Origin of the sequence: Corallococcus macrosporus, from assembly GCF_017302985.1 — a bacterium.
In the GTDB taxonomy this organism is placed as follows: Bacteria; Myxococcota; Myxococcia; order Myxococcales; family Myxococcaceae; genus Corallococcus; species Corallococcus macrosporus_A.
Window position 1 is genome coordinate 806,384 of record NZ_JAFIMU010000004.1, and the last position, 113,782, is coordinate 920,165.

Genomic DNA, 113,782 nt, shown 5'->3' on the forward strand with positions numbered 1-113,782 from the left:
CAGCAGGAACCCGAACAGCAGCGTCGGGTACATGGAAATGCCACCCGACATGAAGAACTCGAACATGCGCTCATCTCCCGCGAGCCTTGCTCGCCATGAAGTGCTTCCGCGGGAATGAAGGAACCGGTCGGCGAAAAAGGTTCGCGGGGGTCATCCCGTTCCGCCGCCCAGCGCCCGGGCTGCCTCGATGAACAGACGCAAGGGCTCCGAACGCTGTGCGCGGCTCGGGTAGTAGAGGAAGAACCCGGGCACGGTGGGCGCGCAGTCCTCCAGCACCCGCACGAGGCGTCCGGAGTCCAGTTCCTCCTGGATGGAGGGCTCCAGGGCATACGCCAGCCCCAGCCCCGCGGCGGCGAACGCCACGCCGGCCATCTCGTCGTTGGTGGCGATGCTGCCCTGCACCGGGATGCGCCAGGTCTTGCTGCCGCGCTCGAACTCCCACGCATAGGGCGTCCCGGTGGTCTGTGAGCGCAGGACGATGCAATGGTGCTGGAGCAGGTCCTCGGGGCGCTCCGGGTGGCCGTGCTTCTCGAGGTAGGCCGGCGCCCCCACCACCACGAAGCGGAAGGCATCCGTCAGCCGCACCTGCACCATGTCGCGCTCAAGGGTCTCGCTCAGGCGCACGCCCGCGTCGTAGCCCTCCGCGACGATGTCGATGAGGCGTTGCTCGACGACGATGTCCACCTCCACGCGGGGATGGCGCGCCTGGAAGGAGGGCAGCACCGGCGCGATGATCAGCGGCACCGCCGCTCGCGGCACGGACAGCTTCAACCGTCCGATGGCCTCCCCGGGCTGGGCCGAGGCCCCCTGAAGCGCGGCAGCGGCCTGGGCAAGGCCTGGGCCGGCCTCCTCCACCAGCCGCCGCCCCGCGTCCGTCAGGGACACGCTTCGCGAGGTGCGTTGGAGCAGGACCACGCCCAGCTGCTCCTCCAGCTGCCGGACGGACTGGCTCACGGCCGCCGTGGAGACGCCCAGCTCGCGCGCCGCGCCAGAGAAGCTCTGGAGCCGCGCGACGGCCAGGAACACATGCAGCTGTTGGAAGAGAGCGGTCTTCATCGCGGTGGGCCACTTTCCGCGCATCGCCGGGCCGCCATCAACCCCTGCTTAACGGCCCGTTCGCTCCTCGCCATCTAGCCGCCAGGGGGCGCGCCGCGTACTCCTCTCATCAGGCCCTGCTGCTCCAGAGAGCGCGATGCGCGGGGCCCTGGCCCCAAGCGGACGCCGAGGCCTTCAAGCGCGTCCCCCAACCTGAGAGAGCTTCATGTCCATCCCACTCGCCGGAGCGCCCACGGCGCCGGCCTTGCGCGCCACGTCCTGGGGCGCCGTCTTCGCGCTCACCCTGTGCGTCTCGACGCTCGTCGCGTCCGAGTTCATGCCGGTGAGCCTCCTGACGCCCATCGCGTCGGACCTCCACCTGAGCGAAGGCCGCGCCGGTCAGGCGATTGCCGTGTCCGGCCTCTTCGCCGTGCTGACGAGCCTCTTCATCGCGTCCGCAGCCCGCTCCGTCGACCGCCGGAAGCTGCTCCTCGGGCTCACCGGCCTGATGCTGGCTTCGGGCCTGGTGACCGCCCTGGCGCCGAGCTTCACCGTGCTCATGGTGGGCCGTGCGCTCATCGGCGTCGTCATCGGCGGCTTCTGGTCGCTGTCGGCGGCTACGGTCATGCGGCTGGTCCCTGAGTCCAGCGTGCCGCGTGCGCTCGGCCTGCTGAACGGCGGCAACGCGCTGGCCACCACCATCGCGGCACCGCTCGGCAGCTTCCTGGGCCAGTACATCGGATGGCGGGGCGCTTTCTTCGCGGTCGTCCCGCTCGCGGCCATCACCCTCGTGTGGCAGTTCCTCACCCTGCCTTCGATGCCGACGGAGCGCGCCGCGCCGCCTCCGAGCACGTTCGCCCTCCTCCGGCGTCCCCAGGCGCGCTGGGGCATCCTGGCGGTCACGCTCTTCTTCATGGGCCAGTTCGCCCTCTTCACGTACCTGCGTCCCTTCCTGGAGACGGTCACGCGGGTCGGGGTGTCGGCCCTCTCGTTGATCCTGCTGGGCATGGGCGTCGCGGGGCTCGTGGGCACGTATCTCATTGGCTTCCTGGTGGCCCGGCGGCTGTCCGCGGTGCTCATCGCCGCGCCAGTGGCAATGGCCGTCATCGCGGTCGCGCTCGTCGTCCTCGGCCAGTCCGTCGCGGCGACGGCCGTCCTACTCGTGGGGTGGGGGCTCATCGGTACGGCGGCGCCGGTCGCGTGGTGGACGTGGCTCAGCCGCACGCTGCCGCGCGACGCGGAGGCTGGCGGTGGCCTGATGGTCGCGGCCATCCAGCTCGCCATCACGGCCGGCGCTTCGCTCGGAGGGATGCTGTTCGACCGCGGCGGCTACCAGAGCACCTTCGTGCTGAGCGCCGCGCTGCTCGGAGGAGGGGCCCTCCTGGCCCTCCGCGCGTCAAGGGATGTCTGTGTTGGCGGGGCCGAAGCCCCCATGGCGCCGCTGAAGACAGCCACCTGAAAAACCATCAACCCATGAGGCTGAAGACCATGAAACAGCGTTTGCTTGGAGCATTGCTGCTCGGTTCACTCGCCGCACCGGGAGCCTGGGCCGCGTCCCCGGCCTCCGTGGCGCGTCCCACGCCAGGCCTTGCGTCTGGAGACACATCCAACGGCGCGGACAACTTCTACACGAGCGACAAGGTCACGGTTCAGAAGGTCGTCTTCAAGAACCAGTTCAAGATGAAGGTCGCCGGGAACCTGTTCGTTCCCAAGGGCCTGAAGCGCGGCGCGAAGACTCCGGCCATCGTCGTCGGGCACCCCATGGGCGCGATCAAGGAGCAGAGCGCGAACCTGTACGCCACGAAGCTGGCGGAGCAGGGCTTCGTCACCCTGTCCCTGGACCTGTCCTTCTGGGGCGACAGTGAAGGCCAGCCCCGCAACGTGGTCGCGCCGGACGTCTACGCGGAGGACTTCAGCGCCGCGGTGGATTTCCTGCGCACCCAGCCGGTGGTCGACAGGGAGCGGATTGGCGTCCTCGGGATCTGCGGTAGCGGGAGCTTCGTCATCAGCGCGGCGAAGATCGATCCGCGCATCAAGGCTGTCGCGACCGTCAGCATGTATGACATGGGCGCCGCCAGCCGGAACGGGCTCAAGCACTCGGTGACCCTCGAGCAGCGGAAGAAGTTCCTCGAGGAGGCCGCGTTGCAGCGCGACGTGGAGTTCGCGGGGGGCGAGACGAAATACACGAGCGGCACGCCCGAAGCGCTGACGGACTCGTCCACGGTGATTGACCGTGAGTTCTACGACTTCTACCGCACCGCGCGCGGACACCGTCCGAACACCACGACGCATCCGACGCTCAGCAGCAACACGCGGTTCATGAACTTCTACCCGTTCACGGACATCGAGACGATCTCTCCCCGGCCGATGCTCTTCATCGCGGGAGAGAACGCCCACTCCCGGGAGTTCAGCGACGAGGCCTACCGGCTCGCCGGTGAGCCCAAGGAACTGGTCATCGTGCCGGGCGCGGGTCACGTGGACCTCTACGACCGTGTCGGCCTCATCCCCTTCGACAAGCTGACCACGTTCTTCCAGACGAACCTGAAGTGACCCCGGCGTCGCCAGGGAACGCAAACAAGACAAGGAGCATCCCATGCGTGGAATCGTGATGGCAGCGCCCGGCGACGTTCGCGTCGAGGAGCGCGAGGACCCGAAGATCATCAAGCCGACCGATGCGATCATCCGGCTCACGGCGACCTGCATCTGCGGGTCGGACCTATGGCCCTACCGGGGCGTCGAGCCTGTCAACCACACGCCGATGGGCCATGAGTACGTCGGCGTCGTCGAGGAGATCGGCGACGAGGTGAAGACCCTCAAGGTCGGCGACTTCGTCGTCGGGTCGTTCGTCATCTCGGACAACACCTGCGAGATCTGCCAGGCCGGGTATCAATCCCGCTGCGTGCACGCTGAGTTCGTCTCGCAGACGATTGGCACCCAGGCCGAGAGGGCCCGCATCCCCTTCGCCGACGGGACCCTCGTGGCCACGCCCGGGCATCCCGCTCCGGACCTGATCCCGTCGCTGCTCGCCGCATCCGACGTGCTCGGCACGGGCTGGTTCGCCGCGGTCGCCGCCGAGGCAGGCCCCGGCAAGACGGTCGCGGTCGTCGGTGACGGCGCGGTCGGGCTGATGGGCGTCCTGGCTGCCAGACAGCTCGGCGCCGAGCGGATCATCGCCATGTCCCGTCACGCCGACAGGCAGGCACTGGCCCGCGAGTACGGCGCAACGGACATCGTCGAAGCGCGCGGCGACGAGGGCGTGGCGAGGATCAAGCAACTGACGAACGGGCTCGGCGCGCACAGCGTGATCGAGGCGGTCGGCACCCACGAATCGATGATGCAGGCCATCCGCGCCACCCGGCCCGGCGGGCACGTCGGCTTCGTCGGCGTCGCCCACGAGGGAGTCTCCCTCCCCGCGGACGAGCTGTTCTTCTCCGAAGTGCACCTGCACGGAGGCCCGGCCCCGGTGCGCCGGTTCCTGCCCCACCTCATCCAGCTCATCTGGGACCGGAAGATCAACCCGGGCAAGGTCTTCGACCTCACCCTGCCACTGGCCGAGGCGAGCGAGGGCTACAAGGCGATGCACGAGCGCCGCGCCATCAAGGTGCTGCTCTCGCTCTAGTCCTCGAGCGCGGCCTCTTCAACCCGTCCAGGAAGCCGCTTCAGCCAGGGTCCATCGCCGCGCAGGGTGTCGGTCTCCCCGCCGCGGAGCACCCTAGACGCGGAAGCCGGCCACCACGCCCTGGATGCCCTGGAAGGCGACCTCCAGCCGCTGGATGGCGGACTCGACGTCCTCGTTGGCCTGCACGCTGTCCTTCATCATCTTGGAGAAGTCCGTCACCACCGCCGTCATCTGCACGATGCCCGCGTTCTGCTGGGTGAAGGAGCGGACGATGTCCTGGGCGGCGCTGCTGCTGTCGCGCACGGCCTCCGTCAGCGCCTCCAGGTTCTGCCCGGAGGCGAGCGCCTCGCGGATGCCCTCCGCCATCTTGTGATGGCTGCTCTCCACGGACTCGGTGACGGCGCTCACCGACGTGCTCATCTCCGCCAGCAGACCGCTGATGCTCTGCGCGCCGCGCAGGGACTGCTGCGACAGCGAGCGCATCTCCCGGGCCACCACCGCGAAGCTGCGCCCATGCTCGCCCGAGCGGGCCGCTTCGATGGCCGCGTTGATGGCCAGCACGTTGGATTGATCCGACAGGTCCTTCACCGTCTTCAGGATGGCGGACGCCTTGCGCGACCCCTCCGTCAGCCGGCCAATGGCAGGCATCAGCTCGCCCACCTGGGCGCGCAGTTGCTCCAGCGCCGCGCCGCTCTGCCGCAGGCGCTCCTGGCCCGTCTGGCTGGTCTGCTCCGCGCGCTTCGCGACCTCCAGCACCGTGTTGGCCTGCCGCGAGGCCTCCAGCGACCGGTCCTGGATGTCCCGCATGGCCACGCTCGCCTCCTCGATGCTGGAGGACTGGCGCGCGAGCTGCTGGGACTGCTCACGGCTGATGTACGTCAGCCCCTCGACGCTGCCCGCCAGCTCCTTCAGCGTCTCCTGGAGGGTGACGGGGATGGTGCGCAGGCGCTGCACCAGGAGGTTGATGCTCTGGGCCAGGAGGCCAATCTCATCCTGGGATTGGATGCTGATGACCTGGGTGAGGTCTCCCTCGGTGGCGATGCGCGAGGCGACCTGCGTGAGGCGCAGCAGGGGCTGGGCCACCTGCGACACCAGCCACACCGACAGCGACGCGAGCACGCCCAGCAGGATGAGCCCCAGGATGACCAGGCGCCGCTGCGAGCCGGCGTGCTCCTCCAGCGTGAGGGCGAAGGAGGCCCCCATCTCGCGCTGATCCTCCTCGGTGGCGCGCGTCAGCGCGTCCCGCACCTTGTTGTAGCGCGCCGTCAGCTCCGGGAGCCGGGTGGCCGCTTGGGCGTCCTTGTTGATCATCCGCTCGCTCGTCTCGCGGGCGAGGACCATGTAGTCGCGCAGCTGCGCCTCCAGCGTGTCCAGGCGCACCGGGTTGATGGCGGAGTTGGCGCGCCCCTCGGCGACGCGCTGGAGGAAGCGCTTCGCGATGGCGTCCGCCTCGGCGAGCTGCTCCAGGTCCTCCGCCGCCACCGCGTCCTGGAGGCCGCGCTGCAGTTGTTGCAGGAGCACGTCCAGATCCCGGCTGAGGAGCACCGCGGGCACGTAGCCCTTCTCGATGCGCTCCAGGTGCGTCCGCGTGCTGCGCCCGAGCAGCTCGGACAGACCGATGATGGCCACCAGGAAGATGGCCGCGAGGACGGGGAGCAGCAGGACCTTGTGCTTGAATCGCATGGCGCCGGGCTCGCTCGCTCAGTTCCGGATGGTGATGACCTTCAGCCCGGGGGTGGGGGTGCCGGCGGCCACGTAGCCCACGGCGCCAGGGTTGGCGCGCACGAAGGCGAGCACGTCGTCATCCGTGGCCAGCTCCGGGGGAGGCACGTCGCGGCCGGAGAAGATGCGCTGCTGCCAGTAGGCGCGGACCGCGGGCAGCGAGCGCTTCAGCACCTCGTCGCAGAAGGCGGTGCGCACCGGCGAGCTGTCGTTCAGGTCCACCGGCATCGCGGTGACACCCGAATCCCACTGGGTGGTCTTCTTGAAGAAGAGCTGCGCCAGCCGGGCGCGCTCCACTTCCGTCACCGGGTTGGAGGGATGGACCACGACCTTGTAGGCCACCGTCCCCGAGCCCTGCGCCGGCCCGGCGAAGAGGACGAGGAACCCACACAACAGGAACAGGGAAAGCGTTCTCATGGCGTCTCCAGAGGAGTGCGGGGCCTAGAAGCTGAACTGCGAGCCCAGGGAGACGAGCCGCGTGTGGGGCTCGGGGTTGAGGAGGTCCGCGACGTCGCCGGTGGGATCCGGCATGGCGAAGCGGTTGCCGATGACGTTGTGGAACGACACCTTGAAGACGAGGTGGGGGTTGAACCAGTAGTTCACCCCGACGGCGGCCTCGCGGTGGCGCAGGTACGTGAGCAGGGACTCCGGCACGGCGGTGGGCGCCCAGCTGCGCGAGCCCTCCACGCGTCCGGCCACCTGCCAGTGCGGCGTGAGGAAGTACGCCACCTCCAGGTAGCCCGTGCGCGCCTTGGCCTCCTCGGAGAAGAGGTCGAAGAACTCGGCCCGCACCCACAGCGCCTCGCCCAGGTACTCGGCGCCCACGCCCAACACGCCCATCACGGTGTGCTCGCCGGGTGTCGTCTCCATCGGGGTCCGGGACACGAAGCCGGACGTGGTGAAGCGCAGTCCTTCCAGCGGCGTCCAGAGCGCCAGGCGCCCGCCCGCCATCTGCGACTCGACGACGCACAGGTCGCTCAAGGCGTCGTCACAGTCCTGGCCGAGCGGCTCCTTCAGGTCGAGGAACCCGCCGTAGGCGTCGTACTCCAGCATCCACTCGCCGGGCAGGTTGATGCGGCCGGTGAGCCCCAGCCCGTCGTAGTTCTCCACGCCAATCGCGGTGGGCCCGTACGTCCCCTGCGGCAGGGCGTTGAAGGGGCGCAGCGTGCCCACGTCGTAGACCTCCGAGTAGAGCGCCAGGGGCAGCTGGTTGCGGCCCACGCGCAGGCGGAGCTTGTCGGAGAAGGCCCACTCCGCGAAGGCGTAGTCCACCTCCAGCTCCAGCTCCTCGCCGGGCGCCTTCTCGAAGGAGAACTGCGTGTTGAGGGTGAGGTGCTCCGTGGGCAGGGCCCGGACCAGCAGCGTGCTGCCCACGTCATGCAGGCCCAGCTCGTCGTTGCCGCCCAGGTAGACGTTCTCCCAGGTCCGGCCGGTGCTCAGGTGCCCGTACCCGTGGATGAACAACTTCCCATCCGCCAGCGGGATGCCGAACGCGGGGCTCGCCAGCAGCAGGACGCCCAGACACAGGGAAAGCCATCGGACGTGAAACATGGGGGTGCCTTTCAACGGCGCCCGGAGGGAACGCCGCCGCCAACTCGACGGGGGTGCCTGTCCAAGTGGATTGTAGCTGTATAAGAAAACTGAAACACCTTGTCCAGGGAGGAGAATGTTTCATTCGCGCTTGCCCGCGTGTCAGGACCGGAATCGCTGCTTGTGCTTGAGGGCGGAAGCAGATGTCTGTCTATTCCGTTTATCGATTTGGGCTCGGATCCCCGGGTTCACCGGGATCAGGCGCGCGACGCCCCGGTTTTCTTGATCCGGATCAATGCAGGGGAGGGGGCGTGCCTGCACGCTGGGGTCCACCACGTCGCTGAACGTTCTGGAGCCCTCGCGATGAACATCTCCCGCCTTCACTCCCGCGCGCTGGGAGCGCTCTACCTCCTGCCGTTCCTCGCCTACGGCATCGGCACGGCGCTCGTGAGCTCCGTCCTGAAGGCGCCGGAGAGCCTGTTCCTGGTGGCCGGACAAAGGACGCTGTTCGTCGGGGGCGCGCTGCTGCTCGTGTTGGACGCGCTCTTCGTCGTCGGGATCGGCGTGCTGTTCTTCCCCATCCTCCGCGAGCGGAGCCCGGGCATCGCCCTCACGTATGTCTGCACACGGGTGATGGAGGCGCTGATGCTCGTCGTCGGCGTCGTGTTCCTGCTGTGCATCCTTCCGCTTCCAGGGCAGCTGACGCCTGAGCCGGGGACGCTGGCGAACCTTGTAGCGAGGGGGAACTTCTGGGCGTACCAGCTCGCGATGACGCTCCTGGGCGTCGGCAGCGTGCCGTTCTGCCTGTCGCTGTACCGCGCCCGGCTGTTTCCCGCGTGGCTCCCGCTGTTGGGCGCGGTGGGCTACGGGCTGCTGGCGCTGGGGTGCGTGCTCGAAATCTTCGGGCTGCCGTGGGGCATCTTCTTCTCGGGCCCCGGGGGCGTGTTCGAGCTGGTGTTCGGCGTCTGGCTCATCGCGAAGGGGTTCCGGAAGGTCACGCCTTCCGCCGCGGCGTAGCCGGCTTGCCGCGCGTGGCGATGCGCTTGCGGATCCGGCTCAGCGACTCGGGCTTCACGCCGATGTAGCTGGCCAGGTGGTACTGCGGAAGGCGCTGGAGGAGGTCCGGCCGCGTCCTGGAGAGCTTGAGGTAGCGCTGCTCCGGTGTGTCCGTGAGATAGGAATTGAATCGCTCCTGCTGCTCCGCCAGGACCTTCTGCATCACCATGCGGGAAATGCTCTCGAAGCGGGGGAAGCGCCGGTACAGGTCCCCCTCGCGTTGCTCGGTGCCCACCACCACCGTGGTGTCTTCCGCGCAGACGAGGAAGTGATCCGCCGGGGTCTGGCTCATCATGCTGTGGATGGAGAGGACCCATTCGTCCTCGGTGAAGAACCCGTTGCTGCGCTCCTCGCCGCCGACGACGGAGTACTGGCGGACGCAGCCCTGGAGGACGAAGTAGGCCTCGGTGGAGACCTGACCCGCCATGAGCAGGTGCGCGCCCTTCGGAAAGGTCTTCACCACCATGCTGTCCAGGATGGCCTGGGCCTCCTCGTCCGACAGAGGCGCGATGCGGCGGAAGTAGTCGACGAGCTTGGTTTTCATGAGCGCACTGCGTCCGGGTTCATCCCGTTCGGAGTCTCCCACGGTTCTCCTTGCTAGCGGCCGTCCATCGGTCCACGCTCGCGGGATGGAAAATCCTGCTGCTGAGTGGAAGCTGCCGTGGGACGGAGGATGCCGCTGCGGGAAGGTCCGCCTGCGAGTCACCCTGCCGCCGATCGTCACCATGGCGTGTCATTGCACCGGCTGTCAGCGCATGAGCTCCAGCGCGTTCAGCCTGACCATGGCGGTGCCCACGCCCGGCTTCCACATCCTCTCCGGAGCGCCGGTGGTGGGCGGGCTGCATGGGGCGTCGAAGCACATGTTCTGCGATTACTGCATGACGTGGATGTTCACGCGGCCCGAGGGAGTGGATGAATTCGTGAACCTGCGGCCGACCATGCTCGACAATCCGGGCTGGGTCGTGCCGTTCATCGAGACCTTCACGAACGAGAAGCTGCCCTGGGCGACGACGCCCGCGACGCACTCCTACGCGACCCTGCCGGATCCGTCCCTGTACGAAGGGCTCATGCGCGAGTTCGCGGATAAGAGCCCGCGGCCCCGGTAGACCGTCATCGCTCGCATTGGCGCTGGGCCTCGTTCCAGGCATCGGTCCAGGAGAGCGAATAGGCAACGGTCTTGGGGGGAGGGTTGCACGCCAATTCCTCGCGCATGCAGCGCAGCATGGCCAGGGCATCCGTGCGCTTCTGTTGGACGCGGCCATGGGGAAGCCAAGCGCGGAGTCCCTCCAACTCGTGGGCAGGGACTCCCGCCTGGACCGCCAGGGTCAGCAGGGCCGGGTAGCCGCGCTCCGGGTAGTGGAGCCCCTTGGCCATCCGCTCCAGCACCGCTCGCGTCTGCGGGCTCAGCACTTCTTCCCGCTCCGCGTGGGCCAGGGTGGCCCGGATGTTGACCATGGCCTCGGACAACGGAAGGAAGCCTGACTCCTCGGGGCCGTGCATCACCGCCACCTCGTCGTCGTCCTCCAGCTCGCCCTGGAGGAACGCCTCGAAGATGGCCCCCACCCCTCGCATGCCGAAGGGGGCGAGTTCCGCAGCGCGCAGGGCCCCCATGCTGGCGCTGCCGTAGACGTGGATGCCCTCTGACATGGCCCAGAGGAGCTCCTTGTGCCACACGGCGGGGACTCGCTCGAAGTAGCCGTCGATGAGGCCCAGAGCCTGGGGGTGCTCGCGCGCGGCCCGGTACACGTCCCCCTGGGCCGCGGGAGGGAGGAACACGGCGTCGAGTTCCCGCTGTCCTTCCTCGGCGCGGAGGGTGGGGCCGGCGAAGATGTAGATCATGAGAGGCGCGCCTCCATGAGCCGGCGGGCGCGGCGCCCCGGAACGTACCCGGGCGCGTCGTGGAGGGACTCCAGGCCGGGAATCACCACCCGCGCCACCGGAATCTGGAACGCGGGCTTGGTGAGGTCCACGAGCACCACCTGGTCGAGCCCCACTGAGCCCAGGCGTTCCAGCTCCCAGGCCACGTCCTCATCGAAGCTGGCCCCCTCGAAGGTCGGGACGTCCTGGAAGCGCCGCTCGGCCTCCGGCTCACGCATCAGCGCCTGGACGCGCTGCGCGAGCACCGGATCCTGCAAGACATTGTAGGACCGGGCCACCGAGAGATCATCGCGTGACCCGGAGATGAGCGTGGCCCGGACCTGGGCCGCCTCGGTGAGCGCTCGGAGGAGGGCCACCTGGCGGGTGGGATGGCAGCCCATTCCCGACGTCGGGTAGAGCGGGCGGAAGGGCTCCGGCTCTCGCTCGGCGCACATGCAGAGGAAGGCGGGCAGGCCCACATCCGAGGTTGTCTCCCAGACAGCCACGTCCACTCCGGCCCGGTCGAACTTCTCCAGCACTGCGTTACAGTCCGGATCCTCCACCGTCCCCAGGTCGAGCCGGGTCCGCCGCCTTGCCTCCGGAGTTTGCAGGTGCCAGAGGGTGGTGGCGTCACGCTCCACCACCTCGCAGATGCCGTGACTAAGGGCCTCCAGGAGGTGGTTGCCCGAGGACAGCCCGTTGGAGCTCATGAAGAAGGCGCCGCTACCCGAGGGAAGCGGCAGGGTGTAGTCGGTGTGGACCAGCTCGAAGGGCAGCCACACCGGCGTGTTTCCCCGCAGCTCGTGCCCCTGGATCCACAGGAGCCGCTGGGAGGGCTGGAAGTCGTTGACCGACAGCCGGGGGAGCCCGCCGACGTCCACTAGCGGGTGGGAGAAGCGCAGCTCCTGGTAGCTCGCGAGAAGGAGGGGGAGGGTGATGTGCTCGGCATGGTACGTCTCCACGGCCTCCATCAGCCCGGAGGCCTTGGCTGCGTCCAGGTCCAGGCCCTTACCCTGGGAGACCGCGAGGGACCGCGAGTTGGGCCGGCAGACCGTGACCACCGGAATGCCCAGCCGGTCCAGCCCCGTGATGTTGGCGATGCGGGTGATGCCCATGACCGCCATCAGGGGGCGCACCCGCCGCAGCGTCTCCTCGGGAGGAATCAGCCGGTGCGTTCCCGCCCGGTGGTGCTTGGGGGCCTGGGGCCCGGGAGGGAAGACACGCATCAGACCCTCTCAGGTGGGCTCGCGGTCTGGCCTTGGCCTTCCCCGACCTGGGGCGCGGCCTTGGGGTTGGAGCTCAGCTCCGCGGCCTTCTTGCTCCCGAGTTTGAGGGAGGCCAGGTTCAGCAGGAAGCATGAGCAGCCAACGGTTGGCAGGAAGGGAATGTCCGCGAGGACCGCGCCCAGCCCCACCATGAGCTTGGGGGCACTGGCCAAATCATCGGGAAGCGTCCGGTACCGGTAGTCGTCGTACTTCAGCCAGTAGAAATCCCCCTTCTCGCTGAAGATGATCAGGTCCTTATCGCCAATCAGGGTCTTCTGCCCAGTCCCGGGGAGCAGGGGCTCCTGCTCGACGTATTCGAGCAAGGCCTTGTCTTTCTTGACGCGCTTGTTGATCTGCCTTCGCTTTCCCGCCTTTTCCCGGTCGTTGACGAGGGAAGCCAGATTCAACACGATGCACGCGATTCCCTTTGTCAGACAATGGAATTCATCCATTTCGAAGGACTGGAGGTCCGCTGCCACGGCACCCAGCCCTACGACGAACTCCGGTGCGGCCCAGAGCGACGGCGGGAGCGGGGTGGCTGCATAGGCTTGCTGGGGGGCCACGTAATACTTTCCGTCCTCGCCGAAGATGATCAAGTCATTCTGCAGGAGTTGCATTGGCGCCGATTGCGCCCGCGCGTCGCTGACTGGCGGGGAGGGGGCCTCGGCGGGAGGGCCATCCGGAGGGGCGGCTGTGTATCCGCCGGTCCTGCTACGTGAGCGCTGGCGTCTGGACGCTCCCCCGTGGCTTCGGGCGCTCTGGAAGCCGAACTTGATATCTTTTATAAAACCCATTGCTTGACTCCTCCTGACTCCTCACCCGCCGCCGAACGTGGGTCACGCATTGCTCTCGGGACGGACGTTGGGACGGCTCAGAAGCGGGGAGAACTGGTAGTGGCGTGAGACGTTGCGGAAGATGTGCTGATCCTGTGTGCCAAGGTTGTTGAGCTCGAAGTAGTCCTGGTTGTCTGAAAGCTGCATCATCAGGTACTCCAGGTCCTCGGTCTCTCTGAAATCCCAGATGTTCAAGATTTCGAATTCGTTGCTGGTTTCGCTTATTTTCTGTCCCGCGACGATCAGCCTGAGGCCATTCTGAAGAAAGACCGGCAGCAGACGTCTCTTCAGCTCTGAGAACCTATCGACCTTCTTCTCTGAGTCCACCGTGATGGTTGTGTAGAGGAGATAGGGTTCCAGCATCGCTTCATGGGACATGCGGGAGTTGATGTAGCTCATCTGGGTGAAGTAGTGAGTTTCCAGGTCTGTCTTGTTGTCTGGAACGAGTCCCAGGATCTGCTTCTGGAAGGGCAGTGGCTGTCGATGGTCTCCGTTGCCAAACATTGTCGTGAGGGTCTCCGAGCAGGCCCCCCGTCTGTCGATGTAGTAGATCTCGATCAGCCGCTCGGGGTTGCCAGTCAGCGCGGCGCCCTTGATCTGGCGGATCCAATCAATGGAAGGCTGTTCGAGGTACCGCTTCCGTACCTGGGTCGCCAGCAGGTAGCGCAGCATCTGCCCTTTCTTGGGTTTGCCGGTGAATTGCACGTAGTCGACAAGGTCTACATTGCTGTCGTTGATTTCCATTGCTTCCTTCTCCCGAATCCAAGGGCTGATGGATGGAGCGTCATCCCCGCGCTTCCTCTTGCGCCAGGGGCTGTCCGGCCAGCACCCGTTCCACGAAGTCCGCGACCGGGCGGGGGCGTACCGGAATGGCGTCCATCGCCGGGCGCGGGTCGAGTTCGCAGCCGAGCGCGAGGTTGAGCATCAGCGCGGCGAAGGAGCGCTGGAGGGGGTCCGTGGTGGCTTCGTACTGCTCGCGGAGCGCGGACTCGGGGACGTACTCACGCTCCCAGGCCCGGCCGCTCCGCTCCTCGAACAGGCGCACCACCTGGAGCTGACCTACCGCCTCCTCGGCTCCGAGCTCGAGCACGGCGCCCCAGGCACGAGGGGTGTCCAGCGCTCCGGCGGCGAACCGGGCCACGTCCTCGAGGGTGATCCAGTTCACCCGTCCCTCTCCCGTTCCCAGGACGCGGGCCCGGGCCTTCACGGCGTCGAAGCCCATGGCCGCGCTCAGCCAGACGTCGCTGAAGAAGGTGGGACGCAGGAGGGTGGTGCGGGGGAATCCGCCGCGCAGCACCTCCTGCTCCACCGCGCGCTTGGCGTCCTGGAGCGGGAAGTTCCCCTGGAGCGGCGGGAAGGAGACGAACACGAAGTGCTCCACCCCCGCGCGCCGTGCCGCCTCCACGAGGGCAAGCTGGCCTTCCAGGTCGACGGACTGGATGGAATCTCCCGGCTGCCTCGACAGCATGCACGACGCTGTCGTGATGACTGCTTGCGCGCCCGCGCAGAGCGCGTCGAGCGACGCGGGCTGCTTCAGGTCTCCCGGGTGCGTCTCCACGCCCAGGCGCTTCAGCCGCTCGACACGGCGGGAGTCCGAGGTTGGCCGGACGAGGGCCCGGACCCGAGCGCCGCCAGCCCGCAGTTGCTGACAGACCGTTCCCCCCAACATCCCCGTGCCGCCGGCCACGGCGGTGATTCCTCTCATGGTTCCTCTCCTCACAGATACCGCCAGCTCCGCGCGGACGCGGTGGCGCGCTCCAGGGACTCCCGCGTCGCCTTCCGCTGGCCTTCAGTCCAAACATGGATCGCCTTCTCCAATTGGGAAGACAGCGCTTCCGGGAGCCGCTGTTGGGTCGGGTCCAGCAGGGCACGCGCATGCTCCACTGCCTCCGTGAGGAATTGGCGCTGGAGCGCGATCGCCAGGAGCACCCACAATCCCTGCCATTGAAAGGGATAGGGGTAGATGGCGGAGAGCTTGCGCCAGCACTCCAGGGCCGCCCGGGCCTCCTGTTCGGCGTCGTCCAGCCGTTGCTCCCGCCAGGCCACCCACGCCTGGCTGGCCCGGGCCGCTCCCACGTAGTCCGTCATCCGGGCCATGGCCGCCACGTCCAGGCTTCGTGCGCTGGACTCCCGGGTGCGGTCGACGAGCCCTCGCCGGCGGTACACCAGGGTCAGGTAGGTGAGCAGGCGCGACTGGAGCGTCAGGTCTCCTGTCTCTTCCGCCAGCCGCAGCCCGGCGAGGCCCTGTTCCTCCGCCAGGTCCAGCGCTCCGGACAGGACCAGGGTGAACGCATGACAGAAGAGGGCCAGCGCCTGGGTGGAGAGGTCCTCCGCGGTCCTGGCGGCCTCCACCGCCAGGCGGCCGTACTCCACCATCTGGGGGGAGATGGCGTAGCGCTCCTGCCGGAAGCACGTGTTCGCGAACACGACGAAGAAGCGGGCGCGCTGCGCGCCCGTTCCGTAGGTCTCCAGCACCGGGCGCACCCGCTCCACGAGCGCGCCCATCGCCTCCCGGTCATCCTGCCAGTACAGGGTCCAGTGCAGGTCCTCCTGGAGTTGCAACCACTCCTGCCACCAGGTCCGCGCCGCTGGCGCTGTCGTGTCCTCCGCCTTGGGCGGGGTGCCCAGGGCCGCCTCGGCATCCGCGTACGCGCGCAGCGCCTCTTCGTGCCGGTGGTGTGTCTCCCAGGTCTTGCCCACCCTGCGAAGGATGCTGGCCCGGTGCACCTGCCCCTCCACCGGAAGGCAGGCCAGCGCCTCGCCATAGGCCGTGCGCGCTTCTTCCTGCCGCCCGGTCAGCGCAAGCACGTCCGCGAGGCTTTCGTGGATGGGTAGAAAGGACGGCCTCCCGCCCGGGGGCGCGTCCTTCGCCCGGGCGCGGTGCGCGCGCGCTTCAGCCAGCGCGGCACGATACGAGGTGATGGCTTCGCCATTGGCATGGGTGGCCCGGGCGCGGTCCGCGGCCCGGCGGAAGTAGTCGCTGGCCCGGTCGGGGACCCCCGCCCTGGACCAGTGGTTGGCCAGGCTGGAGAAGAGCAGGTCGAAGTCGCGCGCATGCTGGTGCCGCTGCTCGATGACCTCGGCGGCGCGGCGGTGGAGCTGGCGCGCGCGCTCCGGAGGAATGCGGGCGTAGGAAATCTCGCGCAGCTTGTCGTGGAGGAAGCGCAGCCGCCCTCCCGCGCCCCTTTCGAGGATCTGCCGCACTCGCAGCGTCTGCAGCGCCTCCAGGGCCAGCGCCTGCTTCAGCGGCGCCGCGGACAGCAACACCTCCACGTCACACTCACGGCCGAGCACGGCCGCGAACTCCATGAGCGCCTGCGCCGGGGGTGGGAGGTCCCGCAGGCGCCGCTGGATGATCTCCGCGATGAAGAGGGGCAGGCCCATGCCGTCGAGCGAGGCGCGGGGCTGGCCCTGCTCTTCCAGGCGCCACTGGCCCCATTCGTCGCGGTGGAGCAGCCCCTCCGTGATGGCGGCCCTCAGGTACTCCGCGATGAAGAAGGGATTGCCCTCGGCCTGGTGCACCAGCCCGTCGAAGTCCTTCGGCAGCGTGTGCAGCGCGAGCATTCCACCGACCATGGACCGGATGCCCTGCTCGTCGAGCAGCTCCAGCTCCAGGTGGAGGGCTCCGGACATGGACACCACTTCGTCCAGCACTCCGCCGCGCTCCTCCATGCGGTAGGTCCCCAGCAGGAGCACACCCCGTTCGACCAGCTCCTCGTGCCGCAGCTGCTGGAGGAAGCCCAGGGACATCTCGTCCGCCCACTGGAGGTCATCGATGATGATCAGCAGCGGGTCCTCCTCTGCGAAGGCGAAGAGGACCTCCCTCAGGGCCGCGAAGATGCGGGCGCGCGCGGCCGCGGCGTTCGCGGGGGGCGGAGGCACGGGCAGCTCCCGCTGGCCGGGCAGGTCCTCCAGGGCGGGCTCATAGGCGACCAGGACCTTCCCCTGGGACCCGAGCAACCGTGCCGTCTCCTCCGGGCCTCCCTGACGGCAGTGGTCCGCGACCGCGGCGAGCAGGGGGCGGAAGGGATGAAGGGGAGGGGCCTTCATGTCCGTGTCGGCCTGCGGACCGGAGAGGCCGAGCGGGATGCACTCGCATGTCACCACGGGGAGCTCCCGGGCGCGGGCTTCGCGGGCCAGCTCCAGCGCCAGCCGGGTCTTGCCGACTCCGCTGCCGCCGCCAATGAAGATTCCTCCTCCATTGCGAGCAAGCCGCTCGCGGAGGCGGCGCATGGTGTCCTCCCTCCCCGTGAAGAGCGGGCGGTAGAGGTAGGGCCGGCTCTCAGGCAGTCCCGCTGGCTCAGGGGCCTCGACCCCCAGCTCCGACAGCGCCCGGGCCACGTCGTCGGCGTAGCCGAGCCGGTCCTCGGGCTGCTTCGCGAGGAGCGTGAGGATGAGCCACTCCAGCTGTACCGGAAGCCGCTCCTCGGTGAGCTGTGAAGGCGGGGTCGGGGGCTCGCGCAGGTGCCGCTTGCGGATGACACGGCTTGAGCTTCCGAAGAAGGGAACGAAGCCGGTCACGCATTCATACAGGATGCACCCCAGGGAGTAGAGGTCGGCGCGGGCGTCCACGAGGTCGGCACGAATCTGCTCGGGCGCCATGTACAGGAGCGTGCCCAACCCGGCGTTGCCAGCCTGGAGGCTCTCCCGCCCGAAGGGCCCGCCAAACAGCGCCGCCACCCCGAAGTCCCCGAGGACCACGCTCCCATCGGGCTGGATGAAGATGTTGCCGGGCTTGAGGTCGCAGTGAACGAGACCGCAGCCGTGCAGGTAGGCCAGGGGCGCGCACAGCTGTCGCACGACCTTCAGCAACGGGCGGGAGGGCAGGGACGTGGCGTGCGAGTCCTCCACGGACCGCCCGGCGGTGACCCTCGGAGCGCGGGAGGACTGGCCGAAGGACAGGCTGTGGTGCTCTTCGAGGACCTGCCTGAACGTGCGGCCCTCCAGCAATCCCATCGCATACCAGGGGAGCCCGCCGGACATGCCGTGGTCGAGGATCCGCACGATGCCCGGGTGATGGATCCGGATGAGCGCCTGGATCTCCCTCCGGAGGCTGGCCAGGGTCTCGGTGCCCGTGACGCGGACCGTCTTCAAGGCCGCGCGCTGACCTGTCACGCGATGCTGGCCCAGGTAGACGATGCCCATGCCCCCATGGCCGAGGATTCCCTGGACCTGATAGGGCCCCATCCACCGGGGCATTCCAGGGCGTGCCTCCTCCAGCACCCAGGACTCGTGCTCGCTCATGACTCCTCCCCTGTCGTGTGCAAGCGCTCGCGCACGCGCGGCGCCTCTCACGGATCAGGGTGGTGATGGCGGGACGGCCTTGCCTCGCTCTGCCTCTTTCAATCGGACGCCAGCGATCCCGCCTCCCGCAGATAGCAGTACTCCCGCAGCGCGGCCCGTCTGAGCGCATCCACGTGGGCGAAGCCGGCCTCGTTGCTGAAACGCTCGAGGTCGGTAGGGATGGACCGGCCGAGCCGCTCGGTGAAGTACCACTCCCAGAGCGCGTTGTCGGTGAGCCCGGCCTCGTCCAGCCCGGGCCGCTCCAGGCCGGCCCGGGCCAGGACCCGCTCCTTGTCCTCCAGGCGCTCCATCAGCGCCCCGTAGAGCCCGCGGGCGCGCAGATGATCCGGCAGGCAGCGGAGCACCTCGGGCTCGAGCAGCGCCTCGATCCTGCGCACCCGGGCCTCGTCCTCGAAGAAGCGCACGGGGGCCTCCAGCCGTTGCTCCGCCACCCAGTGTTCGAACTGCCTCAGGGTGAGCAGGTCCTTCTCGCGGCGGAATGCCTCGCAGGTCCGTCGCAGCCCCTCCGCATCCACCGTATCCGCCTGCCTTCGCGCCTCCTCCAGGGCCAGGGCTCGCGCCAGGGCGCCGGCACGGACCCGGGGCAGGAGGCCGGACACCCGCAGCTCCTCGAGCAGCGCCTCGCTCGCGAGGGTTTCGCGCGCCGGGGCTCCGGTGGGAAGCCGGCCCGCGCTCTGGCATGCGTCCGCCCAGGCGTCGGTATGCGCGAAGGCGTACGTCACCTGCTTGGGGCCGGGGCGGGCCGTCTGGTGGTCCCGCAGCGCGTGCAGCAGGGCCAGCGCATCGGCGCGCTTCTGGTCGACCCGTCCTCGCGGAAGCCATTCGCGCAGCCCTCGTAGCTCGTCCGGGGGCACCCCCTCACGGGGGGCCTGCGCGAAGAGTGCCGGCCAGCTCCGCTCCGGGTAGTGGAGCGCCTTGGCGAGCCGCACCAGCGTCGTGTGGGCTGGCGCGCTGATGACGCCCGCGCGCTCGGCGCCCTTCAGGGTGGCGCGGATGTTGACCAGGGCCTCCGACAGCGAGCGGAAGCCGTCCTCCGCGGATGCGTGAGCGATGGCCACCTCGTCGTCGTCCTCCAGCTCGCCACCCTGGAAGGCCTCGAAGATGGCGCCCACGCCCTGCATCCCGAAGGGCGCCAGCTCCGCCGCGCGCAGCGCGCCCATGCTCGAGGCGCCGAAGACGTGGATGCCCTCGGACATGGCCCAGAGGAGCTCCTTGTGCCAGACAGCGGGCACGTCATCAAAGTAGCCATCGATGAGTCCAATGGCCTCCGGGCGATCGAGCGCCGTCCGGTAGAGGTCCCCCTGGGCCGCGGGGGGAAGGAACACGGCGTCCAACTCGCGCGCCGCCTCCTGGGCGCCGAGCGTGGGCCCGGTGAAGACGTAGATCATGAAGCGTGCTCCCCCAGCACCTTCCGGGCGCGGGTGCCCGGGGTGTAGCCCGGCGTGCCGTGTTCGGGCTCCAGGCCGGGAACGACCACCCGCGCCACGGGGATGCGGAACTCGGGCCGGGTGAGGTCCACCACGGCGGCCTGCCGCAGCCCCGCCGCCGCCAGGCGCTCCAGCTCCCACGCCACGTCCTCGTCGAACGAGCGGCCCACGAAGGTGGAGACCTCCTGGAAGCACCGCGTGGGCGACTCGCCACGCATCCGCTCCACCTCCCGGCGCCAGCATTCTGGATCCTGGTAGGCCCGGTAGCAGCGGGCCACCCCCATGTCGTCGCGGGCGCCGGAGATGAGCGTGGCGCGCACCTGAAGCGCCTCGGTGAGTGCACGCAGCAGGGCGATCTCCCGGCTGGGATGACAGCCCGAGCCCGAGGTCGGCGCGCGCGGACGCAAGGGATCCAGCGAGCGCTCGGCGAGGGTGCAGAGGAAGGCGGGCAGCCCCACGTCGCTGGTCGTCTCCCAGACGGCCACCTCCAGATCGGCGCGCCCGACCTGCTCCAGCACCTGGAGGCAGGAGGCGTCCTCGACCGTGTCCAGCCGCAGCCGCGTGCGGCGCCGGGCGTGGTCACCCTGGAGGTGCCACAGGGTATTGGCGTCTCGCTCCACGACCTCGCACAGGCCGTGGCTGATGGCCTCCAGCAGGTGGTTGCCGGAGGCCAGCCCGTTGGAGCCCATGAGGAACGCGCCGCTGCCCTCGGGCAGCGGCAGGGTGAAGTCGGTGTGGACCAGCTCGTAGGGCAGCCACAGCGGCTCGCCGGTGGCGAGGTCGCGCCCTTCGACCCACAGCAGGCGCCGCGCCGGGTGGAAGTCGCTCACGGACAGTCGCGGCAGCGCGGCCACGTCCACCACGGGCTGGTGGGCCCGCAGCTCGTCGTAGCTGGCGCGCCGCAACGGCAGACAGATGTGCTCGGCATGGTAGGACTCCACCGCCTCCATCACTCCGGAGACCTTGGCGGCGGTGAGGTCCAATCCCTTGCCCTGGGAGATCGCCAGCGAGCGTGCATTGGGCCGGCAGACCGAAACCACGGGAACACCGAGGCGGTCCAGGCCCGTGATGTTGGCGACGCGGGTGATGCCCATCGCCGGCAGGAAGGGGCGCACGCGCCGGAGCGTCTCCTCGGGAGAGACCATCCGGTGCGTGCCCAGGCAGTGCCTCTTGGGGGCCTGCGCCGCGAGGGAGCGGTTCATTTCTTCGTGCTGCTCTTCCGGAGGCTGGCGAGATTCATGAGGAGGCACGCGCAGCCCACGCCCGGAAGGCTGTTGGCGGGCACATCCGCCAACACCACGCCCTGACCCACCAGGACGCTCATCTGGGGGGTCACGTCTTGAGGAAGCTCGGTGGATTCGTAGTCTTCCTTCTTGACCCAGAAGAACTTCTTTCCGGTCGGGCCGAGGATCACCAGGTCATCCGGGCCGACGATCTCGATATCAACGGCCTTCGGCTGGCGCTGCGCCCGTGCCTTCGCGACCCGGGCCGCCGGGCGCTGCCGAGGGCTTGTCTTCTTCTTCGGGGCCTCCGGTGGATTTCGACGAGTTGCCATGACGATCCCTCGCTTTGTCTGGGTGTTTGTTTCAGAGACAGATCCCGCTGCTCTTGAACGGACTTCGCTCCAGCCGGACAACACGGCCTGACATGGAGGTCAGCCGGCTCCGGGCCCGGACGGGTTGGTTGTGTACCCGGAGGCATTGACCCTCCCCGGTCCGGGGATCGGTATGCGGCCCCCGAAGGCTTGGATTCCATGCATCAGGTCCTGATGTTGGACCGTGTTGCTGTTGAGCTCGGCGTAGGGAATGACGTCCTTCAGCTTGTGCATCATCTGGTCGAGCGCGTTCGCGTCTTTGAGCCGCCACAGGTGCATGACGCGGTGGGGAGGATGGAGGCCATGGCCGGCGGCCAGCAGCGTCCAGCCGTTGTCCTGGAATGCGGGCAGTATCTCCGTCATGATTTCACTGAAACGGCTCAGATTGCCGTCCTTCACATCCAATTGGACGTGGAGGAGATGGCTGTTGGCGGTGAGCTCGGCGTCTGGCCTCCCGCTCGGCGCATAGCTCATCGCACGCAGCAACTCGACGTCACGCTGCTCGCAGTGGCTCATGAGCTGCGTGTATTGCTGGTTGTCCATCATGCCCGCCGCATCCATCACGCACTTGGTGTCGCTGCCAGCGTAGAGCTCGAGGATCCTGATGGGGAGGCCTGTCAGGGAATAGCAGGTGGCAAACCGTGACCAGCCGAGCTTGCTTGCGTCACTGCTCAGTCTGATGAGGTCCTGCGTGATGAACTCCGCGGCCTTGCTTGGCTTCACGGTGCTCGTGACGTGAAGGTAGACTCGCGGCTGGGCAGGCTCCTGCGGAGTCGTTTCGTCCTCTGGATTTCCCATCGTCAACCTTCCGTGGCGCGTGCGTCTGGCCAGGGCTCGGTTCGCCGCCCCGTTCGACACGGAAATTAAGCATTGGAATCCCTGGACCCGCTGTCCCGCGGGAGCATCCGGATGCACAAGATGGAGCAGTCGGCATGTCCGGCCTCACTCCGCGCGTGCTGCCCGCCGGCGGGCCTCCTCGAGTGTCCGGGTCACCACTTCCACGAACCGGGTCAGGTCCCCAGATTTGAGGAGGAAGGTCAGGACACCTGGGGCATGGGGATTCTGCGAAGCGCTGTGCATGATGATGGGGAGCCCCTGGAATTCCTTCACCTGCGCGAGCGCGGTGCACAGCTCAACGCCAGTCATGCGAGGCATCATGCAGTCCGTCACGACCAGGTCTGGCCGCTCACGCAGGGCCAGCGCCAATGCCTGCTCTCCATCCTGTGCGAGCAGGGTGCGGTGTCCCAGCAGCCCAAGGACCTCGGAAAGGATCTCGAGGATCTCGGTGTCGTCATCGACGAGAAGAATGGTGCTCATGGTGATCGTCCCCCCCTTGGAAGCCGACGCTCTGACATGAGCGCCGCTCCTCCTTCCTCAAGACCCGGGAATCCCGCGGTGTGATGGGCGGGACAGGTTCCCGCGACGCACCCGGAGGATCAGCCGTGCAAGCAGACAACCAGACGAGATGGGACGACGAGATTCACGACCTCTGCCGGCGAAAGCAGATGAACCAGGCCGTGGAATTGGCGGTGCGCGGCTACGGGCCAGAGGTTCGCCGGCTGATGTTCGCCATCCTCCAGGATGATGCGCGCGTCCAGGATGCCTTCGGCCTCTTTTGCGAGGGCCTGGTCAAAGGACTGCCGCGCTTCCGGTGGGAGAGCTCCCTCTGGACCTGGATCCAACGCATGGCACGCAACGCCTGCTACAAGCAGGTGAATGCAGCCGCCGTGCGGTATCCGCACCTGCGCCTGTCCGAGGCGCCCGAGCAGCCCGCGGGCCGACGCTCCTTGACGGATCCATGGCAGCGCACGCTCGTGAAGGAGCGCTTCCGGGCCTTGCGGCGCAAGCTGGAGCCACAGCAGCAAAGGCTTCTGGAGCTTCGCCTGGACCAGCGGCTTCCCTGGACGGAGGTGGTCCGGTTGATGGCGACCGCCGAGGAGCCGCTGACGCAAGAAGCGCAAGCCCGCCGGGCGGCGGCACTGCGCCAGCAGTTCCAACGCGCGAAGTCCCACCTGCGCTCCCTGGCCGTGCAGGAAGGGCTGCTCGCTTATCAAGACACGATGTAGCAGGGCGCCACCGCGCTCGCGTGCCCCATGTGAGTGAATCGGGGCACGTCGAGCCCACAGGGCAGTTCCCTCCAGTCTTGGAGACATTTGGGAGACGGGGGGACCCTCCTGCAACGTCGCAGCGCCTCGGCTTGACATCCCGCCGGGAGATCAAGTTCCCTAGACTGAACGCGGTCTGCTCGCGCGCAGTCCCATCACCAGCCCATGCCTGGTGAAGGTCTGGGACGAAGGGGATTCGATTCCTCGGGCTCTGTGCAGCAGGTCGCATCGCTTCCTCTGCGGAACGCGAGCGCATGGGGCTTCGCACCGCGTCGAGGCAGGCGATGACCGTCCGTCGGAATGAAAAGAAGAGGGCTCGTGCGCTCCAGAAGCAGAGCGGCGAGCCGTATACGGCCGTTCTCGAACGCCTCCGGCGCTCTCACGCAATTGTTTCGCGAGTGAGGACCCAAATGGCTGAGATCGACTTGAGCAAGCCCATCGTCTACCGCGTCGAGGGGATGAACCACACGGCAACGCGGCGCAACGAAGTCTACCTCGTGGACGGAGACGAGAAGCTGCTGATGGACCTGCAGCTGCCGCCCAACCTCCCATCCGGAGCCCGGGTACCGGCCATCTTCTTCGTCCACGGCGGCCCCATCCCGCGAGAGGGCGTGCCACCCAAGGAGTGGGGCATCTTCCAGTCCTACTCGGCGCTCGCGGCAGCGTCCGGGTTCGTGGGGGTGGCTTTCAATCATCGCCTGCACACGCCGGAGGACTACCCCCGCTCCCAGAGCGACATCGCCGCGGCGGTGGAGTACGTCCGGATCCACGCGGACAGGCTGAACGTGGACCCGTCCCGGATCGCGCTCTGGTATTTCTCAGGCGCAGGACCGCAGCTCTCGTGGGTCCTCCGCGAACGCCCGACCTCCGTGCGCTGCGCGCTCGCGTTCTATGCGCTCCTCGACGTCCGGGCCCTCGTGCCTCCGGGGGCGCCGCCCGTCCTCCTGGAGCAGGCTGCCGCCTACTCGCCCGCCGCGCTCGTAGGGACACGGGCCAAGGGGCTGCCCCTCTTCGTCGCCCGGGCCGGCCAGGATTCGCCGATGGTGAACCAGTCGATTGACGCCTTCATGCGCGAAGCAGCCGCTGCCGACGTTCAGATTGACTTCGCCGACCACCCGGAAGGCCGTCACACCTTCGACGTCCTGGACGACGTCGAGCGCTCCCGCGAAATCATTGCTCAAGCGATGGCCTTCGTAAGGGCGCATCTCCTGTAGCGACAGCAGGGTCTTTCTTCGTATCCGTCCGGAGACGCGAAGGGGCCTGAAAACACCGAGGCCGGAAACCGCTGGGTCTCAGCGGCTTCCGGCCTCGGTCCTTCAGTGTCCCCGACGGGATTCGAACCCGTGTTACCGGCTTGAAAGGCCAGCGTCCTGGGCCTCTAGACGACGGGGACGTCGTCACTGCTTGAGTCGCGGGGGGCTCGAACCCCCGACCCTCGGCTTAAAAGGCCGGTGCTCTACCAGCTGAGCTAGCGACTCGCTATTCTTTTTTGCACGGCTCGGAGCCGCCAGCGGTTCCGCGAGGCGCTTCCTACCAGCAGCGCCCGGGGAGTTCCACTGGCGATCGCAGGCGCCGCTTCCTGACACGCTCCGTCCTGGCCCCGGTGAACATCCCGCCCCCGGCGCCCTCCGCCCGTCAGCGTCCGGCGCTATACACAGGGCATGTCCCAGGAAGTTCCCGAACCGCCCGACGCCGAGGACGAAGAGGCAGGGGAGCAGGCCCCGTTCCGCCGCTACCTCACCCGGGTGGGCGCCGAGCGCATGCACCGCGAGCTCCTCCAGCTCCTCAACGAGGCGCGCCCCAAGGTCACCGCCGAGGTGTCCGCCGCCGCCGCCCAGGGCGACCGTTCAGAAAACGCCGAATACATCTACGGCAAGAAGCGCCTGAGGGAGATCGACCGGCGCATCCGCTTCCTCCAGAAGCGCCTGGATACCGCCACCATCGTCAACCCGGCGGAACAGGAGGACCGCTCGAAAGTCTACTTCGGCGCCACCGTCACCCTGGAGGACGAGGCCGGAAGCCGCAGCACGTACCAGATTGTCGGTTCGGACGAGATCGACGCCTCCGGAGGCCGCATCAGCGTCGAGTCACCCATGGGCCGCGCGCTGCTGCGCAAGGCCCCGGGCGACACCGTGGAGGTGCGGCGCCCCCGGGGTGAGATTGAGCTCACCCTGGTGGACATCCGCTACGACTAGGACACCCCCATGCCCCGGACGCCAGAGCTCAGCCCCCACGCTCGCCGCACCTATTCGCGCCTGAGCAGCCTGGACCTCTCCGCGTCCGGGGGCGAGTCCCTGTCCCTGGACGACCTGGGTTTGGAGTCCGGCGGCGACCGCGTGAGCCTGGCGTTCGGCACCTACAGCCGCGAGGGCCTGGAGCGCGCCCTCCAGGCCTATGGCTTCGCGAAGCGCCTGGAGGAGCGGGTGGGCCCCTTCGAGCTGCGCCTGTCCTGCCAGGACCCGTTCCAGCCGCGCCTCACCGTCCTGAGCCGCCGCTACCACTCGCCCGTCGTGGACCTGTCCCTGCGGCAGGTCCCGGGCTCGGAGGTGGGCTTCACCCGCGCGGTGGCGGAGGCCCCGCTGCTCTACGTGGACAGCCTCCTGCTGCAGCACCCCGGCCGCCCCTTCGACTGGAGCCGGCCGCCGCTGCCCGGACAGCTCCACCCCGGCCTGTCGCTGTCGCGCGACATCCTGGAGCTCCTGCACCTCATGGCCCGCCGCATCGGCGCGGAAGGGGTGGCGCTGGTGCCCGCGACGTTCTCCGCCGCGTGCTTCTACGAGTCACGCTTCAGCTTCGTGGACGGCGCCGCGCAGGGCCGGTTCAGCGCGCTTCGCCGCGCGGGCCGCGGCTGGCCCCGGTGGCTGCTGGCGTGGGCGGTGGAGCTGGGCTGCATGCGGGACGCGCAGGGACAGCCGGCCCTCTTCACGCCCTCGCCGATGATCAGCCCCCTGTCGCGGCGGGTGGCCCGGCGGCTGGACACCGGCGGCTGGCACCGGGCCTTTCGCTTCCACTCGAAGCAGGTGCTGTCGCTGGACGAAGAGGCGCTGCAGGCGCGCTTCCCCTGGGCCCGCATGCCCCCCGGCCCCCCGCCCGAAAGGGTGGTGGAGCTGCTCGGGTATGATCCGCTGGCGCCCGCGTCGCCGTACCAGGACGCCTGGGAGCCGGCGGGCGCTGCGCCGCGCACCGCCGCGACGTCCTGAGCGGCCGCTGTAGCGCCCTGTTCCGTCGGAAAGGGGCCGTGCTGTTTCGGACGGACCTTCGCGCTTTCAGACGGGAATGCGGCTGGTGGCCTCTCGTTCGGTGCCTATATTGAGAGCCGTTGGTCCTCCACCGTCGCTCGCCGTCAGCAATCGCACCCGAACCAGGTCAGGTCGCGAAGCCCACGATGCGAAAGAACTTCATCCTCGACACGAACGTCCTCCTCCATGACCCCCGCAGCATCTACGGGTTCAAGGACAACAACGTCATCATCCCCATCTACGTCATCGAGGAGATTGATCAGTTCAAGCGCGATCTCTCCGAGCTGGGGCGCAACGCGCGACTGGTGGCGCGCTACCTGGACTCCTTCCGCGCCGAAGGCTCCATGAAGGAGGGCGTCCCGCTGCCGCACGGCGGGATGCTCCGCGTGGCCTTCACCGACCGTTCGCTGCCGTCCTCCATGGCGGACAGCAACCTGGTGGACAACCGCATCCTCGCGGTGGCCCTGGACCTGATGGAGACGGAGCCGGACACCCAGGCCGTCTTCATCACCAAGGACACCAACCTGCGCATCCGCGCCGACGCCCTGGGCCTGTCCGCCCAGGACTTCGACACCGAGCGCGTCGAGATCACCGACCTCTACACGGGCTTCACGGAGCTGCTCGTCCCCACGGACATGGTGGATCAGCTCTACAAGCCCGGCGGCGAGGTGGAGGTGCCGGCGCAGGACCGGCTCTTCCCCAACCAACTGGTGCTGCTCAAGGACGAGCTCAACCCGTCCCACACCGCCATGGCCCGCTTCAACGGCGCCAAGGCACGGCTCGTGCCGCTCGCGCGCCAGAGCAAGGAAGGCACCTGGGGCATCCGCCCGCGCAACATGGAGCAGGCCTTCTGCCTGGACCTCCTGCTCAACGACGAGATCAAGCTCGTGACCATCGTGGGCAAGGCCGGCACGGGCAAGACGCTGCTCGCCATCGCCGCGGGCCTGCAGAAGGTGACGGAGGAGGGGCTGTACCACAAGCTGCTGGTCAGCCGTCCCATCTTCCCCCTGGGCCGGGACATCGGCTACCTGCCGGGCAGCGTCGAGGAGAAGCTCAACCCCTGGATGCAGCCCATCTTCGACAACGTCGAGTTCCTCATGAACCTGAGCCGCGCGGACAAGAAGGCCGGGCGCGGCCACCATGAGCTCATCGACCTGGGGCTGATGGAGATCGAGCCGCTCACGTACATCCGCGGGCGCAGCATCCCCAACCAGTTCATCATCGTCGACGAGGCGCAGAACCTCACCCCGCACGAGGTGAAGACCATCCTCACCCGCGTGGGCGACAACACGAAGATCATCCTCACCGGCGACCCGTTCCAGATCGACAACCCGTACGTGGACTCGACGAACAACGGCCTGGTGCACGTGGTCAACCGCTTCAAGAACGAGAAGATCGCCGGCCACATCACCATGGCCAAGGGCGAGCGCAGCATGCTGGCCGAGTTGGCGGCCAACCTGCTGTAGAGCGCCCGGGCCCCGTGCCTGCTAGAGACGAGTCATGACCCAGGACGGCACCGACAAGCCCGACACCCCCGGCGAGGAGAAGAAGCCCCTCGTCGAGTACCCCTCCGTCTACGAGTACAAGGTGATGGGCAAGGCGACGGTCGAGGAGACGGCCGAGTTCGAGGAACACGTGCGCTCGCTCTTCCGGCGGAAGATGGGGATGGAGGTATCCCCGGACTCCATCCACGTGCAGCACAGCCGCAAGGGGAAGTTCGTGTCCCTGAGCGTGTCCGTGCTGCTGCTCTCCGAAGAGCAGCGCCGGGGCATCTACGAGGCGCTGCACCAGGATCCGCGCATCGTCTACTACCTGTGAGGCAGGCGGTGCGCGGGCGGATGCCCCAGGGGGGCCTGGGCCCCTCCGGCGGCTGGAAGTCCGGCCAGGGTGCGTATATGAGGGTGGAATGAGTCCCGCCGAGCACTTCCCGCTGTACCACCCGCCGGGGGCGCAGCGCGCGTTCGGATCCGACGACGCCGTGCGCCGCTTCGCCAAGGTGGCCCAGCTCGAGCAGGGCTCGCGCGTGCTGGTGCTCGGCTGTGGGCCGGAGGGCGGCGCCGCCGTGCTGCTCGCCCAGGAGCTGAAGTGCTCCGTGGTGGCCGTGGACACGGAGGAGACCCTGGTGTCCCCCGTGCGGGAGCGCGTGCGTTCCCAGGGCTTGTCGGATCGCATCGAGGTGCGCCGCGTGGCGCCGGACGCGCTGGGCATGCTGGACGGCCCGTTCCACGGCATCCTCGTGCCGGGGCGCGTGCAGTACCCGCTGGACGTGTCGCTGCGCGTGTTCCGCCCGCTGCTGGGCAAGCGCGGCCGCGTGGGCTTCACCTTCCCGGCGCGCGTGGGCCGCTTCACGCCCAAGCCCGTGCTGGACTGGTGGGAGAAGCGCCTGGGCGCGCCGCTGCTGCTGCCGCGCGAACTGCTCCAGGCGCTGGAGACCTCCGGCTTCGAGCCGGAGTCCGTGGAGTCGCTGCACGACACGGAGCTGGACGCGCTCTACAAGGACATGGAAGCGCACCTGCCGGAAGCGGCCTCGCCGGAGAGCGCCGCCTTCCGCGAGGAGCTGGCCCTGCACCGCGAGCACAACCAGCGGCCGGGCGTCAGCTACGCGTTCGCCGTGGGGCGGCGCAAGGAGCCGGGTGAGAAGCCCCCGGCGTCGCGCGATCGCGGCTGACAGCGGCAGGGGCTTGAAGCGTGGGGGAGGGGCCCGGAGGTTCTTCGGGCCCTTCAACCGCCGGGACTACTGCACGCCGTTGAAGTCGAGCAGCTCGATGGACTCGGGCGCCACGGACAGCGTGACCTGCTCGCGGTAGCCGGCCGCGTCGCCGCCGACCTGGAAGGGCATGGGGCGCGCGAAGCGGATGGTGACCTCGCGGGCGTGGAAGTCGTGCAGGCCCTCGGGCGCCCAGCGGCCGTTCCACAGGCGGGGCAGGTTCGCCAGCACCTGCGTGGGCGACACCTGGCCCAGGCGCAGCTGCAGGAAGCCCCGGCGGTCATTCGCGTGGGGGAACATGCGGAAGCCGTAGCCGTAGAAGGGCATGGTGCCCGCGGCGGCCATCATCAGCTTGCCCCGGAAGAGCACGGCGCCCGGCGCCAGCGGCCCGCCCACGGCCTGGCCTTCGGCGCCCAGGCGGTAGGCCTCCGACGGCCCGTTGACGACTTCGCACTCCACCAGCACGGAGCTGGTGAGGTAGTGCGGCACCGTCTTGAAGGCCACCGCGGAGAAGTAGCCGCCACCGCCGGACATGACCCGCTTGAACATGCCCTTGCCCAGCGACTCCTTCACGGAGATGTAGTCGTTGAGCACCTTGCCATCCACGCCCAGGCCCGCGAAGGGCGCGCGCTGGCCGTCCACCTGCACCAGGTCCATGGTGCGAACGCCGGGCACTTCCGCCGCGCGGGCGCGCACCACGTCGTTGAGGATGCCGTCGCCGCGCGTGCTGGACGCGTTGACGAACGCCGCGATGCCGTTGCCCGTGCCCAGCTTGAGGATGCCGAAGCGCGGCGCGCTCTGGCCGGCGAACTTCCCGCGCGGGCCCACCTGCTGCAGCACCTCGTTCACGAAGCCCATGAAGGTGCCGTCGCCGCCGCCCGTGAAGACCGTGGGGTAGCCCCGCTCCAGCACCGTCTGCGCGATGCGGCGCGCGTCCAGCGGCGAGCGCGACAGGAACAGGTCCTCTTCCGGCACCACGTGCGACAGCAGCTTGACGACCCGGGCATCCACCTTGCGGGCGTTCGCGTTCAGCAGCACCGCGACCTTCGGTTCGGCGGACGGCTGCGCCGCCGGCGAGCGGCGGAAGTCCGTGGAACGGAGGGGCTGAACCAGCATGGACGACTCCAGGGGGGCGGGGAGCGGTATGACAGCGCTGACGCGGTTTGGACTGTGCACTTTTCTCGCCAACCCCTGACGCGCGGCGTTAGCCGGGCCGCCTGATGTGATTTCGAGGGGTTGAACGGTCCGCTGGTGTCCAATATGCCCGCCCGGTTGCTACCGCGGGGTGACGGCGGTGTAGAGCGCGTTACGCACCCGTGGCGTCCGGATGGCGTTCAGGTGACGCAGCGCCTCCTGGAGGCCTGGGGGCCCTGCGCACTGCGCTACGCAGCAGCCGTCATCACCTTTGCGCTGGGTGCCCGGGCCTACGGGGAAACCCGTCCTCGCGTTTGACACGCCGGGGGGGGTGGTTACGTTGGGCATACATCGGGATTTCGCAGGAAAAACGCAGTCATTTCCAGAGGATGGGAACCGTGGGCAAGATTATCGGAATCGACCTGGGCACCACGAACAGCGTGGTGGCGATCATGGAGGGTCGCGAGCCCAAGGTCATCGTCAACGAAGAGGGAGCCCCCACCACGCCTTCAGTGGTCGCGTTCACGAAGGACGGGGAGCGCCTGGTCGGTCAGGTGGCGAAGCGCCAGGCCATCACCAACCCGGAGCAGACCGTCTACTCGGTGAAGCGCTTCATGGGCCGCCGTTTCGAGGAGACGACCGAGGAAGCGAAGCTCGTCCCCTACAAGGTGGCCCGGGGCCCCAACGGCGACGCGCGCGTGGACATCGCGGGCAAGCAGTACAGCGCGCCGGAGATCAGCGCGCAGGTGCTGCTGAAGCTCAAGCGCGCCGCGGAGAACTACCTGGGTGAGAAGGTGACGGAGGCGGTCATCACCGTCCCCGCGTACTTCAACGACGCCCAGCGCCAGGCCACGAAGGACGCCGGTGAGATCGCCGGCCTCACGGTGCGCCGCATCGTGAACGAGCCCACCGCCGCCGCGCTCGCGTACGGCATGGACAAGAAGAAGGACGAGAAGATCGCCGTCTACGACTTCGGCGGCGGCACCTTCGACGTGTCCATCCTGGAGGTGGGCGAGAGCGTCGTGGACGTGCTCGCGACCAACGGCGACACGCACCTGGGCGGTGACAACATCGACCTGGAGATCATGAACTGGCTGATCAGCGAGTTCAAGAAGGACACCGGGCTCGACGTCAGCAAGGACAAGATGGTCATCCAGCGCCTGAAGGAGGCGGCGGAGAAGGCCAAGATCGAGCTGTCCAGCGCGATGCAGACGGACATCAACCTGCCGTTCCTCACGGCGGACGCGTCCGGTCCGAAGCACCTGAACGTGAAGCTCACGCGCGCCAAGTTCGAGCAGATGATTGGGCCGCTGGTGGAGCGTTCGCTGGAGCCGTGCCGCAAGTGCCTCAAGGACGCGGGCCTGGAGCCCAAGGACCTCAACGAGGTCGTGCTCGTGGGCGGTACCACGCGCATCCCCATGGTGCAGGAGGCGGTGAAGCGGCTGTTCGGCAAGGAGCCGAACCGCACGGTGAACCCGGACGAGGTCGTGGCGGTGGGCGCCGCGGTGCAGGCGGGCGTGCTCTCCGGCGAGGTGAAGGACATCCTCCTGCTGGACGTGACGCCGCTGTCGCTGGGCGTGGAGACGCTGGGCGGCGTGATGACGAAGCTCATCGAGCGCAACACGACCATCCCCACGCGCAAGTCGGAGACCTTCTCCACGGCGGCGGACGGCCAGACGCAGGTGGAGATCCACGTGCTGCAGGGTGAGCGCGAGATGGCGGGCGACAACCGCAGCCTCGGCCGCTTCCACCTGACGGGCATGCCTCCGGCGCCGCGCGGCGTGCCGCAGATCGAGGTGACGTTCGACATCGACGCGAACGGCATCCTCAACGTCAGCGCGAAGGACAAGGCGACCGGCAAGGAGCAGAAGGTCACCATCAGCCACTCGTCCGGTCTGTCGAAGGACGAAGTGACCAAGATGGTCGACGACGCTCGCAGCAACGAGTCCGCCGACAAGGCGCGCCGCGAGCTGGTCGAGGTGAAGAACCAGGCGGAGAGCCAGGCCTACGCCGCGGAGAAGATGGTCAAGGAGAACAAGGACAAGCTCACCCCCGACGTGGCGAAGGCCATCGAGGACGGTGTCGCGGAGCTCAACAAGGTCCGCGAGGGGCAGGACAAGGACGCCATCAAGGCGGCCCTCGAGAAGCTCCAGCAGGCCAGCTACAAGGCGGCGGAGGAGATGTACCGCGCCACCGGCGGCGCGCCGGGCGCCACGCCTCCTCCGGGCGCCGAGCCCTCCGCGGCTCCGGGCTCCAGCGCCCAGCCGTCCGCGAAGGACGACGTGGTGGACGCCGAGTTCCGCCAGTCGTAAGGCCGTGAGCCGCCCGCCGCCTGGCGGGGGCTGAAGTCCGAGGGCCGGTGCTCCGACGAGGGGCGCCGGCCTTCGTCTTTTCGGACGGGTGTGCCGGACGCGGGATGAGGGCCGGGAGCAACCCCGCGATTTCACGCAGGCCCTGGCTGGCGAAGGCACTGCAAGGGGCGGACGGGGTCCTCGCTGTCCTCCACGAAGGTGTCCGCTCCATGTCCCGCATCGACTCGCTGCTGTCCGCCGTCCTCCCGGACGTCACCGCTCCTGAAGCCACGTCCGCTTCCTCGGCCCCGCGCTCGAAGGAGCCTTCACGGACGACGGCCGCTCCGGCCAACTCCGTGGAGGTGTTTCGGGGTTCAGCCTCGCCGGCCACGGGTCCCGCGCGGACAGCGCCGGCAGCGCCCCGGACGCGGGAGGGCAATGGCTTCGACTTCGGCGTGGGCGGCGCGTTCCCGCCGAGGCCCACGGGCTCCGTGCAGGAGCAGGTGAAGCAGGGGGCGCGGCTCATGGAGCAGACCCAGGCCGCGGCCTTCAGCGTGACGTTCGAGCCGGGGCCCGCGATGGATGCCTATGCGCGCAAGCAGCTGGGGCACCTGGATCCGAGCCCTCCCATCGCGGGCGCGCCCACGGCGCTCACGGACTACACGAGCACCCTCCCCGGCGTGTCCGCGAAGGCGGCCTTCGAGGCCTTCGTCAGCAACCCGGAGCTGCTCTTCGGCGCGGCGGGCATCTCGCTGCGGCCGGCGGCGAGCGTGCTGACGGACGGCGCCCGGCTGTTCCTGGAGGAGAAAGGGCCGCCGCCGGTGTGGGCGCCCATCGTGGTGAAGCTCAACGAGACGGAGCGCGTCGTCCACATCACCACCCTGGATGGACACCCGCTGCGGGGCACCAACCAGTTCGTCTTCGACGACGACGGCAGCGGAGGCACGCGCATCCGACAGTACTCTGCCTTCCAGGGCAGCTCTCCGGCGACGTCGGTGGGCCTCGCGCTGATGGATCCTATTGAACGGCAGCACGACATCTGGCGCAGCGTGCACGGACAACTGCATGAGATGCTCAAGCCGCGTTGACATACTGGGCCCTGGGGGAGGTGACGCATGACGACGCTCCAGACGACACCGCCGGGACACGACGTGGTCCTCTACGACAGCCACTGCCGCGTGTGCAGCGGCGCCGCGCGGGAGATGCGCAAGCTGGTGGGCGGGCAGGGCACGCAGCTGCTCTCGTTCCGCGACGAGGGCGTGCTGGACGCCTTCCCGGGCGTGAGCTTCGAGCGCTGTGAGAAGGCCATGCAGCTCATCCAGGCGGATGGCCGGGTCCTGGAGGGCGCGGAGGCCATCGTCCGCGCGCTGGGCAGGCGGCCCCTGGGGCGGCTGCTCTACGTGTACTACGTGCCGGGCTTCAAGCAGCTGGCGGACGCGGTGTATGGGGTGGTGGCCCGCTACCGCTTCCGCATCGCGGGTCGCGACTGCCCCGACGGGGCCTGCGCGGTGCACTTCAAATAGGGGGAGGGGCGCGGGTAGCATGCGGCCTTCCCCGCAGCCCCTGGCCCCTTCGTGACTTCGCCTCCTCCGAACCTGCAGGCCGCCCAGTCCTTTCGCCGCTTCTTCGGGGAGCTGCGGGAGACGTACCTGGAGCGCGAAACGCTGTTCACGCAGATTGAGCTGGCGCTGCTCTGCCGCGAGCACGTGCTGGTGGTGGGGCCGCCCGGGACGGCGAAGAGCGCGGTCGCCAGCGCCGTCCTGGGACGCATCACCGACGAGGTGTCCGGGCTGCCGTCGCTGTTCTCCAAGCAGATCGCGGAGACGACGCTGCAGACGGACCTCATCGGTCCGGTGGACTTCAAGGTGCTCACGGAGACGGGCCGCACCGAGTACCTCACCGACGAGGGCATGCTGGGGGCGGTGCACGCGTTCCTGGACGAGGTCTTCGACGGCCGGGACATGCTGCTGCGCTCCATCCTCAACGTGATGTACGAGCGCGAGCTGAAGCATGGCCGCAAGGTGACGGCGGGCCGCACCGAGTGCGTGGTGATGACGAGCAACCGGTACCTCACGGAGGTGCTGGCGCGCTCGCCGGAGCTGCTGCTGGCGTTCGCGGACCGGTTGAGCTTCATCAGCTTCGTGCCCAAGGCCTTCGCCCGGCGGGAGAGCCGGGCCGCCATGCTGCACCGCTTCGTGCACGGGACGCGGCCGGACCTGCGCGCCACGCTGACGCTCCAGCAGTTGGACCTGCTCCAGGACGCGGTGGCCCAGGTGAAGGTGCCCGGCCACGTGCTGGAGGGCGTGGAGATGCTGACGGACGCGCTGGAGCGCGCGCTCGTGGCGCAGGTGTCGAAGCTGCCGGACTACGTGCCCACGAAGTACTTCTCCCAGCGCTCGGTGGTGAAGGCGCTCTGGACGCTGAAGGCCGCGGTGGTGCGCGATCAGATCTACCGCCGTCCGGACCGGCCGCTCGAGGCGACGGTGGAGGACCTGGACGCGCTGCGCTGGTTCTTCCTCCTGGGCGGCCCGCCCGCGGCGGAGGCGGACGCGCTGCTCAAGGCGGCGGTGGACCCGCGTGAGCGGGCGCAGCTGGAGATCGTCCGGCTGGAGCAGCGCACCTTCGACGAGGTCCTGGGCAAGGTGCGCCAGGAGCTGGGCGGCGGCGTGGAGCGCGAGGCGACGACGCTCGCGGCCGCGGATGACGTGAATGCCGCGGAGGGCCTGAGCCGCAACTGGCAGGCGGGCGTGGTGTCCAGCACCGCGCGCGGGGTGCTGGGGAAGCTGGTGCCCGGTCCTCGCCACGGACAGAACCGGGCCCCGCTGCTGGTGGCGGCGCGCGCGCTGGTGGCGGCCCTGGAGCAGCGGCTGTCGCGGGGCATGACGGCGGGGCAGGGCGAGGGGCGCGGCGGGGTGTCGCTGCTCATCGCCATCCGCGACGTCCTGGAGCTGTGCCGGGCGGTGCCGGAGCTGAAGCCGGGCTACCCCGCGCTGTGCGAGGCGTCCGCGCGGTTCCTGGAGCAGGCGCTGGAGATGAGCGCGTCCGCGGCGGAGGGGCTCGCGTTCGAGGACAGCGTCAAGATGGAGTGGCTGGTCGGGCTCGCGGAGAACCTGGAGGAGGAGCTGGGCGTGATGGGCTCGCTGGCGGCGATGCTCAGCGAAGCGGTGCCCTCCCTCCACGAACGGCTGCGCGACGCGGACCGGGACACGCGCCGCCGGGTGGTGGCCGCGCTCCGGCGCAGGGTTTCGGCGGCGTTCCCCGCGCAGACGCCCCGGGGCCGCAAGGATCCGCTGGACGCGCTGTCCGCGGACTCGCGGCGCCTCACCCAGTTGGAGAACGCCCTGACGGCGCTGGACCCCTCGCAGGCCGGGTTGAAGCAGGAGCTGCTCCGGCCGCTGAGCGTGGCGTACGCGCGCGAGGTGCTGGGCGCCACGCCGTTCGAGCGCATCGAGCAGTACGGCCGCGCGGTGCAGGCGGTGGCGGAGAACCTGCGGCGCGAGGGCGTGACGGCGGAGCCGGTGCTCGCCGAGTGCCGCGACCTGATGGAGAACCGCCTCCGGGAGCACGCTCGCGTGCTGTCGCGCGAGGTGGCGAGTCCTCCTCCAGCCCCGAACGCCGTGCTCAACGGCGACGCGTACACCTACTACCGGGGCGAGCTGTCCGCGCAGGCTCCCGACGGCGAGCTGTCCGCGCTGGTGGGCCTGGACGGACAGTTGATGGCGGCGCGTCCCCCGTCGGCCGCGGCGTTCCTCTCCGACACGGTGCGCGCGGCGGTGGCCGAGGCGGAGCTGTCCTTCCTCCAGTCGCGCATCAAGTACCTGCGCAGCTGGCTGACGCAGTTGCTGACCGCGCTGCCCGCGCCGGAAGCGCTCAACGGCCGTGCGGACGCGGAGCGTACCTTCGAACGGCTGGTGCGCAGCCGCTTCCCCCAGCTCGCGCTCAAGGAGGGCGAGCTGGTGCGGCTCAAGGCCACCCTGGGCATGCTGGAGACGCTCCCGGGCGAGCTGGGCGAGAGCGCGCGCAAGCTGTCCGCGCAGCTTCGCGGCATCGATGAGGACTTCGGACGCTTCAGCCGGCAGGTGCTGGAGCGGCGGACCGCGCAGTGAGCGCCGGGGCCATGCACGGAAGGCGGCGCTGAGGCGTGCTGGCGCGTCGGCTCACCCCCCTGCGGCAGCGCCTGGATGCGCTCCGCCAGCCCGTGGCGGCGCGTGGCGGCGCGTGGTCCTGGCCCTTCGGCCGCAAGCTGAAGGGGCCGGAGGACCTGGGCCTGCCGGTGCTCGTGGCGCTCGACCGTGAGCTGGACCGCGTGGGCATCCACACCGCCGCGGACGCGCGGCTGCTGCTCGCGCTGGGCACCCAGCGGGGGAGGGCGGGGGCGCTCGCGCAGGGGCTCGCGGCGCGCGCGAACCAGGCGCTGGAGGAGTACGAGGAGTGCCTGCGTCTGGTCGAGCGGGCGCACCGCTCCGGGGACATGCCGCCCGGTGCCTTGACGGCGTTGGACCGCGGCTTCGTGCGGCTGGCGCGCGCGGTCAAGGTCGCGGACCTCTTCGGACGTCCGCTGGAAGCGCAGGGCGGAGACGACGGGCCGTTCGAAATCTTCGAGCGCCCGAGCGAGACGACCCGGGAGCGCCCGCCGGCCAACGCGCGCCTGGCCGTCGCGGAGCTGCTGGCCGCCCGCGCGCGGGACAACGTCATCGACCTGGTGCAGAAGCGGCGCGACCTGGACCTGGCCCACGAGATGCTGCTGCGCCTGGGCACGACGGACGCGGACCGCGCGCGGAGCATGGCGCTGCGCAACGACGTGGCGGAGGCCCGTGAGCGGGTGCGTGAAGTGCCGCCCACGCGCTCCCTGGAGGCGCTGGTGCGCGGCGTGAGGGAGACGGCCCAGAAGGATCCCAGGGGTGCCTACCGTTCGCTGCAGGGCCTCTACGAGCGCGCCATCGAGGCGGGGGACGCGGAGCTGGCCTCGGCTGCTCGGCGCGCGCTGACGCCGCTGCTTCCCCCGGAGCCCAGGCTGACGCGGATGGTGGAGGAGGCGGAGGCGGGCGCTCGGCTGCAGTGGCTGGGGGAGGCGGACGCGGAGGCGGACTCCGGACGCGAGACGGAGGACGCGCCGGACGAGCAGCTCGCGGACCTGGCGTTCTCCCTGAAGCCGGAGCAACTGGCCACGTTCGACCTGGCGGCGGGGTGCGCCCGTTTCTTCGACGTGGAGGACGCGCTGTCGGAGGAGATCGTCGAGAAGGACGCCGCCGCGGCCCGGGCCGTCCCGCGCCAGGTGCCCTATCCGACGCAGACGATGTCGTTCGCCACGACGGGGAGCCTGGACGAGGTCCATCAGTTCGTCATCACGGATCCGCGGCGCATCCTCCAGGACCTCGCGGCGCACCGTCAGCTCGTGCGCACCTACCTTGACGACGCGCCGCCCCCCAAGCCGCGCAAGGTGAAGCGCACCGCCGTGCGCGTCTACGTCTGTGACGCCTCCGGCTCCATGCACGGCGCACGGGCTCGCTTCCGTGACGCGCTGATCATCGCGGAGCTGAACAACCTGCGCGTGAAGGCCCGGCGCGGAGAAAACTTCGACCCGCTCTACTTCAGCTTCTTCAACGACGTGCCCACGGAGCTGGCCCGCGTGGACACCGCCGCGGAGGCGACACGGCAGATCGAAAAGCTCTTCCGGGACTCGCCCGCGGAGGGGCAGACGGACATCTCGCTGGCCCTGCTGTCCGCGTTCGACTCCATCCGCGCCGCGCAGGGGCGGGACCCGTACCTCGCTCGCGCCACGGTGGTGCTCATCACCGACGGCGAGGACCGCGTGGACCTGGACCTCATCCGCCGCACGCGTGCGCCCATGGGCGCCCTGGACATCGCGCTGAGCTTCATCTCGCTGGGCGAGGAGAACCCGGACCTCAAGTCCCTGGTGCTGGAGCAACGCGCCGCTGGAGGCCGCGCCTTCTACCACCCGCTCTCCGACGAGGAGATCCGCTGGGCGCGCACGGAGTTCGACACGCCCTGGCGCACGCTGCTGCCGCGCGACGTGCCCGCCTCGCTGGAGGCCCTGGAGGCGCTGGCCCCGCACCTGGACGCGCTGGAGGCGGTGGCGGCCGGCCGCGCGCCCGGGACGGGGGTGGCCGTGGAGGCGTCCTTCGACGCGCTCTTCCCTGCCACGCCCCCGGCATCCACCGTGCCGGAGAAGCCCGGCATGGAGCTGGTGGCGCGGGTGACGGACATCCTGGAAGCGGTGGGCGAGGCCGCGTCGCTCGCTCCCGCGGACCGGCGCGCGACAGAGAGCGTGGTGCTCCTGCAGCACCTGCTGTCCGTCTATGGACTCACGCCCGCGCGCTACCTGGCCGTGCTGTCCGGCGGCGCGCGTCCGGTGGGCGAGGCACTGGAACGGGTGCGGCTGCTCTGCCGCCCGTTCGGGTAGGCTCCAGGGCACGCGCCATGTTCGGCTTCCTCAAACGCAAGAAGACGCCTCCGGCGCCCGTGGACCCGCTGGCCACGTTCGACCGGCTCATCGAGGACCTGGAGCGCCAGGCGGCCGAGGTGCGCAAGTCCGCCGCCACGCTGCTGGCCCTCAAGGGCGAGCTCTCCCGAGGCGTGACGCGCTACACGGCCCGCCTGGGCGACATCGCCGGGCGGCGCCAGACGGCGCATGACCGGGGCGACGCGAAGGGCGTGGGCGTGCTGGAGCGCGACCGCGTGCAGACCGAACGCCTGCTGGAGTCCACGCGCGAGTCGCTGCGGCGCGCGGAGCGGGACTCGGAGCTGTTGCTCGGCGCGGCCAGCGAGCTGGGCGAGCGCGTGGCGGACCTGCGCATCGAGCGCGAGAGCGCGTCCGCGCGGATGGCCGCGGGCGGCGTCGTCACCGAGGCGCTGCGCGAGCAGGTGGAGCGCTTCGACCGGGTGATGGCGCTGGAGGCCGCGCGCGACGAGGTGGAGAAGGCGCACGCGCTGGCGGACATCTACCGCGAGGAGCACCAGCCCCCCGCGACGCCCGAGCGCGTGAAGTAGGGGAGGGTGCCTAGTTCCGCCGCGCCGTCTGGTGCAGCTCCAGCACGATGTTGCCGCCCTTGAGCAGCCGCACCGCGCCCGACGTCTGGCTCACCACGAGCGCGATGCAGTGGGTGGTGGAGGTGATGCCCGCGGCGGCCGCGTGGCGCGCGCCCAGGCCCAGCGGAATCTTCACCGTGTCGTCGTTGGCGGACAGGTAGCGGCCCGCGGCCAGCACCACGCCGTCCTCGCGGATGACGAACGCACCGTCCAGCACGGAGAAGTTCTTGATGGCGTCGCGGATCTTCGGGTCGAGCACGTTGCGCTCGGACTCCGACAGGCCCTGGAACGGGTTGATGGTCAGCTGCCTGCTCTTCTCCAGCACGGCCGTGTGGTCGCCAATCGTGATGATGGTCCCGATGGGGTGGCCCTCGAAGCCCTCCTGGCCAATCTGCAGCGCCAGTTGGATCAGCGCGTCCACCACCTGCGAGTTGAACTCCTCGCCCAGCTTCACGCCCTCGATGGCCAGCCGGTCGTCCAGCGACCCGCCGATGCGCATCTGCATCAGCGTGTCCGGCGCGCGGCCCACCTTGCCCGTCATGCAGAGCACGAGGTCGCCTTCCTTGAACGCGCCCTGGGACAGCGCGGACACGAGCGCCACCTTCACCCGCTCCGTGCGCGAGTAGTCGTACGCGGGGATGACGAGCGCGCGGACCTTCTTGTGCTGGTGCTCCTGCGCCAGCTTGTCCAGCGTCACCGCGTACACCAGTTTCTTGCGCGCGGGCTTACCCCGGAGGTCCTCCGGAGGAATCGGCGTGTCGGAGATGTAGAGGAAGTGGTCGACCTCGCTCTTGGCGGCCAGGGAGAGCGCCGAGCGCAAGAATTCCCGATCGAACTTCGTGTTGTCGCTCAAGGCGCCCCTCGTGCACCCACGTTTTTAAAGCAGGTCAGCTTGACACTGGCAGCTGCCTGAATAAAGCTTTCGGGCCCTTTTTTTCGGGGTCAGGCCCCCTCTACCCGTCCAACGGAGCCGCAGGCTGTGAACCAGAAAGATCTCAAGCGTTACAAGAAGATGCTCGAGGACAGCAAAGCGAGCCTGCTCGAAAGCGCGAAGAAGACCCTGGTGGAGGAATCGTCCTTCGACACGGACGACCTGCCTGACGAAATCGACCAGGCCGCCTCTGAGTACACCCAGTCCATGGTCTTCCGTCTGCGCGACCGGGAGAAGTTCCTCCTGCAGAAGATCGACGCCGCGCTCAAGCGCGTGGAGGACGGCACCTTCGGCATCTGCGAGCGCTGCGAGGAGGACATCTCCCCCAAGCGTCTGGATGCGCGTCCGGTGACGACGCTCTGCATCCGCTGCAAGGAAGAGCAGGAGAAGAAGGAGAAGTCCTACGGCTGATGGCCGTTGGCTTCACCGGGCCGCACGGTGCTCCCGTGCGGTCCGCGCTTGCCGCATGCAGTCGCTTCAGGCCGCCGCGGGCTGGATCTCCACCCGCAGCAGCTGACGGCCGATGAGGAAGTGGTCGCCGTTGTCGACGAAGGTCGGCCCCGCCAGCCGGATGAACGTGCCGTTGGACGAGCCCACGTCGCGCACCATCAGCCGGTCCCCCCTGACCTGTAGCAGCGCATGCCGCCCGGACACGAAGCCGTCCGTGGGGAAGGCGATGTCGCCCTGCTCACGACCCAGCAGGTTGTCGCCGTCCTTGAGCGGGTAGGCCGCGCCGCGCAGGCCGCCCTCCAGCAGCTGGATGAGCCGCAGCCGGTAGCCCGGATCCGGCGAGCCCCACACCTGCGTGCCGCCCGGGCCCAGCGCCGCGGCGGGGATGGGCTCCAGCACCAAGCGCTGACGGCCCAGGCGCAGCTCTCCGCCGGCGGGCAGCTCGCGCTCGTTGCGCAGGCGCACGAAGACGCCGTTGGCGCCTCCCACGTCCTCGATGGCGAGCCGGGCGCCGGAGAAGAAGAAGCGCGCCTGCACGGGCATGATGAAGGGGTCGTCGTTGAGCGCGATGTCCGCCTGCTGGCCGCAGGTGAGGGTGTCGCGCTGCATGCGCACGAGCGACTCGGGGCCGCCGTCCGCCCGCACCACGCGGATGGACACCTGCGGGCGCGACGAGACGTGCGCCACGGCCATCACCATGGTCCCGGAGCGGAGCGCCGAGCCACAAGCTCGGCACACAGTGGCATCCCGGGAATTCTCGGTGTCACAGCGGGGGCAATATTCCACGGCGTCCATGCGAGCTTCCCTTCTAGCAGGCCCGCGCCGCGTTGGGGGGCCCGACAGCGCACGGCTTGCTCCCCACCCGAGGGGCATGGTGAAGTCCCGGCCCCACTGACTGGACGCTGACGTGTACTGCCCTTCCTGCGGCGCTGACGCCGAAGACTCTTCCCGCTACTGCCCTGCCTGCGGCGCGACGCTCCTGCGCTCGGCCGAGGGCGGCGACGAATACGTGGGCAAGACGATTGCCTCCAAGTACCGGGTGGAGGCCCTCATCGGCGAAGGCGGCATGGGCAAGGTGTACCGCGCCCGTCAGCTCGCGCTGGACAAGGTGGTGGTGCTGAAGGTGCTGCGCCACACGCTGCTGTCCGACGAGCGCACTGTCGCGCGCTTCCAGCGCGAGGCCAAGGCGGCCAGCCGCCTCAACCACCCCAACTCCATCAGCGTGCTGGACTTCGGCCAGGCCGACGACGGCGCGCTCTTCATCGCGATGGAGTACGTGGCCGGGCAGGACCTGCATCAGATCCTCAGCCGCGAGTGGCCGCTGGGCGAGGCGCGCGTGGTGCGCATCGCCCTCCAGATCCTCAGCGCGCTGTCGGACGCGCACGGCGCGGGCGTCATCCACCGGGACTTGAAGCCCGAGAACATCATGGTGGAGCAGCGCCGCAACGAGCCGGACTTCGTGAAGGTGCTGGACTTCGGCATCGCGAAGATCACCGACTCGCAGGACGAGGGCCCGGCCCTCACGCGCGCGGGCTTCGTGTGCGGCACCCCCGAGTACATGTCGCCGGAGCAGGCGCGGGGCGCGGTGCTGGACCACCGCTCGGACCTGTACGCGGTGGGCGTCATCCTCTACCAGCTGATGACGGGCCTCTTGCCCTTCGAGTCCGACTCGGCGGTGGGCTTCGCCACCAAGCACCTCACCGAGGAGCCGCCCCCGCCCACGCGCCGCCGTCCGGACGCGCGCATCTCCCCGGGCATGGAGCGGCTGATCCTCCGCGTCCTCTCCAAGGACCCGGATGACCGGCCGGCCAACGCCGCGGCCTTCAAGACCGAGCTGCTCGCGGTGGACAAGGAGCGCCGCCGCGGTGGCGCCAGCGCCAACGCCAACGAGCCCAGCGGACGCCGTCCCCAGGCCTCCGGAGTGCTGGCCCCCATCCCGCGCAGGTCGCAGGCGGCGCACAACGCCGCTCGCAACAACACGGGCTGGAACGACGTGACGGTGGAAGCCACCGTGCAGGGCCTGCCGAACTCGCGCACGCCGGTCTCCGAGGAGGCCACGCTCGCGCCCGAGGGCACCCGCACCTCCGTGGTCGCGCCCGCCTCCCATGGCGGCGACGGCATCATCCTCTTCTTCAAGGCGCTCACCACGGTGCTGGTGCTGGGGGCGGTGGGCTTCTTCGTCTACTACTTCGGCATTGGCGCCGGCAGCGGCTCCGAGGGGAGCCCGTACGTGGCGCCGCCCAACGCGCCCCGGCTGCTCACGTCGGGTTCGGATCAGCCGGACTACCTGCGGCAGATCCCCAGCAACGCGCGCAACGTGGACAAGGCGCGCAAGCTGACCCAGGACGGGGACCGCGACGTGCTGGCCGGAGAGCTGGGCCGCGCGACCTCCAGTTACAAGGAAGCCTTCAACTTCAACCCGGAAGCGGAGCTGGCCCTCAAGCTGGGCGAGCTGTACTGGCAGCGCGACAACACCGACGAGGCCCGCGGCTGGTGGGTGCGCCACCTGACCGACATGCCCGACTCGCGCGCGCGTGCGTACATCGAGGCCCGGCTGGGCAGTCCGGTGGCGCGTCCCTCCGCGCCCTGAGGGCCCGGCCGCTTCCCGTCAGCCCAGCGTCTCCACCTGCATGACGTGCTGGCCCAGGCGGACGCGGTCGCCCGGACGCAGGGGCCGCTCCGTCGCGGGCGGGATGCGCACGAAGGTGCCCAGTCCGCCGGAGAGGTCGCGCAGCATCGCGCCCGTCGCCGTGGGGCTCAGCTCGCAGTGGCGGCCGGCGAGCCCCTCGTCGTTGGGGTACGCGAGGTCGCAGTGCGCCTGCCCGATGGTGAGCAGCGCCGCGGCCGTCACCACCGCACGTCCCGCCCTGCCACCCATGTGCACCTCTTCCACGCCGTACAGCGCCTGGCCGAGCGGCACCGGTGAACCGTACGGGTTGGGCCGGCCCTGGACGGGCGGAGGGGCTTCCACGCGGCCGGTGAAGCGGAACAGCCGCTGGCCGGCGCTGAACAGGGCGCGCGGCGCCAGCGGCTCCGTGCCGGCGAAGGTGACGTAGACGCCCGACGCGCTCGACTCGTCGCGCACGAAGAGGGCGCCGTCCTTCACCAGGAAGGTCGCGTGCAGCGGCGACACGAAGACGTCATCCGGGAAGAGGATGGCGCCGCGCTGGCGGCCCACCACGCAGCCCGTCACCGGCAGCTTGTAGCGCTGGCCGCGCGTCGTCCCGGCGATCACCGCCAGCCCGAAGCGCGACGCCACCGGGGCGGGACGCGCCGTGGCGCCCGTGGGCGTGGGGGCCGTGGGAGGCATGCCCCCCTGGACCGGGGCCGTGGCCCCCGTGCCGCCCCGAGCGGGCAGGGCGCTGTCCGGCACCGGCGGGGGCGGACGGGTGTTCGCGGGCGGAAGGGCCGGCCCGTAGCCCGCTCGCGGCGGGGGCGGCGGCGTCCCGGCGGGCTGCGCGGCCCGGCGGGCCTCCACCATCAGCCCCTGGGCGGCGGTGGGCGGCGGGGTGCGCGCGGAGGGCTTCAGCCCGGGCGGCACCGCGCTGGGAGGCGGGGGCGGTGTGGGCGGGGCCAGCACCTCACCGGGGCGCGTGAAGCTCGCGACGGCGGCGGGACGGCCCGGGCCCGCGACCGCGGGCAGCGTCGCCGGCCGCGAGGGGGGCGGGGCCACCGGACGGGGGGCCTGGGCGGCCTCTTCCAGCGCCTGGCCGCACAGCACGCAGGTGGCCGAGCGTGGCGGGTTGTAGCCGTCACAATTCGGGCAGACCACCGGGAGCGCGGACAGCAGAAGCTGAGACATGGGCAGTGGGCCAATCTAGGGGGGCGCGAAACGCCGGGTCAATGAAAGCCTGGGAGCCGTCTCCCAGGGCGCCCGGGCTCCATCCAGGACCCGGCGGGGCACGCGATGTTCCAGGGTAACGTTGCCCCTGCTGTTTGAGGCAGTTACGATTGTCACCGCCTCGATGATTCGCCTGAACGACATCCTGCAGCGGGTTGCGTCGTACCACCCGGACCCCGACCTGGACATCATCAAGAAGGCGTACGTCTACTCGGCCAAGGTCCATCAGGGACAACTCCGCAAGTCGGGAGAGCCGTACCTGATTCACCCCCTGGAGGTCGCGGGCATCCTGGCGGAGCTAAAGCTGGACGAGGCGTCCATCGTCACCGGCCTGCTCCACGACACCATCGAGGACACGCTCGCCACCGCGGAGGAGCTCACGGAGCTGTTCGGTCCGGAGGTCGCCCAACTGGTGGACGGCGTGACGAAGCTGTCCAAGTTCTCCGCGTCCGCGACGCTCTCCCAGGAGGAGAAGCAGGCGGAGAACTTCCGCAAGATGATCATCGCGATGGCGCAGGACATCCGCGTCATCCTCGTGAAGCTGGCGGACCGCACGCACAACATGCGGACGCTGGACCACATGTCCGAGGAGAAGCAGGCCCGCATCGGACAGGAGACGCTGGACATCTACGCGCCCCTGGCCAACCGCCTGGGCATCTCCTGGATCAAGACGGAGCTGGAGGACCTGTCCTTCCGCTACGTGAAGCCCCAGGAGTTCTTCGCGCTGGAGGAGCAGCTCAACAAGCGCAAGAAGGAGCGCGAGGCGTACATCGAGGACACCTGCGACCTGATGCGCGCGAAGCTGCAGGAGCGCGGCCTCAAGGGCGACGTCAGCGGGCGCTTCAAGCACGTCTACAGCATCTGGAAGAAGATCAAGTCGCAGGGCATCGACTTCGATCAGATCCACGACATCATCGCGTTCCGCATCATCGCGCCGTCGGTGCCCGCCTGCTACGAGGCGCTGGGCATGGTGCACCAGATGTGGAAGCCGGTGCCCGGGCGCTTCAAGGACTTCATCGCCATCCCGAAGCCCAACATGTACCAGTCCCTGCACACCACGGTGATTGGTCCGTTGAGCGAGCGCGTGGAGGTGCAGATCCGCACCGCGGAGATGCACAAGATCGCCGAGGAGGGCATCGCGGCGCACTGGGCCTACAAGGAAGGCCGCGCGCCCATCTCCAAGGACGACGAGAAGTTCGCCTGGCTGCGCCAGCTGATGGAGTGGCAGCAGGACCTCAAGGACCCCAAGGAGTTCCTCGAGACGGTGAAGGTGGACCTCTTCACCGACGAGGTCTTCGTCTTCACGCCCAAGGGCGACGTGCGCAGCCTGCCGCGCGGCGCGACGCCGGTGGACTTCGCGTACGCCATCCACTCGGACGTGGGCGGCCGGTGCGTGGGCGCCAAGGTGAACGGCAAGATCGTCCCCCTGCGCTACAAGCTGAAGAACGGCGACACGGTGGAGGTGCTCACCAGCCCGCAGGCGCATCCGTCCAAGGACTGGCTCACCTTCGTCAAGACGAGCCGCGCGCAGCAGCGCATCCGCGGCTTCATCAAGCAGCAGCAGCGCGACAAGAGCCTGCAGCTGGGCCGCGAGCTGGTGGAGCGCGAGTTCAAGCGCTTCCAGCTCAACTTCAACAAGCAGATGAAGTCCGGCGAGCTCAAGAAGGTCGCCGAGGAGCTGGGCTTCCGCGTCGAGGACGACCTGCTGGTCGCCATTGGCTACGGCAAGGTGACGCCGCAGCAGCTGGTGCAGCGCATCGTGCCGCAGGAGAAGCTGGCGCAGGCGGAGCCGCCCCCGCGTCCCTCGGACGGCAACGGGACGGGCCACGGCACGGGGAACAACGCCTCCATGCTGCCGGGCCTGTCGCGCATGACCGACCTGGCCAAGCGGCTCGTCGGTCGCAACAACCGCAGCGGCGTCCAGATTGGCGGCGTGGATGACGTGCTGGTGCGCTTCGGGCGCTGTTGCAACCCCGTTCCCGGAGACCCCATCGCGGGGTTCATCACCCGGGGGCGGGGCGTGACGGTGCACACGGTGGGGTGTGAGAAGGCCCTGGCCACGGACCCCGAGCGGCGCGTGGACGTGTCCTGGGACGTGAAGGGGGACTTCAAGCGGCCCGTCACGCTGCGCGTGCTGACGGCGGACCGGCCGGGCCTGCTGGCGGACATCACCAACACGTTCTCCAAGAAGAGCGTCAACATCTCCCAGGCGAACTGCCGGGCCACCGGCGACGACCGGGCCGTCAACACCTTCGAGGTCACCATCTCCGACCTCAAGCAGCTGACGGACCTGATGCGCTCCATCGAGCGGTTGACGGGCGTCTACTCCGTCGAGCGAATCTAGCCCTGGCCTGTGCTACAGCGCGCGGCGGACCCGCGGCCCCGTCTTCCTGGACGGGGCCGCCTCAACGCGAGGTGTGCTGCATGGCGCGCAAGGCAATCCACTCCGACGACGCCCCCAAGGCGATTGGCCCCTACTCCCAGGCCGTGCAGGTGGACGCCGGGAAGATGACGTTCCTCTCCGGCCAGATTCCCCTGGATCCGAAGACCATGGAGATCGTCCCCGGGGACGTCGTCGCGCAGGCCGAGCAGGTGATGAAGAACCTGAAGGCCGTGCTCGCCGCCAGCGGCCTGGACTTCAGCCACGTCGTGCGCTGCACCATCTTCCTCACCGACCTGGGTGACTTCGCCAAGGTGAACGAGGTGTACGGCCGCGCCTTCACCGGCTCCCCGCCGGCCCGCGCCACCGTGCAGGTGTCCGCGCTGCCGCGCGGCTCCAAGGTGGAGATCGACGCCATCGCCGTCTCCTGACGCGGGGCGCAGCAGGTGCTGGAAACACGAAGGCCGCCGGTTCCCGCGAAGGGAGCCGACGGCCTTGGTGCTTCAACAGCGGGGGAGGGCTACTTCGCTTCCGCCGCCACCGCGCCGGTCTTCTTCAGCTCTTCGTCGATGACGCGCTTGAAGGCGTCGAAGGGCTGCGCACCCACCAGCGTGCGGCCGTTGATGAAGAACGTCGGGGTGCCGTTGGCGCCCTTGGCGGAGCCGTCCGCCATGTCCGCCTCGATCTGCTTGTCGAACTTGCCGGAGTCCAGGGCCGTCTTGAACTTGTTCATGTCCAGCTTCAGCTCCTGGGCGTACTTCTCCAGGCTGGCGCGGTCCAGCGCGCGCTGGTTGGCGAACAGCTTGTCGTGCATCTCCCAGAACTTGCCCTGCTCGTTCGCGGCCATGGAGGCCTGGGCGGCGAGCTTCGCGTTCTGGTGGAAGGGCAGGGGCTGGTGCTTGAAGGCGATCTTGACCTTGCCCTTGTACTCCTTCTCCACCTGCTCGAGCGTCGGCACGGCGCGGCTGCAGAAGGGGCACTCGAAGTCGGACCAAGCGACGATGGTGATGGGCGCGTTCTTCGGCCCGCGAACCGGGGCGTTGCCCACTTCCACCTTCTGCACCGCCGGCTCGGCGGGCGCCGCGGGGGCGGCCGGAGCGGCGTTGACGTTGTCCTGGTTCAGCTTGGCGTAGAGGTCCTCCGCCTTGGTGCCGCCGGCGAGCGCCTTGTCGGCCTTGGCGATCTCCTGGTCGATGAGGGGCTTGAAGGCCTCGAAGGGCTGCGCGCCGGAGAGGAAGCGGCCGTTGATGAAGAAGGCCGGGGTGCCGTTGGCGCCCACCGCCATGCCCGCGGCGGCGTCCGCGTCCACCTTCGCGGAGAACTTGTTGGAGTCCAGGGCGGCCTTGAACTTGTTCACGTCCAGGCCGATCTCCTGCGCGTACTTCTCCAGGTCACCGCGCTCCAGGGCGCGCTGGTTGGCGAAGAGCTTGTCGTGCATCTCCCAGAACTTGCCCTGCTCGTGCGCGGCCATGGAGGCCTGCGCGGCGAGCTTCGCGTGCGAGTGCATGGGCAGCGGCTGGTGACGGAAGACCACGCGCACGTCCTTGCCGTAGGTCTCCTTGATCTTGTTGAGGGTGGGGACCGCGCGGCTGCAGAACGGGCACTCGAAGTCGGACCACTCGACGATGGTCACCTTCGCGGTGGCCGGGCCGACGACGGGGGAGTCCGCGGGGACGTCCACCTTCTTCGCGGCGGCGGGGGGCTCGGCCTGCTGCTGGGCGCGGGCCGGGGCGCGCTCGACGCCCTTCTCCATGATGCGCGCGTAGACCTGACCCGGGGCGACGCCGCTCTTCACCAGGCCCTCGGCCTTGGAGAGCTCCTCGTCGATGAGGGCCTTGAAGTTGTCGATGGGCTGCGCGCCGGACAGGAAACGGCCGTTGATGAAGAAGGCCGGCGTGCCGCTGGCGCCGAGCTGCTGGGCCAGGGCCGCGTCCTTGTCGATGGCGGCGCCCAGGCGGGAGTCCGCCATGTCCGCCTTCCACTTCGCCACGTCCAGGCCGATCTGCTTGGCGTAGCCCTCCAGGCTCTCCCCATCCAGCTTCTTGTTGTTGGCGAAGAGGAGGGAGTGCATGTCCCAGTACTTGCCCTGCTCACCGGCCGCGAGCGCCGCGAGAGCCGCGGGACGGGCGTGCGGGTGGAAGGACAGCGGGTTCTGGCGCATCACGACGCGCAGCTTGCTGCCGTAGTCCTTCTGGAGCTGCTCGACGGTGGTGTTCGCGCGGCTGCAGAACGGGCACTCGTAGTCGCTGAACTCCACCAGGGTGACGAGCGCGTTGACGCTGCCCTTGGTAGGGGCGCCATCCACGGGCACCTTGAAGACGGTGGGGTCCACGGCGCGCGCGGGCTTGTTGGCCGCCTGCGCGACGGTGGGCGTGTTGCCGGTGATGGTTTTCGAGCCGCTGGCGGCACGGCCGCCAACGAACCCGAGCACCAGGCCGACCAGCAAGGCCACGATGACATTGGGCTTCATGGGTTGGGAATGCTCCTGCGCCATAGGTCCGACTCCGGGCCCCAAGCGGGTGTCTGGGTAGGGAAAGGGCGGGGTACTTAACAGAGGGAATTCCAGACACGCAAGCCGCGATGACCGCCTGCGTCCGCCACGAATCCAGAGGCCTCGAAGGGGCGGACAACGACGCGGGGAGGACCAAAATTCCCTCTCACGGCGCGTGTCGTGCCACTTTGGCAGTCAGGGTTTCGTGACAGGATGCACGCCCATGGAAGCCGGTGTGCGTGTGGATACGTCCGGGGCGCTCTGCCCGGTGCCCATCCTGGAGATCGCCAAGGCCATGCGCCGCCTGCCGCCCGGGTCACTGGTGGAGCTCATCTCCACCGACCGGGGGCTGGAGGCGGACCTGCCCGCGTGGTGCGACGCGACGGGCAACACGCTCGTCCGCATGGAGCGCCGCGATGCCCACTATGTGGGCTGGGTGCGCAAGGCGGGGTGAGCGTGCGTGGGGCGCGGGCCTACAGCAGCTGAAGGACGCGGTCCTCCAGGCGGCGGCCGCGGCTGACGCCGAGGATGAGCACCTGGTGCTGGAGGAGGTGGCCGACGGTGCGGCTGATGACCTCCTCGGCCTTTTGGGCCTGGCCGTCGAAGCGCACGCGCAGCACGTCTGGGCCTTCCATGCGCGCGTCGGTGACGCCGGGCAGGGAGGTGATCTCCGGGATGATGACGTCGCCCCGGGCAATCTGGACGCGGAACTCGGCGCCCTGGCCGGTGAGCTCGGACATGGTGCCCGCCTGCGCGAGCGAGCCCTTGTCGAGGATGGCGGCGGCGTCGCACAGCTCCTCCAGCTCCTGGAGGTTGTGGCTGGAGACGACCACCGTCTGCGTGCCCTTCATGTCCTTGATGACCTGGCGCACCTGCGCGGCGATGCGCGGATCCAGGCCGGCGGTGGGCTCGTCCAGGAGCACGAGGGGCGGGCGGCCCATCAGGGCCTGGGCCATGGCGGCGCGCTTGGCCATGCCGTGGCTGAGCGCCTGCGTCTGGACCTTCCAGGCCTCCATCAGGCCCACCTTCTCCAGGGCGCCCCGGGCCTCGTGCTCCGGCTGGGGCAGGTCCGACAGGCGGGCCCAGTACATGAGCAGCGCGCCCACCTCCCAGCCCGGGGGCAGCACCGCGTCCTGGGGCAGCGCGCCCACGCGGCCCTTGAGGGCGCCAGGCGTGGTGGGCGACACGCCCATCACCTGGAGCGAGCCCTCCGACGGGTAGAGGTAGCCGCACATCATGGAGAAGGTGGTCGTCTTGCCGGCGCCGTTGGGGCCGATGAGGCCGAACACGTCGCCCTTCTGCACCTGGAGGCTGACCGCGTTGACGGCGACCTTGGGGCCGAAGCGCTTGGAGACGTTGGACAGCTGGATGGCCGGGTCGCTCACAGGTCCCTCGCGCGCAGGACGCCGTAGGCGCCGAAGAGGAAGACGGCCGCGAAGGCCGCGTAGGCCGCGCCGCTGGCGGCGAACTCGGCGAGCTTCGGGTGCAGCAGGTTGTCCGAGTAGTAGGACGGGGAGAGGTAGCGCAGGAAGCGCAGCAGGTTCTCCTGGCTCACCGCGCGCCCCACGGAGTCCATCAGCCAGAAGACGAAGAGCAGGATGAAGTTGAAGACGAGGCTCACCGCCGGGCTGCGGAAGAGGCTGGAGCACAGGGTGGTGAGGGCCACGTACGCCAGCGAGAAGACGATGGTGGCGCTCCAGAACTTCAGCAGGTTGAGCACCAGCGTCCCGAAGGCGAAGTCGTCGTTGAGGATGCGCGCGTAGATGAAGATGGCCAGGTCGATGACCAGCACCAGCCCCACCAGCAGCGTGGCCTGGGAGAGGAACTTGCCCAGCAGCACCGACGAGCGGCGCGCACGCACGGTGAGGTAGCGCATGGAGCGCGGCCCCACTTCGCCGCTCACCTGATCAAAGCCCATCAGCGCGATGTAGGCGGGCAGGAAGAAGAGGGTGATCTTGAAGACGATGAGCACCACGATGGGCACCTGCGCCAGGGCCTCCATCATCGCGGTGTCGTTGCTGGCGAGGAAGCCCAGCACCCCGCGGCGCATCTCCTCCGCGGCGCGCGTGGCCATCTCCGGGTCCCCGCCGCCTTCGGCGAGCTTCGCGTTCACCTGGGTCTGCAGCTCGCGGGTGACAAAGCCCACCACGAGCAGCACCAGCGCGGAGAACATGCTGTAGAGCCCGAGCAGCACGATGGCCCGGCCGCTTCTCACGGCCCGGCGCAGCTCCGCTGCCCAGATGACCAATGCCTCTTTGAGTCCGTCCAAGGTGCACAGGACCCTACTGGACCTCCGGTCAGCTTCCCAGGTTTCTGCCGGACGAAGAGGGCAGACGAGGAGGCAAGCCGTGGACAGCGCGCCCTCAGCGACTAGGATCCCGGCGGTCTGCTCCCTGCCCCCCAAGGAGAGCCCCGAAGCATGACGAAGCGCCGCCTCCTCGCCGCCCTGCCGCTGTTCCCCCTCACGCTGCTCCTGGGCGCCTCCGCGCCGGGGACGGACGTGCCCCCCGCGCCGTCAGCCGCCGCCCAGTCCGATGCCCAGACGCTGGCGCAAGCGGTGACGGCGCTCGGCACGGACGCGGGCCCGGTTGGCGCCCGCACGCTGGTGGAGAAGGTGGAGGCCGAGCAGCGTGCCCAGGCGGCTGCGCAGGACGCCGGGACCGCCACGAGCGTCGCGCAGGCTCCTGCGGCCGCTCCGTCCACGAGCGGCGCCACGGCCTCGCAGGCCCCCGCCGCTTCGGCCGCGAACGGCGCGACCGCGTCGCAGGCTCCGGCCTCGCCCGCGCTCGCGGGTGCGGAGGCGACCTCCGCCGGGCAGGGCACGGACACGCGTCCGGTGGATGCCCGCGCGCTGGCGGAGGCGCTGGCCGCGAAGGACACTGCCGCGCTGGAGCCCGGCATGGTGCCTCCGATGCCGGTGCCCTCGCGGGAGAAGGCGCCGCCGTTCGCGAAGCTCCAGGGGCTGCCCCGCGCGCAGGACCTGGTGGCCCGCGCGAAGCTGGAGGGCAACAAGCTGGTGGTGAAGGGCGGCAAGAGCGCGCCGGATCAGGTGCTCACCATCGACCCGGGCCTCCAGGCATCGCTCACGAAGATCATGCAGAACTACCAGGTGCCCTACGGCGCCGCGGTGGTGCTGGAGCCCTCCACGGGCCGCGTCCTCGCGATGGCGGAGCACTCGGAGGCGAAGCCGGAGCTGCGCGGGCTGCCCGTGCGCGCGGTGTACCCGGCCGCGAGCATCTTCAAGATCGTCACCGGCAGCGCGCTGCTGGAGGCCGGCGTGTCACCCGACACCGAGGCGTGCTTCCACGGCGGCAAGCGCCGGCTGAACGAGCGGCAGTTGGAGGACACCGAGCGCGACGGCGCCTGCTATTCGCTGGCCCTGGCCATGGGCAAGAGCGCCAACGTCATCTTCGCCAAGATGACCAGCAAGCACCTCTCCGCGGACGCCCTCAAGCGCATGGCGGCGCGCCTGCGCTTCAACCGCGAGATTCCCTTCGCCCAGCCGCTGGACGTGTCGCTCGCGTACATCCCGGAGGACGGCTTCGCGCTCGCCAACACCGGCGCGGGCTTTGGCGACGTGTACCTGTCCCCGCTGCACGGCGCGCTCCTGGCCGCCGTCGCCGCCAACGACGGCCGCTGGGTGGACCCCGTGCTGGTGGAGCCGGAGCCCTTCATGCCCCTGCCGGAGCCGGAGCCCGTGCTCACGCCCACCGCCGCGCACGAGCTGACGCGGATGCTGGAGGAGACCGTCACCCACGGCACCGCGCGCGGCGTCTTCCGCGAGCGCGGCTTCCAGGTGAAGGACGCCGTGGGCAAGACGGGCACGCTCGCGGACCGCGAGCCCTTCCGGGACTACTCGTGGTTCGTCGGCTTCGCGCCCAAGGACAACCCGCGCGTGGCCGTGGCCGCCCTCATCGTGAACGACCCCAAGTGGCGCATCCGCGGCTCCTATCTGGGCCGCGAGGCCCTGCGCCTGGCGCTGGAGCGCATCCCCGCGCCGGTGGAGCTGACGGCCCCCGCGGGCGCCGCCGGCAAGCACTGAGCGCGGCCGTCAGGACAGCGGACGCGGGGTGAGCTTCACCAGCCCCGTGTCCACGAAGCCCTGGAAGAACTTCAGCGCCTCCAGCTCCTGGAGGGGCGACACGTGCACGATGGCCGCCACGTCCCGCCGCCCGTCGATGCGCGACAGCAGGTAGCGCTCCGGTGACGTGAGCGGCAGCGTCTTCAGGTGCGCGGGCGTCACCATCAGCGCCGGCACCCGCGACGGCTCCATCAGCGCCTTGCGCAGCTCCGCGAGCAGCCGGCCTTCCGCGTCGCGCAGGAGCTTCGCGGTGTGCTCGGTGGGGGCAATCTCGTGCGCGCGCCGGACCAGCGCCTCGCCGTCGCGCAGGTTGCCCGCGTCCAGGAAGAGCTGCGCGGCCTGGAGCACCTCGTCGGAAGACGACTCCGAGCCGATGACGCCGCCCGCATTCAGGTCGTCGTCATCGTCCTCCACCACCACCACGGTGTGCGAGCCGGGCTCCGGCGCGGGCAGGGGAGCCTCGTCGGACACGCGCAGCGCGTCCTGCCGGTAGAGCGCGTACAGCCGCTGGTAGAGGAAGAAGTCGGTGGCGTGCAGCGCCAGCGCGATGCCGTCGATGCTCAGACCGTCCTTCGCCAACTGCACGATGCGCTCGTCCATGCTGCCGGCCTTGCGGTCCGTCAGCTTGCGCTCGTCCACCTCCAGGCGCACGCCGCCGGAAGGGAACACCGCGCGGATGGCCTGCCACGCCGTCTCGCGGAACTCGCCCTCGCGGCTGACGTCCAGCAGGTCCACGCTGACGTCCAGGCCCTCCAGCTCCGGCGCGGCGTCCGTGGCGCGGAAGTCGAAGCCGCCTTCCTCCCAGGTGAAGGCGTCCAGCAGCATCTCCCGGAACTTGTGGGAGAGCGTGGTGCGCACGGTGGCTTCCGTCACCGTGCCCGTCATGATGAGGATCTTCCCCAGCAGGATGTGCGTCTCCGCCTGCGTGGCGAACGCGCGCTCCAGCTGGTCCTCCGTCAGGTGCCCCTGGTTGATGAGGAACTGGCCGAAGTACTCGCGCGGCTGGTTGGAGCTGGCGGTGATGACGTGCCCGTCGCGAAGCAGGAGCTGCTTGCGCACGTCTCCCCGCTCCACGTTCAGGGTGCCGGTGGCCCGGCGATTCCCGAGGTGGACGACCAGGTCCTTGAGGGGCATCGTCGAAAAATCACCACACACGCCGCGCATCGAGCGCCCATCCTGCAACGCATGCGAGTCGATATCTACTCGAAACCCGGGTGTTCCCTCTGCGTGAAGGCCCTCGCCGTGGCCGAGGAGGTACAGACCCGGCTGTCGTTCGAGCTCTACGTCACCGACATCCTCCAGAGCCCGGACCTCTTCGAGGCCTGGCGTTACGACATCCCCGTGGTCCTCATCGAGGGCGTGCCCGCCTTCAAGCACCGCGTGGACGCGGAGGGGTTGGAAGCCCGGATCCGCGAGGTGATGAATGGCATACCCATTGCTAAAACCGTGGGCCAGGATGGGTAACGAAGTGCCCTCCCCTAAGAAATCCAAGGGGATACGTAGGGCGCGAAAGTAGCGGGGCTGTAAATCTGGGCAGGCGGGCAGGGTGGCGGGGCAGAAAATGCTGGAAGGGAGGGCACGGCGGTGGGTGTGAAGCGCAAGGGAGCGGGAAAGTCGGGCCAGCCTCCTACGGTGCTGCTGGTGGAGCCGCGTGCGGAGGACCTGGAGCGCACCCGGGCGCTCCTGGGGGAGGCGGGCTTCCGCGTGGTGCCCCTGACGCGCTTCGACGCGGCGGTGCCCCTCTTCGAGGTGATCCGCCCGGACGCGGTGCTGTTGGCCGCGCAGCCGCCGGACTACGCGGCGGTGCAGACGGCGCGGCGCCTGCGCCAGGTGGGCAAGGGCACGGTGCCGATGATGTACCTGGTGGATTCGCACGACCGGGACGCGTGGCGCTTCTGCGTGGAGAAGGGCCAGTGCGTGGACGTGGTGCCGCGCGCGGTGGATGGCGCGGAGCTGTCCATGAAGCTGCACGCGCAGATGCGGCTGAAGCAGTCGGTGGAGCGCGCGGCGGCGGGTGAAGAGGCCGGCACGGCGCTGGCGCTGCATGACCCGGTGACGGGGCTCTACAACCGGCCGTTCCTGCTGGCCCTCATCGGGCTGGAGGCCCGCCGGACGGAGCGCTACGGCGGGACTTTCTCGGTGGTGGCGGCGGAGGTGACGGGGTGGAGCGCGCTTCGCAAGGAGCACGGCAAGAGCATGGCGGAGCGGCTGCTCGTCTACAGCGCGGTGGTGCTGGGACAGACGGTGCGCGAGGCCGACGCGGTGGCGCGGGTGGGCGACAGTCAGTTCGCCATGCTGCTGCCGGGCACGCCCGCGGAGGCGGTGCCGGAGGTGCTGGCGCGGGTGGAGGCCCGGTTCGAGGCCGCCCGTTTCCAGATGGAGGGTCGCGTGGTGCGCACGGCGCTGGAGCTGGGGGCGGTGAGCTTCCCGGACACGGTGGGGGCTCCCACCCAGTTGCTGGGCGCGGCACTGCAGACCTTGAGGCGTACACGCGAGATTCGGCGGGCGGCCGGTCCAGCCCGCTTGATGTCGGTTTGATTCAGTTCACGAGGGTTTGATGCACAGGGCGAGCGGAGGCGTGGGGATGGATCGGATCGCGGTGCTGGTGGTGGATGACGAGGAGTCGGTGCGCACGTTCCTGTCCGAGCTCTTGGGCAGCTCGGGGTACCAGGTGCGCTGTGCGTCCAGCGGTTCGCAGGCGCTGGAGATGCTCTCCGGTGGCTCGTTCGACGCGGTGCTCCTGGACGTGGTGATGCCGGAGATGAGTGGCCTGGAGGTGCTCCGCCGCTACCGCGGCACGGGTGGCACGGCCCCGGTCATCGTGTTGAGCGCGCTGTCCGGCGCCGACGACGCGGTGCGCGCGCTGAAGATGGGCGCGTCCGACTATCTGGCGAAGCCCTTTGGCAACGACGAGCTGCAGGACGTGCTCGCGCGCGCCCTGGGGACCCGCGTGCCGGAGCGTCAGGCGACCGCGCCCGCGCCTCGCGTGGTGCTGACGCCCGCGGAGGCCGCGGCCGAGGCTCGCGTGCTCATCTCCACGTCGCCGGCCATGCGCCGCGCGCGTGCGCTGGTGGAGCGCATCGCGGACACGGACGTGCCGGTGCTGCTCTTGGGTGAGTCCGGTACGGGCAAGGAAGTGATTGCCCGCGAAATCCATGCGCGCAGCCAGCGCCATGGCCGGCCGTTCATCAAGGTGAACTGCGCGGCGCTGCCGGGTGAGCTGCTGGAGAGCGAGCTGTTCGGCCACGAGCGCGGCGCCTTCACGGGCGCCACGGCGGAGAAGCCGGGCAAGTTCGAGCTGGCGGATCAGGGCACCATCTTTCTGGACGAGATTGGCGAGATGGCCATCCGCCTCCAGGCGAAGCTGCTCCAGGTGCTGCAGGACGAGGAGTTCTTCCGCGTCGGTGGCAAGAAGAGCGTCCGCGTGGACAGCCGCGTGGTGGTGGCGACGAACCGCGACCTGGAGAAGGAGATCGCGCTCGGCAACTTCCGCGAGGACCTGTACTACCGCCTCAACGTGGTGGCCATCCGCCTGCCGCCCCTGCGCGAGCGCCGGGAGGACGTGGTGCCGCTCACCGACCACTTCCTCAAGAAGTACGGCAAGGGCTTCATGACGAACGTGTCCGAGCTGCCCTCCGAGGTGCTCCACGCGTTCAGCGACTACGAGTGGCCGGGCAACGTGCGCGAGCTGGAGAACATGGTCCGCCGGCTGTGCGTGCTGAAGGATCCGACCCTGGTGCTGGACGAAATCCACGCCGGTGGCCGTGCTCCGGCGAGCGCGCCGTCGCTGCCCACGTCGTTCGGCGGTGGGGACGAGTTCAGCCCGCCTCCGTCGCGCCATGTGGAAGAGTCCGCCCGCGTCTTCGCGGCGCCGCCCGTCTCCCATGCGGCGGTCTCCAACTCCGGCGTGCAGGTGCTGGAGATGCCCGCGCGTGGCGTGATGCTGACGCCCGCTCCGGTGGCGGAGGCCTCGCCGTTCAACGCCGTGACGCCGCAGCGCTACGCGAATCCGTTCGATGCGCCCCAGCCTCCGCCCCCGCCGCCTCCGGCCGGGGAGCTGTCGCTGAAGGACATCGGCAAGCGCGCGGCGATGCTCGCGGAGCGTGAGGCCATCCTCGCGATGCTCCAGCGCACCGCTTGGAACAAGCGCCGCGCCGCCGGCAAGCTGCGCATCAGCTACAAGGCGCTGCTCTACAAGATCAAGGAGTGCGGCATCATCGACCCTCGCGCGAGCGCGGAGTTCTAGAGCCGGCCTTGAAGACGTGAGACGACGGCCCTTCTTCCGGATGACGGGAGGAGGGCCGTTCACGTTGGTGCCGGGCCTTGCACGGAGCGGCCGTTGCCCGGTATCGCGGAGGGCATGACCGCTCCGCTCATTCTGCTCGGCTGTGGCTACACGCTCACGCGGTTCGCGGTGGCGGAGGCCCGCGCGGGCCGCGAGGTGCTGGCCACGACCCGGGATGCGTCCCGCCGCGCGGTGCTGGAGGCGGCCGGGGTTCGCGTGGTGTCCATGGAAGAGGCGCTGTCGCGAGCCGCGGGCGCGCACGTCGTGGACTCCGTTCCACCCGATGCGGGGTTGGATGCCCACCTCGCGCAAGCGCTGGGCGGTGCGCGTCCGTCGCGGCTCGTCTACCTGTCCTCCACGGGCGTCTACGGCTCCGCTCGCGGGCACGTGGATGAGGCCACGCCGGTGGACACGGCCTCCGCGACCTCGCGTGCGCGGCTGGAGGCGGAGGGCCTGTTCCTCCCGTTGGGCGCGAGCGTCCTGCGCATCGCGGGCATCTACGGCCCGGGGCGCGGCACATCCGGACGGCTGAAGGCGGGCACGCTGCGCATCCCGGAGTCGGGTGGGGGACGGCTGTCGCGCATCCACGTGGACGACCTGGTGGAGGTGGTGCGCGTGGTGCTGGAGCGCGGCGGCCCTGGCGAGATCTACTGCGCGGCCGACCGCCGCCCCGCGACACAGGAGGAGACGGCCTCCTGGCTCTGCCAGCGTCTGGGCCTTCCCATGCCGCCGCGAGTGCCGCTCGCGTCGATGCATGAGTCGCTGCGCGGCGACCGCGCCATCAGCGCCGCGAAGCTGGAGGCCCTGGGCTGGACGCCGCGCTACCCGGACTTCACCACCGGGTTCCTCGCCGCGATGGAAGAGGAAGCGCGCGGATAGGGCGGCCTACTCGGGCGACTCCGCCCGGAGGATCTGCTGCAGGTCGAGCTCCGACCAGTCCAGCTCCTGCTCCACCACCTGGAACGCCGCGTCCCCGATGGTGCCGTTGGCCCGGAGGTCCGCCAGCCGCTTGCGCCCCGCAGCCATGGAGGTGCGCACCATTTCCGCGTCCGCGGTGGGCGGACCCCAGGGAGAGCTGGGGCCCGCCGGGGCCGGCATGCCCGGTAGCGAGTGCTCCTCCAGGAGCTGCCGCGCGCGCCGCAGCTGCAACTCGTAGCGCCGCCGGACCAGGACGGACATCTCCGTGCCCGGGGCGTCCTGCGTGGCCTCCAGCCCCGCGCGCAGCGTCTCCACACGCGCGAGCCGCACCTCGTGGTCCACCTCGCCGTCGTCGTCCAGTTTCAGCCGCGACATCAGGGGCCGCAGCGTCATGCCCTGCACCACGAGCGTCCCCAGCACCACGGAGAAGGAGGTGAAGAGGATGAGGTCCCGGTAGGGGAAGGCGGCGACCCCGTCATGCCCCGTGGGCAGCGCCAGCGCCGCCGCCAGCGTCACGATGCCTCGCATCCCGCACCAGCCCACCAGCACGGCCGCGCCTCGCGAGAGCGTGACGGGGCTGGACTTCGACTTGCGCTGCCTCCAGCGCGTGACGGCCCCCGCGCCCATCACCCACGCGAAGCGCGCGAGGATGGCCGCGACCGTCACCACCGCGGCGATGGCCGTGTACTGCAGCCACGTCTCCCGGTCGAAGCGCGCGACGATGGTCTTCAGCTGGAAGCCCACGAGCACGAAGGCCAGCACGTTCAGCACGAACGTCGCCACCTCCCACACCGCGTAGGACGGGATGCGGATCCGCGCGGGCGTCAGCGTGGAGGCCGTGCGGGAGATGGTCATTGCGTAGACGACGGTCGTGAGGATGCCGGACAGGTGCAGCCGCTCGGCGAGGATCCACACCGCGAAGGTGCTGCCGAACTGCGTGATGACGGCCGTGGCCACGTCCTCGACGAAGAGGTTGATGCGCAGGCTCACCTTCGACAGCACCACGCCCAGCACCACGCTGCCCACCATGACGACCAGCAGCATGGGCACCGCGCTCCAGCCCATCACGCCGCCCGCGGCCACGGCGCCCAGCGCGAGCCGGTAGATGAGCAGGGCGCTCGCGTCGTTGAAGAGGCTTTCGCCCTCCAGGATGACGAGCAGCCGGTGCGGGGGCTTGAGCTGCTTGAGCACCGCCGTGGCCGCCGCCGCGTCCGGAGGCGCGACGATGGCGCCCAGCGCGATGGCCGCGGCCCAGGGCATCGCGGGCACCATCCAGCGCACCGCCAGCGCCACCGCGATGACCGTGAGCACCACCGCGCCCAGGGCGAGCCCCGCCACCGGCCGCCAGTTCGCGCGCAGGTCGCGAGGAGACGCGTCGAACGCCGCGTCCAGCAGCACCGGTGCGACGAACAGCGTGAGCGCCAGCTCCGGATCCAGCACCAGCTCCGGGCTCCACGGCATGAGCGCCAGCACCGCCCCCGCCAGCGCTACCAGCGCGGGGTAGGGCGTGCCCAGCCGACGGGACAGCGCCGCCAGCCCTGCACCTCCCACCAGCAGCGCGATGACGATCTCGAACACCAGCATGCAAGCCTCGCGGAGGAGTCCACCCGGACTGGCATCGCGACCTAGCGCAGGTGGGGCCATCGCGGACAGTGGCGAATTCCAGACGGCGGAAAGGGGCGTCCGGTGGGAGGCCGCATGCGTCATCAGCGGATCGCGATGGATGCCATCAGCCCGGCTCGGCGCGCACCTTTGCGAGGCGTGGGCCCCCGGTGACAGGCTTGCGCCTTTCGGGCCGCGCGGAAGCTCGCGGCCTTGTGCACCCTGTCCGATGGGGGAACCGAAGATGTCCAGGTCGTTGCTGTTGGCGTCGTTCAACGAGGGCGTCCACCGTTCCATGGCCGGCAACCACGAGGCCGCGGTCCAGTCGTTTGATCAGGTCCTCGCCGTGGATCCACGCCACTTCCCCGCGCTCACCGCCAAGGCGTTCGCGCTCAAGCAGCTGGGGCGCACCGAGGAGGCCCTGAAGGGCTTCCAGCGCGCCATCGAGCTGGACCCGACCGCGGCGGACCCCTTGCGTGAGGCCGCGCTCTGCCAACTGGCGCTGGGTGAGCCGGAGGCCGCCGCCCTCCTGATGGAGCGGGCGGTTCAACACAACCCCACCCCCGGCTACCGCGAGGCCGCCGCCATCGAGGTCTACTCCCTGGGTAACACGCTGCTGACCCAGGGCCGGCGTCCGGACAAGGCCCGTTACCGCCTGGCCCGCCAGGTCTTCGAGCTGGCCCTGGAGCTGTCCCCCGCCTACGTGGAGGCGGCCAAGGCCCTGGCGGACGTCTGGGAGCACCTGGGCGACCCTACCCAGCGGGAGCACTACACCCAGCTGGCGACCCGGCTGCGCCCCGCCTCCTCCTGAGGCCGCTGGCATCGAAATTTTACAAAAGCGGAGGGAAAGGGCGGGACGCCGGTGTTGAATACCGAGCGGCCCCCCCACCAGGAGAACCCTTCGCATGATCGTGATGCTCGAGCCGGATTCCCCGGAATCCGTCGTGAACGCCGTCCTCCAACTCGCTTCGCAGTACGAGGGCGTCACCCCGCGTGCCCACGTGGTCCAGGGCGCCGAGTCCACCATCACGGAGCTGTACCTGCTGGGCTCCACCGCGCAGGTGCCGCTGGAGCCGTTCCAGCAGCTGCCCGGCGTGCGCCAGGTGGTCCGCGTCTCGCAGAAGTACCGCATCATCGGGCGGCACGGCGGTCAGCGCACCACGGCGAGCTTCGAGTACAACGGCGTCACCTTCGGCGACAACTCGGTGAACCTCTTCGCCGGCCTGTGCGCGGTGGACTCGCCGGAGAGCGTGGACGCGATGATGGCGGCGCTCGCCCGCTGCGGCATCACCACCACGCGCATGGGGGCCTACAAGCCGCGCACCAACCCGTATGAGTTCCAGGGCCTGGGCGCGAAGTGCCTGCCCTACGTCTTCGAGTCCGCGGGCAAGCACGGCATCAAGGTCATCGCGATGGAGGTGACGCACCCGCGCCACATCGACGAGATCAACGACGCGCTGAAGAACGCGGGCAACCCCACGGGCGTGATGCTCCAGGTGGGCACGCGCAACGCGCAGAACTTCGAGCTGCTCAAGGTGATTGGCCAGCAGCGCACCTTCCCGGTGCTCTTCAAGCGCGGCATGGGCATCACGCTGGAGGAGTCCCTCAACGCGTGCGAGTACGTGGCGAGCGAGGGCAACCCGAAGATCGTCTTCTGCCTGCGCGGCGTGAAGACGCACCTGGGTGACCCGCACCGCAACATGGTGGACTTCGCGCACGTGCCGGTGGTGCGCCGCCTCACCCGCATGCCGGTGTGCGTGGATCCGTCGCACGCCATTGGCCGCGCGGAGGCCCCGCCGGACGGGCTGCCGGACATCTTCCACGCGATTGGCCAGGGACTCATCGCGGGCGCGTCCATGGTGCTGGTGGACTTCCACCCGACGCCGGAGAAGGCGCTGTGCGACGGGCCGCAGGCGCTGCGCCTGGAGCAGCTGGGCGCGCTCCAGCGCTACACGAACATCGTGCGCGCCGCGTACACGGAGGCCGTGCGCAACGGCGACGGGACGCAGGCGGGCGCCAAGGCCGCGGCCGTCAGCCGCTGATGGCGTAGCTGCCCAGGACCTGGAGCGACGTGCACAGGCTCCGGGCCTGGGACAGGGCAGACTTCACCGGCGCGGAGTCCTCCGCGCCGTCCACGTCCAGGCACCAGCGGTAGTCCCAGGCGCGCACGCCGCCGGGCCGCGACTCCAGCCGCGCGACGTTCACCCCCTGCGAGGCGAAGGCGGAGAGCACGCCCGCGAGCGCGCCGGGGCCGTTGTCGAGCGTGAGCACCAGCGACGTCTTCCAGCGCGGGCCCAGGTTCGGCGGCACGGCCGTGCCCACCGCGAGGAAGCGCGTGGCGTTGTCCGGCGAGTCCGCGATGTCCTCCGCCAGCACCGTGAGGCCGTAGAGCTCCGCCGCGGTCCGGCTGGCGATGGCCGCCGTGCCTTCCAGCGCCTCCTGTGCCACGCGCCGCGCGGCGACGGCGGTGTTCGCTTCGGGCACGGGCTGGAGGTGGTGCTTGCGCAGCCAGGCTCCGCACTGCGCCAGCGCTTGCGGATGGGACAGCGCGCGCGTGAGCCCTTCCAGCGTGCGGCCCGGCGGCGCGAGCAGGCAGTGGCGCACGCGCAGGCGCAGCTCACCGGCGATGGGCGGGGTGAACTCCAGCAGCAGGTCCACCACCTCCGCTACCGGCCCCGCGAGCGCGCTCTCCATGGGGACGACGCCGCCGTCCACCGAGCCCCGGGCCACGGCCTCGAAGACGTCGCGGAAGGTGGGGCAGGGGATGCGCGTCACCGAGGCGCCGAAGAAGGCGCCCGTGGCCTCGTCGCCGTACGCGCCGCGCTCGCCCTGGAAGGCGATGCGGCGGGGGGCGGCGTCAGCCATCGAGTGGCTCCGCTCGCGGGTACGTGCCCAGCACGCGCAGCGACGACGTGAGCGGACGCAGGTCGTCCAGCGCGGCCGTCACGGCGGCGGACGCGGCGTGGCCCTCCACGTCCAGGTAGAAGCGGTATTGCCACGGCGCGCCCGGGATGGGGCGCGACTCCAGCTTGGAGAGGTTCACCCCGCGCTGCGTGAGCCGCTGGAGCACCTGGCCCAGCGCGCCCGGGCGGTGCTCCAGCACGACGAGCAGCGACGTCTTGCACGGCACGTCCGGCGCGAGCGGCGTGGGCTGGCGCGCCACCTCCACGAAGCGCGTGAAGTCCGAGCCGGGCTGCAGGTCGCTGGCGAGCACCACGAGCCCAAAGCGGCTGGCGGCGGACTCGCTGGCGATGGCGGCCACGGTGGGGTCGTTGCGGTCCGCGACCATCTGCGCGGCGACGGCGGTGTCCGGCCCCAGCACGGCGCGGGCACCGGGCACGTGCGTGCGCAGGAAGTCCTCGCATTGCGCCAGCGCCTGCGGATGCGACAGCACCTCGCGCAGGTCCTCCAGCTTCGCGCCCTTCACGCCCAGCAGCCGGTGGTCCACCTGGCTCACGACTTCGCCGGTGATGACGGCGTCGCCCGCGGCGAGCACGTCGTACGTCTCGTTCATGCTGCCGGCGGTGGTGTTCTCGATGGGCAGCAGCAGCAGGTCCTGCTCGCCGCGCTTCAGGGCCTCCACGGCCTGCCGGGCGCTGTCGAAGCCGGTGAGGAGCACGCCGCCCGGACGGTGGCCGTAGCGCTGGCGGGCGGCCAGGTGGCTGTAAGAGCCCTCGACGCCCAGGTAGCCCACGCGCAGGGGCGTGGTGTCCAGCCGGGTCACGAGCGCCTGCTGCCGGGCCACGGACATGTCCAGGATGACGCGATAGAGGCGTTCGACCTCGTGTGGATCCAGGCCGCGCTCGGCTGCCCGGCCGCGCAGCTTGCGCAGGAGCAGGTCCTCGCGCTGCGGGTCCCGGAAGGGCCAGGCCGTCACCAGCTTGGCGCGCGCCACGTCGTCGGCCAGGGCCATGCGCCGCTGGAGCGCATCGAGGATGTCCTCGTCGATGCGTTCGATTTGCCCCCGCAGGGTCTCCAGGTTGGGGATGTCCGCCATGGCCGGAACATAACAACTCCAGGGAGCCGGGGGCCCGGCTCCCTTCGTGCCCACGTGCTCAATCGGGCATGCGCTTCTCGATTTCCTTCCCTCCGCCATTCGTGACGACATCCGCCGCCACCTTCGTCGCCTCCATCCCGATGTTGGTGCCGAGCTTCACGGGCGTGTTGCCGGTAACCGATGAAATGGTGGTCGTCGCCAGATGACTGGTTTCGAGGGTGCCTGACAGCTTCGTCAATACGCTTCCAAACGCGTTATCAATCTTCCCTCCGACGGCTCCCCCCAGGTAACCGGTCAGCCCGCCTATCAACGTGCTCTTGATGTCGGGGGATTTGGGGCTCCCCACGGTTCCCGCGGCGGCGCCGCCCATGCCCGCGATTCCCCCGGCTGCCCTCGTATAGGAGACAGCGGCCGCGGCTGTGATCTCGCCCCGGAGCGCCATTTGCGCAAGCTTTCCTCCGACGCCCCCCATGGCCACACTGCTAACGCCCGCAACCACAATCGGCCCGGCCTCCAGTTTCGCGGTCGGACTGCTCCTGTTGCTGAACATCTGGCTGCCAACTTCAATGCCCATCGAGACGACCGCCATTGCTACGGGCACCCAGAACCGGCCATCCGGATCGATGTACTTGTATGGGCTGTTGTTCGCGTAGTTGTAACGATTGAAGTTGACGCCGGTGTTCGCATCCATCGTCACCGGATCGATGCTCAAGAACCGCCCCGCCACCGGGTCGTAATACCGCTGCTGCATGTACGTCAGGCCGGTCGCGCTGTCGTTCACGTGCCCCGCGAATCCAATCGTGGGCTGAGCCCCGGAATGTGTCAGGCCATACGGCTCGTAATAGGTGCGGTTCTGGATCGTGCGCGCCGAGTCCGTCCGCGCCACCACGCTGCCCAGGCCATCCGTGTGGATGTACGACACGCCGATGTCCGCCAGGAGCGTGCCGTTCAAATACACGTACTTGCTCTCCACGGGCGCTGAAGCTCCCACCGTCGTGGTCCCGTAGAGCAGCTGGCCGTCCTGCGTGTAGAGCTGGAGCTGCGTCTGGTTGCTGCCATCCGTCTTGACGATCTGGATGCGCCGGCCCCGTCCATCGTACGAATACGTCGCCTTCCCGGTGGCGGACGTCATGCGGTTGGCCAGGTCGAACGTATACGTCTGGCCACCGCGCTGCGTGATGTTGCCGTTGCTGTCGTAGCCGTAGCTGAAGCTGTACGGCGCGGCATTGCCAGACACGCTGCTCAAGCGGTTCCGCGCGTAGTCGATGTTGTGCGCGCTCGTGCGTGCCGTGGCTCCCGCGGTCACCGTGGTCGAGATGACGTTGTCGAGCGCGTCGTTGCTATACGTGACCGTGCCCCACAGGTTCGGCGCACTGACGCTGTAGAGGCGATCGAGCCCGTCATAGGCCATGTTGCGCGTGCTCACGCCCTGCTGCTGGTCCGCGATGCCAATGACGTTGCCGTTCTCGTCGTAGCTGTAGACGTCGTTGAGCACGCTGGTGTCGCTGACCTGGCGGGGCAGGCCGCGCGTGTTCTGCGTCATCGTATGGACGAGCCCGTTGGCGTAGACGAACCCGGCGATGGCCCCGTTGGGGTGATAGGTGATGTCGTTGGCGTAGTAGCTCACCAGGGTCGGCTCACCCAGGGCGTTGGGGCTATACGTGATGGCCGTGCGCGCCGTGTCCGGATAGGTCAGCCTGGCCAGCGACGCGTTGGCGTCATAGGCGCGGTTGATGAAGTACGTCTTGCCGCCGTAGGTGAGCCGCTCCTCCTCCAGCAGCCGCCTGCGGTTGTAGGTGTTGGTCCAGACCGCGCCATTGGACGTGTTCGTCAGCGGCAGACCGTCCGCCGTATAGGTCTGCGTGATGGATGGGCTGGCGTCTCCGAAGACCGTGCTCGTCACGCGGTTCAACGCGTCATAGCCATACGTGACCTTCCGGGCCGCTGGGACGCTGGCGCTGTCACAGGTGCTCGTCGACGGAAGAGACAGTCCGGTGGCGCGCCAGGCGACGTTGCCCGCCGCGTCGTACGTCTGCACGGTGGAGCCGGTCTCGGGCTCGATGGTCTTGCACAGGCGCTGGTTCGCGTCATAGGCGTAGGTGCGCGTGGAGAAGACGCCGTCGACGCCGCGCGTGAAACCCGTCGTCTGCCCGAACACGTTGCGCGTGAAGGTCGTCGTCAGGCCATACGGCTGGACGATGGTGGCCGGCGCTCCCTCGGAGGGCTGGTCCAGTGCCCAGAAGCGGGTGTCGGTCACCTGACTGCGGGCACTGGTCACGCGCCGCACGAAGCCATCCAGATACTGGGTTGTCGTCGTCAGGTTGCCCAGCTCGCTCGCGAGGGTGAGGCTGGTGACACGGCCCAGCGCATCGTAGGCGGTGCTGGTGCCGGCGGGGGTCTCACTGACGTCGTTGAGGGTGCGTTGCGCGTAGGACTCGAAGGTGGGTCTGCCGTTGATGTCGAAGCGTCGCAGGACCATGCGGCGCGTGCCCGCCTCGTTGGCGGCGTCGAAGGTGCGTGTCAGCAGCGGACGCAGCAGGGCATCCAGGTACGTGACCGTGCGCGCGTTGCCCGTGGAGACCGTCTGGCGCCAGTGTCCGGCGGGCAGGCCGTACTCGGCGAAGCCGACGGGCTCCAGTACCATCGAGGTGGCGTTCCAGGACACCGAGTCCCCGGCGGGATACGCGATGAGGTTGAGCCGGCCCACTGCGTCGTAGCCGTAGCCGGTCGTGAAGCCCGCGGCGTCGGTCGTGGAGGTGATCTGCCCGATGCCGTTGATGACCGCGCTCTCGCTGGTGCCCGTGGGATGGCTGGTGTTCCGCGGCAGGCCGGCCTTGTAGTTCGAATACGTGGTCGTGTTGTTCCGGCCGTCCTTGCGGGTCGCCAGCGTGCCGTCCGGGTAATACGTCAGCGTCTGTTCCAGGGCGCCGAACCGGCTGACCGTCGCCAGCGTCGCGGTGGTCGCGTCATAGGTGTTCGACTCCATCACCTTGCCCGTGCTGCCCTCGGTCACGGTGGCGACCTGTCCCAGCACCCACTTCGGCAGGTTGTCGCTGTAGGTCGTCGTCTCGGTGCGGCTGTAGCCCAGGCTGCTGGAGCGGGTCACCGATGTGGGCCGCACGAGCGTGTCGAAGCTGTTCGCGGTCCACAGGAACGTCTCGCCCTGCTGGGTCACGGCCTGCGCGTCCACCGGCATGTAGCGGGCGAGCAGGTCGCCGTCACCCAGGTTGTAGCTGGCGGTGCCCGCGCGCGAGGGATAGGGCCCTGCGTCCGGCGCGCGGTAACGGAGGGTCCGGGTGCTCAGCGCGGTCGTGCCGTTCCAGCCGGTGTCCACTCGCTGTAGCTGGCCTTCCGACACGTTGTAGCTGTTGCCAAAGATGTACCGCGTCCGCTCACTGCGGGGGTCGGTCACCGTCACGATCTTGATGGACGGGCAGCCAGCGCCGCAGGGCTCCCAGCTGGCATTGGTCGGGCCATAGTCATAGGTCCAGGCCATGTTGCTCAGCCCCGGGCCGGAGATGTCCTTGCGGGTCAGCGCATAGGTATAGAAATAGCGCGGCACCAACGCGAAGTTGGACCCGTCCGGGTAGTTCCAACATTGCTTGTACACGTTCGAACGGCCATGCGTGGTGGGCGTCAGCGTGAAGCTGCCGCTCGCGCCCGACGGGTGACGCATGGTGCCGGCGACGACGTAGGAATTGAGGTTCGCCGGGTACTCGCAACTGGGGCCGCCCAGGTAGAGCAGTTCCTGGAACAGCGGGTCCGTGCCGCTGAACTGCCAGCTGGTCCCATCCGGGAGGGTCACCTGGTTCAGGTCGGGGACGCCCTGGCTCGTCGAGCGATAGCTGTACGTCCAGGTGCGGACCCCATCCGTGACGGAGGAGATGACCTTGGGGCTGCTGGCATTGCCATACGACAGCCGGAGCACGCGCCCGTCGCTCGCGCTGATCGTCGTGACATTCTCGGGATTGGCGGGGTCGTAGGTGTATTGCACCGTGTTGCCGAAGCGATCGGTGATGAGCGTGGGAAGCAGCCACACCTCCGCGCGGTCGAGATAGGGCTGGGCGGCGACGCGGAAGAAGCCGTCGGGCTTGCTCAGCGATTTCGCGCGGTAGGTCACGAGCTGGTCGAAGCGATACCGCGTCCCATCCGGTGAAGTGACCAGGAACCCTTCTCCCAGCATGGAGCTGGTGGCCAGGGTCGGCAGGCAGCTGACCGACCAGAACTTGCTGGTGACGATCGGATAGTTGTCGACGGGGCCCGGCGCGAGGGTGTTGTCGGGGCTGCGCCGCAGCAATTGCTGGTCGCCCTCGCCGGGAATGTAGAGGGAGTTGCCCTGCCAGAACTCCTCCGCATCCCAATGGCCGGAGTTGTTGGCGCCCAGGGCCGGCGGCGGCGCGCCGAAGCTGCTGCAACGCGCATGGGTTCCGTCGGTGCCCTTCCAGCCATCCCGGCTGGCGAACACCCCGTGGATGTGAGGAATATCCAGCAGCCACCTGCCGAATGGCCGTGCGCTCAGCCCGGGAGTACTGGTGATCAACCTGCGCCCGACGGCCACGGGCAGCTTGCTGTTGCCGGGAAGGCTGACGTCGGTCTGCACGAACTCCAGGCGCCCACTGTAGAGGTTGACCTGATCGCCAAACAGGTCGGTGCCAATCGCAGTGACCGCGCCTGGCGCCTTCACGGCCTTGGACAGCTCGGCGAAGGTCGTGGTCTGCGCCTGTGCCAGGCCAGCGCACAGGCTGACCATGGCGGCGACGGCACGGCGTCTCGGGAGAGGGTTCAGCGCCGCCCAACACGCGTGGAACAGCACACACAGAACCCGATACGCGAACATGCGTCAGCCCTTCGTGGATTGAGGATTGGCTCCACGGAGGGCCAGGAGGGGAGGCCCACCGTTGTCAGGGCCTTACAACCCATCCTGGAGAGGCGGACATTCCCCGGACTCCCGTCACATTCCCAGGCGCCGGGCGAGCTCCGGGGGCACCGGGTAGACGGACTCCTTCGGCAGGAGGCGCGTGGCTTGGTCCGCGCGGCCGTCGTCCAGGTGCTTGCGCAGTTTCTGGACCAGGGGCGTGAGGTCGGTGATGGAGACGGTCCAGTCGTCCACGAAGCGCTGGATGACGGCGCGGCTCAGGCCCACCTGGATGCTGTCGTGGGGCAGGCCCGCGCCGCGCAGCGTGCGCTCCGGGTCCCACTGGACGTGGACGGGCGCGGACTCGAAGGCCTTGCGCCACGCGTCCGGGGAGCCGTGGGCCTTTGGCTCGTAGCCGGTGAGGACCGCCGAACCCAGCGCCTCCTCCCAGCCGGAGCGCTTGATGCGGACCGCGAGCGTGCGCTCCTGGCCGCTCTTCCGTCCGAAGTTGGAACGGTGCATGAGCCACAGGAGGCTGGGTTTGATCCACGTCATCCGGCCCACGGAGAACGGCGGGCCGAACTTCTGCTGCTTCACGGCCACGTCCGCGATGGCGTCGGAGTAGGCCTGGTACATCACGATGGTGGCTCGGTCGAAGTCGGCGCGGACTTCGCGGGCTGCGCTCATGGGCGGGCTCGGGGCTTGGCCTTCGGTTTGGTTTTGGCCGCGGCCGTCTTGGGAAGCTTCGTCTTGCCCATCTTAAGGACGAGCTCGAAGTGTTCCACGGGGGTGGGCGTCACGCTGAGGCGGCTGCGGGTGAGCAGCGGGAAGTCCTTGAGCGCGGGCGTGGCCTTGATGGTGGCGAGCGTCACCGGCGTGGTGAAGGCGACCACGGGGCCCACGTCCACGGAGGCCCAGTCCTCACCGGGAGCGGTGGGGTCCGGGCCCGGCTTGGAGAGGACGCACGCCACGCCGACGACGGCCTTGTCCTCATTGGAGTGGTAGTAGAGGCACAGGTCCCCGGGCGTCATGGCCCTGAGGTTGTTGCGCGCCTCGAAGTTGCGCACGCCCGTCCACTCCGTCCTGCCGTCCTCCTCCAGCTTCGCGTACGCGTAGACGGAGGGCTCGCTCTTGATCAACCAGTACCGCGGAGTCGCCATGGCGGCGCACCCTAGCTCAGGGAGGCGTCTCGCGCGCCTGCGCGGCGCCTTGCCGCTCGAAGAGCTCCAAGAGCTGCGCATCGTTCATGGCGGAGACTTCACCCGGGGTGGGATCCTCTTCCGTGTAGCCCACGCGCCGGGCCGACTCCTCAAGTCCGGGGAAGCGCGTGCGCAGCTCGCGCCATGCGGTCCGGTCATCCCCGACGAACTGGCAGGGGAGGGAAAGCAGCACGGTGGCCGTTCCTCCCGGAGGAAGTGCCTCCGGCAGCTCGTTGAATCTCAGCGCCACATCCCCGGAGAGGGGCGCGACCTTCATGTGGGTCATCCGGCCGGCCACGGGAAGCGCCCGCACGGTGACGCCTTCCATGCGCGTGGGCATGGAGCGCGCCGGCTGGCCATAGGTCAACGTCGCCATGTCGACCTTCACGGCGCACTGGTCCGGATGCGCGAGCACCAGGAGGGGCTCCTCCGGCCGGAGTTCGACCTGGAGTTCGTGCTCGTCACCCAGGGCTGCATCCACGATGCGGAGGTCGTGCTTCCCCTCCGGGACCGGGAACGTGAGGTGCGGGCCCGACTGCAGGGCCGCCGGCACGGGCATGCCATCCACGCGCAGCTCGACCTCGCCTGCTGGATTGGAGCCCGAGGCCACGACATGGATCCGGCCTGATTTCTCCTCTTGCCCGTTCAGCCCCTGCGCCACCAGGAACAGCAAGGGCCCCGCGACGATGAGTCCCCCGACGAGCCAGGGATTTATCAGCGCGGAGATCCCCCGGGACGGCGATGGCAACGGGGGCTCGGGTGCGTGTGGCTCCGGTGTTTGCGCGCCAAGGCGCGTGTCTTGAGTGGGCTTGGATTCCCTTGATTCAATCAGCGAGACGAGCACCCACCGGATGAGGAGCCCGACCAGGATCCAGGCCAGGGCCTCCAGTCCGTGACCATTGGCAACGTGCCGGAAGAATCTGAGCATGCTAGGGGGTGTCCGTAGCGGTGAGTTCCCGCTGCTCGTCCGTGTAGCCCGCGCGCTGGGCCAGTTCGTGGATGGCGGGAAGGCGGGTCCTCACGGCGGTCCAGGCGCTCTTGTCGTCCCGGGCATGGGCGCAGGAGATGAGCGTCAGCAGGCTGGGGCTCGGGCCTTCGGGCGGGGTGGCAGGCAGCTCCTCGACGTCCAGGAACGCGTTCTGGGGGATGAGGACGGGCTTGGACGGGTTCGTGAAGCGGGCCATCACGGGCGGTGTGGCGCCTGGGGACTGGCCGTACTTCAAAGCCGCCATGTCGATGCGGACGATGCACAGGGCCGGACTTGTGGAGACCATGAAGGACTCACCCTCCTGGACCCGGAGCTGGAAGTCATTGCCGACGCCCACGGCCGAGTCATGGACTCGGCCGATGTGGGGCCCACTGGGAACCGGATAGGTGAAGTGGCGACCGACGCGAAGGGCCGACTCCGCGGGTTTGACACCCACCCATAGGGAGACGTCACTGCCCACGACATGGATGGAGCCTCCCTTGTCGCGGCTGAGGTAGAGGATGACGCCCACCACCGCGATGGTTCCCACGATGGCCAGCTCTCGCTTGGTGATCCACTCCGTCTTCAGGACCTCCTCCGGGGCTGGAAGCGGCGGGGCCTCGTGCGCACCGAGCAGGGTGTCACTCGTCGGAGGGGGCTCGGTGCGGGTGAGTCGGGAGTACGCCCACTTTCCGGCGAGCGCCACTGTCAGGAAGACCCCGGCGGCCTCCACCGTGACGCCCTCGCGGACCATCAAGATGGCCGTGGTGACAACGAACCCGGTGTATCCGATACGGGTGATGCCCATGGCTTTCCCCCTGAAGTGACCTTCCCTCCACCGCGGAAGGGTTCATTTCATGTCGGGTTCTGGATCGTCAAGGCACGGGGCTCACACCCCACATCCCTACGGTTCCGTCTCCCTGTGCCCAGGCAATGAAACGGCCATCGGGTGAGAAGACAGCGTCACTCGACTGAAGGTGTTTATTGTCTGTGTAATCGAGCAACACCTCGCCAGTATCTAACAGCTCCCAGCAAATGCCGGCTCGCTCTTTGCGAGAATTCCGTCACTGCCCTTTCGCCCCTGGGGATGTTGGAATTGCCGTGCAAGACCTGCCTGAGCTAGGATTTTTTCTTGTTCTTGGTGTTTAGGCGCTGTCTGCCGTTTATGTTTTTGTTTCCCGTTTTGGCGTTTTGGCGTTTTGGTGTTTTTTTGGTGGAGGAGTGGGTTCTTGAGGCTGTATGGCTGGAGCCTCATGTTTGCAATTATTTTCATGGGAAGTCTTGTTCTTTTCCTGGGGCGACGTGGTTGGGTTGTCGATAGCTACAGTTCTCAGGTAGATGGCGGGGTGGTGATCGCCCTGATGACTTTTCCCGATCCACCGAAAGAGAAGCCATGCAAGAAGGGCAAGCGCAATTGGGATGGCTTTTTTGGGGGCAAATCTGTATTGCGACTGAATCCATGAAGCCAAGTCGGCAAGAGGCTTGGTTGCGAAGGCGCATTGTGAATTCACCCACAAAATTAAGTCGGCAAGAAGTTTGGTAGTGAAGGCGTATTGTGAAATAACCCACGAAATCAAGTCGGCAAGAAGTTTGGGAGTGAAGGCGTATTGTGGGTTTGCCCACAAAATCAAGTCGGCAATGAGCTTGGGGGTGAAGGGGTGTTGTTGGTCCACCCTTGAAAACAAGTCGGCGAGAAATTCAGCCAGCAGGCTTGAGTCGATCAGTACGAGTGCCCAGATGATCGTCACGAAAATGCTGACTATTTGGTTGATTTTCGAGACGGAGAAGGGAGCTGGGGCGACTAGTGAGTACGCTATGCGGTCTTTCCAGGAGGCAGTGGCTGCCGCTGGGCGCTCAGCTCTGGACTTGTACAAAGGGCCTATGTGTGCGTCTTCCAGTAGGGAGACATGGTTTTCCCAGTTCTCTTGCCAGAACTTGCTGCCCTTGTTGACGTAGTACCAAGCAAGGGAAAACACGAAGCCGATGCATGAGATGAGTACTAATGCTCGTTCTCTGGTTTCTACCGCAGAGGTCCCCTTGGCTGGTGTCGTATTGTAGAACACGCCAAAGGCCACAAATGCCGCACCGATAAAAGTCCAAAAGTAAGTAGCGCGCTTCCAGTATAATTCAATTTCGAATTTCCGGATTTCCAAGGCCTGCCTGAGCGCCTCTTTGGGTTTATCCAGGACTTCTTTGGGTTTGTCGCTTGTTGGGTCTTGGTCTAGCAGGAAGAGTTCTCGGTATCTTGCTTCTGTGATTCTGTTTTTTTCTGTCATGGTCTTGTCTTTTTGTTTTTTGAATGTTTGGGTGGATTGTATTTAGTCTGTCGGAGTGGTGTTTCATGGGGCAGGAGTGGGGTCGCGGATGCTGATGCCCACGGCTACCTCCGATACGACATGCCGGCCACCATCTATAATATTGCGCGGCAGATCTACATCATTGCGGTCGTCGCCTGCAGTCTTTGTCTCGTGCTGTGTTCGCGCATGAGGGCTTGCCGGCAAACTTCCTCGTGCTGAGGGTGGGCAGCGGGTAAGGTGAGAGGTTGGCGCAATCCGTACCTCAGTCTATGCCCCAGAGCCCCACGGTTCCGTCTCCCTGGGCCCAGGCAATGAAGCGGCCATCGGGTGAGAAGACAGCGTCACTCGTTTGCTCGTCGTTATCGTCCGAGTGGCTGAACAGCAATCCACCCGTTTCGAAGTCGTGCAGCACGAAGCCGCGACCGTCAGCGGACGAAACGAGCAATTGCCCGTCCGGGCTGAAGTCGAGGTTGCTCGCGTAGTGGTGGACGTCGTTGAGCCTCTTCAGCTCGCGACGCTCATTCACATCCACCACCACCATCTCGTGGATGCCTCCCGCGACGAGCAGCGGTCGCGTGGGATGAAATGCAACGCTCTCCGCGAAGGCAAACCCGAGGGGAAGAATCCACGGATGGCGGTCCGTCGTCAGGTCCCAGAGGTAGAGAAACGCCTGTTCCTGCTCATGGTCGGTGACCACCGCGGCTGCAAATCGTGAGTCGTGGGAGAACACACATGCTTTGACCTCGACATCCCCCTCAATGCCTTGCAGGCCGCGAATCCTCTCCAGGCCGCCACGTCCCAGAGGAATGCCTCGCCACGTTCCAGGAGGGCCAGCAGCATGCCGTCCCTGGACACGGCCAGCCCGGTGGCCGGTGCGGAGAGGGTTTCCTCACGACAGAGCAAACCGTCCGCCGTGGACAAGGCCAGGAGCCGGGGCCGCCAGGGTGTCGCGGCATTGGCGACCGGCGGTCCCGCGCACACGATGCGATCCGGGCCGCAGAAGAGGGCCACGGGAGGCTCCAGTTTCAGCTTCACCGAGCCAATGGGGACGTCCGCTGCCGTCTCCAGGTTCCACCACCGGATGTATGAACCCTGCCGGAAGTTTTCGAGCAACCGGGTGCCCCGAGGCTCAAAGCCGATGCTCTGTGCCGAGCGGACGGGGAGGGGCCTGGGACCCAGTTGCCGAACACGCTTCAGACCGGCTGCATTCGCCGGGGTGATGACCGCGGATGCCATGCGCGCATGACTACCCCACGTTCGTCTTGCTGAACACCCGCAGCGCCTCCGCCACGCTCCAGGCCTGGGCGAAGCAGCCTCTCGGACGGTAGGGCTCCGTCGCGTCGAAGATTTCCGATATCTGTCCAATGCCCGCGTGTGACAGGTGGACCTCCATTCCAGACAGCAGGGCCCTCGCGGCCTTCAGGTCTGGCGCCACCTTCAACGTCGCGTCGACGTAATGGCCCATCAGCCAGCCCCACACCGTGCCCTGGTGATAGGCCGCGTCCCGGGTGCGCAGGTCTCCGTCGTATGTCGGCTTGTAGTCCTGGCTCCCCGGCGCCAGGCTGCGCAGCCCCACCGGTGTCACCAGCTCCCGGCGCACCACCTCCAGCACCCGAGCCCAGCGCTCGCGCTTCAACACCGGGTGCTTCAGCGAGATGGCGAAGACCTGGTTCGGCCGCACGCTCGCGTCCTCACGGCCGTCCTCTCCGTCCACCACGTCGTAGAGGCAGCCTCCCGCTTCGTTCCAGAAGCGCTGGTTGAAGCTGACCTGCGCCCGCTCCGCCGCGCTCCGGTACGGCCCGGCGTCCTGGCCCAGCCGCTCCGCCCAGTCCGCCATCAGCCGCAAGGCATTGAACCAGAGCGCGTTGATCTCCACCGCCTTGCCCCGGCGCGGCGTCACCACCCAGCCGTCCACCTTCGCGTCCATCCAGGTGAGCTGGTAGCCCTCCTGTCCCTGCCGCAGGAGCCCATCCGCCGGATCCACGCCGATGTGGAAGCGCGTGCCCTTCTGGTGGTGCGCCACGATGTCCCGCAGCGTCGGGAACAGCTCACGCAGCAGCGCTTCGTCTCCCGTCTCCTCCAGGTAGCGGTCCACCGCGTGGAAGAACCAGAGCGTCGCATCCGCCGTGTGGTAGACGCCCTCGTTCTCCCCGTCCGGGAAGTAGTTGGGAATCAGCCCGTCCCGCACGTAGCGCTGGAACGTGCGCAGGATGGCCGCCGCCTCGCGGTAGCGCCCCGTGGCCAGCGTCAGCCCGTCCAGGCTGATCATCGTGTCCCGGCCCCAGTCCGTGAACCACGGGTAGCCCGCGATGACGCTCCTCGCGTCCAGTCCCATCGACCGCGCCCATGCGGCGTCCGCCGGCCGGGGCGGATCAATGATGAACTGGTCCGCCGCCAGCACCAGCCGCGCCGGCACCCCGGACCGCCCATGCTCCGGGGCCTGCTCCAGCAGACGCTGCTGCCGCAGCAGCTCCCGCTCGAAGACCTCCGAGGGCTTGCGCTCCAGCAGGTGCACCGGCGGCTCCGTCGTGAGCCCGAGGTGCAGCGTGCCCCCGGGCTTCAGCGTCGCGGTGAAGTAGCCCGGCGAGTGCTGCACCTCCGTGAAGTCATACCCGCGCGCCTTCTCCAGCCGCAGGTGCTGCGGCTTCGACGTCTCCGCCAGGCTCACGAACGGCGTGGGCCCCTCTGAATACAGCCGCATCCGCTGCAAGGGACCGTCCTCGCCGTTGCGCAGCTCCACCAGCGGGCCGCGCAGCGTGACGATGGGCGCTCCCGCGTCCTTCAACAGCGGCCCGTCGTGCGGGCGCAGCACCGGGAACGGCCGCAGGTGCAGCGTCACCTCCGGGCCGGACAGGTGCTGCCACTCGAGGAACACCGTGTCCTCGCCGTGCACCATCACGTAGCGCCGGCGCAGCCGCGCCCCTCCCACCGCGAACTCCCAGACGGGAATCAGCCCCTCCAGGTGGAAGTGCCGCAGGTGCCTGGCACCTTCCTCCTGCGCGCCTCCATCCGCGTGCTCCTCGGAGGTGAGCCGGTAGCGCGCTCCGTCCACCAGCGCCACCTCCTCCATGCGCGCCATCAGCACCGTGCGGCCCAGCTTCTCCACGGTGGGGATGAACAGGCCGTGGTAGCGGCGCGTGTTGCAGCCCACCACCGTGCTGGAGGCGTAGCCCCCCCGGCCGTTGGTCAGGAGCCACTCGTGGTTCACGCCGGTGCGGAATTCGGCGCCGTCCGGGAAGTCGAACGACAGACGGGGCAGCGCAGGGGCAGGTGCGTTCACGCTTGGGTCTCCTCCTCGCGCCTCGATGCGAGCGCGCTCTGTCCATCCCAACATCAGCCGACCGGTCGTTCGTGCCCAGGTGGAAGCGCACCGGCCGCCCGCCTTCCTGCCCGCTGGGGGTGAACCCCAAGTCCCCACTTGGGCGAAATCAAGCGGGGAGGGTAGGAAGGAGGAGAGGCCAGCCGAACGGGCAGGCCCTCGGCGCGGCCGGGAGCGCGCCGGACCCCCGTCCCGGGAACCCTTGCGACCCACTCCCCGGGACCGCACCTCAGCCTGAGCGATTTTCCGAGGAGACACGGCGTGGCCATCGTGAAGTCAGCGGGCATCAGCGGCCGGCAGCACGGGCTGGCCGAACAGGTGTTCTCCCGCGCCGCCGGTGCGCCGCTCGTGTCGGGCAACGACGTGCAGTTGCTGCGCGACGCGCGTGAGAACTACCCCGCGTGGCTGCGCGCCATCCAGCAGGCAGAGCGCTCCATCCTCTTCGAGAACTACATCATTGAAGACGACGAGGTGGGCCGCAGCTTCGCGGAGGCGCTGGCCGCCCGCGCTCGCGACGGCGTGCAGGTGCGCGTCCTCTATGACTGGCTGGGCTGCCAGGGCACTGCGTCCCGTCATTACTGGCGCTCCCTTCGCGACGCGGGCGTGGAGGTGCGCTGCTTCAATCCCTTCCAGTTCGACCGGCCCCTGGCGTGGCTGGGCCGCAACCACCGCAAGACGCTCACCGTGGACGGCGAGGTGGGCTTCGTCTCCGGCCTGTGCGTCAGCCACAAGTGGGTGGGGGACGCGCAGAAGGGCGTGGCCCCGTGGCGCGACACCGGCCTGGAGATCCGCGGCCCCGCCGTGGCGGACCTCGTGCGCGCCTTCGCCCAGGGGTGGAGCACCGTGGGGCCTCCTCTGGATGAGGAGGGCTGCCTGTCCGCTCGCGCCTCCACGCCCATGGGCGACGTGAACCTGCGCGTGGTGGCCGGCGTGCCCTGGAGCGCGGGCCTGTTCCGCGTGGACCAGCTCATCGCGTCGCTCGCGCGCAAGCGGCTGTGGCTCACCGACGCGTACTTCGTGGGCACCGCCACCTATGTCCAGGCGCTCCGGGCCGCGTCGCGCGACGGCGTGGACGTGCGGCTGCTCGTGCCCGGCAGCAGCGACATCCCCGCGCTTCGCCCGCTCACCCAGGCCGGCTACCGCCCCCTGCTGGAGGCCGGCATCCGCGTCTATGAATGGAATGGCACCATGCTCCACGCCAAGACGGCCGTGGCGGATGGCACCTGGGCGCGCGTCGGTTCCTCCAACCTCAACCCCGCCAGCTGGCTGGGAAACTCGGAAATCGACGTCGCCGTGGAGGACGCCCCCTTCGCCCTGCGCATGGAGGCCATGTACCTCCAGGACCTGGAGCACGCGACGGAGGTGGTGCTCAGCGGCAAGGCGCGGCGCCTGCGTGCCTCGCCGCCACTGCCGCGCTCGCAGCGGGGCGCTCCCGGACGGCGGGGCCGCATGAGCCGCGCGGCCGCGGGCGCGGTGCGCCTGGGCAACACCGTGGGCGCCGCCGTCACCAACCACCGCGAGCTGGGCCGCACCGAGTCCAAGGTCGTCTTCGGCGCGGGCGTGGTGCCCCTGGCGCTCGCGGGCGTGGCGCTCTACTGGCCCCACGCCGTGGCCGTGCCAGTGGCGCTCATCTCCGCGTGGGCCGGCATCGCCCTGTGGAGCCGCGCCGTGCGCCTGCGCCGCCAGGAGGCCCAGGGCACCGCGCAGCAGCCGCTGCCGGAGCAGGAGGTGCCGCCGCGGCCTGGCGAAGCCCCGCGCGCCCTGCCGGAAGCACCCGCGCCCCGCGCGCCGGAAGCCGGGCCGCACCAGCCCTGAAGAAGAGGGCAGGGCCCGGACATGATAAGGGCCCACGGGCCGGGAGCGGGGGAGGGCTGTTCCTCCCACTTCGCTGATCCGGCCCGAAGGCCCGTGAATCCTTACAGCGTTTCAGCCTGTCAGTGCGCGCGGCGCTACGCCTGCTTCGCCACGCCCGCGGGCTCCGCCGCCTTGCCATTCAAGAGCGAGCTGCCCCCGTACAGGGCCAGGCCGACCATGCCCAGCACGCCCGCTTCGACGCCGTTGCCCAGCGAGGCCCCCATCAGCCCCACGATGCTGGTTCCGAGCATGAAGACCACCCCCACCGCCCCTGCCACCTTGCCCATCCGCTGTCCCCCTCTGGACTGAATTGGACCCCTGAACCACTACCGCTGTCCGACGCCCAAACCCTTATCAAGACGCGTGCCAGCGCATTGGCACGGGGGGCCCAGAGGGAGTGCGAGATGAAGTGGAAGGTGGGGGCCGCACGTTGGGCAATCCTCTTCCACCCCGTGGAAGCGATCGGCAGAAAGCACAGGGGAGAACACCGGGGTGGGACCGGAATTTTTCCCGGATGCGCCCATGTGCGCCTGATGTGGCACGCCGTAACCCACCGAGTTCCAAGGGTTTTCCCTCCCCCCTGCCGCTGGCACACGCGCTGCTAAGAGCCTCCGCCAGAAGCGAGCCGCCCAGCCCTTCAGGGCGTGTGAACGGTGGCCCGCGCGGACATCAGTGAACGAAGGAGAGCGGAAGATGGGAATGCGGCGCACGGGGTTCTGGACGGTGATGGGGATGCTCCTCCTGTCGGGTTGTGCTCACCAGCAGACGCTGAAGGTCGACAACGCGGAGCAGCCCTACCGCATCGGCCGCGAGGACGTGCTCGACGTGAGCGTGTGGCGGGACCAGGAGCTGTCGCGCACGGTGCCCGTGCGCCCCGACGGCTTCATCTCCATCCCGATGGTGGGTGAGATCCAGGCCGCGGGCAAGACGCCCACGGAGCTGGCGGAGACGCTCAAGTCGGGCCTCCAGGCGTATGTGCAGGAGCCGCGCGTGACGGTCATCGTCCGCGAGGTCAACAGCAGCCGCGTCTTCGTGACGGGCGAAGTGGCCCACCCGGGCGCCTACCCGCTGCGCGGCCGCGTGTCGCTGCTGCAGGCCATCGCGCTGGCGGGCGGCTTCACGGACTTCGCGAACTCCGACGGCATCGTCGTCATCCGCACGGACGGCAAGGGCGGGCAGATCCCGGTGCGCTACAGCGACCTGGTCTCCCCCGACGGCGAGAACGTCATCCTGCGGCCGGGTGACACCGTCGTCGTCCCGTGAAGCGGGACGGGCGCGAAGACCTCAAAGACAGACATCCGGAAGCAACGAACGTGGGCGTGGGTATGGACGGGAGGGCGGCGGTGAGGGGCAACTGGAAGCGGGCAGTGATTGCAGGCTGTCTCATCGCCGCGCCGGCCGCGCAGGCGGCCACCATCCTGGAGCCGCGACTGCGCCTGACGGCGGAGGAGCGCTTCGACAACGACATCCGGCTGGGGTCGGGCGGCACCAACGGGCAGTTCATGACGAAGCTGTCCCCGCGGCTGGGCCTGGACGTGAAGAACGAGCAGCTGACGTTCGACTCGTTCTACGCCACGGACCTGCTCGCGCGGCACGGCTCCGGCAAGACGACGGTGGACCACCGCGCGGGCGTGGGCTTCCGGGACGTGCTGTCCCGGCGGCTGCGGCTGGACGCCAGCGCGAAGGTGTTCCGCGTCACCGACCCGACGTCGCTGCCGCGTGACGGCCTGGCGCGCTCCACGGCGCCCACCTTCTACGCGACGACGAAGGTGGGGCTCACGGGGCGCGTCACGGAGCGCATGGACGTGCGTGCCGGCTACGCGTTCGAAGCGACGCGCATCATCGAGCCGGGACGGGTGGCGGGCTACTCGCACACCCCGTCGGTGGAGCTGTGGTACCGCTCCACGCGCCGGCTGTCCCTGGGCGCCGAGTACCGCTACCAGGGCTTCCTGTACGACGGCGACTACAGCCAGGCGCACGGCGCTGCCGCGGCCCTGCGCTACCGGCTGACGCGGCCCACCACGCTCACCCTCCGGGGCGGGCCGGTGCGCTACCTGCCGTCGGACGCGACGCGTGGCGGGTGGCTGCCCCGCGTGGCGCTGGAGGTGATGCGCGAGGGCGAGCGCAGCGATTTCGGCTTCTCCATGGGGCACGACCTCGTGGGTGCCAGCGGTTTTTCCGGCGCGGTGTGGGCGGACTACGCGTCGGTGATGGGAGCGCACCGTTTCACGCAGAAGCTGTCGGCCTTCGGGGCGGCCAGCTTCTTCCGCAACGGGCGGGCTCCCGGTGAGAACTACACGGAGTGGCGCAACACCACGAACGTGTCGCAGGGCTATGCGGTGGGTGGAGGCGTCGAGTACCGGCTGAGCCGGAAGCTGGCGCTGCAGGGGGCGTTCGACCGCATCGCGCAGGTGGGTGCGGCGGATGTCGCTGGGGCGGGGGACCTGACACGCAACGTGTTCGCCCTCCGTCTGGTCATGACAGCTTGGTAGGCAACTTTCGGGAGTTCAAGGTGGAGGAGCGGATCATGGAGCGTGGGATGACGGCGGACCAGTTGCTTTCGGCCCTGTGGCGCCGCAAGGCCCTGGTGGGGGCGATCGCTGCAGCAATCTTCGTGTTGGGCGCGGCCATCGTGATGACCCGTCCGAGCATTTATGAAGCGTCCGTGGTGGTGCGTGTGGAGCCGCAGCGCCCCGGTGAGGAGATGGTCCAGCGCACGGTGAGCGAGCTCATCGAGCAGCGCCTGGTCACCGTCCGCCAGGAGCTCTTGGCGCGGCCGGTGCTCCAGAAGGCCATCGAGGAGATGAACCTCTACCCGGAGCTCGTGTCCGATAAGGGCATCGAGGCGGCGGTCGAGCAGATGCGCAAGGACCTCACGGTGCGCGTCGAGGGTGAGACGGCCTTCGAGCTCACCTACGCGGGCCGCGACCCGCAGGTGGTGGCGCAGGTGGCCAACCGCCTGCCGGCCATCTTCTCCGAGGAGACGCTGAAGATCCGCCAGGCGCAGGCGGCCCGCGCCACCGACCTCTTCACCGAGGAGATGGTCGGCATGGGCAAGGCCGTGTCCTCCTGGGAGAGCAAGATCGCCCAGTTCAAGGTGGCCCACCTGGGTGAGCTGCCCGAGCAGATGGAGATGAACATGCGCGGCCTGGAGCGCATCAGCGCCCAGCTGCAGACGAAGTCCGAGGAGCTGCGCTCCGCCGAAGCGCGCCGCTCCGACCTGGCCCGGGCCCGCAACGCCGCGGACAGCGAGGCCGGCCGCCTGGAGGCCACGGAGAGCGGCCTGTCCCGCACCCTCACGCAGGCCAAGACGCAGTGGACCCCGGACCACCCGGAAGTGAAGCGGATGGAGCGCGAGCTGGGTGACATCAGCGCCCAGCGCAAGGACGCGGAAGGCCGCATGTACGCCGAGCGCAACGAGCGCACCCGCGTGGCGCAGCTCATCACCAACATCCAGAAGGACATCGTGGACCTCCAGAAGCAGGCCGAGGCGTACCAGGCGCGGCTGAACAACACCCCGCGCTGGGCCCAGGAGCTGGCGGTCATGAACCGGGACTACGAGATCGCCCGCACCAAGTACCAGAGCGTGGTGAGCCGCAAGGTGGAGGCGGAGATCGCCCAGGAGCTGGAGGCCAAGAGCGCCAAGAGCCTGTTCAACGTCATCTCGCCCGCCGGGGTGCCTTCCTCCCCGGCCCGCCCGGACCGCATGAGCGGCCTGCTCATCGCCGCCCTGGTGGCCCTGGCCCTGGGTGTCCTCACCGGCACCGTGCTCGAGATGCGCGATGACAGCCTGCGCGATGGTACCGAGGTCCGGGAGCGCATCACCCTGCCGGTCCTTGCGGTGGTCCCGAACATGCAAGGCAAGACGGAGAAGCGGGTCCTGATGCCCATGGCTGGGAGCAAGAACAGCGTCTCCTCGCCCACGACCCTGAATTAATTGCCGACCCTCTACGGAAAGGATTGGAGAACTCAGATGGATTCGACGATGGAGCGGGCCGGAAACTTCCTCCCCCGCGTGGATGACAGCGCGACGTCCAGCAACGCAGTGGACCGCCGGGTGGTGACGCTCACGGCCCCTGCCTCCGCGGCCGCCGAGCAGTACCGCACCCTGTACTACCGCCTGGAGCGCATGCGCGAGCAGCGCCCGATGAAGGTGGTGGCGCTCACCTCCGCGATGCCCGGCGAGGGCAAGACGGTGACGAGCGTGAACCTGGCCCTGGCCGCCGCCCGGGCGAACCCGGAGCGCCGCATCCTGCTGGTGGACGCGGACCTGCGCCGGGGGCAGGTGGCCCCCACGCTGGGCATGCGCAACAAGCAGGGTCTGGCGGAGCTCCTGGCCGGTGAGTGCGACGTGCGCGACGTGGTGCGCCGCTTCAACTCCACGCGCCTGGCGGTCATCCCCGCCGGCGCCACGCCGGAGGAGAGCACCCAGGTGCTGGCCTCCGCCCGCATGAAGCAGTTCCTCAAGGCGGTGCGCGAGGGCTTCGACGAGGTGTACGTGGACCTGCCGCCCACGCTGCCGTTCGCGGACGCGGCCATCCTCGGCCACCAGATGGACGGCGTGCTGATGGTCATCCGCGCCAACGTCACCCCCTCCAAGGTGGTGAACCAGGCGGTGGAGCAGCTGGCGGGCGCGGCCATGGTGGGCTGCGTGCTCAACGGCGCGGAAGTGAACGCGACCCCGTACCTGAAGAACTACGTGAAGAAGTAGCAGGCAGTCTGTCGAGGTGGAGTGTCTTTGAAGGCCCGACCCGCTCCTCGCACCGATGAGGTGCGAAGGGCGGGGGGCCTGGAGCGGCGGCGGGTCGGGGTTGGAGGAGTCACGTGCTTCGCGTTTTCCATCACTACTTTTCAGCCAAGAAGTTGACGTTCTTCCTTGCCGAGTCTTCGGCGATCGCGCTGGCCTGTGTCGCGGGTGCCGCGGCCTGCGCGGCCCTCTTCGCGCCCCTGGGCTCCACGCCCCCGTTCGCCACGATGTGGCCGACGCTGGTGGGACTGGGCCTGGCCTTCGTCGTCACCTTCCAGTTCACGCTGTACCTGTTGGACCTGTACGACCTCCGCATCGCCGCCGAGGACCGCACGCGCGGCTACCGCTTCCTCAAGGCCGCTGGCGTCACGGCGATGGTGGCGGGCGGGGTGATGCTGCTCCTGCCGCTGGCCCTGCCGGTGGTGCTGCCTCCCGGGACGCTGCTGGGCGGCGCGATGGGCGCCCTGGCCGGCACCCTGGTGGTTCGCGTCTCCATCCGGGCGCTGGTGGGTGAGCCCGACGCGGTGCTCGTCGTCGGTGACGGCATGAAGGCCCGCGCGGTGGCGAGCGCGATTGAAGACGGCGGCGAGGGTTCCTTCCGCGTGGTGGCCCTGGTGGATCCGCGCAAGGTGGAGGAGCCGCTGGACGCGATGGCGACCCGCCTCAACGCCTCCTACGTGGTGCAGGCCGCGGACGACATGCGCGGCGCCAACTGGGTGGAGGCGCTGCTGCGCTGCCGGCTGGACGGGCGGCGGGTGTACGACGCGGCGGGCTTCTGCGAGCGCGTGCTGCGCCGCATCCCGGTGCAGTTCCTGCGCGCCAGCGACTTCGCCTTCGCGGACGAGATGACCGTGTCGCCGCTGCGCCGGGCCTTCAAGCGCGTGTTCGACGTGGCGGTGGCGTCGCTGCTCCTGCTGATGGCCTCGCCCTTCCTCATCCTGGTGGCGCTGGCCATCAAGCTGGACTCCAAGGGCCCTGTCTTCTACCGGCAGGACCGCGTGGGCCTGGGCGGCCGTGCCTACCCGCTCTGGAAGTTCCGCAGCATGCGCACCGACGCGGAGAAGAACGGCGCGGTCTGGGCGCGCTCCAACGACGACCGCGTCACCCGGGTGGGCAAGTTCATCCGCAAGACGCGCATCGACGAGATTCCCCAGGTGTTCAACGTGCTCCTGGGCCACATGAGCTTCGTGGGCCCGCGTCCGGAGCGTCCGGTGTTCACCGAGCAGCTCAAGCAGCAGATTCCGTTCTACGGCGTGCGCGAGGCGGTGAAGCCGGGCATCACGGGCTGGGCGCAGATCCGCTACCCCTACGGGGCCTCCGTGGAGGACGCGCGCAACAAGCTGGAGTTCGACCTCTACTACGTGAAGAACGGGTCGTTGTTCCTGGACGTCGGCATTATCTTCCACACCGTCCGGCACGTGCTGTTGGGGCGGGGTGCTCGGTAGCCTGGTTCGGTAGTGAGTGATTGAGACCATCCGCGGCCTCCGGTTGTTGGGGGAGGCCGGGATGCCAAGGGTGGGGCCATGGATTGGGATGGGCGAGGGGGTCGGAACATGGTGGGCATGGATGTGGACGCGCCGTTCTCTGAGCAGTGGAGCCAGGACGACGCGCGCAACAAGGCGCAGAACGTCGCGCACAACGAGCTGCTGCAGGCGCCGAAGAACCGTCCCACCCGCATCGTCGCGATGGGCGGCGGCACGGGCCTCCCCATGGTGCTCAAGGGGCTGGCCCGCCGCGCGGCCCCCAAGGGTGGCCAGCCCGGCGTGGACATCACCGCGGTCGTGGCGATGAGCGACGACGGCGGCAGCTCCGGCCGCCTGCGCCGCCAGCACGGCGTGCTGCCCCCGGGCGACATCCGCAACTGCCTGGTGGCGCTCGCGGGTGGCAAGAGCGCGCTGAAGGACGTGTTCCAGTACCGCTTCGGCGGCGCGCGGGGCCTCGCCGGCCACGCGGTGGGCAACCTGCTCATCGCCGCGCTCGCGGAGCTGAAGGGTGACTTCCTGGAGGCGGTGCGGCTGTCCGGGGAGCTCTTGGGCGCGCAGGGCCAGGTGCTGCCCAGCACGCTCGCGTCGGTGCAGCTCGTCGCCCAGATGCACGACGACACGGAAGTGGTGGGCGAGCGCAACATCTGCCGCGCCCAGGGCCGCGTGCGCCGCGTGTCGCTCAGCCCCCGCTCGCCGCCCCCGGTGGACGGCCTGCTGGAGTCCATCTACACGGCCGACCTCATCGCCATCGGGCCGGGCTCGCTGTACTCGAGCGTGCTGCCCAACCTGCTGGTGGACGGCGTGGCCCAGGCGCTGAAGGAGACGCGTGCGCTGAAGGTCATGGTGGCCAACCTGATGACCCAGCCGGGTGAGACGGACGGCATGAACTGCCTGGACCACGTGCAGGCCGTCATCGACCACGTGGGGCCGGTGCTGGACGCGGTGCTCGTCAATGGCCGTGCGCCCTCGGAGGAGTCCATCCAGCGCTATGCGCGCAAGGGCTCCTACATGGTCACGGCGGAGACGCGGGAGCTGCTGTCCTCCGGCGTGATTCCGGTGCAGGCGGACCTGCTCAAGGAGGGGTCCAAGATCCGACACGACAGCCGCAAGGTCGCTGCCTGCCTGCTGAAGATGGCGCGCAGCGGGTTGTAGGCCGCGCCGTCCATCACCACCTTGGGGCCCGCTCACATGGAAGCCATTCCCTTTCAAGCCGCCCCCCGGGTCGAGGAAGTCAACGACCGGGCGGCCTTCATGACCCTGGAAGCCGAGTGGAACCAGCTCGTGGAGACGACCTCCAACGAGCTGTTCTACCGGCACGAGTTCCTGCGGCTGTGGCTGGACAACTTCGCCGCCGGCTCGCGCATGCGCGTGCTGCTCATGCGCGGCGAGGACGGCAAGCTCAGCGCCGCGCTGCCGCTGGTGGAGGAGCGCACGTCGATGTACGGCATGCCGGTGCGTCAGCTCACCTCCGCGGCCAACGCGCACTCCTGCCGCTTCGACGTGCTGGCGCGCGAGCCGGACGCCGCGGCCCGGGCCTTCCTCACGCACCTGCGTGAGACGGGCGGCTGGGACGTGCTGCGGCTGACGGACGTGCCGGACGGCGGCGTGGGCTTCCGCCTGCTGGAGGCCGCGAAGCAGTCCAACCTGCCGGTGGGCGAGTGGGAGTCGCTGAACTCGCCCTACGTGCCGCTGCCCGCGAAGAAGGACGCGTACTTCGCGAAGCTGCCGTCCAAGTTCAAGGCCAACTGCCGCCGCCGCCGCCGCAAGCTGGAGGAGAAGGGGAAGGTCACCTTCGAGCGCGTCACCGGTGGGTTGGACCTGGAGGGCACGCTGGAGGAGGGGCTGCTGCTGGAGCAGAGCGGCTGGAAGGGCGCCAACGGCACGGCCATGGCGCAGGACGGAAAGACGCGCGGCTTCTACACGGAGCTGGCGCGTGACGCGGCCTACCGCGGCCGGCTGTCGCTGTACTTCCTGCGCCTGGACGGGCGCGCGGTGGCGTTCCAGTACGGCCTGGAATACGGCGGGCGCTACTTCCTCTTGAAGCCCGGCTACGACGAGAGCCTGAAGGAGTGCAGCCCGGGGCAGCTCCTCATGGAGGAGGTGCTGGGGCACTGCCTGGAGCGCGGGCTGACCGAGTTCGATTTCCTGGGGCCGGACATGGTGTGGAAGCGCGACTGGACGGACGAGGTCCGCCGGCACACCTGGCTCTACGTGTTCAACGACACCGCCTTCGGCCGGGCCCTGTGCTCGGCGAAGTTCCGGTGGGTACCGGCGGCGAAAGAGGTGGTGGCGCGATGGAAGCGGTGAAGACGACTGACAAGCTGTTCGTTCCGTCCCTGCCCACGCTGTGGCCGGGAATGCTGATGGCCCCGCCGCGTCCGGGGGCGCTGCCGCCGTTCTCGTCGCCCAACGCGCGCTACTTCTACTTCGCGCGCAACGCCGTCTGGCTGACCATGAAGATGCTGCGCCTGGATGGCGGCGAGGTGCTGATGCCCGCCTACCACCACGGCGTGGAGGTGGAGGCCGTGGTGGACGCGGGTGCCATTCCGCGCTTCTACCGCGTGGGCAGCCGCTGGGACGTGGACGTGGCGGACGTGGCGAAGCGGATCACTCCGAAGACGCGCGCGCTCTACCTCATCCACTACGCGGGCTTCCCGGGGCCGGTGGACGCCATGCGCAAGCTGGCGGACGAGCACGGCATCCCGTTGATTGAAGACTGCGCGCTGTCCCTGCTGTCGTCCGACGGCGCGACGCCGCTGGGCACCACGGGCGACGTGGGCATCTTCTGCCTCTACAAGACCCTTCCGGTACCCAATGGAGGCGCGCTGGTCGTCAACGGCAAGCGCTCCTACAGCCTGCCGGAGCCGCCCGCGCCGCCGGTGGCGTCCACCTTCAGCCACACCGTGTCCGCGCTGCTGCAGAACCTGGAGCTGCGCGGCGGGGCGGTGGGCCGGGGCCTGCGCGGCCTGGTGCGCTCGGTGGGGCACGGCGCGGTGAAGGCCGCGAGCGTCGAGCGCGTCGCCACGGGCACGCAGCACTTCGACCGGCGCCACGTGGACCTGGGCATGAGCCCGCTGACGAAGCGGATTGCCCTGGCGCAGGACCTGGAGGGCATCGTCGAGGCCCGGCGCCGCAACTACTTCCTGCTGTTGAGCCGGCTGCGCGACGTGTCTCCGCCGCTCTTCAACCAGTTGCCCGCGGGCGTCAGCCCCCTGTTCTACCCGATGGTGGTGCAGGACAAGGAGACGCTGCTGGCGAAGCTGCGCGAGAAGGGCATCGACGCCATCGACTTCTGGAAGCGCTTCCATCCGGCGTGCGACCCGACGGAGTTCCCGGAGGTCGCGCAGCTGCGGCGCACCATTCTTGAGATTCCGTGCCACCAGGACCTGTCGCCGGAGGTGATGGGGCAGGTGGCGGACGTGGTCCGGGAAGCGCTCCAGTCCGAGCGCCGTCCGAGCAAGCGCGCGTCGTGAGGGAACAGGAGCTGGCTCCCGGGTTGCAATGGCACCCGGGGGCCGGAGCAGTGCTTCGGGAAAGGCATCGGGGTGACGCGGTGATCCGCGAAGACGAGTTGACGTCGGGTCCGAGGTTGACGCCGCGGTTGGACGTGGCGGCGGTGGGCAGTGCCTCTCAGATGGCGGGCATGCGGGCGGAGTGGAACGCGCTGCTGGACGCGAGCAACGCCGGTCCGTTCAACGCCTGGGAGTGGCTGTATCCGTGGTGCCGGCGCATCGCGCCCGAAGTCCGGCCGCTGGTGCTGACGGCGCGCGACCGGCTGGGCACGCTGGTGGGCCTCCTGCCGCTGGGGCTGGAGCACCGCTGGGTGAACGGCATGCGCGTGCGGCGCCTGGGCTTCCTGGGTGAGACGCACGTGGGCAGCGACTACCTGGACGTGGTGGCGCGCAAGGGCCGCGAGGCGGAGGCCGCCCGCGCGTTCTTCAACGTGCTCCAGGGGCTGCGCGATGAGTGGGACGTGCTGGACCTGACGGACCTGCGCGAGGGCTCGACGACGCTCGGCGTGGCGCGCGAGGTGTTTGGCGACGTGCGCGTGACGGAGCGCTACGTGTGCCCGTACGAGACGTTGGTGCCGGGCGAGCCGTTCGACGCGTTCCTCAAGCGCACGGGCCGGCGGGACAACTACCTGCGCCGGCGCAAGTGGCTGGAGAAGCAGGACGGCTACCGCATCGAGCGCACGGACGCGCCGGGTCAGCTCGCCGGGCCGATGACGGACTTCTTCCGGCTGCACGCGCTGCGCTGGTCCTCGGACGGCGGCTCCCAGGGCATCAAGGGCGCGGGCGTGGAGGCCTTCCACCGGGACGCGACGCAGTGGCTGGCGGAGCGGGGCCGGCTGCGGATGTACACGATGAAGGTGGGCGGCCAGGCGGTGGCGTCCGTGTACGGCATCCTGCATGGCCAGACGTTCGTGTACTTCCAGTCCGGGTATGACCCGGCGTGGCGCAACCGAAGCGTCGGCCTGGTGCTCGTGGGCGAGACGTTCAAGGACGCCATCGAGATGGGCCTCACGGAGTACGACTTCCTGCGAGGCACGGAGACCTACAAGTCCGACTGGGTGACGAAGCAGCGCCAGACGGTGTCGCTGCGCGCGCACGGCGCGGGCTTCGCGGGCGAGTGGTTCACGCGCTCCGAGGAGTGGGCCCGCCAGACGCGCAACGCGGTGAAGGGCGTGCTGTCCGACGAGCTGGTGGAGAAGGTGCGCCGCTTCCGCCGCCGCAAGGCCGCGGTGGATTGACGCGACGGGGTGGCGCGGCGGATCCTGGCCGGTGCCATGGAGAAGCTGCGCTGCGCCATCCTGGACGACTATCAGGGCGTTTCGACGCGGCTCGCGGACTGGTCGTCCGTGAGCGCACAGGTCGAGGTGACGGTGTTCCGCGAGCACTTCTCCCGAGAGGAGGAGTTGGTCGCGGCGCTGTCGCCGTTCGACCTGCTCGTCGTGATGCGCGAGCGCACGCCGGTCCCGAAGGCGCTGATTGAACGGCTGCCACGGCTGCGCCTGCTGGTGACGACGGGGATGCGGAACGCGTCCATCGACCTGGCGGCGGCGGCCGCGCACGGCGTGACGGTGTGCGGGACAGCGAGCGCGACCGAGCCGCCCGTGGAGCTGACGTGGGCGTTGATCCTGGCGCTCGCGCGGAACGTGGTGGGGGAGAGCACGGCGTTCCGGCAGGGTGGGCCCTGGCAGCACTCGGTGGGCGCGGACCTGCATGGGAAGAGATTGGGCTTGCTGGGCCTGGGGAAGATTGGTGGCCGCGTGGCGCGTGTGGGCGCCGCGTTCGGCATGGACGTCGTCGCGTGGAGCCCGAACCTCACGGACGCGAGGGCCGCGGAGGTGGGGGTGGCGCGGGCCGCGGCGAAGGAGGCACTCCTGGAGACGAGCGACTTCGTCTCCATCCACCTGGTGCTGGGAGAGCGCTCACGGGGGCTGGTGGGACGCGCGGAGCTCGCGAGGATGCGGCCCACGGCGTACCTCATCAACACGTCCCGTGCGGCCATCGTGGATCAGGCGGCGCTGGTTGAAGCGTTGCAGCAGGGCCTCATCGCGGGCGCGGCGGTGGATGTCTTTGAAACAGAGCCGGTGCCCGCGGACGACGTGCTGCGGAAGTTGCCGAACCTGCTGGCCACTCCGCACCTGGGCTACGTGTCCCAGGGGAACTACGCGACGTACTTCCGTGAGGCCGTGGAGGACATCCGCGCGTACCTGGATGGCGCGCCCATCCGCAGGCTGGGGTGAGGCTCAGGGAAGGTTGTCGGGCTCGCTCGTGAAGAGCGCGTGGAAGAGCGTCGTCTTCGGAGGGGATTTCCAGCCCACGAAGACAGGCACAGGATGGTTGGCGATGTCAGGGGGCAGCAGGCTTAGCCCCATCGTGGACTCCATGAGTCTCGCCAGCGTGACTGCGGGCTCTACCGCGGGAGGCTCCAGATCAAGCTGCCGGAACATCCGTCTCTCTCCGTACTCAAACAGGACCCGGTACACGGTGTAGACCGGCGCGATGATGCTGGCGCAGCCGACGTAGACCCAGTGCAGGCCAGCACGCTCAGGAGTACGTCTTGGATAGATGGCGCACCAAAAGCTCGCATCCCGAGACGTCGTGATGTCTCCGATGGAGTCCTGGGGAAATGCCTGTTCGAGTTGGTCGATCAATATGTCCCAGGGCCCGGGATCCGCGAGCTTCGGCTGCCACAGTGCATGGAGCAGATGTGCTTCGGGGCTGGGTTCCTGATTGGGATCTTCTTCAGAGGGCCAGTAGGTCCGCGCGATCTCCAGCAACTCCTCGGTGGATGGAACCATGGGCTACATGCCTCCGCTTGTGGTTGGACCTGAAGGTGTCACCACTACGGGCTTGATGCCCATGGAACAGACCTTCGTGACTTTGGCACCTTCAATGACCGCCTTGAGCGTCAGGTCGTAGAAGGTCTTGAACTCCTCACAGGCAATTCCGATGGGTGTGGCTGGTGTGGCACCAGAGAAAGTGGCCCTCGCCGCCTGATTCGCGCAACTCGCGGAGAGGCTTTGCGCCTGCTCCATGGAGATCGTTCCCTGCGCGCCATTGGCGATGGGCATCTCCACGCCGAACTTGCAGTAGAACAACTCTCCCGTGTCTCGAGCGATGCCGACATGAAGGCACGCTGCCCGCCAGCCGCCCTCCTTCTTCCCGCGCTGCTTCACCACTTCATGAAACACGAAGTGACGGGGGCGCAGGGCGCCCTCCACGTACGTCGCGGAACCGCCTGTCGCGCAGGCGGATGACAACGCGACGATGCACAGCGCGACAGCGGCCTTCCAGACGCCGGATGCACCCATGGCCCACCTCCAGGGGTGACACACTCACGGCGCTCAGCGTACGCCTACTGCTGCGCGACCTCCGCGCGCAGCTGGGCGACGGCGGGGGCCAGCTGCGGGGGCTGCATGTTCTTGGGCACTTCCACGGTGAAGCGTTCGAAATGCGCCAGCGCTCCCGCCTTGTCGCCCCGGCGCAGCGACAGGCTGCCCAGGAAGATGAGCGCCTCCTGCGCGTCCGGCCACGTGTCCACCAGCTCCGTCAGCTCCGCTTCCGCGCCCTGCAGGTCGCCCTGCGACGCCGCGCGCAGCACGCCCCGGTGCACCCGCAGCTCCACGTTGAACGGATCCACGGCCAGGCCCTTCAGCGTCACCTTCAGCGCTTCCTCGAACTGCTGCTGACGGATGAGCTCGTGGCTCAGCATCGACGCGGCCTCCACGTCGCCCGGGTTCGACGCCAGCCGCTGACGCGCCTGCTCCAGCTCGTCGTTCGGCTCGGGCATCTCCGCCTGCTGCTGCTGAGCCATGCCCGGCGGCGTCGCGCCCGTGCCCATCTGGCCCTCCTCGCGCGGCTTCTGCTCGGACACCAGCAGGTAGCCCAGCCCGCCGAAGAAGACGACCACGCCCGCGCCCCACATCGCGCCCACCAGCTGCGGGTTGCGCGACGCCCAGCCCGTGGGCGCCGGCACGTTGCGCGCGGGCGCCTTCTCTCCCGCCGCCTGCCGCTTCTGGTGCTCGTCCTTCGCGCGCAGCGCCGCGGCCGCTTCCTTCTCCAGCCGCGCCTTCTCCGCCGTGTAGTGCTCCGCGGTGAAGTGGTGCTTCTCCGCCTCCAGCGTGCGCAGCTGCTCGATGAGCGACTGCGCCCGCTGCGCCAGGTCATCCACCGTGCCGTCCGCCTTCGGCGACGTGTCCGGCAGCGCGCTCCCCGTCTTCATCTTCATGTAGAGGAGCCACGCGGCCGCCAGCACGAAGGCGACCGACAGGACGATGATTCCGGGCAACCAGTTGGTGGGCTCGGGCTGCATGGCTTAGCGCTCCAGCTCCCGGCGCACGGCCTGGAGGTAGGGGTCCGCGTCGTCCGTGGACGGCGCGGGAGTGGAAGGGGAGGGGACCGGCGCGGCTTCCGCTGACGCGGCGCCCTCGGGCAGGGGCTGACGCTGTTTCATGATGACGAAGAGGCCGCCCAGCACCAGCGCCACCGGCCCCAGCCACACGAACCAGTTGAAGCCCTCCGCGCGCGGCTCCAGCAACACCCACTCGCCGTAGCGCGCCACGAAGTAGTCGACGATCTCCGTGTCCGTCTTTCCGTCGGAGACCAGCTCGCGCACCTTGTCCAGCTGCGCGCGCGCCATGGAGGACGGGCTGTCCGCCACCGACAGGCCCTGGCACACCGCGCAGCGCAGCTTCTTCGCCAGCACCTGCACCCGCGCCTCCTGGGCCGGCGCGAGCGGATCACTCGCGGCCTGCTGCGGCGCGAACTGCCCCGTGGCAAGGCTCAGGGCGAGGGTCAACGAAACGAGGACGGCATTCATCGGGGGCTCCAGCGGGGGCCGTCCCTAACTACCGCCCCCTGACGGGTATTGCACAGTGAAACCTGGGCCGCACGCCTACCGCCCGGGCAGCCCTTCCATGGGACTCTCGCGGCCTTCAGCCCCGGTACCCGCCGGGCTCGGCTTCGGTCTCGGTCTCCAGGTCCTGCTCCGGGTCGTAGGGGTCGTCCTCCGGAGGGAGCAAGCCCTGCGGCTCGTCGCGGCCCAGCGCGTGGCGCACCGCATGGAAGCCCACGGCCCCCAGGCCGGCGAGGAACGCGAACGGCCCCACCGCGAGCTTCACCCCCGCGAGCGCCCAGAGGAGGCTCACGCTCACCGCGCCCACCGGCACCCACCGCAGCCAGGCCGGGCGCTCCACGTCCGGCCGCAGCGCCGCGAGCACGAGCACCGACAGGAGCACCAGCAGCGGCAGCTCCGACAGCGGGAGGTCCCAGCCCGAGCGCGACATGACGCCGCCTCCCTGGCTGTAGAGCGAGTCATCCGAGGGACGCGTCGTGGGCAGCACGCGCAGCTCCGGCGGCGCGCCGCGCACGCTGCCCGGCACCGGCGCGTTGTCCGGCAGGGACGACCCGTCCGCCATCACCTTCCCCCAGGGAAGGAACAGCGCCACCACGCACACCGCCACGCCTGCCAGCGCCAGCACCCGGGGAAAGCCCAGCAGCGAGCGCGCATCGAAGTCGCGGCCCACGCCGTCCGGCTCCGCGATGACCAGCCGGTACTGCTCCACGGCGATGAGCAGCGTGCCCGCCGCCCACAGGGGCAGGAGCAGGTTGAAGCCCGACAAGAGCCGCACCGTGAGGGCCAGCAGCAGCAGCGTGAAGCCAGCGGGGACCTCCGGCCGCAGCAGCACCAGCGGCACGTGGTCCACCCAGCCCGGCGCGTTGCCGTCGCGGCGCAGTTCGCGCGCGACCAGCGCCACGCTCCCCACGAGCGTCAGCAGCGTCCCCAGCACGCCCACGCTGGGGAAGAAGGGGAGGATGGACAGCACCAGCGAGAACGTCACCAGCCCCACACCCACCACGCTCTGCGAGTGCCCCGGCACGTCCTTCAGCCAGCGCGGGCCCGTGTAGGGGTCCTCGTCCTCGTACGCGTCCGGCGGAGGCTGTTCCCTGGCGCCGCGTGGAGGGGCGGAGCCGGCGCGGCCCTGCTGCCGGGCGTCCTCCTCTTCATCCAGGATCTCCGCCGCGTACGCCGGCTCCGACATGGGGCGGCTCGGGCGCTGGCTCTTCGCGCTGCTGGCACGCGGCGGCGGGGCGGGGCGGGCGGGCATCTTCGCGCCGCAGTTCTCGCAGTACATCAAGCGGACGTCCGCCGCGCTCTCACCGCACTCGGGGCACTGCATGGAGAACCACCTCGCTGGAGCAGGGGCCGGGGGTGCCCCCGCGAACGACGCCGGCAGCACGGACTTACTACGGATTCCAGGCCTCCCGCGAGGCGGCCCCGGGAACGCGGCTCCAACGCCGGCTCCCGGGTGCCTGCCTTCCGAGCGGGCGGTGCCAGCTCAGGGCTGGCGAGCGGCTTCCGCGGTGGGGGCGGTGGCCGGCTGGGTCAGCTCCTTCACCCGGGCCGCCAGGATCTGCGGGCTGATGGGGCCCACGTGCTTGCCACGGATGATGCCCTGCGCGTCGATGAAGTACGTCTCCGGCACGCCCGCGACGCCGTAGTCCACCGCCATGCGCGAGCGCTCGTCCATCAGCTGCGGGAAGCTGGCCCCCATGCGGCGCAGGAAGTCGCGCGCGTTGGGCTCCGTGTCCTCGAAGACGACGCCCATGAACAGGGCCTGGGCGCCCATCTCCCGCGCGCCCCACTCGAGCACCGGGTGCTCGTACTTGCAGGGCCCGCACCACGACGCCCAGAAGTTGATGACCACCGGGCGGCCCTTGAGGTCCGCGAGCTTCACCACGTCGCCGCCGTCCAGCGGCTTGAGCGTGAAGTCCGGCGCGGGCGCGCCCTTCAACATGAAGGGCACCTCGTGCGGGTCGCGCCCGAAGCCCTGGAACAGGACGAAGAGCAGCGCCGCCCCGACGGCGGCGAACACCAGGGGAAGCCGCCAGCGCTTCATGCCGCACCCCGCTCGGCGTCCGTACCCGGCAGGGGAGGCGCCGCGCCCACCGGCGCCGCGTCCGTGCGCAGCACCGCCGCCCGGCGCGAAGGCCACACGGCGATGAGCGTGCCCAGGAGCAGCAGCGGCAGGCTGTACCAGATCCATCCCACCAGCGGGAACACCCAGACGTTGAAGCTCGCCGTGCCCGTCGTCTCGCTGAAGGCCATCAGCGAGATGTACAGGTCCTCCTTCGGCGACTCACGCACCGCGGGCGTGCCCACGGGGTCCGTGCTGCGCTCGTAGTAGTTCATGCGCGGGCGCAGCTCCGACACCTTGCCGTTGGGCGCCGTCACCTCCAGGCGCGCGGCGACGTAGGTGCGGTGCGGCTCCTCACCGCTGGACAGGCCCAGGTACTTCAGCTGGTAGCCGTCCAGCATCAGGGTGCCGTCCTTCTTCAGCGTGCCGGACGTGTGCTTCACGTACGCGCTGGAGGCCGCCACGGCGACGATGATGAGCACGATGCCCAGGTGCACCACGTAGCCACCGAAGCGGCGGCGCGCCTTGCTCGTCGCGGTGGCCAGCGCCGTGACGAAGCCCTCCTTGCGCTCCGTCATGCGCACGCGCACCGGCACCACCAGCTCGCGCAGCGTGATGACGGTGACGAAGCCGCCCAGGCCGAACGTGAGCAGTGGGTACACGCCGCGCAGCCCCGCCGCGTAGCAGGCGATGGTGACGACGACGCCCACCGCCGCGGGGATGAGGAACTGCCGGCGCAGCGCGGCCTTGTCCGGCGTGCCCCAGGGCAGCACCGGGCCCACGCCCATGAGGAAGAGCACCGCGATGCCGCCCGGCACCGCCATCTTGTTGAAGTACGGCTCGCCCACGCTCACGCGGATGCCGCGCACGGCCTCCGACACCAGCGGGTAGAGCGTGCCCAGGAGCACCGTGAAGGTGATGGCCACGAACACCAGGTTGTTCACCAGGATGCTCGCCTCGCGCGACATCATCGACGTGAGCCGACCCTCGGGCGCCAGCAGGTGGCCGCGCGTGGCCAGCAGGCCAATGCACACCACCAGCAGGATGGCGATGAACACGAGGAACGTGGGCCCGATGTCCGACTGGGTGAACGAGTGCACCGAGTTGAAGATGCCAGAGCGGGTCATGAACGTGCCCAGGATGGTGAGCACGAACGACGCCAGCGCGAGGCTCAGCGTCCACAGCTTCAGCATCCGCTTGCGCTCCTGCACCATGGTGGAGTGCATGAACGCCGTCGCGGTCAGCCACGGCAGGAACGACGCGTTCTCCACCGGGTCCCACGCCCAGTAGCCGCCCCAGCCCAAGACGGCATACGCCCACCAGGAGCCCAGCACGATGCCCAGCGTGAGGAACATCCACGCGATGAGCGTCCAGCGCCGCAGGGGCGCCATCCACGCCTCGCCAATCTCCCCGCGCAGCAGGCCCGCCACGGCGACGCCGAACGGCACCGTCATGCCCACGTAGCCCGCGTAGAGCATGGGCGGGTGGATGATCATCAGGAAGTGGTTCTGCAGCAGCGGGTTGGGCCCCGGCCCGTCCGCCGGCACCGGCGACACTGCGCCCCAGGGGTTGGCCGGGCCCGCGATGAGGAAGGCGAAGAAGACGCCCACGGCCAGCATGGTGCCCAGCGCCAGCTGCATGTAGCGCGCGTGCTCCTTGCGGTGCACCCAGGCGAACGCCGCCAGGTACACGCCCATGATGAGGCCCCAGAAGAGGATGGAGCCTTCCAGCGCGCTCCACAGCGACACGATGGTGTAGATGAGCGGCGTGGCGCGGCTGCCCACCTGGGCCACGTACTTCACGCTGAAGTCGTGGCTGATGAGCGCTTCCACCATCACCAGGTTGCTGCCAATCATGCACGCGGCGAAGCCCCACACCGCGCGCAGCACCCAGGGGTAGCTGGCGTCCGTGCGGCGCAGGCCGCCCACCAGCCCCAGGATGGCGCCGAAGGCGGCGAAGGCCAGGCCCGCGAGGACCAGCCCATAGCCCAGCATTCCGTTCACGGCGCCCCCGGCGGCGTCACGGTGGCGGTGGTGGCACCTTCCGCCAGCGTCTCCTGCCACTTGCGCGGCTCCTCGCCTTCCTTCGGAGCGCGGTACTCGTTGGAGTGGTTCACCATCAGCCGGTTGGACGTGAAGACGCCGGACTTGTCGTAGGTGCCCTCCACCACGACGCCGATCTTCTCGCGGAACATCTGCGGGGGCGTCTCCAGCGAGCGCACGTGCACGCTCTTGGCGTTCGCGTCCGGGCCGTCCGCCACGCGGAAGTCCAGCGTGGTGTGGCCCTCGTTCCACTGGATGCTGCCCGGCTGCACCACGCCGCCCAGGCGGATGGTGGCCGTGTAGGCCTTGTCGCCGTTGGAGAGCAGCTCCGACGGGCTCCAGTAATAGACGAGGTTGTCCCCGATGTTGCCGAAGGCGATGAAGCCAAGGCCAGCGCCGGCGAAGAGCAGGGCTCCCAGCGCGATGAGACGGTTGCGGTTGACGGGCGTCATGGGCTCACTCCTTCGAGTCGGTGGCGCGGGGACGGCGCGCCCAGAGGGACGCCGAGTAGAGCACGAAGGCGGCCACGGAGATGCCGTAGCAGGCCCACACATAGCCCCAGCCGCCCTGGAGCCGGCCACTGCCCACCTGGGCCAGCAGCATCAAAGAGGTCAGCGAGGTCATGTTCAGGCCACCTTCGAGGAATGGGACGCGCGCAGCGCGGGGTCATCCGTGGGCAGCGCCTCCGGCAGCGCCACCTCCGCCTTCCGCTCCGCGAGCGCGATGCGGTAGCGGTGCACCAGGAAGACGATGAGCAGCGCCAGCATGCCGAACGCCGACACGCGCAGGGGCAGCACCATCTGCGGGTCCACCGTCTTGGGGCTGGACTGCACCTGGTGGAGGCTGCGCCACCAGCGCACGGAGAACCACACGATGGGCAGGTTGATGGCCCCGATGATGGCCACCACCGCGCTCCACACCGCGCGCTTCTCCGGGTCTTCGACGAAGCGCCGCAGCACCAGGTAGCCCGTGTAGGACACCAGCAGGATGGCCTCCGACGTCAGGCGCGGGTCCCAGGACCAGTACACGCCCCACGTGGGACGGCCCCAGATGGAGCCGGTGATCATCCCCAGCGTGCCGAAGAGCAGGCCGACTTCGGCCGAGGCCTCCGCCATGGCGTCCGTCTTCCACGACTGACGCATGAGGTACGTCACCGCGGCCACGAAGTTGATGAACATGGCCATCATGGCCATCCACTGGAGCGGCACGTGGACGTACATGATGCGCTGCACCTCGCCCATCTCACGGTCGGGCGGCGCCCACGCAAGGCCCAGCCACCAGCCCGCGCCCAGCAGTGCCAGCGTCAGCGCCGGCAGGCCAAACTTGACGAACTTGTTCATCCTTCAGTCCTCGATGACCCGGGGAAACAGCACGAAGCCCACGCCCCAGTAAATCAGATTGAACCCCAGCAGCAGCCCCTGCCATGAGCCCAGCTGCTGCATCGGGTCACCCTGGAGCACGAGCGTGGTCCCCTTGGCAGCGGACAGGAGGGCCGGGATGACGAGCGGGAACAATAGCAGAGGCAAGAGAACATCCCGGGCCCGGGCATTGCTGGAGATGGCCGCGTAGACGGTCCCCGGGGCGCTCAGCGCCAGGCTGCCCAGGACCAGGATGCCCGCCAGGTCACCGACCCCGGTGACGATGCGCACCCCGTACAGGGCCACCATCACGGGCACCAGCACCGCCGACAGCGCCAGCAGCAGCAGGGCGTTGCCCAGCGCCTTGGACAGGAAGATGGCGCGCGCGTCCGCGGGGGCCAGCCGCACGCCGTCCAGGCAGGCGTTCTCCGTCTCCACGCGGAAGGACTCGCCCAGGCACAGGACGCTGGCGAAGAGGATGGCCAGCCACAGGTAGCCGCCCGCGTTGCGCTCCAGGAGCTTCGTGTCCGGGCCCAGCGCGAAGGAGAAGAGCAGCAGGGTGGCCATGGCGAAGAACACCAGCGCGTTGAGCCGCGCGCGGGTGCGCCATTCGATGAGCAGGTCCTTGCGCAGCAGGACGAGCGTCGTCGCGAAGAGGCCGGGAGCGCGCCGCGGGTTCGGGGCCTTCATGCCGCCACCGCCCGGCCGTCCTGCAGGTGCAGCCGCTCCTCGCACAGGCTCAGCCCCTGTTCGATGAGGTGCGTGGCCAGCACCACGGTGGTGCCGCCCGCCTTGAGCTCCGCGATGACGCCCTCCATGTCCTGGATGCCCGCGGGGTCCAGCTCGCCGAAGGGCTCGTCCAGGAGCGCCAGTGCCGGGGCCTTCATCAGGAGCCGCGCGATGGCCAGGCGCTTGCGCATGCCCGCGCTGAAGCCGCGCACCGGGCTGTCCGTGCGGCGGGTGAGGCCCACCTTGTTGAGCAGCGCGTCCGCGACGTCCTGGGGCGCGTCCACGCCCAAGAGGCGCCCCAGCACCATCAGGTTCTGCTGCGCGGTGAGGTCCTCGTAGAGGAAGCTGGCGTGGGACAGCAGCGCCACGTCGCGGCGCACCGCCTCGCGATCCTGGACGGCGTCCCGGCCCAGCACCTCCACCCGGCCCGCGGTGGGCCCGAGCGCGGTGGCCACGAGGCGCAGGAGCGTCGTCTTCCCGGAGCCGTTGTGGCCGGTGAGCAGCAGCGAACGGCCGGCGGGCAGCGCGTAGGTGAGCCGCGCCAGCGCCCACCTGCGCCCATAGCGCTTGCTCACGTCATGGAGGGCGAGCGCGGGGGCTGATCCAGAGGGGAGAGGGGGCATCGGCGGGCCGTTTCGTAGCCTTAAAAGCCTCTGTTCACCAGTGAAACCCCTGGGGTCGCCCGCCGGAGGACAAGAAGTTTTTACGCCTGCTTCTCCCGTCGCTTTCGCCGGGGGACTGAAAGGTTTTCGCCACGGGTGGGCGGGCGACTGCCCTGGTGCACCCAGGTAGGACCCCACGCAGGGCATACATGCCCCTGGGGACGTGGGGTTTCACGGGGTTACGGCGGGTTTCCACCACCTTCCTGCCCTGGCATCCAGCATGCACACACGCGGGCGGGGCCCGGTCCAATGGGGGGAGCGGGCAGACGGCGAAAGCCGCGAGGGAGAGGCGTGATGGCTGGGAAGGTGTTGCGGCGGGCGGCGAAGGCGGCGGCGGCGGGTTTCCTCCACTACAGCGGCGTGCGCAAGGCGATGGCGGCTTACCGCCGCTCGCAGTCGGGAGGACGGCGCATCCTCATCGTGAGCTACCACCGCGTGGTGAGCGACTTCACGGGGGAGCTGCAGCGCTCCATCCCGGGCCTGCTCATCTCCCAGGAGACGTTCCGCCGTCACCTGGAAGAGGCGCACGCGTCGGGCTTCGAGCTGGCGAGCCTGGGGGATGCGGTGGACGTGATGGCGGGACAGCGCACCGCGAAGAAGGACCTGTTCGTGGTGACGTTCGACGACGGCTACCGCGACGTGTACCGGTACGCATACCCGGTGCTCAAGCAGATGGGCGTGCCGGCCATCACCTACCTGCCCACGGCGTTCATCAACACGGACAAGCGCTTCAACCACGACCGGCTGTTCCACCTGCTGCGCTGCGTGCAGGAGCGGAAGTTCCGGCCGGACTACGACACCATGCCCACGCCGTCGGTGCAGTTGCTGGGGCCCATCCTCACCGGGCGCAAGACGGTGTCCGCGGCGCTGGACGACTTCATCGGCGAGCACCCGACGCGCGTGCTCACGGGCATCATCGACTCGCTGGAGCAGCAGTTGGGCGGCGGCGCGGACCTGGTGCCGGAGCAGGGCGACGTCATGAACTGGGACGAGGTGCGCCAGATGGCGCGCGACGGCTTCGAGTTCGGCGCGCACACGCTGGGCCACACGGTGCTGACGCTGGAGCCCACGGAGGTGGTGGAAAAGGAGATCGTCGAGTCCAAGGAGACCATCGAGCGCGAGGTCGGCGTCCAGGTGAAGGACTTCGCGTACTGCAATGGCTGGTACTCGGATGAGATGATCCGCGTGCTCAAGAAGCACGGCTTCCGCTCCGGCGTCACCACGGAGGACCTGCCCAACCGCGTGGGCGGCGACCCGTTCGCCCTCAAGCGCAAGGTGATGTGGGAGAACTTCAGCCTGGGGATGATGGGGGACTACTCCTCCACCCTCACGGTGTGCCAGTTCGACGACTGCTTCGGCGTGCTGGGCATCAACCACCCGGTGCTGGGCCACCGGCCGCACCTGCTGGTCCAGACGAGCGGCACGGCCAACGTGCTGGTGCAGGAAGCGGCCGCCGCGGAGGCCGCGCTCGCCAAGGCCACGCCGGTGGACGTCGTGGACGTGACAACGCCGGTGATCGTGACGGAGCCCCGGGTTGCGCAGGGCACGGCGGGTGCGCAGGTCGTGGTGGCGCCGAACGTGGCCCTTGCCCCGGAGGCGGCGCAGCCGGAGGAGCTCCAGTGAGTGCGTCACCCAAGCCGGCCTCGGCCCCGTCGTTCCTGGGGCGGGCCGGCCCGTTGGTGTTGGCCCGGTTGTTCACCGCCGGGCTGACGCTGTCCATTCCGCTCGTGCTGGCCCGGGTGCTGCGCCTGGACGAGTACGGCACCTACTACCAGCTGTTCCTCATCGCCACGACGCTGTCGTACGTGCTGCCGTTCGGCGTGGCGCAGAGCCTCTACTACTTCCTGCCCCGGGCGGAGCAGAAGCGGCCGTACCTGGGCCACGCGCTGCTCTTCGTCACGGGCGCGGGCATCGTGGCGGCGGGGCTGGTGTGGGCGTTCCTGGGGCACGTGGCGGCCTACTTCAACAACCCCGCGCTGATGGAGCACCGCGCGGCGCTGGCGCTCTACACGGCGTTCTTCCTGGGCAGCTACCCGCTGGAGATTTCGCTCACCAGCCAGGGCAAGACGAAGGCGTCTGCGGTGGTGTACCTGGCGTCGGACGCGGTGCGCTCGGGCGTGATGGTGCTGCCGCCGCTCCTGGGCTTCTCCCTGCACGGGATGATGATCGCGGTGGCCTGCTTCGCGGGGCTTCGCTACGTGGCCACGTGGGTGGTGTCGCTGCGCGGGTCCACGGGTCCGCTGGTGGACTGGAAGCTGTTCAAGGAGCAACTGGTGTACGCGGCGCCGTTCGGTGCCGCGATGTGCCTGGCCATCCCCCAGCAGAACGCGCACATGTACGCGGTGGCGGGCGTGGTGGCCCCCGCGGTGTACGCGCTCTACCGGGTGGGCTGCTTCCAGCTTCCGGTGGTGGACCTGCTCTACACGCCCACCAGCGAGGTGCTGATGGTGCGCCTGGGTGAGCTGGAGCGCGAGGGCCGGCTGGAGGAGGGCGTGGAGGCCTTCCGGGAAGCGGCCGGCAAGCTGGCGTACGTGTTCCTGCCCTTCGCGGCGTTCCTCTTCGCGGCGGCGCCGGAGTTCGTGGGGGCCATGTTCGGCCAGAAGTTCCTGCCGGCGGTCCCCATCTTCCGGGTGAGCGTGCTGGGCGTGGTGCTGTCCATCCTGCCCATGGATGGAACGCTCCGGGCCCGGGGCCAGACGCGGGCCATCTTCAACTCGTACCTGGTGAAGGCGGTGGTGACGGTGCCGCTGCTCTGGGTCGGCGTGAAGTACTTCGGGATGATGGGCGGCATCGCATCCTGGGCCCTGGCGGAAGTCGTGGGCAAGGGGATGCTGCTCATGCGCGTGCCCCAGGCGCTGTCCACGCCGGAGCGCAAGCTGGGCTTGAAGGACGTCATCCCGTGGCGGGAGCTGGGGCAGGCGTCGCTGGCGGCGTTCGCGGCGGGCGGGAGCATCTTCCTGCTGCGCTCGGGCGTGCACGACACGTGGATGAACCTGCCCACGGGCTTCCTGTGGCGGGTGCTGCCGCTGGCGGTGGCGGGGCTGCTGTTCGTCGTGGGGTACGTGGTGGGCCTGTATGCGCAGGGCGTTCGCCCCTTGAGCGCGCTGCAGTCGCTGCGTCCCCGGCGGGCGGTCTGATCCACCGTCGGGAATTGAACGCGTGGGGGGCACTTCCCTCCCCACGCGTGGGTACCTACCTTCCAGGCGTCACGGAATTCGGGCGGGCGAGGAGAGGCGTGATGGGATTCGACGCGATGACGTTGTACCGGCTGGCGCATGGTCTCAAGCAGCGAGGGGTGCCGTTGCTGCCGGCGGTGTTGCGCAAGGCCATCTACTACCTCCACAGCTCGTACATCCCCGAGGACGCGGAGCTGGGCGAGGGGACGCAGCTGGGCTACGGCGGCATCGGCGTGGTCATCCACAAGGCGGCGAAGGTGGGCCGTCACGTCCTCATCTCGCAGCAGGTGACCATCGGTGGGCGCTCCGGGCTGGAGGGCGCGCCGGTGATTGGCGACTACGTGCGCATCGGCGCGGGCGCCAAGGTGCTGGGCAACATCCAGATTGGCGACTTCGCGGTGATTGGCGCCAACGCGGTGGTGGTGAAGGACGTGCCCGCGGGCGCGGTGGTGGCGGGTGTGCCGGCGAAGGTGATTCGCCAGGACGCGGATCCGCTCACCACGTACCAGCGTGAGATGGGCCTGCTGCCCGCGCGGACGACGCCGAAGCTCACCCAGGTTCCACGCCCCTCCGCGCAGGCTTCCGCGCGCTAGGCACCAGGCTTCGCTGGAGAAGAGGGCTTCCTTCATGCGCGTGCTGCTCGTCGGGGACTACCCGCCGCCGTACGGGGGCGTGGCCATCCACGTCCGTCAACTTCATCAATTCCTTCGCGACCGCGGAGTCGAGGCGAAGGTGCTCGACATCGGGAAGGGTGGCCGGCCGGCTCCGGACGTCCTCCCCGTGCAAGGCGCCGCCGCCTTCGGCCTGCGGCTCGCGGGATTCACCTCCGCGGGCTGGACGGTCCACCTGCACACCAGCGGCAACAACCCGAAGGCGTGGGTGCTGGCGGCGCTGGTGGGTACCATGCCCGGGCCCCGTTCGCCGCGCGTCATCACGCTGCACTCGGGGTTGATTCCGGACTACCTGGCGGAGTCGCAGACCCGGCGCGTGTTCGCGCGCACGGCGCTGGCGGGCTACGCGCGGGTGGTGGCCGTGTCCCCGGCGGTGCGCGACGCGGTGGTCGCGTGCGGCGTGCCGGCGGAGAAGGTCCTGGTGCATCCGGCCTTCTGCGCCTCTCAAGTCCAGCCCGGCCCGGTGACGCCGGAGGTGGAGGCCGCGCGCGAGCGGCGCCGTCCGCTGCTAGCGATGGCGCACCACCCGTCGCCCGTGTACGGGCGCAAGCAGATGTTCCGCGCGCTGAAGCTCCTCGCGGAGACGCACCCGGACGTGGGCCTGGCGCTGTTCGGCCCGGGCACGCGCTCCGAGGAGTTCATCCGCGACGCGCGCGAGCTGGGCGTGGCGGGGCTCCTGGAGGACCTGGGCGAGCTGGAGCACGCGAAGGCGCTGGGCCTCCTGTCCCAGAGCGACGTCTTCATCCGGCCCACCACGCACGACGGGGACTCCATCTCCGTGCGCGAGGCGCTGGCCCTGGGCGTGCCGTGCGTGGCCAGCGACGTGTGCGCGCGGCCGGAGGGCACCCGGTTGTTCAAGGCCGGAGACGAGCGGGCGCTGGCGCAGGCGGTGCGCGACGCGCTGGCGGCGGGCCCGGCGAAGGTGATGGCCCCGGATGCGGGGCCGGTGATGCTGGACGTGTACGCGGAGTTGCTGCCGTCCGGCATGGCAGGTGCAGGAACCGTGAACGCGGCGTGACGGAGTGGGGACGGGTTGGGGCGCCTTCGGAGACGAAAGGCGCGCTTCAGGGACTTCAGCACTGAACTTTTGACTTCAGGAGTGGACGATGCGGCGCAGTGAAGAGATGGACTTGTCGAAGCGGGCCCTTCGCGGGCGGGACCTGGTGGTGTTCTCCAACGACTGGGACGGCGACCCCCTGTCGAAGGTGCACATCATGCGGATCCTCTCGCGCGACAACCGCGTGCTGTGGGTGAACAGCATCGGCAACCGCGCGCCCAAGGCGAACGCGCACGACGCGCAGCGGATCATCAAGAAGCTGAAGACGTTCACGCAGGGCATCAAGGAGGTGGAGCCCAACCTGCACGTCCTGGCCCCGCTGGCCATTCCGTTCTACGGCTCGGAGACGGTGCGCCAGGCGAACCGCCACCTGCTGCGGCTCCAGGTGCTGCGCGCGATGAAGCAGCTGAAGTTCGAGCGCCCCATCTCCTGGAGCTTCCTGCCGGCTTCCGCGCCGGTGTCCGGCACGCTGGGCGAGGACTTCGTCGTGTACCACTGCGTGGATGAGTTCTCCGCGTTCAGCGACACGAACGGCAAGCACATCGCGGAGCTGGAGGAGCGCCTGCTGCGCCGCGCGGACATGTGCATCACGTCCGCGGAGCGCCTGTACGAGAACAAGAAGCGCCTCAACCCGCGCACGGTGCTGGTGCGCCACGGCACGGACCACGCGCACTTCGTGAAGGCGTGCGATCCGGAGACGAAGATTCCGGAGGACATCGCCAAGCTGCCCAAGCCCATCATCGGCTTCTTCGGGCTGGTGGCGGACTGGATCGACCAGGACGCCATCATCGCGTGCGCGAAGGCGCACCCGGAGGGCTCGGTGGTCATCGTGGGCAAGACGACGCCGGACTGCGACGACAGCCGCCTGCGCGCCGTTCCCAACATCCACATGCTGGGCCGCAAGCCGTACGCGGACCTGCCGGGCTACAACAAGGCGTTCGACGTGGCGCTCAACCCGTTCGTCATCAACGAGCTGACGCTCAACTCCAACCCGCTGAAGGTGCGCGAGTACCTGGCGTCCGGTCTGCCGGTGGTGTCGTCTGACTTGCCGGAGGTCCGCAAGGTGGGGCTGTGCCGCATCGCCACCACGCCCGAGGACTACGTGAAGCAGGTCAACGCGGCGCTGGCGGACAACCCGGGCCCGAACCGGGAGCGCGCGGAGAAGATCTTCCACGAGAGCTGGGAGGCGCGCGTCGCCGAAATCCGCCAGCACGTGGGTGAGGCGATGCTCGCGGCGGGCAAGAAGCTGTAGGTCCGGTCCGGTACCGGGCGACAAGGGGGCGCGGGTCCGGAGCGTGTGAGCGCACCGGGCACCGCGCCTTCGTCATTCGCGCGGGTCGTCCGCGCGGCCCGTCACGCGACGCTCCAGCAGGGCGTAGCGGCGGGCAAGGCGGGTGTAGTCCGCGGGGCGGATGGGGGTGCGCTCCCGCGTGCGCAGCAGGTCCTCCTTCGCGTCCAGGTAGTCGCGCGCGGGCACGCCGCAGGTCTCCTCCAGGAGGCGCGCGGCCTCCGTGTCCGGCAGGGAGGGGGCGATGCCCAGGCGCTCGTGCATCAGGCGTCGCAGGGCGGTGTCGAGCTCCGGCAGCAGCTCCACCTCCACCTTCGCGCGGCGCATGAGCCAGCCCAGGGAGCGCACGTATTCGCGCGACGAGCGGTGCCGCTCCACGCGCACGGGCCGGGGCGCACCAAAGCGCGTACCGCGTGAGACGACGTAGACGAGCCCCACGGCGAGGCTCTGCGCGATGAAGACCCAGAGGCCCTGGGACAGGGGCGGGCGCGTGACGACGGCGTGGTGGAACTCGTCGAAGCGCAGGGGGCCGCGAGCCGCGAGCGCATCCCAGAAGCGCAGGTTGTCGAGCAGCTCCAGGCGCCGGTTCTCCGCGAGGTCCGGGCCCGCGACGACGTAGACCTCGCCCTGGCCCAGGCCCCAGCGCCACACCACGCCCGCCGCGCCCAGTCCCGCGAGCGGCACCGCGTCCTCGTGCTCCACCCGCAGGCTCCGGTCCCGGGCCACGCGCAGGAGCGACAGGTCACGCAGCGCGCCCGCGGGGAGCCACACGTCCACGGTGACGCCGGCGGGGTCCACCCATTCGGAGGCAAGCCCCTGGTGGTTGGTTCCGGGCAGCGCGCCGGTGGCGATGCGAAGCCATTCCTCCAGGCCCGGCTGGTGTTCGCCCAGCGCGTGCGGAGACAGGTACACGAGCGTGCCGCCGCCCCGGACGAAGCGCTCCAGCGCGGCGACTTCTTCCTTCGTGACGGGCTGGGCTTGCGGCGCGGCGATGATCAGCGTGCGCGTGCCGGAGGGGATCGACTCCAGCGAGGACGTCTGCGCGCTGACGTCGCGTCCGCGTTCCTGGAGGTAGACGAAGAGGGCCTTGAGGCCCAGGGGGCCCGGGTTCGTGATGGACGGAACGGGGGATTCCGGTGGTGCCTTATGCGAGGCAAGGCCCACCGCCAGCGCCACGGCGATCATCAGCCCCAGGACGATCGCGACGCGCGCGTTCCTCACGGCCGGGCCTCCGCGAGCGAGCCGTGCAGCTGCTCCACGGACTCCACGAAGCGCGCGGCTGCCTCGCGCGACACCGGCTCCAGTGAGTAGAAGGCCTGGTCGTACCAGCCGACCAGCCGCTCCACTTCGCCTGTCACTCGCGCGGGGGCTCCTCGCGTGGGCAGCTCCGCGGCCAGTTCGCGGTTCGTCTTCACGCGGTCCGGCCTTGCCAGCTTGCGCTGCTCCAGCGTGGACAGCAGGCCCAGCAATCCCTCACGGATGGCCTCGCGCGCGTCCTCCGTCTCCAGCGCGGTGCGCGCCCGGCCCAGGTGTTCTCCGGGCGTGTCCAGCTCCAGGGGCGCGGCTTCGCCTGCCACTCCCGGCGCCGTGATGGTCTTGCGGCTCCGGCGCCAGCGCACCCGCAGCACGCCGAACAACACCACCGCCAACGCCACGCCCAGCATCACCGCGCGCGTGGCCACCGCGAAGCCCTGCGCTCCCCTGGATTCGAAGAGTCCTTCCAGCCAGGTCTGCAACTCACGTAGCAGGCGCGTCAGCAGGTCGCTGTTGCGCTGCCGGGCCTTCGCGAACTCCGGGCGGTCGAGGATGGCCTTCAGCCGCTCGGGCTCGCTCGTCACGCCGGGCGCCACGGCCGGTTCCGCGTCCAGCCTGCACACGGCCTCCAGGTACACCGTGAGCTGCTGCGCCCGTTCCGGCGCGGTCTGTCCGGAGGTCCCGGGCGGCAGGGGCACGCCGTCCAGGGCTTCCACCAGCCGGTTCACCTCCGCGTTGAGGTCCTGCGGTCGCGAGCGCGCCGTGTCCTCGAGCCGGCGCGACACGGCCTCCCGGTCCGCGCACGGGGGCAGGGTGGCCAGCAGGAGGAGCAGGGGCAGGGCGGGCACGGGATGTCAGGGGGACGGCGTCGCCGGCTCCGCGGTCGCGATCCGCCGCTCCAGGTCCAGGCCTTCGCGGCGCACGCGCATGTCCACGTAGAAGAACGCGGACACCACGAAGCTCAGCGGCGTGAAGAACGACTGCCCCACCACCTGCAACAGCTCCGCGGGCACGAGCAGCGCCTGCGGAATCGCCGCCTGCGCCGCTGGATCCAACAGGTTGCCGCCGTAGGCGAGCCGGACGATCCACGCGGGCAGCCCCGACACCAGGCTCACCGCGATGAGGATGCCGCCCACCACCGTGGACAGCACCATGGCCCGCACCGTGCCCCGGCCAAAGAACCCCGGCTCGACGCGGCCCTTCAGCAGGGCCCCGGAGCGCTTGAACGCCGCCCACGCGCCCACGTCCTCCATCGCCAGCACCGGCGGCAGGAGCATGAAGCGCAGGAAGTACCAGAGCACCGCCCCCAGCGCGCCCAGGCCCAGCACGATGGCGCCGATGATGATCAGCGCGATGCTCAGCGCCGTGCCGCCGCCAGAGCCCTTGCCGGTGACGGCCGCGACCACGCCCAGCCCCATGACCACGGAGCCGGGCAGGCACAGCAGGGCGGTCACGCCCACGGACCAGAGGATCGACAGGAGATAGGTCCCGGTCAGCGTGCCCAGACGCGACACCGCCCGGCGCAGGCCGTCCGAGGGACGCACGGGTTCACCCAGCCGCGCGGGCACCACGTACCGGGCCGCCGCCGTGGTGGCCACCCAGAAGTTCCACACGAGGAACACGTACAGCACGAGCATCAGCCCCAGCATGATTCCGGACTGGGTCAGCGCCTGCGTCGGATCCGTGCCCGCGGGAACCTCTCCGCCCAGCCCGGGCAGCACGCCCACCATGCGCGTCATCGCGACGGTGAACGCCTTCACCGCGATGTAGTTGAGCAGGTCGAACCCCAGGCACAGCACGAACAGGGGCTTCAGATGCGCGCGCCAGAACGTCGCCGCACGGTCGATGATTTCTCCGATGGCGAGGGGGCGCAGCTCAACGGAGGTCGGGGAAGGCGTCACGGCCGCGCAGCATAGCGCCGCCTCAAGCCCGCTGGGGCACGTATGCGTCCAGCAGCTCCCGCGCCGCCGCGCGCGGATCCCCGGCCTCCAGCACGGCGGAGATGACCGCGACGCCCCAGGCCCCCGGCACCTCCCGGGCACGCTCGGGCGTCATTCCTCCCAGCGCCAGGGCAGGGCAGGGCATCCGCTCCGAAAGCGCCCTGAACCCATGCGGCCCCAGCGTATCGCGCGTGTCGCCGGGCTTGGAGCCGGGCGCGAACACGGGGCTCACCAGCGCCAGGTCCGCCCCCACCGTGGCTTCCGCCTCGCGCGCGTCGTGCACCGCCACGCTCACGAGCCGGCCCTCTGGCAGGAACGGACGCACGTCGCGCGGCGAAGGGCCCGACGCCGGCAGATGCAGGTGCGCGCCCACGAGCAGCGCGACGTCCAGCCGCCCGTTCACGAACAGCGCGCGGCCCCGGCACACCTCCGCCACGAGCCGAGCCTCCTCCAGGAACAGCCGCCCGGAGGCCTCCGGGTGACGGTGCTGCACGGCGACCTCCGGCCCCGCCTCCAGCGCCCGCTCCAGCGCGGTCAACAACCGCGTCCGGGGCAGCCGCCAGTCCGTGATGACCACGAGGCGGGGCAGGGCGGGCACCGCTACTCCACGAGCCCTTCGATGGGGCTGGACGCGGAGCCGTACGCCTTGCGCGGGATGCGGCCCGCCAGGTACGCGTCGCGGCCGGCCTCCACCGCCTTCTTCATCGCCACGGCCATGCGCACGGGGTCCTTCGCGCCCGCGATGGCGGTGTTCATGAGCAGCGCGTCCACGCCCAGCTCCATCGCGATGGCCGCGTCGGAGGCCGTGCCCACGCCCGCGTCCACGATGACCGGCACCTTCACCACCTCGCGGATGAGCCGCAGGTTGTGCGGGTTGCGGATGCCCAGCCCGCTGCCGATGGGCGCCGCCAGCGGCATCACCGCCGCGCAGCCCGCGTCCTCCAGCTTGCGCGCCGTGATGGGGTCGTCGCTGGTGTACGGCAGCACCGTGAAGCCTTCCTTCACCAGGATGCGCGCCGCCTTCACCGTCTCCTCGACGTCGGGGTAGAGCGTCTTCTCGTCGCCCAGGACCTCCAGCTTCACCCACTTGCTCATGCCCAGCTCTTCTGCCAGCCGGCAGGTGCGCACCGCGTCCTCCGCCGTGTAGCAGAGCGCCGTGTTGGGCAAGAGGCGCATCTTGTTGCGGTCGATCCAGTTCATCAGCGACGCCTCGCCCGTCGCCTTCAAATCCAACCGCCGCACCGCCACCGTGACGAGCTCCGCGCCCGACGCTTCGTGGCACTGCTTCATCACCTCGTGGCTGGGGTACTTCCCCGTCCCGACGATGAGCCGCGAGGTGAACGTCACCCCCGCCAGCGTGAAAGGCTTGTCCGCGATGCCGCTCATGACCGTCTCCTCTCCAGGGCCTGCGCTCACCCGCCACCGACGAAGGTGACGATCTCCACCCGGTCCCCGTCCTGGAGCCGGTGCTCGGGATGACGGGCGCGGCGCACCACCTCCGCGTTCACCTCCACCGCCACCCCCGGCCCGCTGCCCAGCTCCAGCAGCGCCAGCAGGGACGAAAGGGTGCTGCCCTCCGGCAGCGTCCGCGCTTCTCCGTTGACCCACACGTTCACGGTTTCACGGCTCCTTCCGGCCCCTCCACGGACGGGACCCGCCGGTGCCAGTACAAGGGCGGTTCTGCCCTGTCAACGCACAGCCTCCCCCACGCAACAGGCCTGCTACAGCGCGCTGGAACGGATTTTTCGCGCCCGGATGCGTTTTGTTCCGCTTCCCCAGCAGGCAGGGGGCCGGGCCCTTCCTCGTGCGCAGGCCGCCCCTGGGCATTGGACATACGTCCGACAAGCGCTGTGCAGGTACGAGGCCAGCAACCAGTTTCTGCCCAACGCCGGGGAACAAAAAACACCGGCAACCAAGAACACACTCACAGGGGGCGGTCACACATGCGGAAGCTCATGATTGCGGTCACGGCGGTCGCGGGTCTGACGATGGTCACCGGCTGCAAGAAGGATGACGTCCAGTCGCAGCGCGAGGATGTCGCCGAGGCCCGTCAGGAAGCGGCGCAGGAGACGGCGGAAGCCCGTCAGGACGAGAGCAAGGAGCTGGCGTCGGCGCAGCAGAACGCCAACGAGGACGTCGCGGAGGCCCGTCAGGACGCGAACGACAAGATCGCCAGCGCCAACGAGGAGGTCCGTGACGAGGAGAAGGACCTGGCCGAGGCGCAGGCCAACCGCAACGAGGACCTCGCCGAGGACCGGGCCAACCGGAATGAGGACCTGGCCGCGGGCGGCTCCGGCATGGCCGGCACCACCGCCGCCGCCGCCGCGACCACCGTCAACGGCCGCGTGCTGTCCAAGTCCGGCGACACGCTGACGCTGGTGGACACGAGCAACAAGGAACTGAAGATCAAGACCAACGACAAGACCGCCGTCATGGACAACGCCAGCAAGGCGGTGAAGCTGGACGACATCCAGGAGGGCTCGCAGGTGCGCGCCTCCTACGTGATGGACGGCAAGGACATGGTCGCCAAGGACGTCACCCTCGTGGCGCCCGTGAAGAAGATGGACAAGTAATCCCCGCGCCTCACGCGCACCTGTCCTTCGCGGACTGGGGAAATACTTGAAGGCGGCGGCTCCCACCCTCGCGGTGGGGGCCGTTTCCTTTTTAGTCGGGGAAACACCCGGTGGGGTCGGATGGGGATGTCTGACCCGGGTGGTAGGACGCGGGCGTGAGGTCTTCCTCATGCCTTCCCACCCCCGGGAAGCCTTTTCCCGTCAGGAGCGTCAGCCACGATGGCCACCCATCCCCCCGCGTATTCCGCGTCCCGGCCCTTCATCCTCTTCTCCACCGGGGCCACGTCCTATGAGCTGGTGCGCTACCTGGGGTCGCGCGCCGGAGGGGAGCTGCTGCTCGCCCGCCGGCACTACGCGCGCACGCCGGGCGGACTGGTGCTCATCAAGCGCCTGCGCGACGTGACGGATGACGTGGCGCGGGCGCGGCTGCGCGAGGAGGTGAAGCTGCTCATGCGGCTGTCCCACCCGGCCATCGCGCCGGTGTACCTGGTGCGGGTGCACGACGGGGCGCCCCACCTGGTGACGGAGTACGTGGACGGCCCGTGCCTGGAGACGCTGTCCAGCTTCGCGGCGCTGCGGCGGCGGCCCTTCCCGGAGGCGTTCGCCGCGTACGTGGGCGCGGAGGTGGCGGATGCGCTCCACCACGCCCATGCGCTGGAGGACGCGCGCGGCCTGCCGGTGGGGGTGGTGCACCGCGACGTCAGCCCCCGCTCCGTGCGCGTGGACGTGCACGGGCGGGTGCGGCTGGCGGACTTCGCGCTCGCGTGGTCGCGGCTGCCCGGGCGCGTGGTGACGGAGCCGGGGCTCGTGCGCGGGGACGTGGCCTATGCCTCGCCGGAGGCGCTGGAGGGCCAGCCGCTGGATGGCCGCGCGGACCTGTTCTCCCTGGGGATGGTGCTGCTGGAGCTGCTCACCGGCCTGCACCTGCTGGACCTGGAGGACGTGGAGCGCGCCGCGCAGCAGGCCCAGCCCCTCTCCGGGACGCGTGGGCTGTGCGCGGAGACGCCCAGTTGGCTGCCCGCGCCGCTGATGGCCGCGCGCATGGCGTGCCTGACGCCGGCGCACGTGGAGCAGGCGACGCGGGGGCTGTCGCCGGGCATGCGTGAAGTGCTCCAGCGGGTGCTCCAGCGCGACCGCGAC

103 protein-coding genes and 2 tRNA genes (2 of these 105 cut by a window edge) are annotated in these 113,782 nt (G+C 69.4%); 48 read left to right on the plus strand and 57 right to left on the minus strand.

The window, feature by feature from the left end; genetic code table 11:
* Nucleotides 1-66, minus strand: the start of a protein-coding gene (locus JYK02_RS08480; protein ID WP_207050385.1) for a hypothetical protein. 303 nt of this gene lie to the left of the window's left edge; 66 of the gene's 369 nt are visible here — the first part of the coding sequence; its start codon is at nt 64-66; the stop codon falls past the left edge of the window.
* 84 nt (nt 67-150) lie between these two features.
* Complete coding sequence (locus JYK02_RS08485) at nt 151-1,056, minus strand: LysR family transcriptional regulator (protein WP_207050386.1); 906 nt, start codon at nt 1,054-1,056, stop codon at nt 151-153.
* A gap of 205 nt (nt 1,057-1,261) precedes the next feature.
* On the opposite strand from JYK02_RS08485, the gene JYK02_RS08490 reads away from it, so the two are divergent.
* Genes JYK02_RS08490 through JYK02_RS08500 form a run of 3 tightly spaced genes read left to right on the plus strand, consistent with a single transcriptional unit; the run spans nt 1,262 to nt 4,654 of the window.
* Nucleotides 1,262-2,494, plus strand: coding sequence for an MFS transporter (locus JYK02_RS08490; RefSeq protein ID WP_207050387.1), 1,233 nt, complete (start codon nt 1,262-1,264; stop codon nt 2,492-2,494).
* 29 nt (nt 2,495-2,523) lie between these two features.
* Nucleotides 2,524-3,585 carry an alpha/beta hydrolase gene (locus JYK02_RS08495; protein WP_207050388.1) on the plus strand — a complete coding sequence of 354 codons (1,062 nt, stop codon included), beginning with the start codon at nt 2,524-2,526 and terminating at the stop codon, nt 3,583-3,585.
* Nucleotides 3,586-3,628: 43 nt separating this feature from the next.
* Nucleotides 3,629-4,654 (plus strand): zinc-dependent alcohol dehydrogenase family protein, encoded by a 1,026-nt coding sequence (locus JYK02_RS08500; RefSeq protein ID WP_207050389.1) that lies wholly within the window; start codon nt 3,629-3,631, stop codon nt 4,652-4,654.
* Between the two features lie 93 nt (nt 4,655-4,747).
* On the opposite strand, the gene JYK02_RS40375 is transcribed toward JYK02_RS08500, so the two are convergent.
* The 3 genes from JYK02_RS40375 to JYK02_RS08515 are packed head-to-tail and all read right to left on the minus strand — an operon-like array spanning nt 4,748 to nt 7,927.
* The gene (locus tag JYK02_RS40375) at nt 4,748-6,337 is read right to left on the minus strand and encodes a methyl-accepting chemotaxis protein (protein ID WP_207050390.1); all 1,590 of its coding nucleotides are present in this window, start codon (nt 6,335-6,337) and stop codon (nt 4,748-4,750) included.
* Between the two features lie 18 nt (nt 6,338-6,355).
* Nucleotides 6,356-6,793, minus strand: a complete 438-nt coding sequence (locus JYK02_RS08510; protein ID WP_207050391.1) for a hypothetical protein — start codon at nt 6,791-6,793, stop codon at nt 6,356-6,358.
* 24 nt (nt 6,794-6,817) lie between these two features.
* Nucleotides 6,818-7,927, minus strand: coding sequence for a hypothetical protein (locus tag JYK02_RS08515; RefSeq protein ID WP_207050392.1), 1,110 nt, complete (start codon nt 7,925-7,927; stop codon nt 6,818-6,820).
* A gap of 342 nt (nt 7,928-8,269) precedes the next feature.
* Here JYK02_RS08515 and JYK02_RS08520 point away from each other — a divergent pair, with 342 nt between their 5' ends.
* Complete coding sequence (locus JYK02_RS08520) at nt 8,270-8,923, plus strand: DUF4386 domain-containing protein (protein ID WP_207050393.1); 654 nt, start codon at nt 8,270-8,272, stop codon at nt 8,921-8,923.
* Here JYK02_RS08520 and JYK02_RS08525 read toward each other — a convergent pair.
* Nucleotides 8,901-9,506, minus strand: coding sequence for a Crp/Fnr family transcriptional regulator (locus JYK02_RS08525; protein ID WP_207050394.1), 606 nt, complete (start codon nt 9,504-9,506; stop codon nt 8,901-8,903). The two genes, JYK02_RS08520 and JYK02_RS08525, sit on opposite strands and share 23 nt — an antisense overlap.
* 181 nt (nt 9,507-9,687) lie before the next feature.
* Here JYK02_RS08525 and JYK02_RS08530 point away from each other — a divergent pair, with 181 nt between their 5' ends.
* Nucleotides 9,688-10,068, plus strand: coding sequence for a GFA family protein (locus JYK02_RS08530; protein WP_277991335.1), 381 nt, complete (start codon nt 9,688-9,690; stop codon nt 10,066-10,068).
* Between the two features lie 4 nt (nt 10,069-10,072).
* Here the strand turns inward: JYK02_RS08530 and JYK02_RS08535 are convergent, their stop codons facing one another.
* The 11 genes from JYK02_RS08535 to JYK02_RS08585 form a co-directional block, all read right to left on the minus strand.
* On the minus strand, nt 10,073-10,801 hold the full coding sequence (locus tag JYK02_RS08535; protein ID WP_207050396.1) for a TfuA-like protein: 729 nt from the start codon (nt 10,799-10,801) through the stop codon (nt 10,073-10,075).
* Nucleotides 10,798-12,045 (minus strand): YcaO-like family protein, encoded by a 1,248-nt coding sequence (locus tag JYK02_RS08540; protein WP_207050397.1) that lies wholly within the window; start codon nt 12,043-12,045, stop codon nt 10,798-10,800. The genes JYK02_RS08535 and JYK02_RS08540 overlap by 4 nt, the downstream gene beginning before the upstream one ends.
* The gene (locus JYK02_RS08545; RefSeq protein WP_207050398.1) at nt 12,045-12,680 is read right to left on the minus strand and encodes a hypothetical protein; all 636 of its coding nucleotides are present in this window, start codon (nt 12,678-12,680) and stop codon (nt 12,045-12,047) included. Before JYK02_RS08545 ends, JYK02_RS08540 begins: the two co-directional genes overlap by 1 nt.
* Before the next feature lie 240 nt (nt 12,681-12,920).
* Nucleotides 12,921-13,661, minus strand: coding sequence for a hypothetical protein (locus tag JYK02_RS08550; RefSeq protein ID WP_207050399.1), 741 nt, complete (start codon nt 13,659-13,661; stop codon nt 12,921-12,923).
* A gap of 40 nt (nt 13,662-13,701) precedes the next feature.
* On the minus strand, nt 13,702-14,622 hold the full coding sequence (locus JYK02_RS08555) for an SDR family oxidoreductase (protein WP_207050400.1): 921 nt from the start codon (nt 14,620-14,622) through the stop codon (nt 13,702-13,704).
* 11 nt (nt 14,623-14,633) lie between these two features.
* Nucleotides 14,634-18,161, minus strand: a complete 3,528-nt coding sequence (locus JYK02_RS08560; protein ID WP_207050401.1) for a serine/threonine-protein kinase PknK — start codon at nt 18,159-18,161, stop codon at nt 14,634-14,636.
* Between the two features lie 98 nt (nt 18,162-18,259).
* Nucleotides 18,260-19,609 (minus strand): TfuA-like protein, encoded by a 1,350-nt coding sequence (locus tag JYK02_RS08565; protein WP_207050402.1) that lies wholly within the window; start codon nt 19,607-19,609, stop codon nt 18,260-18,262.
* The gene (locus tag JYK02_RS08570) at nt 19,606-20,850 is read right to left on the minus strand and encodes a YcaO-like family protein (RefSeq protein ID WP_207050403.1); all 1,245 of its coding nucleotides are present in this window, start codon (nt 20,848-20,850) and stop codon (nt 19,606-19,608) included. The genes JYK02_RS08565 and JYK02_RS08570 overlap by 4 nt, the downstream gene beginning before the upstream one ends.
* Nucleotides 20,847-21,203 carry a hypothetical protein gene (locus JYK02_RS08575; RefSeq protein ID WP_207050404.1) on the minus strand — a complete coding sequence of 119 codons (357 nt, stop codon included), beginning with the start codon at nt 21,201-21,203 and terminating at the stop codon, nt 20,847-20,849. Before JYK02_RS08575 ends, JYK02_RS08570 begins: the two co-directional genes overlap by 4 nt.
* A 99-nt stretch (nt 21,204-21,302) precedes the next feature.
* Nucleotides 21,303-21,965, minus strand: a complete 663-nt coding sequence (locus tag JYK02_RS08580) for a hypothetical protein (RefSeq protein WP_207050405.1) — start codon at nt 21,963-21,965, stop codon at nt 21,303-21,305.
* Between the two features lie 219 nt (nt 21,966-22,184).
* Entirely contained in the window at nt 22,185-22,559 is a 375-nt protein-coding gene (locus tag JYK02_RS08585; RefSeq protein WP_207050406.1) for a response regulator, read from the minus strand.
* Between the two features lie 125 nt (nt 22,560-22,684).
* Here JYK02_RS08585 and JYK02_RS08590 point away from each other — a divergent pair, with 125 nt between their 5' ends.
* Nucleotides 22,685-23,308, plus strand: a complete 624-nt coding sequence (locus JYK02_RS08590; protein WP_347402451.1) for a sigma-70 family RNA polymerase sigma factor — start codon at nt 22,685-22,687, stop codon at nt 23,306-23,308.
* Nucleotides 23,309-23,757: 449 nt separating this feature from the next.
* Entirely contained in the window at nt 23,758-24,561 is an 804-nt protein-coding gene (locus tag JYK02_RS08595; protein WP_207050408.1) for an alpha/beta hydrolase, read from the plus strand.
* 106 nt (nt 24,562-24,667) lie between these two features.
* Here the strand turns inward: JYK02_RS08595 and JYK02_RS08600 are convergent.
* A tRNA-Glu gene (locus tag JYK02_RS08600) sits at nt 24,668-24,740 on the minus strand.
* A gap of 12 nt (nt 24,741-24,752) precedes the next feature.
* Nucleotides 24,753-24,825, minus strand: a tRNA-Lys gene (locus tag JYK02_RS08605).
* Between the two features lie 183 nt (nt 24,826-25,008).
* Here JYK02_RS08605 and greB point away from each other — a divergent pair.
* The 5 genes from greB (at nt 25,009) to JYK02_RS08630 (ending at nt 29,254) form a co-directional block, all read left to right on the plus strand.
* A complete protein-coding gene (gene greB / locus JYK02_RS08610; RefSeq protein WP_207050409.1) occupies nt 25,009-25,542 on the plus strand; it encodes a transcription elongation factor GreB in 534 nt (177 codons plus the stop codon).
* Nucleotides 25,543-25,551: 9 nt separating this feature from the next.
* Nucleotides 25,552-26,547 (plus strand): deacetylase, encoded by a 996-nt coding sequence (locus JYK02_RS08615; protein ID WP_207050410.1) that lies wholly within the window; start codon nt 25,552-25,554, stop codon nt 26,545-26,547.
* 185 nt (nt 26,548-26,732) lie between these two features.
* Entirely contained in the window at nt 26,733-28,052 is a 1,320-nt protein-coding gene (locus JYK02_RS08620) for a PhoH family protein (RefSeq protein WP_207050411.1), read from the plus strand.
* 34 nt (nt 28,053-28,086) lie between these two features.
* A complete protein-coding gene (locus JYK02_RS08625) occupies nt 28,087-28,404 on the plus strand; it encodes an HP0495 family protein (RefSeq protein WP_207050412.1) in 318 nt (105 codons plus the stop codon).
* A gap of 88 nt (nt 28,405-28,492) precedes the next feature.
* On the plus strand, nt 28,493-29,254 hold the full coding sequence (locus JYK02_RS08630) for an SAM-dependent methyltransferase (RefSeq protein ID WP_207050413.1): 762 nt from the start codon (nt 28,493-28,495) through the stop codon (nt 29,252-29,254).
* 66 nt (nt 29,255-29,320) lie between these two features.
* Here JYK02_RS08630 and JYK02_RS08635 read toward each other — a convergent pair whose 3' ends face one another.
* Nucleotides 29,321-30,409 (minus strand): diacylglycerol/lipid kinase family protein, encoded by a 1,089-nt coding sequence (locus JYK02_RS08635; protein WP_207050414.1) that lies wholly within the window; start codon nt 30,407-30,409, stop codon nt 29,321-29,323.
* 416 nt (nt 30,410-30,825) lie between these two features.
* On the opposite strand from JYK02_RS08635, the gene dnaK reads away from it, so the two are divergent.
* The 6 genes from dnaK to JYK02_RS08665 all read left to right on the plus strand — a co-directional run bounded on the left by dnaK (nt 30,826) and on the right by JYK02_RS08665 (nt 39,729).
* Nucleotides 30,826-32,739: a molecular chaperone DnaK gene (dnaK, locus tag JYK02_RS08640; protein ID WP_207050415.1), complete on the plus strand. Its 1,914-nt coding sequence runs from the start codon at nt 30,826-30,828 to the stop codon at nt 32,737-32,739.
* 209 nt (nt 32,740-32,948) lie between these two features.
* A complete protein-coding gene (locus tag JYK02_RS08645) occupies nt 32,949-33,806 on the plus strand; it encodes a hypothetical protein (RefSeq protein WP_207050416.1) in 858 nt (285 codons plus the stop codon).
* 27 nt (nt 33,807-33,833) lie between these two features.
* Nucleotides 33,834-34,241, plus strand: a complete 408-nt coding sequence (locus JYK02_RS08650; RefSeq protein WP_207050417.1) for a thiol-disulfide oxidoreductase DCC family protein — start codon at nt 33,834-33,836, stop codon at nt 34,239-34,241.
* 51 nt (nt 34,242-34,292) lie between these two features.
* Nucleotides 34,293-36,824 (plus strand): AAA family ATPase, encoded by a 2,532-nt coding sequence (locus tag JYK02_RS08655; protein ID WP_207050418.1) that lies wholly within the window; start codon nt 34,293-34,295, stop codon nt 36,822-36,824.
* 35 nt (nt 36,825-36,859) lie between these two features.
* Entirely contained in the window at nt 36,860-39,142 is a 2,283-nt protein-coding gene (locus JYK02_RS08660) for a vWA domain-containing protein (protein ID WP_207050419.1), read from the plus strand.
* Between the two features lie 17 nt (nt 39,143-39,159).
* Nucleotides 39,160-39,729 carry a PspA/IM30 family protein gene (locus tag JYK02_RS08665; protein WP_207050420.1) on the plus strand — a complete coding sequence of 190 codons (570 nt, stop codon included), beginning with the start codon at nt 39,160-39,162 and terminating at the stop codon, nt 39,727-39,729.
* A gap of 10 nt (nt 39,730-39,739) precedes the next feature.
* Here JYK02_RS08665 and JYK02_RS08670 read toward each other — a convergent pair whose 3' ends face one another.
* Nucleotides 39,740-40,621: a DNA integrity scanning protein DisA nucleotide-binding domain protein gene (locus JYK02_RS08670; protein ID WP_207050421.1), complete on the minus strand. Its 882-nt coding sequence runs from the start codon at nt 40,619-40,621 to the stop codon at nt 39,740-39,742.
* 126 nt (nt 40,622-40,747) lie between these two features.
* Between JYK02_RS08670 and JYK02_RS08675 the strand changes: the two genes are divergently transcribed.
* Nucleotides 40,748-41,110: a TraR/DksA family transcriptional regulator gene (locus JYK02_RS08675; RefSeq protein WP_120529590.1), complete on the plus strand. Its 363-nt coding sequence runs from the start codon at nt 40,748-40,750 to the stop codon at nt 41,108-41,110.
* Nucleotides 41,111-41,176: 66 nt separating this feature from the next.
* Here the strand turns inward: JYK02_RS08675 and JYK02_RS08680 are convergent, their stop codons facing one another.
* Nucleotides 41,177-41,944, minus strand: coding sequence for an FHA domain-containing protein (locus tag JYK02_RS08680; RefSeq protein WP_207050422.1), 768 nt, complete (start codon nt 41,942-41,944; stop codon nt 41,177-41,179).
* Nucleotides 41,945-42,056: 112 nt separating this feature from the next.
* On the opposite strand from JYK02_RS08680, the gene JYK02_RS08685 reads away from it, so the two are divergent.
* Nucleotides 42,057-43,739, plus strand: coding sequence for a protein kinase domain-containing protein (locus JYK02_RS08685; RefSeq protein ID WP_207050423.1), 1,683 nt, complete (start codon nt 42,057-42,059; stop codon nt 43,737-43,739).
* Nucleotides 43,740-43,757: 18 nt separating this feature from the next.
* Here the strand turns inward: JYK02_RS08685 and JYK02_RS08690 are convergent, their stop codons facing one another.
* Nucleotides 43,758-44,951, minus strand: coding sequence for an FHA domain-containing protein (locus tag JYK02_RS08690; protein ID WP_207050424.1), 1,194 nt, complete (start codon nt 44,949-44,951; stop codon nt 43,758-43,760).
* Between the two features lie 163 nt (nt 44,952-45,114).
* Between JYK02_RS08690 and JYK02_RS08695 the strand changes: the two genes are divergently transcribed.
* Nucleotides 45,115-47,334, plus strand: a complete 2,220-nt coding sequence (locus JYK02_RS08695) for a RelA/SpoT family protein (protein WP_207050425.1) — start codon at nt 45,115-45,117, stop codon at nt 47,332-47,334.
* Between the two features lie 80 nt (nt 47,335-47,414).
* Nucleotides 47,415-47,801, plus strand: a complete 387-nt coding sequence (locus JYK02_RS08700; protein ID WP_207050426.1) for a RidA family protein — start codon at nt 47,415-47,417, stop codon at nt 47,799-47,801.
* A gap of 89 nt (nt 47,802-47,890) precedes the next feature.
* On the opposite strand, the gene JYK02_RS08705 is transcribed toward JYK02_RS08700, so the two are convergent.
* Nucleotides 47,891-49,840, minus strand: a complete 1,950-nt coding sequence (locus JYK02_RS08705; protein ID WP_207050427.1) for a DsbA family protein — start codon at nt 49,838-49,840, stop codon at nt 47,891-47,893.
* A gap of 244 nt (nt 49,841-50,084) precedes the next feature.
* Here JYK02_RS08705 and JYK02_RS08710 point away from each other — a divergent pair, with 244 nt between their 5' ends.
* On the plus strand, nt 50,085-50,315 hold the full coding sequence (locus tag JYK02_RS08710) for a sulfurtransferase TusA family protein (protein ID WP_207050428.1): 231 nt from the start codon (nt 50,085-50,087) through the stop codon (nt 50,313-50,315).
* Nucleotides 50,316-50,334: 19 nt separating this feature from the next.
* Here the strand turns inward: JYK02_RS08710 and JYK02_RS08715 are convergent, their stop codons facing one another.
* Both JYK02_RS08715 and JYK02_RS08720 read right to left on the minus strand, forming a co-directional pair.
* A complete protein-coding gene (locus JYK02_RS08715; protein WP_207050429.1) occupies nt 50,335-51,246 on the minus strand; it encodes an ATP-binding cassette domain-containing protein in 912 nt (303 codons plus the stop codon).
* Complete coding sequence (locus JYK02_RS08720) at nt 51,243-52,130, minus strand: ABC transporter permease (RefSeq protein WP_207050430.1); 888 nt, start codon at nt 52,128-52,130, stop codon at nt 51,243-51,245. The genes JYK02_RS08715 and JYK02_RS08720 overlap by 4 nt, the downstream gene beginning before the upstream one ends.
* 150 nt (nt 52,131-52,280) lie before the next feature.
* Here JYK02_RS08720 and JYK02_RS08725 point away from each other — a divergent pair, with 150 nt between their 5' ends.
* Nucleotides 52,281-53,903 carry a penicillin-binding transpeptidase domain-containing protein gene (locus JYK02_RS08725; protein ID WP_207050431.1) on the plus strand — a complete coding sequence of 541 codons (1,623 nt, stop codon included), beginning with the start codon at nt 52,281-52,283 and terminating at the stop codon, nt 53,901-53,903.
* A 9-nt stretch (nt 53,904-53,912) separates the two neighbouring features.
* Here JYK02_RS08725 and JYK02_RS08730 read toward each other — a convergent pair whose 3' ends face one another.
* Nucleotides 53,913-55,106, minus strand: a complete 1,194-nt coding sequence (locus JYK02_RS08730; protein ID WP_207050432.1) for a DUF4388 domain-containing protein — start codon at nt 55,104-55,106, stop codon at nt 53,913-53,915.
* Nucleotides 55,107-55,127: 21 nt separating this feature from the next.
* Between JYK02_RS08730 and JYK02_RS08735 the strand changes: the two genes are divergently transcribed.
* The 4 genes from JYK02_RS08735 (at nt 55,128) to JYK02_RS08750 (ending at nt 59,106) form a co-directional block, all read left to right on the plus strand.
* A complete protein-coding gene (locus tag JYK02_RS08735; protein ID WP_207050433.1) occupies nt 55,128-55,406 on the plus strand; it encodes a glutaredoxin family protein in 279 nt (92 codons plus the stop codon).
* Nucleotides 55,407-55,526: 120 nt separating this feature from the next.
* A complete protein-coding gene (locus JYK02_RS08740) occupies nt 55,527-56,480 on the plus strand; it encodes a diguanylate cyclase domain-containing protein (RefSeq protein WP_207050434.1) in 954 nt (317 codons plus the stop codon).
* 46 nt (nt 56,481-56,526) lie between these two features.
* The gene (locus tag JYK02_RS08745; RefSeq protein WP_207050435.1) at nt 56,527-58,188 is read left to right on the plus strand and encodes a sigma-54-dependent transcriptional regulator; all 1,662 of its coding nucleotides are present in this window, start codon (nt 56,527-56,529) and stop codon (nt 58,186-58,188) included.
* Nucleotides 58,189-58,302: 114 nt separating this feature from the next.
* The gene (locus tag JYK02_RS08750) at nt 58,303-59,106 is read left to right on the plus strand and encodes an NAD-dependent epimerase/dehydratase family protein (protein WP_207050436.1); all 804 of its coding nucleotides are present in this window, start codon (nt 58,303-58,305) and stop codon (nt 59,104-59,106) included.
* Between the two features lie 6 nt (nt 59,107-59,112).
* Here JYK02_RS08750 and JYK02_RS08755 read toward each other — a convergent pair whose 3' ends face one another.
* The gene (locus JYK02_RS08755; RefSeq protein ID WP_207050437.1) at nt 59,113-60,729 is read right to left on the minus strand and encodes a cation:proton antiporter; all 1,617 of its coding nucleotides are present in this window, start codon (nt 60,727-60,729) and stop codon (nt 59,113-59,115) included.
* A 262-nt stretch (nt 60,730-60,991) separates the two neighbouring features.
* On the opposite strand from JYK02_RS08755, the gene JYK02_RS08760 reads away from it, so the two are divergent.
* Together JYK02_RS08760 and JYK02_RS08765 are read left to right on the plus strand one after the other, a co-directional pair.
* Nucleotides 60,992-61,558: a tetratricopeptide repeat protein gene (locus JYK02_RS08760; RefSeq protein WP_207050438.1), complete on the plus strand. Its 567-nt coding sequence runs from the start codon at nt 60,992-60,994 to the stop codon at nt 61,556-61,558.
* A gap of 94 nt (nt 61,559-61,652) precedes the next feature.
* A complete protein-coding gene (locus JYK02_RS08765; RefSeq protein ID WP_207050439.1) occupies nt 61,653-62,789 on the plus strand; it encodes a 3-deoxy-7-phosphoheptulonate synthase in 1,137 nt (378 codons plus the stop codon).
* Here the strand turns inward: JYK02_RS08765 and pheA (JYK02_RS08770) are convergent.
* From pheA (JYK02_RS08770) to JYK02_RS08815, 10 genes are all read right to left on the minus strand, one after another.
* A complete protein-coding gene (pheA, locus tag JYK02_RS08770; protein ID WP_207050440.1) occupies nt 62,779-63,612 on the minus strand; it encodes a prephenate dehydratase in 834 nt (277 codons plus the stop codon). The two genes, JYK02_RS08765 and pheA (JYK02_RS08770), sit on opposite strands and share 11 nt — an antisense overlap.
* The gene (pheA, locus tag JYK02_RS08775; RefSeq protein ID WP_207050441.1) at nt 63,605-64,744 is read right to left on the minus strand and encodes a prephenate dehydratase; all 1,140 of its coding nucleotides are present in this window, start codon (nt 64,742-64,744) and stop codon (nt 63,605-63,607) included. Before pheA (JYK02_RS08775) ends, pheA (JYK02_RS08770) begins: the two co-directional genes overlap by 8 nt.
* A gap of 58 nt (nt 64,745-64,802) precedes the next feature.
* Complete coding sequence (locus tag JYK02_RS08780) at nt 64,803-69,209, minus strand: RHS repeat-associated core domain-containing protein (RefSeq protein ID WP_207050442.1); 4,407 nt, start codon at nt 69,207-69,209, stop codon at nt 64,803-64,805.
* A 486-nt stretch (nt 69,210-69,695) separates the two neighbouring features.
* A complete protein-coding gene (locus JYK02_RS08785) occupies nt 69,696-70,286 on the minus strand; it encodes a DUF4291 domain-containing protein (protein ID WP_207050443.1) in 591 nt (196 codons plus the stop codon).
* Complete coding sequence (locus JYK02_RS08790; protein ID WP_207050444.1) at nt 70,283-70,759, minus strand: EVE domain-containing protein; 477 nt, start codon at nt 70,757-70,759, stop codon at nt 70,283-70,285. Before JYK02_RS08790 ends, JYK02_RS08785 begins: the two co-directional genes overlap by 4 nt.
* Nucleotides 70,760-70,775: 16 nt before the next feature.
* Nucleotides 70,776-71,726: a hypothetical protein gene (locus tag JYK02_RS08795; RefSeq protein WP_207050445.1), complete on the minus strand. Its 951-nt coding sequence runs from the start codon at nt 71,724-71,726 to the stop codon at nt 70,776-70,778.
* A 1-nt stretch (nt 71,727) separates the two neighbouring features.
* Nucleotides 71,728-72,573 (minus strand): hypothetical protein, encoded by an 846-nt coding sequence (locus JYK02_RS08800; RefSeq protein ID WP_207050446.1) that lies wholly within the window; start codon nt 72,571-72,573, stop codon nt 71,728-71,730.
* Between the two features lie 355 nt (nt 72,574-72,928).
* The gene (locus JYK02_RS08805) at nt 72,929-74,041 is read right to left on the minus strand and encodes a hypothetical protein (RefSeq protein ID WP_207050447.1); all 1,113 of its coding nucleotides are present in this window, start codon (nt 74,039-74,041) and stop codon (nt 72,929-72,931) included.
* A 283-nt stretch (nt 74,042-74,324) separates the two neighbouring features.
* Nucleotides 74,325-74,792 (minus strand): WD40 repeat domain-containing protein, encoded by a 468-nt coding sequence (locus tag JYK02_RS08810; RefSeq protein WP_207050448.1) that lies wholly within the window; start codon nt 74,790-74,792, stop codon nt 74,325-74,327.
* Nucleotides 74,793-75,308: 516 nt separating this feature from the next.
* Nucleotides 75,309-77,342, minus strand: a complete 2,034-nt coding sequence (locus tag JYK02_RS08815) for an amylo-alpha-1,6-glucosidase (RefSeq protein ID WP_207050449.1) — start codon at nt 77,340-77,342, stop codon at nt 75,309-75,311.
* Nucleotides 77,343-77,642: 300 nt separating this feature from the next.
* Between JYK02_RS08815 and JYK02_RS08820 the strand changes: the two genes are divergently transcribed.
* Nucleotides 77,643-79,196 carry a phospholipase D-like domain-containing protein gene (locus JYK02_RS08820; RefSeq protein WP_207050450.1) on the plus strand — a complete coding sequence of 518 codons (1,554 nt, stop codon included), beginning with the start codon at nt 77,643-77,645 and terminating at the stop codon, nt 79,194-79,196.
* Nucleotides 79,197-79,330: 134 nt separating this feature from the next.
* On the opposite strand, the gene JYK02_RS08825 is transcribed toward JYK02_RS08820, so the two are convergent.
* Entirely contained in the window at nt 79,331-79,522 is a 192-nt protein-coding gene (locus tag JYK02_RS08825) for a hypothetical protein (RefSeq protein ID WP_207050451.1), read from the minus strand.
* Nucleotides 79,523-79,928: 406 nt separating this feature from the next.
* On the opposite strand from JYK02_RS08825, the gene JYK02_RS08830 reads away from it, so the two are divergent.
* The 10 genes from JYK02_RS08830 (at nt 79,929) to JYK02_RS08875 (ending at nt 91,215) form a co-directional block, all read left to right on the plus strand.
* Entirely contained in the window at nt 79,929-80,498 is a 570-nt protein-coding gene (locus JYK02_RS08830; protein WP_207050452.1) for a polysaccharide biosynthesis/export family protein, read from the plus strand.
* Between the two features lie 62 nt (nt 80,499-80,560).
* Nucleotides 80,561-81,727, plus strand: a complete 1,167-nt coding sequence (locus JYK02_RS08835) for a hypothetical protein (RefSeq protein WP_207050608.1) — start codon at nt 80,561-80,563, stop codon at nt 81,725-81,727.
* 35 nt (nt 81,728-81,762) lie between these two features.
* Nucleotides 81,763-83,172 (plus strand): GumC family protein, encoded by a 1,410-nt coding sequence (locus JYK02_RS08840; protein ID WP_207050453.1) that lies wholly within the window; start codon nt 81,763-81,765, stop codon nt 83,170-83,172.
* A 36-nt stretch (nt 83,173-83,208) separates the two neighbouring features.
* Nucleotides 83,209-83,946 (plus strand): CpsD/CapB family tyrosine-protein kinase, encoded by a 738-nt coding sequence (locus JYK02_RS08845; RefSeq protein WP_207050454.1) that lies wholly within the window; start codon nt 83,209-83,211, stop codon nt 83,944-83,946.
* A 113-nt stretch (nt 83,947-84,059) separates the two neighbouring features.
* Nucleotides 84,060-85,427, plus strand: a complete 1,368-nt coding sequence (gene exoE, locus JYK02_RS08850; RefSeq protein ID WP_207050455.1) for a polyisoprenyl-phosphate hexose-1-phosphate transferase ExoE — start codon at nt 84,060-84,062, stop codon at nt 85,425-85,427.
* A gap of 108 nt (nt 85,428-85,535) precedes the next feature.
* On the plus strand, nt 85,536-86,618 hold the full coding sequence (locus JYK02_RS08855; protein ID WP_207050456.1) for a gluconeogenesis factor YvcK family protein: 1,083 nt from the start codon (nt 85,536-85,538) through the stop codon (nt 86,616-86,618).
* A 36-nt stretch (nt 86,619-86,654) separates the two neighbouring features.
* On the plus strand, nt 86,655-87,773 hold the full coding sequence (locus tag JYK02_RS08860; RefSeq protein ID WP_207050457.1) for a GNAT family N-acetyltransferase: 1,119 nt from the start codon (nt 86,655-86,657) through the stop codon (nt 87,771-87,773).
* Entirely contained in the window at nt 87,761-88,939 is a 1,179-nt protein-coding gene (locus tag JYK02_RS08865; protein WP_207050458.1) for a DegT/DnrJ/EryC1/StrS family aminotransferase, read from the plus strand. The genes JYK02_RS08860 and JYK02_RS08865 overlap by 13 nt, the downstream gene beginning before the upstream one ends.
* Before the next feature lie 80 nt (nt 88,940-89,019).
* Entirely contained in the window at nt 89,020-90,216 is a 1,197-nt protein-coding gene (locus tag JYK02_RS08870) for a GNAT family N-acetyltransferase (protein WP_207050459.1), read from the plus strand.
* A 9-nt stretch (nt 90,217-90,225) separates the two neighbouring features.
* Nucleotides 90,226-91,215, plus strand: coding sequence for a D-2-hydroxyacid dehydrogenase family protein (locus tag JYK02_RS08875; protein WP_347402452.1), 990 nt, complete (start codon nt 90,226-90,228; stop codon nt 91,213-91,215).
* Between the two features lie 3 nt (nt 91,216-91,218).
* Here the strand turns inward: JYK02_RS08875 and JYK02_RS08880 are convergent, their stop codons facing one another.
* From JYK02_RS08880 to ccmA, 12 genes are all read right to left on the minus strand, one after another.
* Nucleotides 91,219-91,773 carry a hypothetical protein gene (locus JYK02_RS08880; RefSeq protein ID WP_207050460.1) on the minus strand — a complete coding sequence of 185 codons (555 nt, stop codon included), beginning with the start codon at nt 91,771-91,773 and terminating at the stop codon, nt 91,219-91,221.
* Between the two features lie 3 nt (nt 91,774-91,776).
* A complete protein-coding gene (locus JYK02_RS08885; RefSeq protein WP_207050461.1) occupies nt 91,777-92,286 on the minus strand; it encodes a hypothetical protein in 510 nt (169 codons plus the stop codon).
* A 44-nt stretch (nt 92,287-92,330) separates the two neighbouring features.
* Nucleotides 92,331-93,287, minus strand: coding sequence for a tetratricopeptide repeat protein (locus JYK02_RS08890; protein WP_207050462.1), 957 nt, complete (start codon nt 93,285-93,287; stop codon nt 92,331-92,333).
* A gap of 3 nt (nt 93,288-93,290) precedes the next feature.
* Nucleotides 93,291-93,794: a cytochrome c-type biogenesis protein gene (locus tag JYK02_RS08895; protein WP_207050463.1), complete on the minus strand. Its 504-nt coding sequence runs from the start codon at nt 93,792-93,794 to the stop codon at nt 93,291-93,293.
* 115 nt (nt 93,795-93,909) lie between these two features.
* Entirely contained in the window at nt 93,910-95,154 is a 1,245-nt protein-coding gene (locus JYK02_RS08900; protein WP_207050464.1) for a zinc ribbon domain-containing protein, read from the minus strand.
* Between the two features lie 159 nt (nt 95,155-95,313).
* The gene (locus tag JYK02_RS08905; RefSeq protein ID WP_207050465.1) at nt 95,314-95,874 is read right to left on the minus strand and encodes a TlpA family protein disulfide reductase; all 561 of its coding nucleotides are present in this window, start codon (nt 95,872-95,874) and stop codon (nt 95,314-95,316) included.
* Entirely contained in the window at nt 95,871-97,895 is a 2,025-nt protein-coding gene (locus tag JYK02_RS08910) for a cytochrome c-type biogenesis CcmF C-terminal domain-containing protein (protein WP_207050466.1), read from the minus strand. Before JYK02_RS08910 ends, JYK02_RS08905 begins: the two co-directional genes overlap by 4 nt.
* Nucleotides 97,892-98,386, minus strand: a complete 495-nt coding sequence (locus JYK02_RS08915) for a cytochrome c maturation protein CcmE (protein ID WP_207050467.1) — start codon at nt 98,384-98,386, stop codon at nt 97,892-97,894. The genes JYK02_RS08910 and JYK02_RS08915 overlap by 4 nt, the downstream gene beginning before the upstream one ends.
* A 4-nt stretch (nt 98,387-98,390) precedes the next feature.
* The gene (locus tag JYK02_RS08920; protein ID WP_167510780.1) at nt 98,391-98,558 is read right to left on the minus strand and encodes a hypothetical protein; all 168 of its coding nucleotides are present in this window, start codon (nt 98,556-98,558) and stop codon (nt 98,391-98,393) included.
* A gap of 2 nt (nt 98,559-98,560) precedes the next feature.
* Nucleotides 98,561-99,274: a cytochrome c biogenesis protein CcsA gene (ccsA, locus tag JYK02_RS08925; RefSeq protein ID WP_207050468.1), complete on the minus strand. Its 714-nt coding sequence runs from the start codon at nt 99,272-99,274 to the stop codon at nt 98,561-98,563.
* Nucleotides 99,275-99,277: 3 nt separating this feature from the next.
* On the minus strand, nt 99,278-99,982 hold the full coding sequence (locus tag JYK02_RS08930; RefSeq protein WP_207050469.1) for a heme exporter protein CcmB: 705 nt from the start codon (nt 99,980-99,982) through the stop codon (nt 99,278-99,280).
* Nucleotides 99,979-100,644 carry a heme ABC exporter ATP-binding protein CcmA gene (gene ccmA, locus JYK02_RS08935; protein WP_207050470.1) on the minus strand — a complete coding sequence of 222 codons (666 nt, stop codon included), beginning with the start codon at nt 100,642-100,644 and terminating at the stop codon, nt 99,979-99,981. The genes JYK02_RS08930 and ccmA overlap by 4 nt, the downstream gene beginning before the upstream one ends.
* A 411-nt stretch (nt 100,645-101,055) precedes the next feature.
* On the opposite strand from ccmA, the gene JYK02_RS08940 reads away from it, so the two are divergent.
* The 5 genes from JYK02_RS08940 (at nt 101,056) to exoP (ending at nt 106,839) form a co-directional block, all read left to right on the plus strand.
* Nucleotides 101,056-102,306, plus strand: coding sequence for a polysaccharide deacetylase family protein (locus JYK02_RS08940; protein WP_242588592.1), 1,251 nt, complete (start codon nt 101,056-101,058; stop codon nt 102,304-102,306).
* Entirely contained in the window at nt 102,303-103,820 is a 1,518-nt protein-coding gene (locus JYK02_RS08945; RefSeq protein WP_207050472.1) for an oligosaccharide flippase family protein, read from the plus strand. Before JYK02_RS08940 ends, JYK02_RS08945 begins: the two co-directional genes overlap by 4 nt.
* A gap of 101 nt (nt 103,821-103,921) precedes the next feature.
* Nucleotides 103,922-104,452, plus strand: coding sequence for a serine O-acetyltransferase (locus tag JYK02_RS08950; RefSeq protein WP_242588503.1), 531 nt, complete (start codon nt 103,922-103,924; stop codon nt 104,450-104,452).
* A gap of 34 nt (nt 104,453-104,486) precedes the next feature.
* On the plus strand, nt 104,487-105,548 hold the full coding sequence (locus JYK02_RS08955) for a glycosyltransferase family 4 protein (RefSeq protein ID WP_207050473.1): 1,062 nt from the start codon (nt 104,487-104,489) through the stop codon (nt 105,546-105,548).
* Between the two features lie 88 nt (nt 105,549-105,636).
* Nucleotides 105,637-106,839, plus strand: a complete 1,203-nt coding sequence (gene exoP, locus JYK02_RS08960; RefSeq protein WP_207050474.1) for a spore coat polysaccharide biosynthesis glycosyltransferase ExoP — start codon at nt 105,637-105,639, stop codon at nt 106,837-106,839.
* Between the two features lie 72 nt (nt 106,840-106,911).
* Here the strand turns inward: exoP and JYK02_RS08965 are convergent, their stop codons facing one another.
* From JYK02_RS08965 to thiS, 6 genes are read right to left on the minus strand one after another with little or no spacing between them, the layout of a single operon-like run.
* The gene (locus JYK02_RS08965) at nt 106,912-108,096 is read right to left on the minus strand and encodes a DUF4350 domain-containing protein (RefSeq protein WP_207050475.1); all 1,185 of its coding nucleotides are present in this window, start codon (nt 108,094-108,096) and stop codon (nt 106,912-106,914) included.
* The gene (locus tag JYK02_RS08970; RefSeq protein ID WP_207050476.1) at nt 108,093-108,977 is read right to left on the minus strand and encodes a DUF4129 domain-containing protein; all 885 of its coding nucleotides are present in this window, start codon (nt 108,975-108,977) and stop codon (nt 108,093-108,095) included. The genes JYK02_RS08965 and JYK02_RS08970 overlap by 4 nt, the downstream gene beginning before the upstream one ends.
* Before the next feature lie 6 nt (nt 108,978-108,983).
* On the minus strand, nt 108,984-110,030 hold the full coding sequence (locus JYK02_RS08975) for a hypothetical protein (protein ID WP_207050477.1): 1,047 nt from the start codon (nt 110,028-110,030) through the stop codon (nt 108,984-108,986).
* Nucleotides 110,031-110,052: 22 nt separating this feature from the next.
* Nucleotides 110,053-110,667: a thiamine phosphate synthase gene (locus JYK02_RS08980; protein WP_207050478.1), complete on the minus strand. Its 615-nt coding sequence runs from the start codon at nt 110,665-110,667 to the stop codon at nt 110,053-110,055.
* Nucleotides 110,668-110,669: 2 nt separating this feature from the next.
* Nucleotides 110,670-111,455: a thiazole synthase gene (locus JYK02_RS08985; RefSeq protein WP_014395830.1), complete on the minus strand. Its 786-nt coding sequence runs from the start codon at nt 111,453-111,455 to the stop codon at nt 110,670-110,672.
* Between the two features lie 26 nt (nt 111,456-111,481).
* On the minus strand, nt 111,482-111,685 hold the full coding sequence (gene thiS, locus JYK02_RS08990; RefSeq protein WP_120530083.1) for a sulfur carrier protein ThiS: 204 nt from the start codon (nt 111,683-111,685) through the stop codon (nt 111,482-111,484).
* A 339-nt stretch (nt 111,686-112,024) separates the two neighbouring features.
* On the opposite strand from thiS, the gene JYK02_RS08995 reads away from it, so the two are divergent.
* Together JYK02_RS08995 and JYK02_RS09000 are read left to right on the plus strand one after the other, a co-directional pair.
* Complete coding sequence (locus JYK02_RS08995; protein WP_242588504.1) at nt 112,025-112,642, plus strand: hypothetical protein; 618 nt, start codon at nt 112,025-112,027, stop codon at nt 112,640-112,642.
* Nucleotides 112,643-112,861: 219 nt separating this feature from the next.
* On the plus strand, nt 112,862-113,782 hold the 5' portion of the coding sequence (locus tag JYK02_RS09000; RefSeq protein WP_207050480.1) for a serine/threonine-protein kinase. The gene runs 213 nt beyond the window's last position; 921 of the gene's 1,134 nt are visible here — the first part of the coding sequence; the start codon lies at nt 112,862-112,864; its stop codon lies beyond the right edge, outside the window.

Coding starts and splice junctions, on each gene's coding strand:
- JYK02_RS08700 (WP_207050426.1), top strand. CDS start 47,415: ATGGCGCGCAAGGCAATCCACTCCGACGACGCCCCCAAGGCGATTGGC.
- JYK02_RS08895 (WP_207050463.1), bottom strand. CDS start 93,794: ATGAATGCCGTCCTCGTTTCGTTGACCCTCGCCCTGAGCCTTGCCACG.
- JYK02_RS08985 (WP_014395830.1), bottom strand. CDS start 111,455: ATGAGCGGCATCGCGGACAAGCCTTTCACGCTGGCGGGGGTGACGTTC.
- JYK02_RS08860 (WP_207050457.1), top strand. CDS start 86,655: ATGGAAGCCATTCCCTTTCAAGCCGCCCCCCGGGTCGAGGAAGTCAAC.
- pheA (WP_207050441.1), bottom strand. CDS start 64,744: ATGGCGGACATCCCCAACCTGGAGACCCTGCGGGGGCAAATCGAACGC.
- JYK02_RS08650 (WP_207050417.1), top strand. CDS start 33,834: ATGACGACGCTCCAGACGACACCGCCGGGACACGACGTGGTCCTCTAC.
- exoP (WP_207050474.1), top strand. CDS start 105,637: ATGCGGCGCAGTGAAGAGATGGACTTGTCGAAGCGGGCCCTTCGCGGG.
- greB (WP_207050409.1), top strand. CDS start 25,009: ATGTCCCAGGAAGTTCCCGAACCGCCCGACGCCGAGGACGAAGAGGCA.
- JYK02_RS08535 (WP_207050396.1), bottom strand. CDS start 10,801: ATGATCTACATCTTCGCCGGCCCCACCCTCCGCGCCGAGGAAGGACAG.
- JYK02_RS08745 (WP_207050435.1), top strand. CDS start 56,527: ATGGATCGGATCGCGGTGCTGGTGGTGGATGACGAGGAGTCGGTGCGC.
- JYK02_RS08785 (WP_207050443.1), bottom strand. CDS start 70,286: ATGAGCGCAGCCCGCGAAGTCCGCGCCGACTTCGACCGAGCCACCATC.
- JYK02_RS08525 (WP_207050394.1), bottom strand. CDS start 9,506: ATGAAAACCAAGCTCGTCGACTACTTCCGCCGCATCGCGCCTCTGTCG.
- JYK02_RS08855 (WP_207050456.1), top strand. CDS start 85,536: ATGGTGGGCATGGATGTGGACGCGCCGTTCTCTGAGCAGTGGAGCCAG.
- JYK02_RS08730 (WP_207050432.1), bottom strand. CDS start 55,106: ATGCGCGGCGTGTGTGGTGATTTTTCGACGATGCCCCTCAAGGACCTG.
- JYK02_RS08905 (WP_207050465.1), bottom strand. CDS start 95,874: ATGAAGCGCTGGCGGCTTCCCCTGGTGTTCGCCGCCGTCGGGGCGGCG.
- JYK02_RS08695 (WP_207050425.1), top strand. CDS start 45,115: ATGATTCGCCTGAACGACATCCTGCAGCGGGTTGCGTCGTACCACCCG.
- JYK02_RS08835 (WP_207050608.1), top strand. CDS start 80,561: ATGGACGGGAGGGCGGCGGTGAGGGGCAACTGGAAGCGGGCAGTGATT.
- JYK02_RS08625 (WP_207050412.1), top strand. CDS start 28,087: ATGACCCAGGACGGCACCGACAAGCCCGACACCCCCGGCGAGGAGAAG.
- JYK02_RS08840 (WP_207050453.1), top strand. CDS start 81,763: ATGGAGCGTGGGATGACGGCGGACCAGTTGCTTTCGGCCCTGTGGCGC.
- JYK02_RS08890 (WP_207050462.1), bottom strand. CDS start 93,287: ATGCAGCCCGAGCCCACCAACTGGTTGCCCGGAATCATCGTCCTGTCG.
- JYK02_RS08800 (WP_207050446.1), bottom strand. CDS start 72,573: ATGGGCATCACCCGTATCGGATACACCGGGTTCGTTGTCACCACGGCC.
- JYK02_RS08845 (WP_207050454.1), top strand. CDS start 83,209: ATGGATTCGACGATGGAGCGGGCCGGAAACTTCCTCCCCCGCGTGGAT.
- JYK02_RS08615 (WP_207050410.1), top strand. CDS start 25,552: ATGCCCCGGACGCCAGAGCTCAGCCCCCACGCTCGCCGCACCTATTCG.
- JYK02_RS08500 (WP_207050389.1), top strand. CDS start 3,629: ATGCGTGGAATCGTGATGGCAGCGCCCGGCGACGTTCGCGTCGAGGAG.
- JYK02_RS08880 (WP_207050460.1), bottom strand. CDS start 91,773: ATGGTTCCATCCACCGAGGAGTTGCTGGAGATCGCGCGGACCTACTGG.
- JYK02_RS08520 (WP_207050393.1), top strand. CDS start 8,270: ATGAACATCTCCCGCCTTCACTCCCGCGCGCTGGGAGCGCTCTACCTC.
- JYK02_RS08575 (WP_207050404.1), bottom strand. CDS start 21,203: ATGGCAACTCGTCGAAATCCACCGGAGGCCCCGAAGAAGAAGACAAGC.
- JYK02_RS08495 (WP_207050388.1), top strand. CDS start 2,524: ATGAAACAGCGTTTGCTTGGAGCATTGCTGCTCGGTTCACTCGCCGCA.
- JYK02_RS08760 (WP_207050438.1), top strand. CDS start 60,992: ATGTCCAGGTCGTTGCTGTTGGCGTCGTTCAACGAGGGCGTCCACCGT.
- pheA (WP_207050440.1), bottom strand. CDS start 63,612: ATGGCTGACGCCGCCCCCCGCCGCATCGCCTTCCAGGGCGAGCGCGGC.
- JYK02_RS08825 (WP_207050451.1), bottom strand. CDS start 79,522: ATGGGCAAGGTGGCAGGGGCGGTGGGGGTGGTCTTCATGCTCGGAACC.
- JYK02_RS08755 (WP_207050437.1), bottom strand. CDS start 60,729: ATGCTGGTGTTCGAGATCGTCATCGCGCTGCTGGTGGGAGGTGCAGGG.
- JYK02_RS08995 (WP_242588504.1), top strand. CDS start 112,025: ATGATTGCGGTCACGGCGGTCGCGGGTCTGACGATGGTCACCGGCTGC.
- JYK02_RS08595 (WP_207050408.1), top strand. CDS start 23,758: ATGGCTGAGATCGACTTGAGCAAGCCCATCGTCTACCGCGTCGAGGGG.
- JYK02_RS08665 (WP_207050420.1), top strand. CDS start 39,160: ATGTTCGGCTTCCTCAAACGCAAGAAGACGCCTCCGGCGCCCGTGGAC.
- JYK02_RS08530 (WP_277991335.1), top strand. CDS start 9,688: ATGGCGTGTCATTGCACCGGCTGTCAGCGCATGAGCTCCAGCGCGTTC.
- JYK02_RS08920 (WP_167510780.1), bottom strand. CDS start 98,558: ATGACCTCGCTGACCTCTTTGATGCTGCTGGCCCAGGTGGGCAGTGGC.
- JYK02_RS08560 (WP_207050401.1), bottom strand. CDS start 18,161: ATGAGCGAGCACGAGTCCTGGGTGCTGGAGGAGGCACGCCCTGGAATG.
- JYK02_RS08830 (WP_207050452.1), top strand. CDS start 79,929: ATGGGAATGCGGCGCACGGGGTTCTGGACGGTGATGGGGATGCTCCTC.
- JYK02_RS08710 (WP_207050428.1), top strand. CDS start 50,085: ATGGAAGCCGGTGTGCGTGTGGATACGTCCGGGGCGCTCTGCCCGGTG.
- JYK02_RS08705 (WP_207050427.1), bottom strand. CDS start 49,840: ATGAAGCCCAATGTCATCGTGGCCTTGCTGGTCGGCCTGGTGCTCGGG.
- JYK02_RS08550 (WP_207050399.1), bottom strand. CDS start 13,661: ATGGAAATCAACGACAGCAATGTAGACCTTGTCGACTACGTGCAATTC.
- JYK02_RS08630 (WP_207050413.1), top strand. CDS start 28,493: ATGAGTCCCGCCGAGCACTTCCCGCTGTACCACCCGCCGGGGGCGCAG.
- ccmA (WP_207050470.1), bottom strand. CDS start 100,644: ATGCCCCCTCTCCCCTCTGGATCAGCCCCCGCGCTCGCCCTCCATGAC.
- JYK02_RS08885 (WP_207050461.1), bottom strand. CDS start 92,286: ATGGGTGCATCCGGCGTCTGGAAGGCCGCTGTCGCGCTGTGCATCGTC.
- JYK02_RS08735 (WP_207050433.1), top strand. CDS start 55,128: ATGCGAGTCGATATCTACTCGAAACCCGGGTGTTCCCTCTGCGTGAAG.
- JYK02_RS08805 (WP_207050447.1), bottom strand. CDS start 74,041: ATGACAGAAAAAAACAGAATCACAGAAGCAAGATACCGAGAACTCTTC.
- JYK02_RS08635 (WP_207050414.1), bottom strand. CDS start 30,409: ATGCTGGTTCAGCCCCTCCGTTCCACGGACTTCCGCCGCTCGCCGGCG.
- JYK02_RS08565 (WP_207050402.1), bottom strand. CDS start 19,609: ATGATCTACGTCTTCACCGGGCCCACGCTCGGCGCCCAGGAGGCGGCG.
- JYK02_RS08940 (WP_242588592.1), top strand. CDS start 101,056: ATGGCGGCTTACCGCCGCTCGCAGTCGGGAGGACGGCGCATCCTCATC.
- JYK02_RS08795 (WP_207050445.1), bottom strand. CDS start 71,726: ATGCTCAGATTCTTCCGGCACGTTGCCAATGGTCACGGACTGGAGGCC.
- JYK02_RS08485 (WP_207050386.1), bottom strand. CDS start 1,056: ATGAAGACCGCTCTCTTCCAACAGCTGCATGTGTTCCTGGCCGTCGCG.
- JYK02_RS08725 (WP_207050431.1), top strand. CDS start 52,281: ATGACGAAGCGCCGCCTCCTCGCCGCCCTGCCGCTGTTCCCCCTCACG.
- JYK02_RS08555 (WP_207050400.1), bottom strand. CDS start 14,622: ATGAGAGGAATCACCGCCGTGGCCGGCGGCACGGGGATGTTGGGGGGA.
- JYK02_RS08510 (WP_207050391.1), bottom strand. CDS start 6,793: ATGAGAACGCTTTCCCTGTTCCTGTTGTGTGGGTTCCTCGTCCTCTTC.
- JYK02_RS08765 (WP_207050439.1), top strand. CDS start 61,653: ATGATCGTGATGCTCGAGCCGGATTCCCCGGAATCCGTCGTGAACGCC.
- JYK02_RS08950 (WP_242588503.1), top strand. CDS start 103,922: ATGGGATTCGACGCGATGACGTTGTACCGGCTGGCGCATGGTCTCAAG.
- JYK02_RS40375 (WP_207050390.1), bottom strand. CDS start 6,337: ATGCGATTCAAGCACAAGGTCCTGCTGCTCCCCGTCCTCGCGGCCATC.
- JYK02_RS08690 (WP_207050424.1), bottom strand. CDS start 44,951: ATGTCTCAGCTTCTGCTGTCCGCGCTCCCGGTGGTCTGCCCGAATTGT.
- JYK02_RS08515 (WP_207050392.1), bottom strand. CDS start 7,927: ATGTTTCACGTCCGATGGCTTTCCCTGTGTCTGGGCGTCCTGCTGCTG.
- JYK02_RS08900 (WP_207050464.1), bottom strand. CDS start 95,154: ATGCAGTGCCCCGAGTGCGGTGAGAGCGCGGCGGACGTCCGCTTGATG.
- JYK02_RS08680 (WP_207050422.1), bottom strand. CDS start 41,944: ATGGACGCCGTGGAATATTGCCCCCGCTGTGACACCGAGAATTCCCGG.
- JYK02_RS08620 (WP_207050411.1), top strand. CDS start 26,733: ATGCGAAAGAACTTCATCCTCGACACGAACGTCCTCCTCCATGACCCC.
- JYK02_RS08955 (WP_207050473.1), top strand. CDS start 104,487: ATGCGCGTGCTGCTCGTCGGGGACTACCCGCCGCCGTACGGGGGCGTG.
- JYK02_RS08790 (WP_207050444.1), bottom strand. CDS start 70,759: ATGGCGACTCCGCGGTACTGGTTGATCAAGAGCGAGCCCTCCGTCTAC.
- JYK02_RS08750 (WP_207050436.1), top strand. CDS start 58,303: ATGACCGCTCCGCTCATTCTGCTCGGCTGTGGCTACACGCTCACGCGG.
- JYK02_RS08930 (WP_207050469.1), bottom strand. CDS start 99,982: ATGAAGGCCCCGAACCCGCGGCGCGCTCCCGGCCTCTTCGCGACGACG.
- JYK02_RS08585 (WP_207050406.1), bottom strand. CDS start 22,559: ATGAGCACCATTCTTCTCGTCGATGACGACACCGAGATCCTCGAGATC.
- JYK02_RS08490 (WP_207050387.1), top strand. CDS start 1,262: ATGTCCATCCCACTCGCCGGAGCGCCCACGGCGCCGGCCTTGCGCGCC.
- ccsA (WP_207050468.1), bottom strand. CDS start 99,274: ATGAACAAGTTCGTCAAGTTTGGCCTGCCGGCGCTGACGCTGGCACTG.
- JYK02_RS08645 (WP_207050416.1), top strand. CDS start 32,949: ATGTCCCGCATCGACTCGCTGCTGTCCGCCGTCCTCCCGGACGTCACC.
- JYK02_RS08570 (WP_207050403.1), bottom strand. CDS start 20,850: ATGAACCGCTCCCTCGCGGCGCAGGCCCCCAAGAGGCACTGCCTGGGC.
- JYK02_RS08540 (WP_207050397.1), bottom strand. CDS start 12,045: ATGCGTGTCTTCCCTCCCGGGCCCCAGGCCCCCAAGCACCACCGGGCG.
- JYK02_RS08915 (WP_207050467.1), bottom strand. CDS start 98,386: ATGACGCCCGTCAACCGCAACCGTCTCATCGCGCTGGGAGCCCTGCTC.
- JYK02_RS08865 (WP_207050458.1), top strand. CDS start 87,761: ATGGAAGCGGTGAAGACGACTGACAAGCTGTTCGTTCCGTCCCTGCCC.